The organism is Viridibacillus sp. d25.2 (assembly GCF_055456015.2).
Genome location: NZ_CM196652.1, coordinates 115343 through 230685, shown reverse-complemented (window position 1 = coordinate 230685; position 115343 = coordinate 115343). Strand labels below are relative to the sequence as shown.

Genomic DNA, 115343 nt, shown 5'->3' with positions numbered 1-115343 from the left:
AGGAATATCAACCTGTTGTCCATCGCCTACGCCTATCGGCCTCGGCTTAGGTCCCGACTAACCCTGAGCGGACGAGCCTTCCTCAGGAAACCTTAGTCATTCGGTGGACGGGATTCTCACCCGTCTTTCGCTACTCATACCGGCATTCTCACTTCTAAGCGCTCCACCAGTCCTTCCGGTCTGACTTCACAGCACTTAGAACGCTCTCCTACCACGGACATCTAAGATGTCCATCCACAGCTTCGGTGAATTGTTTAGCCCCGATACATTTTCGGCGCAGCGTCACTCGACCAGTGAGCTATTACGCACTCTTTAAATGATGGCTGCTTCTGAGCCAACATCCTGGTTGTCTAAGCAACGTCACATCCTTTTCCACTTAACAATTACTTTGGGACCTTAGCTGGTGGTCTGGGCTGTTTCCCTTTTGACTACGGATCTTATCACTCGCAGTCTGACTCCCGTGCATAAATCACTGGCATTCGGAGTTTGTCTGAATTCGGTAATCCGGGATGGACCCCTAGTTCAAACAGTGCTCTACCTCCAGGATTCTCTATCACGAGGCTAGCCCTAAAGCTATTTCGGAGAGAACCAGCTATCTCCAGGTTCGATTGGAATTTCTCCGCTACCCACACCTCATCCCCGCACTTTTCAACGTACGTGGGTTCGGGCCTCCAGTAAGTGTTACCTTACCTTCACCCTGGACATGGGTAGATCACCTGGTTTCGGGTCTACAACCACATACTCATTCGCCCTATTCAGACTCGCTTTCGCTACGGCTCCGTCTTCTAAAACTTAACCTCGCATGTAATCGTAACTCGCCGGTTCATTCTACAAAAGGCACGCTATCACCCATTAACGGGCTCTAACTACTTGTAGGCACATGGTTTCAGGATCTATTTCACTCCCCTTCCGGGGTGCTTTTCACCTTTCCCTCACGGTACTGGTTCACTATCGGTCACTAGGTAGTATTTAGCCTTGGGAGATGGTCCTCCCAGATTCCGACGGAATTTCACGTGTTCCGCCGTACTCAGGATACACTCAAGAGAGAATGAACTTTCAACTACAGGGCTGTTACCTGCTCTGGCGGGCCTTTCCAGACCGCTTCGTTTAACTCATTCCTTTGTAACTCCATATAGAGTGTCCTACAACCCCAAGAGGCAAGCCTCTTGGTTTGGGCTATTCCCGTTTCGCTCGCCGCTACTCAGGGAATCGATTTTTCTTTCTCTTCCTCCAGGTACTTAGATGTTTCAGTTCCCTGGGTCTGCCATCAAGACGCTATGTATTCACGTCAAGATACTGCTCCATTACGAACAGTGGGTTCCCCCATTCGGAAATCTCCGGATCAAAGCTCACTTACAGCTCCCCGAAGCATATCGGTGTTAGTGCCGTCCTTCTTCGGCTCCTAGTGCCAAGGCATCCGCCATGCGCCCTTAATAACTTAACCTAAAAGTTAGTTATTAAGCCTAAAAAACTTAATAATAAAAAATGTGTTACTTAATTTGCTTCAATGTCGTTTTATCCAGTTTTCAAAGAACAAGGTTTTGAAGATCATTTTACAATGAGCCTTCAAAACTGAACGCAAGACGTTAATCGACAGATCCAAGATCTGTTTCCGTAATTATCCTTAGAAAGGAGGTGATCCAGCCGCACCTTCCGATACGGCTACCTTGTTACGACTTCACCCCAATCATCTATCCCACCTTCGGCGGCTGGCTCCATAAAGGTTACCTCACCGACTTCGGGTGTTACAAACTCTCGTGGTGTGACGGGCGGTGTGTACAAGGCCCGGGAACGTATTCACCGTGGCATGCTGATCCACGATTACTAGCGATTCCGGCTTCATGTAGGCGAGTTGCAGCCTACAATCCGAACTGAGAACGATTTTATGAGATTAGCATACCCTCGCGAGTTAGCGACTCTTTGTATCGTCCATTGTAGCACGTGTGTAGCCCAGGTCATAAGGGGCATGATGATTTGACGTCATCCCCACCTTCCTCCGGTTTGTCACCGGCAGTCACCTTAGAGTGCCCAACTAAATGATGGCAACTAAGATCAAGGGTTGCGCTCGTTGCGGGACTTAACCCAACATCTCACGACACGAGCTGACGACAACCATGCACCACCTGTCACCAATGTCCCCGAAGGGAAAACTCTATCTCTAGAGCGGTCATTGGGATGTCAAGACCTGGTAAGGTTCTTCGCGTTGCTTCGAATTAAACCACATGCTCCACCGCTTGTGCGGGCCCCCGTCAATTCCTTTGAGTTTCAACCTTGCGGCCGTACTCCCCAGGCGGAGTGCTTAATGCGTTAGCTGCAGCACTAAGGGGCGGAAACCCCCTAACACTTAGCACTCATCGTTTACGGCGTGGACTACCAGGGTATCTAATCCTGTTTGCTCCCCACGCTTTCGCGCCTCAGTGTCAGTTACAGACCAGAAAGTCGCCTTCGCCACTGGTGTTCCTCCAAATCTCTACGCATTTCACCGCTACACTTGGAATTCCACTTTCCTCTTCTGCACTCAAGTCTCCCAGTTTCCAATGACCCTCCACGGTTGAGCCGTGGGCTTTCACATCAGACTTAAGAAACCACCTGCGCGCGCTTTACGCCCAATAAATCCGGACAACGCTTGCCACCTACGTATTACCGCGGCTGCTGGCACGTAGTTAGCCGTGGCTTTCTAATAAGGTACCGTCAAGGTACGTTCAGTTACTAACGTACTTGTTCTTCCCTTACAACAGAGTTTTACGATCCGAAAACCTTCATCACTCACGCGGCGTTGCTCCATCAGACTTTCGTCCATTGTGGAAGATTCCCTACTGCTGCCTCCCGTAGGAGTTTGGGCCGTGTCTCAGTCCCAATGTGGCCGATCACCCTCTCAGGTCGGCTATGCATCGTTGCCTTGGTAGGCCATTACCCCACCAACTAGCTAATGCACCGCGGGCCCATCTAGTAGTGACAGCCGAAACCGCCTTTCAGCATTTTGCCATGTGACAAAATGGATTATTCGGTATTAGCCCCGGTTTCCCGGAGTTATCCCAATCTACTAGGTAGGTTGCCCACGTGTTACTCACCCGTCCGCCGCTAAATCAGAAGAAGCAAGCTTCTTCATCATTCGCTCGACTTGCATGTATTAGGCACGCCGCCAGCGTTCGTCCTGAGCCAGGATCAAACTCTCCATAAAAGTAGTTTGAAAGCTCATTAGCTTTGCTAGCGTATCATCCGAAGATGATATCTATTTCGTTTTGATCCACCAACAGGGTTGATGTCCAAAAACATTTATTGATTAACGTCTTGCTTGTTCAGTTTTCAAGGTTCATTTCGTCGTACTGTTTTGACGACTTTTAAATCTTAACATTTATACCTTCAAGTGTCAACTACTTTTTTTGAAAAAGTTTTGTTTGAAATGAAGTTTTTAAGTTTTGTTCATTACGTCTTAGCGACAATTAATATAATACAACAACCTCTATATAACTGTCAATACTTTTTAACAAAAAATGAATTCTATCCCTATCATTTAGAAACTACTTATCTATTTAGATAAGTTTCTTCCTATATAAGGACTTTATAAAGGGATAGAATAAATAAAGTTATACTACTACTAATCTCTCAATGTATAATACACGATTCCTTGATAAATCAATGATTTCTGACGTATCTATTAACTTTACAACGGGGCGAGTAGGAGTATCCTTATTTACAAAAACAATTGTTGCTAATGTAAAATTAGATAACTCTACTTTTGTTCCTAATGGTAAATCTGCTAAACAACTAAATAATGTGTGCACAACTTCAATATTAAATTTACCAAATTGCGATTCCCTGATCATTTCCAATACTTTAAATGACGATTCTTTTTCTCTGTATACCCGTTCGCATGTCATTGCATGGAGAACATCTGCTACTGCAATAATATGAGAATATACAGCAATGGTGTTACCCTTCTCACCTAATGGATAGCCACTACCATCTAATCGCTCATGATGTTGATATATAGCAATCTTCATATCAGCTTTTAAAAGAGGAATATCTTTTACCAGTTGTGCACTATAAAATGGATGCTCCTGAATTTCTTTAAGTTCTAACTCAGATAAGGCTCCTGCTTTTTCAAGAATCTTTTTATTCACTTTCGCCATACCACAATCAGCTAAAGCAGCTGCGCTAGCCATTTGAATAACATCACCTTTAGATAAGCCCATTTTGTGCGCAATTGCAGCAGAGATTAAACTAAGCGCTACAGAATGATGATAGATATAATTTTTAGAATCCGAAAGTTCATTTAACGAAAAAATAAGTGCGCGATTTTTTAATACATAATCTATTAATGGGAGAATAATGGTACGGACCTTTACAATATCAACTTTACTACCTGCCTGCCATTTGGAGAATTCCGATTTAAATTCCTCAGCACTTTTTCTATATTGGCTAGCAAATGGTGTCATACTTTCTACTACCACTACCACTTCATCTTCCTTAATAGTTTCAACAACTAACGTGCTTTCATTTTCTTTTTTCTCAACAATTGATACAGTGAGCACTGGGATTCTTTGAATTTGGAAAGCTTGAAATACAAATATATGTTCTCTGGAAATTTTAGTATTTTTATAAACAATAGGGTATTGTGTATTGGCCATTATATCCTCAGCTACAATACTACCCAATTGTAAATCAGCCACCCTTACTAATGTCGCACTCATTTACACGCACCCCTTCGAAAATAAATAATTTGCCCTAGTATATATTGTATCTAAAACTTACTTTAATTGTAATATAAATATTTAGTCCTTTAGTCGCTTAAATTTAGATTAGAATATAAAAGCCTCCAGGCATTGCACATATAGTGCGATTGCTCGGAGGCTTTTTAAATTTAGATAAATATTTTATTATTTAATCGGTGCGTCAGCAGTAAGCTCGATTTCGTTATAATCAGAAGCACCAACCCAGTCGATATTGTAGTTTTTCACACGTTTGTTAACTGGGAAAAGCTCAGTGCGGTAATAGATTGGGAAAACAGGCGCTTGTTCAGCCATGTATACTTGCCAATCTTTAAACGCTTTTGCACGATATTTTGGATCAAGTGATTTTGAAGAATCAATATTTTTCAATAATTTATCCAACTCAGGCGATGTAAAACGACTGTAGTTATATGATGAATCATGAGCGTATAAACCTGATGGAGATGGATCAGAAGCAGTACCCCATGCAGCTGACCACACATCAATATTCTTATCATCAGCTTTTACTTTATCATAGAAGCTGTTGAATTCAATTAAACGACCTGTTGATAATACTACATTTAGACCGACGTCTTTCCAGTTTTGCAAATAGTACTCAGCCATTGCGTCTTCCTTAGGACCACCTGACATTGCTGCAAATTTAATTTCAAGTTTTTTACCGTTTTTATCTTCACGGAAACCGTCACCATCAACGTCTTTAAAACCAGCGTCATCTAATAATTTCTTTGCTTTTTCTGGATCATATTTGAAACCTTCTAATGACTCGTCATAGAATGAATTGAACACTGGTGGAATTAAAGAGTTACTACGTACACGTAGGCCACCGAAATATTCATCTGCAACTGCTTCAACATCCATTGCATATGCAAATGCTTGACGTAAATTTACATCGGCCATTTTAGCATTAGGATCTGTTTTACTTTCACCTGTTTTAGAATCGAATTTGCCTAGCTTGAAACCAATATAAGAGTAAGCTAACTCAGGACGTCCAAGTACTGTCAAATTTTTTAAATCTTTTACTGAATCATATTCAGTTGCTTTAAATGAAGATGCAATATCATACTTACCAGCTTTTAGAGCTTCTGAAATTTGTGTTGAAGGCACAGTTGTTACTACAATTTTATCGATTTTCGGTTTACCCTTCCAGTAGTGTTCATTTGCTACAAACTGTACGGATTCACCATTTACAATTTTATCAAATTTAAATGCCCCTAGAGTAACTATGTCTTTACGAATTTTAGGGGATTTGATTAAATCCTTAATACCTTCGTCTTTCAAATAGTGTTTCGGTGCAGCGTAGCCCCATAAGCCATCACCGCCGTTATAGATACCTGGTGATAAATCTTTAAATGAGATTTCTAATGTATAATCATCGATTTTCTTTAAACCAGAGATTGTTTTTGCTTTACCAGCATGATACTCTTCAGCACCCTTAATATTTTTGAAGCTATTATCATAACGAACACCAGTGTAATCTTTATGACCAATAATTTCATATGGGTAAATTACATCATCAATTGTTAAAGGTTGACCATCTGACCATTTAACTTCTTTACGAATTTTAACTGTTGCTTTTTTCTTTTCAGTGTCTACTTTTAATGAAGCGATACCTTTATTAGATAACAAGAAATCTTCTTTTGTCTCAAATAATGAATTTGAAGCGTACTTCATAATTGCATCATCATAAGCATCTTCATATAATTCTGCTAGGAAAATACCTTTGAACGGAGAATCACTTACTGCAGCAACTTGTAAAGTACCACCTTGAATGGATTCATCTTTGTTATCTACAGCTACTGAAAAATTACTTGTATCAGGTTTTTTACCTGCTTCTTTTGTTGGTTCTTTCTCTCCACCATTGTTTTCTTTCCCATTTTCCTTGTCTCCACCACAAGCTGCTAACACCAATACTAGTGCCAAAAGCATAGCGAATAATGACCAATTCCTTTTCTTCATCTCTTTTCCTCCCCTTTTATCCTAATCTCTGTCTTGCATCTGCTGACCGACGTAATGCCTGACCAACATAATTTATCCCTAACATCAATACTAAAATTAATAATGATGCTGGTAACCAAATCCATAACTTCGTGGACAATACTGCTGGGTCTAGCGCGTAATTAACAAGAGTTCCTAAACTTGGCGTTGATTGTGGTAAACCGAAACCTAGGAAGGATAATCCTGTTTCAATGCCGACATTTCCTGCAAAGTTCAAAGTCAAATCGACAATAATTATTGAACTTAAGTTCGGCATTATCTCTTTGAAAATGATAGTTGAATTACGGGTTCCCATTGTCTTAGAAGCACTTACATAATCCCTTTTACTTTCTGTTAAGGATTTACTACGTATAAGTCGCGCAGTACCTATCCATAAGAAAAGACTTAATATTAATATAAACGTCGCTACATTGTACTTAGGAATAATTGTAACGAAGACGATAATAATCATTAATTGTGGTAATGTCATAAAGAAATCTATAATCCGCATAAAGAAATTATCAATTAAGCCACCAAAGTATCCAGTCACTAAACCAATAAAGACACCCACGATACCTGTAATGATTGTAATTGCAATAGCTATAGCTAAAGAGTTTCTAGCACCAATAATTAGTTGTCCTAGTATGGATCGACCACCGTGATCAGCTCCGAGAATAAAGTCGCCCCCAGGTGGTGCATATTTATCACGTAAGCTAATTTTCATAATCTCAGCTTGGTCAATAAACATTGCAGCGACAAAAACCCCTACAATAATTAACCCAATTAAGATGAATGAAAACATGGCCAACTTGTCTTTTTTAAACTCTCTCAAAATAACTTGAAGACCAGTTGGTGGAGAGCTTATTACATCATTTTTTACAGTTGTATTTTCCACTTGTTGTGTCACTTTATTCACCTCTCCTTAATCATTAAGATTCATCATTCTATCCGAATTCGTGGGTCTACAATACTCATAATAATGTCGGACAGTAGACTACCCAATAATGCTAAGAAGCCATATAGCATAACCAGTGACGTAATTACACTGTAATCACGCGATTCAATAGATTGTAAAAATAATTGTCCCATTCCAGGAAATCCAAATATTGTTTCAATAATAATTGAACCACCAAGCAATCCTGTAATTGTGAATCCCAGGAATGCAGCAATTGGTAATAATGAATTTCGGAATATATGTTTGGAATACACCTTTGAAATTGGAAGTCCTTTACTACGAGCTGTTTTAACATAATCTAGTGATTTTGCATCAATAATTTCACTACGTAAATATTGAATGACACTTGTCGTACCAAGCAAAGCGTATGTTATGGATGGTAGTAGCAAGTGATAAAACTTATTCCAAAAATATCCCCACGTTCCTGGATCATATGCAACATCTACTGTTCCACTAGTAGGGAAAATAGGGAATTTATAACCGAATAAAAATAGGAAAATCAACGATAATACAAAAGTCGGAATAGCATAACTAATAAAACTGTAAAATACAATGGACTTATCTAAAAAAGAGTTTTGGAAACGCCCCGCTAAAATACCTAAAGGAATTGCGATAGCATATAATAAAATTACACTCAATAAAGAAAGCCATAAAGTATTTAAACCACGCTCACCAATTAGTGTTGCAACTTCTACTTTATATCCATAACTTTCTCCAAGATCACCTTGAAGAGCATTTGTTATCCAGTGATAATATTGCACGTACCATGGATCATAAAAACCAGCTTGAATTCTTAATTCCTCTATTCGATTTGGATCCGTATCTGGTGTTATTAAACCTGTAAACGGATCACCAGGCATAAACTTAGCCATGATAAAAATTAGTAGGCTAAGGACAAACAATTGTGGAATCATTATTAAAACTCTTCTAAGTATCGTTTTCCACATTTTAGTTGCCTCCTTGTTCTTGCATATTCATGGCAACTGAATGCGTATCACTTATTTGCTTTAAAGCATAAACCTTGCCATCTTTATCATAATATTTATGTTGCTCACTTTGATATAGAGCCTCCACACCTTGGCGTTCTTTTTTACGTTCAATGCGAGTAGTCGGCTCAATATTAGGTATAGCAGACAATAATCGTTGTGTATAAATATGTTGAGGATTCTTATAGATATCTTCACGACGTCCTGTTTCTACAAATCTCCCTTTATACATAATGGAAATATTGTCACACATATGTTTTACAACACCTAAATCATGTGAAATGAATAAGTAACTCAATCCATATTCCTCTTGAATATCCTTCATAAAGTTCAGAACCTGTGCTTGTACTGATAAATCAAGCGCTGATACAGGTTCATCAGCAATAATCATCTTTGGTTTACAGGCGACTGCACGAGCAATACCTATGCGTTGCTTTTGCCCTCCCGAAAATTCATGTGGATATTTATATTTAGCATCCTCTGGCATCCCTACAATTGCCAACAACTCATTAATACGCTTATTTTCTTCTTGGTCGCTTAATTTCAAAAAATTCCGAATAGGTTCTGCAATAATATCCTTAATACGCTTTCTTGGGTTCATACTAGAATGCGAATCTTGGAAAATCATTTGAATATCTCTATTATATGGTGAGGTTCTTTCGCGACGCTGATTAGTGACATTCTTACCTTCGTAAATAATGCTACCCGATGTAATTTTTTCGAGTCCAATAATTGCTTTCCCTGTCGTTGACTTGCCCGAACCAGATTCACCAACTAAACCATACGTTTTACCCCTATCGAATTCCATGTTAACACCATCAACCGCATAAACATGGTCAACTACTGTATTGAAAAATCCACCGCGAATTGGGTAATGTACACATAAATCTTTTATTTGCATAAAACTCATCTTAGTTGTCCTCCTTCTGCACCTTCAAAATCAAAGTGTTTCCAGCAAGTACATCTTACAAGGTGTCCAGGAGCAACTTCATGCAATACTGGATTATCCTCATGTGTCTCTGCAGCAAGCCACGGAATTCGAGATGAAAAACGACATCCTTGACGCGGTAAGTTTTTGAGCGATGGTACTAATCCTTTAATGACTTGAAGCTTCTCGTTTTCGCTATTCATCTGTGGAATGGAGTTAAGTAGTGATCTTGTATACGGATGCTTAGGATTATTAAATAACTCCTCTACTGGGGCCGCTTCAATAATTTGGCCTGCATACATAACAGCCACACGATCTGCAACTTCTGCAACAACTCCAAGATCATGCGTAATCAAAATAATGCCACTCTCTGTTTCTGCTTGTAATTCTTTCAATAAATCTAGTATTTGAGCTTGAATCGTTACATCCAACGCCGTTGTTGGTTCATCAGCTACAATAATAGCTGGCTTACAAGCAATTGCAATAGCGATCATGACACGTTGACGCATCCCACCTGATAATTGATGTGGAAATTGTCTAGCAACTCTTTCAGGATTCGGTATACCTACTTGATTTAACAATTCAAGAACACGTTCTGTTCTGCGCCCTTTTGTATAATCTGTATGGTAGACTAAAGATTCTGAAATTTGTTCACCGATTCTCATTAGAGGATTTAATGCAGATAATGGATCTTGGAAAATCATCCCTATATCATTACCACGAATTTCATTAAACTTATCTTCTGGAAGTCCTGCTAGGTTTAAATCTTTATAAAGGATTTCGCCTGTAACTCTAGTATTGTTTGCAGCATGTAGACCAACTATTGAAGTAGCTAGTGTACTCTTTCCGCATCCTGACTCTCCAACTATAGCTAAGATTTCATTCTTATTTAAAGTAATAGAAACATCATCAACAGCATCATAGTATGTATCCTTTATTCGAAAACTAGTGTGTAGATTCTTGATGGTTAGTAAATTCTTCGTGTTAGCCAAAAATATATCTCCTTTCAAATACTCATTATGTAGAAAGAATATTAAGAAAATAATAACAGTATTTCGTTTTAAAATATATACATAAATTTAATTAATATGTCAATTACTTTAAAAAACTCATACAATTGTTATATATTAATTAACATTTTACACACTCATTCCAATTTAAGTCAAACTATTTAATTATTTTTTCTTAATATAATATAATAATGGGAAAATTCAATCTATTTTTAGTAGAAAACGTTTAATAGGTTCTATTAATCTATTACTTTAAAGTAAGGAAGTGTATAAATGGTTATTTTAATATAATATATGTTTTACCTTAATTTCTTGATATATGCCTAAAGTAAAATCACTTTTTGTCATTTTTTGTAGAATTGTGAATAAAAGTTCCCTTGAAAAAGCTTATAATATCAAGTTTCCTTATCTATTATGTCGCCCTTTCTCTTGCTCTTCCTAAGATCCAACAATCCGCGTTTAATTATTATTTTGTCTTGTTAAGTTATGAAAATAATAACAAAAAAAGAACCTTGACTATTTATAGTCAAGGTTCTTCATATTATTAAATACAATTATTCAGCATCTGTTGGCTCAGAATCTGCATTACTTTCTTCTACTGTTACTTCTTTTAGTTCAACAGATTCTTCATTTCCATCTATTTCTTCATCTTCTTCTGATTCTTTTGCAACTTTTGCAACCGTTGCAACAAGTTCTTCATCCCCTAGACGAATTAGACGAACACCTTGCGTACTACGTCCAGTTACTGAGATATCATTAATATCCATACGAATTAACATACCGTTAATTGTGATGAGCATTAGATCTTCTGAACCATCCACTGTTTTCACAGCAGACAATGGACCATTTTTATCTGTAATTTGGCATGTTTTAATTCCCACGCCACCACGAGTTTGAATTCTATACTCTTCTTCTGGTGTACGCTTTCCGTAACCTTTTTCTGTTACAACTAAAATTTCTTGTCCTGGCTCAATCATTTCCATTCCGACAACATAGTCATCATCTTTTAAACGAATACCACGGACCCCTGCTGCTGTTCGACCCATTAATCGAATGTCTTCTTCGTTAAATCGTACAAGCATACCATTACGTGTACCTATGATAATTTCTTTTTTCCCGTCCGTAAGACGAACAGAAATTAATTCATCTTCCTCACGTAGAGAAATAGCTATTAGACCATTATTACGAATATTAGCGAAGTATGATACTGGAGTACGTTTTGTTACGCCAGTACGCGTTGTGAATATAAAGTAAGCATCATCTTCAAACGAGGGAACACGTATCATTGCTGTTACTTGTTCGTCCTTATCAACGCTTAATAAGTTAACAATCGGCAAACCTTTCGCTGTACGTCCATATTCAGGGATTTCATAGCCTTTTGCACGGAACGCTTTACCTTTAGATGTAAAGAATACAATTGTATCATGTGTGGATGTATTCATTAAATGTTCAACGAAATCATCATCATTTGTACCCATCCCTTGTACACCACGGCCTCCACGCTTTTGACTACGATATGTATTCGCAGGTAAACGTTTAATATATCCGTTATGCGTAAGAGTGATAACTGAATTCTCACGAGGGATTAAATCTTCATCTTCAATCATTTCCATACCACCGGCAGTTATTTCTGTACGGCGTTTATCATTGAAACGTTCTTTAACCTCAAGCAATTCTTCATGAATAATTTGGCGAATCTTTCCTTCATCTGCTAGTATTTCACGTAGTTTTGCGATAATTGCTTGCAGTTCTAGATATTCACCTTCAATTTTTTCACGCTCTAAACCTGTTAAACGTTGTAGGCGCATATCTAAAATTGCCTGTGCTTGACGTTCGCTTAATTTGAATTTTTCAATTAAACCAGTCTTCGCTTCTTCACCCGTCTGTGAACTACGAATTAAATGAATAATTTCATCTATATGATCAAGTGCAATACGCAAACCTTCTAAAATGTGAGCTCGATCTTCTGCTTTTCTCAACTCAAACTGCGTACGTCTACGAATCACTACTTTTTGATGTTCTAGATAGTGATAAAGAGCTTCTTTTAAACTTAAAACTTTTGGTTGACCTTCAACTAACGCAAGCATGTTAATACCAAAGCTAGATTGCATAGCCGTTTGTTTATATAAATTATTTAATACTACATTAGAATTTGCATCTTTACGGATATCGATAGCTACACGCATACCGTTACGGTCAGACTCATCGTTAATATTTGTAATACCTTCGATTTTCTTGTCTCGTACCAACTCCGCGATTTTTTCGATTAATTTTGCTTTGTTTACTTGGTAAGGAAGCTCGTGAATAACAATTGTATCTTTACCATTTGATTTTTGTTCTATTTCAACTTTAGCACGAATGATAATAGAACCGCGGCCAGTTTCATAAGCACGGCGGATTCCGCTTCTGCCTAGGATTGTACCACCTGTAGGGAAGTCTGGTCCTGGGATGATTTCCATTAACTCTTCTGTTGTAATTGCTGGATTATCAGAGATTGCTAATACACCATCAATAACCTCCCCTAGTTGATGAGGAGGAATGTTAGTTGCCATACCAACGGCAATACCTGAAGCACCGTTAACAAGTAAATTTGGGTAACGAGCTGGTAAGACAATTGGTTCTCTTTCATTTCCGTCATAGTTATCTTCATAGTCGATTGTGTCTTTATTAATATCGCGTAGCATTTCCATAGCGATTTTAGACATACGAGATTCCGTATAACGCATGGCAGCTGCTCCGTCACCATCAACAGAACCAAAGTTACCATGACCATCTACTAACATATAACGATAACTGAAATCTTGCGCCATACGTACCATTGCATCATAGATAGATGAGTCACCATGAGGGTGATACTTACCCATTACATCCCCAACGATACGAGCGGATTTTTTATAAGGCTTATCAGAAGTACTACCTAACTCTTGCATACCGTACAAAATACGACGATGTACTGGTTTTAAACCATCACGTACATCCGGTAAGGCACGAGAGACGATAACACTCATAGCATAATCTAAAAATGAAGTTCTAATTTCTTTACTAATATTAATCCCTTTAACACCGGGATTGTGGATTTCTGACAAAGTGTTTACCTCCCTTCACTAGCTCGTTAAATATCTAGATTTTTCACGTAAACAGCATTTTCTTGAATAAATTGGCGGCGTGGTTCTACCTCTTCGCCCATTAATTGCTCAAAAGTTCGATCTGCTTCAATTGCATCATCAAGTTCTACTTGAAGTAAAATACGATTCTCTGGATCCATTGTTGTTTCCCATAACTGCTCAGCGTTCATTTCACCAAGACCTTTATAGCGTTGTATACCTGGTTTTGGCATTTTAGGAAGGCGTTCTAGAATCTTTTGAAGTTCTTCATCGCTGTAACAATATTCAATATGTTTCCCTTGTTTTATTTGATACAAAGGTGGTTGTGCAATATAAATATATCCCGCTTCTATCAATGGACGTAGGAAACGGAAGAAGAATGTTAATAATAGCGTTCGAATGTGGGCACCATCAACATCGGCATCAGTCATGATGACAATTTTATGGTAGCGCGCTTTTTTCAATTCAAATTCTTCACCAATACCTGTACCAATTGCCGTAATCATTGCTCTAATCTCAGCATTAGATAATATTTTATCTAAACGTGCTTTTTCCACGTTTAGAATTTTACCCTTAAGTGGTAGAATGGCTTGGAAATGACGGTCACGACCTGATTTTGCTGAACCACCTGCAGAGTCACCCTCTACGATATAAATTTCACTTTCATCAGGATGACGAGAAGAACAGTCAGCTAATTTACCTGGTAAGCTAGAAACTTCTAAAGCGGATTTACGGCGTGTAAATTCACGTGCTTTCTTCGCAGCTACGCGTGCTCTAGCTGCCATTAAACCTTTATCAACAATTGTTCTAGAAACTGAAGGATTTTCAAGTAAAAATCTCTCGAAACGTTCTGAGAACAATGAGTTTGTAATTGTACTTACTTCAGAGTTACCTAATTTTGTTTTCGTTTGCCCTTCAAACTGCGGATCAGGGTGTTTAATCGATACAATAGCAACTAAACCTTCACGTACATCTTCACCTGCTAGATTTGCATCGGCATCTTTAATTAGATTATTTTTGCGCGCATAATCGTTAATAACACGTGTTAAAGCTGTTTTGAATCCTGATTCATGCGTACCACCTTCATACGTATTGATATTGTTAGCAAATGAGAAAATATTAGAGGCAAATCCAGCATTATACTGCATAGCGATTTCAACCGAAATACCATCTTTTTCACCTTTTAAATCAATTGCTTCATGAAGAGGTTCTTTCTTTTCGTTAATATGTTCAACATAAGATTTAATACCACCTTCATAGTGGTATGTATTTGAACGTACTTCTTCACCGCGTTCATCTGCTATCATAATACTAATACCACGATTTAAATAAGCTAATTCTCGAATACGGTGTGCTAATATATCAAATTCATAAACTGTTGTTTCTTTGAAGATTTCAGGATCTGCTTTAAAACGTGTTGTTGTTCCAGTTTCTTCAGAATCACCAATAACTTGAAGTGGCTGATCTGTTTGGCCACGACTAAAACTTAAGAAATGAATATGACCATCGCGCTTTACATACACTTCAGTTGAAACTGATAATGCGTTTACTACAGAAGCACCTACACCATGTAAACCACCAGATACTTTGTATCCACCACCACCAAATTTACCTCCAGCATGTAGCACTGTCATAATAACTTCAACAGCTGGTTTCCCCATTTTTTCTTGATTGCTTACTGGGATACCACGACCATTATCGTCGACACGAATCCAGTTATCTTTTTCAATCGTTACTTTAATTTCATCACAATATCCGGCTAAGGCTTCATCAATACTGTTATCTACAATTTCCCACACCAAATGGTGAAGACCCTTAGAACTCGTAGTACCAATATACATACCCGGACGTTTACGAACTGCTTCTAAACCCTCTAATACTTGTATCTGATCTGCATCATATGCAGCAGGCTGTTTATTCTCTTCCATTGCCATTTGTTCCACCTACTCTTTCATGACATCAGTATGCGTTTTAAATTATTTTACTAACCACTGACCTGTATTAATACTAGGTTTCTTCCACTTCAACAGAACCCTGTTTCACAAGAAACATTGCCGCTTCTCGGATTGTTTCATGGTCAATCCCTTCAACACTTGTTGTTGTCACAAAGGTCTGAACTTCACCTTGAATAGTATTCAGTAAGTGTGACTGACGGTAATCATCTAACTCTGAAAGGACATCATCTAGCAACAAAATTGGCGCTTCCCCAACTTCTTGTTTAATAAGTTCAATTTCAGCTAATTTGAGTGATAGAGCCGTCGTACGTTGCTGACCTTGAGATCCATATGTTTGTACATCATAGTCGTTCACAAGGAACTGCAAATCATCTCTGTGTGGTCCAATTAATGTAACGCCTCGTTCAAGCTCGCGCGGCAAGGCATCTTGTAGCTTCTTCTCCAAGAAAGACGCCATTTCAGCAATTGTCCAATCTGGATTCATACCACTCACTGGACGATAACGAATCTGTAATCTCTCTAAATTTCGGGAGATACCAAAATGAATTGGTTCTGCCCACTCCTGGAGTAAATCCATAAATTGAAATCTCTTATGAATAACTTGTACAGCAGCTTGAATATATTGTTCGGTATATACATCAAACATTACATCTTGCAATGCTGATTTCCCTTGGTTTTGTTTTAATAAGTGATTCCGTTGCTTTAATAGCTTTTGAAATGTTAATAGATCATGTAAATATACTGGAGAAATTTGCCCGATTTCCATATCGAGAAAACGTCTTCTGATTTGGGGACTGCCTTTTACTACAGTTAAATCTTCCGGGGCAAACATCACGACATTCATCTGTCCTATATAATCACTTAAACGGCTTTGTTCTAAATGGTTAACCCTTGCCTTTTTTCCTTTTTTAGAAAGAGTTAATTCCAAAGGTAAATGACCATATTTTTTTTGAACGTCACCTTCTATTTTACCATAGTCTTCGCTCCACCGTATCAATTCTTTCTCGTTCGAAGTACGATGTGACTTTGCCATTGATAAAACGTATATAGATTCCATAACATTCGTTTTCCCCTGTGCATTTTCCCCTAAGAAAACATTAATTTTCGGGGAAAATGACAAGTCTAACGATTCATAATTACGGTAATTCGTCAGCTTTAACCGTTCTATATGCATGTTATTCTCCGTTCGTTGGACCAGTTATCTGAAATCTCCCTGTTCCAGGAATATTCACAGTATCGCCAACATACAGTTTACGTCCACGACGATTATCTACTTCTCCGTTTACATAGACATCATTCTCTTGCAAAAACCATTTAGCCATTCCACCTGAGCTAATAGCATCTGTTATTTTTAATAATTGGCCAAGCGTTACAAATTCAGTATCAATAGCAATTTCATTCACAGTTAATTTCATCCTCTTCTATTTTTCTCTATCTCTATATTTTACCGAACTTTTGTTCATAAGTAAAAAGGATAGTCATCGAAACGACTATCCTTTAGTAAAATCAGTAGTTTATGACCAGGTCACAAACCGTTTTGGGAAATAATCCACACTGATTATTATATTAAAATAATTATTCTTAATAGGTACGGACAGGCAAAATCAATTGTAATATAGCATCGTCATGTACAGAACGAATGATAAATGGTCTCATAGCACCTGTAAATTGAATGACAACATCTTGCCCATCAATTGCTTTTAATGCATCCATCATATATTTTGCACTGAAAGAAATTTTTAATTCATCCCCAACAAGCGAGCTAACTTGAATTTGTTCTTCTACTTTTCCTACCTCGGGTGAATTAGAAGAAATTTCAATAGTATCATCTTGCATAGTTGTAAATCGTACAACATTGTTACGATCTTCGCGTGCAAGCAAAGAGGCGCGGTCAATGGCTTGAAGTAAAGAACGGCCATTGACCGTCACATCTGTTTTGTATTCTTCTGGAATTAGGCGCGATGTATCAGGATAATTTCCTTCTAGTAAGCGTGAGAAGAATAAAACATCATTTGTTTTGAATAAAACTTGTTGGTTTGTCATAACAATATCTACAGGAGTAGTTGCATCGTTCAAAATTTTACTTAATTCAGTCAAACTTTTCCCTGGTACTACAACACTGGATTGTTCACTTGGTAAATTTTCTAAAGTAACTTTACGACGAGCAAGGCGATGACTATCAGTTGCAACACATACAAGTTCCCCGTCTTTTATTTGCCAATGAACACCTGTTAATACTGGACGACTTTCACTTGTTGATACTGCAAATACTGTTTCACGAATAATTGATTTTAATAAATCAGCAGGTAAAGTGAATTGATTGTCTTCACTTATCTCTGGTAATAGGGGATATTCAGTTGAATCTAAACCAATTAAATGGAAATCTGATTTACCTGATCGTATACGTGTTTGGAATTTCTCAGATACTTCAAATTCAACATCATTAGTAGGTAATTTACGAACAATCTCATTGAACATTTTAGCTTGCAACACAATTGAACCTGGTTTTTCAACATTCATTAATTGCTCGCCATTTTCTTCAACAGGGATATACGTTTGGATTGTTATATCTGCATCACTACCAGTTAAACGCATTCCTTCGGCACTTACATCAATTTTTATTCCTGTCAAAATCGGAATTGTTGTTTTTGAACTAACTGCCTTCATGACATCGTTTAATCCATCTAATAAACGATCTCGCATGATATCAAATTTCATAAAATTATACCTCACTTATATATATTATTATTTATTAAAAGATTAATAGATATAGTAGTAGGGCCTGTGGATTTGTGGATAAGTCCAATTTAACGAATAAAATCAGCCTATCCGAGTGTAGACAGGCTGTGTATAAGTATGTTGTTAACTTTTTGGGTTATCCACAGGATTTCACTTACCTAGCATACTTTTGATCTGTTTAATATCTTGCTGCAACTTTTGATCTTCTTTAAACATTGTTGAGATCTTCTCATGTGCATGGATGACCGTTGTATGATCACGGCCCCCAAATTCTTCACCTATTTTAGGTAATGAAAAATCGGTTAATTCACGTGATAAATACATAGCGATTTGGCGCGGGAATGCAATTGATTTCGTACGTTTTTTCGCAGTAAAATCTTCTAATTTCACATGGAAGTGTTCCCCAACAGCCTTTTGAATATCTAAAATCGTGACCATTCTAGGCACTGAGTTAGGAATAATGTCTTTTAATGCTTGTGCAGCTAACTCAGCCGTAATATCTTGATTCACGAGCGAAGAGTAAGCAACTACGCGGATTAAGGCGCCTTCTAACTCACGAATGTTAGAGTCAATTTGATTTGCAATATATAGCATAACCTCATTTGGAATATCTAATCCATCAGCCTTTGCTTTTTTTCGTAATATTGCAATTCGCGTTTCTAAATCAGGTGGGGCAATATCTGTTATTAGACCCCATTCAAAGCGTGAGCGTAAGCGGTCTTCCAAAGTTGGAATCTCCTTAGGAGGTCGATCACTTGAGATAACTATTTGCTTCGATTCCTCATGCAAAGTATTGAATGTATGGAAAAATTCTTCCTGAGTTGATTCTTTTCCAGCTAAGAATTGAATATCATCAATTAGTAATACATCAACACTTCGATACTTATTTCGAAATTCTACTGCTTTGTTATCACGAATAGAGTTAATAAACTCATTGGTGAATTTTTCAGATGACAAATAAACCACCTTAGCATTAGGGTTATGTTCCAATACATAGTGGCCAATTGCGTGCATTAAATGTGTTTTTCCTAAACCTACTCCCCCATATATAAATAATGGGTTATAAGCTTTTGCTGGTGCTTCTGCAACGGCTAGTGAAGCGGCATGTGCAAAGCGATTTCCAGATCCGATAACGAATGTATCAAATGTGTTTTTTAGGTTCAGCATACCAGGAGAGAAATCTGGACGATCGTCTTGTTTTTCTTGAATACGTGGCGATGGAATATCGAAATCATCAAAGCCTGGGTCTTGTTGAACAACAAAACGGATATGCAAATCTTTCCCTGTCAATTCTGCCAAAATAGAAGCAATTAACTGTACATAGTGATTTTCCAACCATTCACGCCCAAATGAATTTGGCGCTGCAATAGTTACGGTATCAACTTTGTAAGAAAGTAGCTTCGTGGATTTAAGCCAAGTTTCAAAGCTTGGTTTTGAGATTTTTTGTTTAACTTGTGAGAGCACTTTGTCCCATAACTCTTCTAAATGTTCCAAGCTTCTTTCTCCTTTACCTAAATATCTCTATTGAATATTTGGTTATAAATACGGTTAAAATATGTTTATAAATGAACTATACCTAATAGATACTCACAATAAAAACAAGCTGTGGATAAATGTTATTCTTACCTGGTGGATAAAACTATCCACATATTATTAACAATTGTGGATAACATTTCGCATACACAAATTTATTTACAGAGTAAAACACAATAATCTTATCAAAAAAAACCAGGCAGTTCAAGATTTTTTCGGGGTTATCCACAAATTGCATAAATATACACACCTAACTTATCCACAGTGGGTGAATTTGTGTAGAACCTGTCTATAAGTCTTGTGGATAATTTTAAAGGTGTAAAAAAATGTCCACACTAGTTTTTCAGAATGAGGTAGTAGATTGTGGATAACTACTAGGGAAGGAAAACACCTCTGCCTAGATCGAGATAAAATGTATTTTCTAAATAAGCATTGACAGAATGACTGAAGTTTATATATAATATGCAAGACTGTCTGTAGTATTTTTTATAATAGACTTTCCAGGAGGTGTCATATAAATGAAACGCACATACCAACCAAAAAAACGTAAACATAGTAAAGTACATGGCTTCCGCGCACGTATGAGTTCTAAAAATGGTCGTAGAGTACTTGCTGCACGTCGTCGTAAAGGAAGAAAAGTATTATCAGCATAAGTCCACTGACCAACATCAGTGGTCTTTTTTTTCTTTATGGAGAGATTAGTGTTTAGTATTGTTGGTTTTTCTCCAAAACGGTTAACCATTATGAACAACTCCTTTTCAATGTTTTAAGGGGGAGATTATAAAAGTTTATCTTTTTGGAGAGGATCGACAATCAATGTGAATAAAACCTTCTTATAAAGAAGAAAGAACAATGAATAAGCAGGTGCAGAGATGAAAAAACGCCGCAGAATTAAAAAGAATGAAGATTTTCAAAAAGTATTTCGTAAAGGTAAGTCATTTGCGAATCGTCAGTTTGTTGTCTACTGTTTACCAAAAGAGGGACAAGAAGAATTTCGTATTGGGCTATCCATCAATAAGAAAATAGGTAAGGCAGTCACTAGAAATCAAATCAAACGTTATATCCGTCAAAGTTTTTTCGAATTACAAGATGATTTGAGAAATGATATGGAATACGTGATCATCGCCAGACATCCGGCGGCCACTATAGATTTTCATGAAACGAAAAAGAGTTTACAGCATGTTTTAAAAATTGCGAAAGTTTTAAAAAGAAGTAGTAGAGAGTAATAGAAAGTGCATGATAAAATAGCTGATAGAAAATGAAAGTTATTTTAGGGGGATGAAGATTGAAGAAGAAACTTTGGATCATTCTCGCGCTTACTTCATTAACATTATTATTAACTGGGTGTACAGAGTATAACCAACCAATTTATAGTGACACTGAAGGCTTTTGGAGCAAATATATCGTTTGGCCATTCGTATCTTTCATAACACTATTTAAAGGAATACTTGGTACGTATGCGTGGGGGATAGTTTGTGTAACGATCATTATTCGTTTAGCTATTTTGCCGTTAATGATTAAACAGACAAAAAGTGCGAAGAAAATGCAAGAATTACAGCCTAAATTGGCGAAATTAAAAGAGAAATACAGCTCTAAAGATGCAGTAACGCAGAAAAAGTATCAAGAAGAAATGATGAAAGTAATGAGTGAGTCTGGTGCTAATCCAGCTGCTGGATGTTTGCCGGTGCTGATTCAAATGCCGATTCTAATTGGTTTCTATCATGCAATTAGTCGTATGAATTCAACGCCAGAAATTAACTTGGGCGACTTTTTCATGTTCCCACTAGCTGAACCGAGTATTGTACTAGCTGTTCTAGCAGGTATCATGCAGTTTATTGTTCTACGGACTGGTCCAGCAATGAATAATCCTCAAATGCGAATTATGATGTACATCATGCCATTTATGATTATTGGTTTAGGTAGCTATTTACCAGCCGCTTTATCACTTTATTGGGTAATCGGTAATGTTATTACATTCATACAAAACCTTGTTATGTATAAGCCTTGGAACAAAACAACAAAACCTGCAAAAACAGGAGGGGCCAAAAAGTGAAACAGATCACGCAAATGGGAGCAAACGTAGAAGAAGCGATCTCTATAGCGTTAAAAGAGCTTGACCTTACCCGCGAGCAAGTAGATATTGAAATACTTCAAGAAGGTAAAAAGGGTTTTCTAGGTTTTGGTTCACGTAAAGCAAATGTACGTGTAACTGAAAAACAACTTGGGAAGTCTGATCAAGAAAAAGAATCTGTGCAACAGGCAATAGTAGAACCGAGTGAAATAGAATCTGCAGAAGCTGTAGCTGTTATTTTACAAAGTGAAGTAGGCAATATAAAAGAATCAACAACTGAAGACTTACATGAACCATCAACGTTGATAGTTGATGAAAATGAATTAGTAGATGAGAAGCATAACGATAATACAGTAGCTATTGAGCATGCAGTCACTTATTTAACAGATATTGCAAAGCAGTTAGATATCAATGACTTAACTATTGATGTTCATGAAAAGGGTAAAATCATTAATATTAGTTTAGAGAGCAATAAGGCTGCATTACTAATAGGTAAGCGCGGTCAAACACTAAACTCCCTTCAAGAATTGACACAATTAGTTGTGCACCAATACGCAAAACGATTCGTCTTAGTAAAATTGGACGTAGAAAACTATCGCAAGCGTCGTCAAGAATCATTGGAGCAGCTAGCAAATCGTATGGCAGATAAGGCCGTTTATACAGGAAAGAAGATTGAGTTAGAGCCAATGCCTTCGAATGAGCGAAAAATTATCCATCATATTCTTGCCAGTCGAGTTGATATCGAAACGTATTCCGTTGGATCGGATACTAAACGCTATTTAGTTATAGAACCGATTCGATAAGTGAAAAATTCTGTTAAAGCCCATCTCATTTTAAATGAGATGGGCTTTTGATTGTTTTAATGGATAATTTTAGTAAGGTGGCATATATCTATTTTTGTTAGATATTGAGTTTATAAATGTAAAATTGTCGGAGGCCCACAGGAAGTGGGTCAAATAATCGTTGCGATGGGTTGCCATGCACTTATGTTACCTTCCTCTAAATGAGCGTTTTTAGCATTAAAGTGAGTTATCCAGCTTCAGCGGCCAATCCCTCGAGGTCACTTCCATCTTCTCGGACGAAAGTTGAAAAGATACTTTCGATTCGAAGATTGCAGTGCTTGTCGGGATTAAACAGGCCGCTTCAGCATTAAAGTGAGCTATTCAGCTTCAGGCGCTAGCTGCTCGAGGTCGTTTCTGTCTTCTCGGTCAAAATCTGAAAGGATGATTTTGAATCGAAAACTCCAACGCTTGTCGCAGCTGAACAAGCGCCTTCAGCATTAAAGTGAGCTATCCAGCTTCAGCGGCCAATCCCTCGAGGTCACTTCCATCTTCTCGGACGAAAGTTGAAAAGATACTTTCGATTCGAAGATTGCAGTGCTTGTCGGGATTAAACAGGCCGCTTCAGCATTAAAGTGAGCTATTCAGCTTCAGGCGCTAGCTGCTCGAGGTCGTTTCTGTCTTCTCGGTCAAAATCTGAAAGGATGATTTTGAATCGAAAACTCCAACGCTTGTCGCAGCTGAACGAGCGCCTTCAGCATTTAAAATAAGTTGTCCACAATTCTACTTTTCGAGCTTTTATGCTATTATTGTATGTTAGAGAGTCAGTTCGTTTTAGGTTATCCACATGTGGATAATTTTTAATTTTTTAGGAGGTATTATCTATGGAGTTCGATACAATTGCAGCTATCTCAACGCCAATGGGTGAGGGAGCAATTGCCATTGTCCGTTTGAGTGGGGATGATGCTGTTGCTATTGCGGATCGTGTGTTTCATGCGCCGAGCCGGAAAAAGTTATCCACACAGCCGTCACATACGATTCATTATGGACATTTAAAGGAGCCGGTATCAGGTGAGGTAGTAGAGGAAGTTATGCTATCGATGATGAAAGGGCCAAAAACATTTACACGTGAAGATGTAGTAGAAATCAACTGTCACGGTGGAATAGTTTCGGTGAATCGAGTATTGCAGTTAGTATTGAAAAATGGTGCACGATTAGCAGAGCCTGGTGAATTTACAAAGAGAGCCTTCTTAAATGGTCGAATTGATTTATCACAAGCAGAAGCTGTTATGGATTTAATTCGTGCAAAAACAGACCGTGCAATGAATGTAGCACTTGGTCAAATGGACGGGAAATTATCACGATTAATTGGTGAGCTTAGACAAGCTTTATTAGAAACTTTAGCGCAAGTAGAAGTGAACATAGATTATCCAGAATATGACGATGTAGAAGAGATGACGATTCCGCTTATGCTCGAAAAATCTACATGGGTAATGAAAGAAATCGAAAAACTTTTACAAACATCTTCTCAGGGTAAAATTTTGCGTGAGGGCCTTTCAACTGTTATACTAGGTCGTCCGAATGTCGGCAAATCGTCGCTATTAAATAGCCTTGTACAAGAAAATAAAGCAATCGTTACAGACGTTGCTGGTACAACGCGTGATATTATAGAAGAGTACGTAAATGTACGAGGTGTTCCATTACGTTTGGTTGATACTGCAGGTATTCGCGAAACAGAGGACATTGTTGAGCGCATTGGTGTAGAACGTTCTCGACAAGTTTTGAAAGAAGCAGATTTAATCCTTCTTGTTGTAAACTATGGAGATGAGCTTACCGACGAAGATGAGCGTCTTTTCGAAACGATTCAAAATATGGACTATATAGTCGTTGTTAATAAAACAGATTTGTCACAACAAATCGATTTAGCTCGTGTACAAGCGTTAGCAGGAAATCGTAAAGTGGTGACAACATCTTTACTTAAAGAAGAAGGTGTCACGGAGCTTGAGGAAGCAATTGCGGCATTATTCTTTGAAGGTTCATTAGAAGCTGGAGATATGACATATGTATCAAATGCACGCCATATCGCTTTATTACACCAAGCACATTCAACGATTAAGGATGCCATTGAAGCAGCTCATGTAGACATACCTGTTGATATGATTCAAATCGATGTTACTAGAACGTGGGAAATTCTTGGTGAAATTATTGGAGATACCGTGCAAGAGAGTTTAATCAATCAGCTATTTTCGCAATTTTGTTTAGGGAAATAAACTTAAATATAGAAAGGAAGTAACGAGCATGCCAACAAAATTTGAAGCAGGCACGTTCGATGTGATTGTAATTGGAGCAGGTCATGCAGGAGTAGAATCTGCCTATGCTGCATCAAGAATGGGTGCAAAAACACTTATGTTAACAATCAATCTTGATATGATTGCCTTTATGCCATGTAACCCATCAGTAGGTGGTCCAGCTAAAGGAATTGTTGTACGAGAAATTGACGCATTAGGCGGTGCGATGAGTAAAATTATCGACAAAACACATATCCAAATGCGTATGTTAAATACAGGTAAGGGCCCTGCAGTACGTGCTTTACGTGCACAAGCAGATAAAGTGCTTTACCAAAGAGAAATGAAAAAATTATTAGAAGATGAAGACAATCTTACAATCCACCAAGCAATGGTAGATGAATTAATTGTTGAAAATGGTGAAGTAACAGGTATTGTAACTCAAGTCGGTGCTGTTTATCATGCAAAAACAGTTATTGTTACAACAGGTACATTCCTACGTGGTGAAATCATTATTGGCGATTTGAAATATTCAAGTGGTCCAAATAATCAACAGCCCTCTATTAAATTAGCGGATAATCTAAAAGAACTTGGTTTTGAATTAGTGCGCTTTAAAACAGGTACACCACCACGTGTTAATAGTAAGACAATTGATTACAGTAAAACTGAAATTCAACCTGGTGATACAGAGCCTCGAGCGTTTAGCTATGAAACGACTGAATATATCACAGATCAACTACCATGTTGGTTAACCTATACTAGTGAAGAAACACATGAAATTATTAATGATAATCTTCATTTATCTCCAATGTATTCAGGGATGATTAAAGGTACTGGTCCACGTTACTGCCCATCAATTGAAGATAAGGTTGTTCGTTTTAGTGATAAACCTCGTCATCAACTATTCTTAGAACCAGAAGGCCGTGATACACGTGAAGTGTATGTTCAAGGACTATCAACAAGTTTACCAGAACATGTACAACGCAAATTGTTGGAATCAGTGCCAGGTCTAGAAAAGGCAGAAATGATGCGAGCAGGTTACGCCATCGAATACGATGCAATTGTACCAACTCAATTATGGCCGACATTAGAAACTAAACGCATTGCAAACTTATACACGGCTGGTCAAATTAATGGTACTTCAGGTTATGAGGAAGCAGCTGGACAAGGACTGATGGCTGGTATTAATGCTGCTGCTAAAGCACTTGGTAAAGAAGAGATGATTTTAGGTCGTGCAGATGCATATATAGGTGTGTTAATCGATGACCTTGTAACAAAAGGAACAAACGAACCATACCGTCTATTAACTTCCCGTGCGGAATACAGATTATTACTACGTCATGATAATGCAGATATGCGTTTATCTGATCGTGCGTATGAAGCGGGTTTAATTACCCAAGAGCGTTATGATAGATTTGATACAAAACGTCAAAAAGTAGATAATGAGATTAAACGCCTGCGTGATACAATTTTAAAACCAGATGCTAAAACACAAGGCTTATTACGTGATTTAGGTAGTAGTGAGTTAAAAGATGGTATTCGTGCCGCAGATCTATTAAAACGACCAGAAATGACGTATGAATTACTGTCAACATTAACTGAATCACCAACAGAGCTATCAACAGAAGAAAAAGAGCAAATCGAAATTCAAGTTAAATATGAAGGCTACATTGAAAAAGCGCTTCAACAAGTAGATAAGCTTAAAAAAATGGAAGATAAAAAAATTCCAGAGAATATTGATTATGAAGCAATTTCAGGAATTGCAACCGAAGCAAAACAAAAATTAAAACAAGTAAGACCACTATCTGTTGCACAGGCATCGCGTATCTCAGGTGTAAACCCTGCTGACATTTCAATTTTACTAGTGTATATTGAACATGGTAGAATAGCGAAATTAGCAAGCAACGAATAATATGACAAAACCAATAGTGGCACTACATGGAAGGGGAAAATCATGAACGAAGAACAGTTTGTGCAAGCTTTAAAGGAACAAGGAATTGAGTTATCAGAGGGACAGTTAAAACAATTTCATACTTATTTTGAACTATTAGTTGAATGGAATGAAAAAATGAACTTAACTGCAATTACTGACAAGCCATCTGTTTATTTAAAGCATTTCTACGATTCTATTAGTGCTGCTTTTTATATGGATTTCGATAAAGTACAATCATTATGTGATGTAGGAGCAGGTGCAGGTTTCCCAAGTATTCCAATTAAGATCTGTTTCCCACATTTACAGCTAACAATTGTAGATTCATTAAATAAACGTATTCAATTTTTAACACATTTAAGTGAACAGTTACAGTTAGACCAAGTAGATTTCGTTCATTCACGTGCAGAGGATTTTGGACAAAATCCAAAATATAGAGAACAATTTGATCTTGTAACAGCACGTGCAGTTGCTAGATTATCAGTACTTTCTGAGCTATGTATACCTCTTGTGAAAACAAACGGTCATTTTGTTGCGATGAAAGCAGCAAGTGGTGATGAAGAAATGAAGGATGCTAAAAAAGCTTTAACAGTATTAGGTGCTAAATTAGTAGATAGCCATTCATTCTTATTACCAATTGAAGATAGTGAACGTTCAATTTTTATTTTCAATAAAACAAAAAATACACCGAAGAAATATCCACGTAAGCCAGGTATACCAAACAAATCACCAATCCAATAACTGGTTCGTTCCACGTGAAACATAAAAGGGTGCTTACGTTTTTTATCGAAAATAACTATAATGATATGTAGAAGTATTACTTATTGCACAATGATAGTCAAAATATAAATAGTTCTCTCCACCTTCTAACGGGCTTTTACCTATGATATTAGATGGAGAATGCTTGGAAATATCGTTAAAGGTGGTGCCAAGGGATGAAAAGTACTTTTTCACGTTTTTTTGGAAGTGGTGAGAAAGTAGAACACGACTCGAAAAATGAGGTAGAAAGTGCGGAATCGGTTGTTAAACTCCTTATTAATGAGATCCAGCCGAATCGTTATCAGCCACGTACAATTTTCGATGATTCGAAGATTGAAGAGCTTGCACGAACAATCCGTACACACGGTGTAATTCAACCAATCGTCGTTCGAAAAATGGAAGAAGGTCATTACGAAATAATTGCAGGTGAGCGTCGTTATCGAGCAATGAAAATGCTAGAGTGGACAGAAGTGCCCGCTATCGTTCGTGAAATGAACGATAAAGAAACGGCTTCAGTTGCATTAATCGAAAACTTACAACGTGAAGAGCTTACATCAATTGAAGAAGCACAAGCTTACCTAAAATTATTAGAACTTCATGGTTTAACACAAGAAGCACTTGCTCAAAGGCTTGGTAAAGGTCAGTCAACAATAGCGAATAAAATCCGCTTATTAAAGCTACCTGAAGAAATTCAAATGGCTATTTTAAAAAGGGAAATTTCAGAACGTCATGCACGTGCTTTAGTGCCCGTCAAAGACAAAGAATTGCAGTTAGCGTTGTTACAAGAAATAATCGACAATGATTATAATGTGCGACAATTAGAGCAAAGAATTGACGAAATTTTAAATCCTGCTGAGAAGCCAAAGAAAAACAAGCCAACTCGTAAAGCAATTAGTAAAGACATTCGTATTGCATTAAATACAATTAGACAATCACTTACGATGGTCACAAAAACAGGTATTAATGTAGAAGCGGAAGAAGAAGAACATGATGAGTTTTATCAAATCACTGTGAAAATACCGAAAAAGAAATCATAATTTCATCTATTTTAAACTCTTGTCTAGTATTTGGGACAAGAGTTTTTTTATATATTTTTATTTTATAATATGAGCCTATTTTACATTTTTTTGATAGAATGAAAATTAGGTATTCAAATTGATTTAATATTGCCTATTTTTATAAAATTGATTTTGGAAAGCAGGTGCACATGTGGGTAGAACAATTGCAATCGCTAACCAGAAAGGCGGCGTAGGAAAAACTACAACATCAGTTAATCTTAGCGCTTGCCTCGCCCATTTAGGTAAAAAAGTATTAATGATTGATACAGATCCCCAAGGCAATGCAACGAGTGGAGTTGGGGTTAACAAAGGTGAAGTACATAAATGTATATATGATGTGCTAATTGATGACGAACCAATTAAAGATGTCATTCGAGAAACAAAGGTTGAAAATTTATATATAGTACCTGCTACAATTGCATTAGCGGGAGCTGAAATAGAACTAGTGTCAACAATTTCAAGGGAAGTACGGTTAAAACATGCAATTGATGACATAAAAAATGACTATGATTACATTGTAATTGACTGTCCACCATCTCTTGGTTTATTAACGATTAATTCATTAACGGCATCTGATTCGATTTTGATTCCTGTACAATGTGAATATTACGCATTAGAAGGATTAAGTCAGCTATTATCAACTGTACGTTTAGTGCAAAAGCATTTAAATCATCAACTAACAATTGAGGGTGTTTTATTGACGATGCTCGACGCGCGTACGAATCTTGGTCTTCAAGTGATTGAGGAAGTAAAAAAATACTTTCAAGATAAAGTATTTAAAACGGTTATCCCACGTAATGTTCGTTTAAGTGAAGCACCAAGTCATGGTGAACCGATTATTGTATATGATGCAAAATCGCGTGGGGCAGAGGGTTATTTAGAGCTTGCAAGGGAAGTGATTAAAAATGGCTAAAGGTCTAGGAAAGGGAATTAATGCATTATTCCCAGGTGAATCATTGTCTACTAATGAAACAGTAGAGCATTTGGCATTAACAGATTTACGTGCAAATCCATATCAACCTCGGAAAATTTTCGATGAGTCTGCAATTGAGGAATTGGCATTATCCATTAAAGAACATGGTGTTTTACAGCCAATAATTGCCCGCAAACGAGTAAATTTTTATGAAATTGTTGTTGGTGAAAGAAGGTTTAGAGCTTCTAAACTTGCGGGATTAACAGAAATTCCAGTTGTTGTCCGAGAGATGGACGATCAACAGATGATGGAGTTTGCAATTCTTGAAAACTTACAGCGTGAGGATTTAACGCCAATAGAAGAAGCAGAAGCTTATACAAATCTAATGGATAATTTAAATTTAACACAGGAACAGCTAGCATCCCGTTTGGGGAAAAGTCGCCCACATATCGCAAATCATATCCGATTGTTAGCGTTACCGGAAGATGTACGTACTCTTTTATCAGAAGGTAAAATAACAATGGGACACGGTCGTGCATTACTTGGATTAAAAAGAAGGAAATTAATATCTCAAGTAACTGAAAAAGTGTTAACTCAACATTTAAACGTTCGTCAGTTAGAGGCCTTAGTACAATCTATGAATGACAATGTTTCACGTGAAACAAAGAAGACAGTGAAAAAAGATATTTTCATTGCTGAAAAAGAATCACAATTACGTGATTACTTTGGTACGAATGTAACGATTAAGGAGTCAAAAAACAAAGGAAAAATTGAAATCGAATTTTTCTCTGCAGATGATTTAGAACGTATATTAGAATTACTGGAAGATTGAGAGGATTTAACTTGGTTCTATTAGGTACGGCAATAAACGCGATTCTAATTGTAATAGGTACATTAATTGGTAGATTGTTACAGAAAATACCTGATAATACAAAAGAGACAGTGATGAGTATTATAGGATTGGCTGTAGCAGTATTAGGCATCCAAATGGGGATACAAAGCGAGAATTTTATAATCGTCATAGTTAGCCTTGTATTTGGTGCAATTCTAGGAGAATGGATTGATTTAGATAAGCAATTAAACCGTTTAGGTCAATTTCTTGAGAGAAAATTAGGAAACAAGGCTAAGGGTGGCAATATTTCGCAAGGATTTGTTAATGCTACTCTTATCTTTGTTATAGGTTCAATGGCTATTATAGGTGCATTGGATAGCGGGCTACGAAATGATCATTCTGTTTTAATAACAAAAGGTATTATTGATGGTTTTACAGCCGTAATTTTAGCTTCGACAATGGGAATTGGCGTTATTTTATCCGCTATTCCGTTATTTTTGTATCAAGGTATTATTGCTATTTTTGCAGGGCAAATTAGTCGGTTTATACCTGATGAAGCACTACAGATGTTCATCCAAGAAATGACTGCAACGGGTGGTATTATGATTCTTGCAATAGGTCTTAATTTAGTAGGCCTAACGAAAATCCGCGTGGCCAACTTACTTCCGGGAATACTCGTTGTGGCCATCGCGGTTATGTTCATGTACCTTTTTTAAAGAATAACGACTCCACGCCAAAAATAAAGCGCGCGAAATTTGCTGGCTCATTTCATACGTGACATGAAGGCGAGTGTTTTGTAAAACAGCATGCTCCATAAATCCTCCAATATTGACTATGCCTTTAATAGACATATCACCAATAGGGGGGAGCTCCTTCTTGACAGCTTTACCAGGCAGTAAAGGCCCTTCATGAACGATAATTTCCCCAATACGTTGCTGTGAACCAAGACAAGCATCAATAGCAACTACAAACGGCTTTATTTCATGGGTAGTTAAATTATCAACTGTATCTGTTAGATTCAGTGCGTGAAGGGGTTTTTCTAAAGTCCCTATAATCTCATAAGGAAATGAAACATACTGATTTAAAAAACTGCCAGCTAAGGGTCCGAGTGAGTCTCCGGTAGAGCGATCGGTTCCAATACAGCAAAATACAAGATTTTCGTGATGAAATGGTATATGCTCTAAAAGGAAAGAGCTTAACCGCCAAATGGCACCTGATTCTTTATAATGAAGAACATGTGAAAATGGTTGATTCGAAGTTATAAGCATCGAGAATCTCTCTTTCTTTTTTTCAGCATTATACGCATAGCGGGAATTTTTTATGCAAGAGGAGCGTCAAAAATGAAATTTGATGAAATGTATAACAACTTTATGGCAGTTGTGACTAGTGAGAAGTTATGGGAAAGTATCGGCACCGCGACAATGAAAATTATAGCAATCACGATATTATCGATGGTTGTTGTGCGTGTAGCTAAAAAGGCTATTCGTAAGGCTTTTGATATCCGCATGAGTGTACCATCGCCATTACAACCAACTTCAGAACGGCGTCATCGTACAATTTTGAGATTGTTGGAAAGTATTATTTCATATGTAGTGTACTTTTCGGCAATTCTTGCTATATTATCAGCGATGGAGATTAAAATTGCAGGATTATTGGCAGGTGCCGGGATCGTCGGTTTAGCTGTCGGATTTGGTGCACAAAGTTTAGTGAAAGACGTCATCACTGGATTCTTCATTATTTTTGAGGATCAGTTTGGTGTTGGTGACTATATTAAAATTACTTCAGTAGAAGGTACAGTACTCGAGATTGGATTACGTACTACTAAAATTAAAGGTGCTGCTGGGGAAATAAATATTGTTCCAAATGGATCTATCACTGATGTTGTGAACTATTCTATAAATAACTCAATTGCTGTTATCGATGTGAGTGTTGCTTACAATTCAGATATCGCAAAGGCTGAGCGCTTAATCGAGGCATATCTAATAGATCTCCCAAAGAAGCATGAAGAAATTACTGCACCGCCTACTTTGTTAGGGGTTCAAAATGTAGTGGGAGCAGAGATTACTTTACGAATTTCTGTGGAAACATTACCAATGCAACACTTTGCATTATCACGTATGGTTCGTCGTGATGTAAAAGAAATTTTCGATCGAAATCGTATCGAAATTCCTTATCCGAAAATGATGGTTTATGAAAGAGATAATAATCAAACATTTAACGAAGAAGGAGAATGATGATGGAAGCAAAAAAGTTCGAACTTGGTGACGTTGTGGAAATGAAAAAACAGCATCCATGTGGAACAAATGAATGGAAAGTTATCCGCATGGGTGCCGATATTCGTATAAAGTGTGAAGGCTGTCAACACAGCGTAATGATTCCACGAAGAGAATTTGAAAAAAAGTTAAAGAAAATACTAATTGCTGCTAATCCAGTAATAGAAGAGCAAAATTAGACTTTTACTAGATGAGTCACTATAATTAACAAGTCATGTAAATGTAATAGTGTTTTTGAAAAATTGAAAGGTTGTGAATAGAATGGCTTTAACAGCTGGCATCGTGGGTTTACCGAACGTAGGTAAATCTACATTGTTTAACGCAATTACAAAAGCGGGAGCAGAATCTGCAAATTACCCATTCTGTACGATTGATCCAAACGTAGGAATCGTTGAGGTACCCGATAACCGTCTACAAAAATTAACGGAATTAGTAGAACCGAAGAAAACTGTACCAACAGCTTTCGAATTTACTGATATTGCTGGAATAGTAAAAGGTGCTAGTAAAGGTGAAGGTCTTGGTAACAAGTTCTTAGCACATATTCGTGAAGTAGATGCAATTACACAAGTAGTTCGTTGTTTCGCTGACGATAACATCACACATGTATCAGGTAAAGTAGACCCAATCGAAGATATCGAAGTTATTAACCTTGAGTTAATTCTTGCAGACTTAGAAGCAGTTGAAAAACGCCTATCTCGTGTTGAAAAATTAGCCAAGCAAAAAGATAAAGATGCAATGGCTGAAGCACCAGTCTTAACTCGCTTAAAAGAAGCTTTTGAAGCAGAAAAACCTGGTCGTTCTATTGACTTCACTGAAGAAGAGTTAAAAATCGTTAAAGGCTTCCACTTACTAACTGTGAAACCAACGCTATACGTAGCAAACGTCTCTGAAGATGAAGTGGCAAATGCAGACGATAATGAATACGTTCAAAAAGTACGCGAATATGCAAAAGCTGAAGGCGCGGAAGTAATTGTTATTTGTGCTAAAATCGAGGAAGAAATTGCAGAGCTTGATGATGAAGAAAAAGCAATGTTTCTTGAAGAACTAGGTATCGAAGAATCTGGTTTAGACCAATTAATTCGTGCAGCCTACAATCTTCTTGGACTAGCAACTTACTTTACAGCAGGTGTACAAGAGGTACGTGCATGGACATTCCGTAAAGGAATGAAAGCACCACAATGTGCAGGTGTTATCCACTCTGACTTTGAACGTGGATTTATCCGTGCAGAAACAGTTGCTTATGAAGATTTAATGACAAATGGCTCAATGACTGCGGCAAAAGAAGCAGGTAAAGTGCGTCAAGAAGGTAAAGAATACATCGTACAAGATGGCGATGTTATGTTATTCCGTTTCAACGTATAATCTAAAAGTAAAAGACAGCGCTGGATGTATCCAGCACTGTCTTTTTTATATTAATATGTTTTATTTTTATATAAATATAACCTAGGAAACTCTGGATCATCTTTTACCCAATATGTATTTGGGTATTTTCTAAGTGCGAAGTACATAGCAAAGTCCCCAACGGCACCTGCAATTAACCATGCACCTAACACAACGAGCATACTACTATTTAAATAGAGACCAAGAACCGCTGGAATAACGCCCGTTGTCCAAAAAGGTAGTAGGAGTGTTTTTTTCATTGCCCTATTACAAATAGGTTCTTTTGTTGTTGCATAAGCTACACCCATTTTTAAATTTACTCCGTATTCTAATGAACGAAAAGGCACTTTACCAAAGATCATAAAGCCAATTAAATGAAAAATTTCATGTAACACAATTAAAATAAAATAGTATACGATGAATAGCACAATACTTAAAAGTGAAAAGTTTAGTTCAAATACTTGATGAATCCAACCATTTAGAAGAGTGAGTCCGATCATTAAGCCAAACGTTATAATAATGTTTTGCCAAGCAATTTTCTTTAAATCTAGCTCGATTATTGAAGGCTCCTCATGTTCTATCAAATTTATCACCTCTATTCTTAAGTATAATGGAAAAGAGTTGGAAATGTATAGGGAAGCAGGTTGCTATATTCAAAATAATGTGCTACAATTCACTGATGTGAGTAATAAATTTACTTGCTCCTTGCCCACTGCAACTAGTCGGGCCAAAGTCCATAAGGAGGTGCTTATAGATGAAAAAGTACGAATTAATGTACATCATTCGCCCAAACATTGAAGAAGATGCGAAGAAAGCTCTTGTAGAACGCTTCAACGAAATCTTAACTTCAAACGGCGCTGAAGTCATCGAATCAAAAGAGTGGGGCAAACGCCGCTTAGCTTACGAAATCAATGATTTCCGTGAAGGTTTCTACCAAATCGTGAAAATCAACGCTGACGCTAAAGCTATCAACGAATACACTCGTCTTGCTAACATTAGTGAAGACATTATTCGCCACATTGCAGTTCGCGAAGAAGAAAAATAATCTTAATTTATAAAAATCGCAGATAAAGGAGGTTGTATTCTGATGATTAACCGAGTCGTATTAGTTGGAAGACTAACAAAAGATCCGGAACTTCGCTATACACCAAGTGGCGCAGCTGTTGCTCGTTTTACACTTGCTGTAAATAGAACATTTGCTAACCAACAAGGTGAAAAACAAGCGGACTTTATTAACTGCATCGTTTGGCGTAAACAAGCTGAAAACACTGCTAATTTCTTGAAAAAAGGAAGCTTAGCGGGCGTAGAAGGTCGTATCCAAACAGGTAGTTATGAAGGGCAAGATGGTAAACGTGTTTACACAACTGAAGTTGTTGCAGATAGTGTGCAGTTCTTAGAACCGCGCGGTACTGCAGGAGATCGTCCGCAAGGACAGCAACAGTACGGTGGACAACCATCATATGGTGGTGATCAATCTTACGGCCAAGCTCCACAACAAAACAGCTATCAGCAACAACCATCTTATCAACAGAATCAATCACCTAGTCAGCAAAACTATACGCGTGTAGATGAAGATCCATTTGCTAACAACAATGGTGGTCCAATCGAAGTTTCTGAAGATGACTTACCATTCTAAGTAAAAATCCATTGCACGCAATATATACCAATATACTTAAGGAGGCGACAATACTATGGCACCACGTAGAGGAGGCCGCAAACGCCGTAAAGTTTGCTATTTCACTTCTAACAACATCAAACACATCGACTATAAAGATGTAGATTTGTTAAAAAAATTCATCTCTGAGCGCGGAAAAATTCTTCCACGCCGTGTAACTGGTACTAGCGCAAAATACCAACGTAAACTTACAGCTTCAATTAAAGTTTCTCGTATTATGGGCTTACTTCCATTCAGCACAGAAGAAAGATAAGAATTTTCAAAAGACCGGGTAACCGGTCTTTTTTCTTTTCACAAAAAATAACTTCCTACGAACTTTTCATATTATATTTAGTAGCTAAACACACTACATAAATTCTCTCCATTGAACACCTCACTATCTACGAAAGTATAGCCTAGCGCATTTTTGTTCAAGAACATGAAACATGGTACAATAATAAGATGAAATAGAACATTGTCTTTTGAAAAAAGGAAGGTTATAGATGCCTAAAAATAAAACACAACAACTGACACAAGGGGCGATGATGGCCGTATTTTTTACAGCCCTATTAGCGATTACTTCATATATACCTATATTAACTTTAGTTACAGTATGGTTCATTTCTTTTCCAATTGCTTGGTATAGTGCAATGTATGATCGCAAAGCTTCAATGATAGTAGCTGTTGTTAGTATAGGAATCTCAATACTCGTTACAGGTATAACGGCTTTGCCACTTGCCATTATTTTTGGTCTTGTAGGATTTTTAATTGGCGATACACTCCACATGAAGAGAAGCAAAGTTTATTTATTTATGACAACAGGTATTAGTGTATTACTATCTACAGCGTGTATGTATATTATCCTGGTTAAGTTTTTTAATTTGGATGTATTGAAAATTATTATGAATGTCATTCAAGCTAACTATATAAGGTCGAATGAATTAGCAAAGACCATGCCGGGTATGCCAGCAATGACTGATGAACAGTTAGTGCAGATGTTTGATGTATTTAATATGCTAATTCCGACTATGATTACGATGTCAGTATTCATATTCACTTTTATCATCATTACAGTTAACTTGCCATTATTAAAACGCTTTGGAATAACCGTTCCAAAATTTGCACCATTTAAAGATCTTCAATTGCCTAGATCTGTTTTATGGTATTATATGCTAGTTTTAATAGTGACATTATTTATTAAACCTGAAAGTGGTTCTTTCGCGGATATGGTATTTTTGAATTTGTCATTTTTACTGAGCACATTGTTACTACTACAGGGTATGTCGTTTATTCACTACTATGTGCATGAGCAAGAATGGCCTAAATGGATTGCGATAATAAGTACTATTTTGGCGTTACCTTTATACTCGTTTGTTACGCTACTTGGTATTGTGGATTTAGGATTTAATATTCGTGCGCTAGTGACGGGAACGCCGAGAAAATAAGGAGCTGAATTTTATGGGTACTTTGTTTAGAAAAAGACCAATTCGATATCCGCTTTTAATTCTGTCTCTTCTTAGTGTAGCAAGCGTTATCACATGTACAATGTGGAATCCGTTCATTGGTATTGCTTATGGTGTTGTAGTGGTATTGGCTTTAATATCGACTTGGAAAACGGAAAAAACAACATATGAAGAAACGGAAAAACACATTGAAACTCTCTCATATCGTATGAAAAAAGTAGGGGAAGAAGCGCTGCTTGAAATGCCTATTGGTATCATATTGATGGATACTCAATATTTGATCGAATGGTCGAATCCGTATATGCTAGGTATTTTAGATGTAGATACATTAATGGGAGAGGAGATCTTTACACTTTCCGAAGATCTCTATACATTGATCAAACACGATGAAAAGAACGAAATGAATATTACGCTTAGGGATCGTAAGTATCGAGCGTTTTATAAACCCGAAGAAAGGTTATTATATTTCTTTGATATTACAGAGCAAGTGGAAATTGAGGCGCTATACTATGAAGATCGTTCAGTAATAGCCGTTCTATTTGTCGATAACTATGACGAAATTACACAAGGTATGGATGATCAAAATCGTAGCCAGACAAATTCACTTATTACATCGCTTATTAATAATTGGGGCACGCAATATGGTATTTTCATAAAGCGCATATCAACTGATCGTTTTATAGCGATATTAAACGAATCTATTCTACAAGAAATTGAGAAAAAGAAATTTTCTATCTTAGATGATATTCGTGAAACTACAGCAAAACAAAGTTTATCTTTGACATTAAGTATTGGTGTTGGTACTGGTTCGCAATCTCTTATAGAACTTGGAGAACTGGCGCAATCTAGTTTAGATCTTGTTTTAGGTCGTGGTGGTGACCAGGTTGCAATCAAACAACCTAATGGTAAAGTGAAATTTTACGGTGGTAAAACAAATCCTGTTGAAAAGCGTACTAGAGTACGTGCACGCGTTATTTCACATGCATTACGTGATTTAATACAAGATAGTGATCAAGTCTTCGTCATGGGGCATAAAATGCCTGATATGGACGCGATAGGAGCAGCCATTGGTGTTCGTAAGATGGCTCAGATGAATAAAATCGATGGTTATGTCGTAATGGATTTTGAGCAAATTGATAATAGTATTATCCGCTTGATGAATGTGGTCAAGGAAAAGTCGGATCTCTATGATCGATTTATCACCCCTGAGGAAGCATTATCGAAAATTACCGATAAATCATTGTTAGTCGTTGTTGATACGCATAAACCATCGATGACAATTGAAGAGAAATTAATGCATAAGGCTGAAAAGGTAGTCGTAATCGATCACCATCGTCGGGGAGAAGAGTTTGTAAAAAATCCTATGCTTGTCTATATGGAGCCTTATGCGTCATCGACAGCCGAGCTTGTCACAGAATTATTAGAATATCAGCCAAAAAATGATAAAATAACAATGTTAGAAGCAACAGCACTTCTAGCAGGTATTATTGTAGATACAAAAAGTTTCACTTTACGCACAGGGGCCCGTACATTTGAAGCAGCTTCGTATTTACGTACAAACGGGGCAGATACCATTTTAGTACAACGTATACTAAAAGAAGACATTAATACGTATATTGAACGTTCTAAAATAGTTCAAACAGTAGAATTTGTACATCAAGGGCTAGCAATAGCACGTGGAGATAACGATAAGATTTATAACTCGGTTTTACTTGCACAAACAGCAGATATATTATTAACAATGAAAGATATCTCAGCTTCATTTGTAGTTGCTCATCGTAATGATGGGCTCATTGGTATTAGTGCACGCTCACTAGGTGAAATTAACGTTCAGCTTGTAATGGAAGAGCTTGGCGGTGGTGGCCACTTAACGAACGCTGCATGCCAAATAGGTGTAACAACAATCGATGAAGCTATTAACATGTTAAAAAAAGCAATAGAGGTAGTATTAGAAGGGAGTTCGGAATCATGAGAGTAGTATTCTTAAAAGACGTTAAAGGTAAAGGTAAAAAAGGTGAAGTCAAAAATGTAGCTGATGGTTATGCACATAACTTCTTATTAAAAAATAATCTAGCTGTTGAGGCAAATCAGGCAGCAATTAGCCAATTAGATGGGCAAAAGAAAAAAGCTGCAAAAGATGCGGCTGCTGAATTAGCTGCTGCGGAAGATTTAAAAGCAAAAATTGAAGAGTTAACGGTTATACTAAACGCAAAATCAGGTGAAGGTGGCCGTTTATTTGGTGCAGTAACTACAAAACAAATTGCAGATGGTTTAAATAAACAACATGGTATCAAAATTGATAAACGTAAAATGGAATTGGCAGACGCTATTCGTGCACTAGGATTTACAAACGTACCAGTGAAGCTACATCATGAAGTGACAGCTACGCTGAAAGTGCATGTTACAGAAGAAGCGTAAGGAGAGACATATATGAACGATCCATTATTGGAACGCGTTCCGCCTCATAATCTTGAAGCTGAACAATCTGTCATAGGAGCCATCTTTCTTGAACCACAATCACTCATAACGGCTTCAGAAATTCTTCTTGAAGATGATTTCTATAGATCTGCGCATGTTAAAATCTTCTCGACGATGTTGCGTCTAAGCGATCAAGGTAAAGCAATAGACGTTGTTACAGTGACAGAGGAACTTTCCAATCATAATGAGCTAGAAGACATTGGAGGTATTTCTTACTTAACCGAACTTGCCAATGCTGTACCAACAGCAGCCAATGTCGCTTATTATGCACAAATCGTTTCAGAGAAGGCTTTATTACGCCGCTTAATTAGAGTAGCAACGAAAATTGCAGAAGATGGTTATACACGTGAAGATGAAGTGGATGCACTTTTAGCAGAAGCTGAACGTAAAATGATGGAAGTGGCAAGTCGCAAGAACGCAGGGGACTTTAAGCATGTGAAGGATGTACTTGTCCAAACATATGAAAACATTGAGCAGTTACAACATCGAAAAGGTGATGTAACTGGTATCCCTACTGGATTCCGTGATTTGGACCGCCTAACTGCGGGATTCCAGCGAGGGGATTTAATCATTGTAGCTGCACGACCTTCAGTTGGGAAAACGGCATTTGCTTTGAATGTTGCTCAAAACGTAGGAACAAAAACGTCTGAAAATGTTGCTATCTTTTCACTTGAAATGGGTGCAGAACAGCTTGTTATGCGTATGATATGTGCGGAAGGTAATATTGATGCACAAGTATTACGTACAGGTGCTTTAAATGTTGAAGATTGGCGCAAACTAACAATGGCAATGGGCAGTTTATCTAAGGCTGGCATTTTCATTGACGATACCCCAGGAGTACGTATTAATGAAATACGTGCAAAATGTCGCCGTTTAAAACAAGAACATGGCCTTGGTATGATTTTAATTGACTATTTGCAGCTTATTCAAGGCAGTGGTAGCGGGCGTGAAAACCGCCAACAAGAAGTATCCGAAATCTCACGCTCACTAAAAGCATTAGCACGTGAATTAGAAGTGCCTGTTATTGCTTTATCTCAGTTGTCACGTGGCGTTGAACAACGTCAAGATAAACGACCAATGATGAGTGATTTACGTGAATCCGGAAGTATTGAGCAAGATGCCGATATCGTTTCTTTCCTATATCGTGAAGATTACTATGATAAGGAAACGGAAGATGCTAATACCATTGAAATTATTGTAGCTAAGCAACGTAATGGTCCAACAGATACGGTTAAGCTTGCTTTCGTCAAAGAACATAACAAATTTGTTAGTGTTGATTGGTCGCAACATGAGCCGGCTGGAGGATATTAGAGTATATGGAACACGAACGTTTAATTACTATACATTATAGTGCGTTCGTGTTTTTGTTTGTTTTTAATTGACTATTGTCTTTTCAGTTGATACAATAAGCGTTGTTTGATTCAGGATGCTTGAAAGCGTCTGACGGAGGTGCTGGTATGACATCAGTAGTAGTAGTAGGAACTCAATGGGGAGATGAAGGTAAAGGTAAAATTACCGACTTCCTATCAAAAAAAGCAGAAGCGATTGCTCGTTATGCAGGCGGAGATAATGCAGGACATACAATTAAATTTGATGGTGAAACTTACAAGTTGCACTTAATCCCATCAGGTATTTTTTATCAAGATAAGATTTCAGTAATCGGTAACGGATTAGTTGTAAACCCTAAATCCATTGTAACGGAATTAAAAGGCTTACAAGAAAGAGGAGTAAGCACTGAAAATCTTCGTATCTCGAACCGTGCACATGTTATTCTTCCTTATCATATTAAACAAGATATTGTAGATGAAGAAAGCCGTGGAGACAACAAGATTGGGACAACTGCTAAAGGTATCGGACCTTGCTATCAAGATAAAGTAGCGCGTATCGGTATCCGTATGGCGGACTTATTAGATCGTGAAGTATTTGAACAAAAACTTCGTGAAAACTTAGCTCTTAAAAATCGACTTTTTGAAAAGTTCTATGAAACAGAAGGGTTAAATTTTGAAGACATTTTTGAGGAATACTATGGCTATGGTCAGGAAATTGCTAAATATGTAACTGATACTTCAAAAATCTTGAATGATGTTCTTGATGAAGGTGGTCGCGTATTATTCGAAGGCGCACAAGGCGTTATGCTTGATGTCGACCAAGGAACATACCCATATGTAACTTCTTCTAACCCAGTAGCAGGTGGAGTGGCAATTGGTGCTGGAGTTGGACCATCTAGAGAAATGCGTGTTATAGGTGTTTGTAAAGCCTATACATCTCGTGTTGGTGACGGACCATTCCCAACTGAATTATTTGATGAAGTTGGGAACCAAATCCGTGAAGTTGGTCGCGAATATGGTACAACTACAGGTCGCCCACGTCGTGTTGGTTGGTTTGATAGCGTAGTAGTGCGTCATTCACGTCGCGTAAGTGGAATTACAGATTTATCGTTAAACTCAATTGATGTATTATCCGGTCTTGAAACGGTTAAAATCTGTACAGCTTATAAATACAAAGGTCAAACAATCACAGAATATCCTGCTAACCTTCACATTATTGAACAATGTGAACCGGTATATGAAGAACTACCAGGTTGGGCTGAGGACATTACAGGCTGCAGAACGCTAGAAGAATTACCAGTGAACGCTCGTCGCTATGTTGAGCGCGTTAGTGAATTAGCTGGCATTCAAATTGCTACATTCTCAGTAGGTCCAGATCGTGATCAAACAAATGTCCTTGTTGACGTTTGGGGAGAGTAAGTAAAATTTAATAAATAATCAAAAAAGCGGAGGAAATTTTCCTCCGCTTTTTTTCTGTCGTCTTACTGTATTGGGCGACCCATTATACTTTCTTCATATCTAAACACTATAGGGGCAAAATATAAAATATCCTTTAGACAATAGCGATTCCTACGGAGTAATGAATATATGGACTAATAATATAGCACCACAAGAGAGATATAATAAGGAATATACATCACTATTTAAAAAGAGCAGATATTAGTATTGATCAGATCAGAACTGTGAAGAATATAGTAATTGATACTTTAATATAAATAAAAGAGGCTAATTCTCATTAGAGGATTAACCTTTTTGCATTTAGTGAATATCTTTCTTCTTAAAGCGTCCACCGCGGACTTCTGCGATATTACCAATTGCGAGGAATGCATGATCATCGAGTTCTTCTACAATCGTTGTAAGTTTAGATTCCTCTAGTCGCGTAATCACCGTGAATATCACTTTTTTTCCGTCTCCAGTATATGCGCCTTCGCCTATTAAGTAAGTAACCCCACGGCCTAGACGGTCCATAATGGCACGACCAATTTCCTCATATTCTTCGCTAATAATATAAACAGATTTCGATTCATCAAGCCCTTGAATCACTACATCAATTGTTTTGTAAGCGATGAAGTATGCAAGTACGGAATACATTGCTTGTTCCCATGTGAAAACAAAACCGGCTACCGCGAAAATGACTAAGTTGAAAAACATAATGATTTCGCCGACGGAGAACGGAGAATTTTTGTTAAATAAAATAGCCATAATTTCTGTCCCATCGAGAGAGCCACCGTAACGGATAACGATACCAACACCAGTACCAAGAACAATTCCGCCAAATACTGTTGATAATAGTAAATCTTTTGTGAAAGGTTCAATTGGGTGTAATAGAACCGTAGCTATAGATAAAGTAGTAATTCCTAACGCAGTAGATAAGGCAAAAGTTTTACCAATTTGCTTATAACCTAGGAAAAAGAAGGGTATGTTCAAGAGGAAAATAAATAATCCTAGTGGTAGAGCGGAAAGGTGGGAAACAATAATAGATATACCGACAATTCCACCATCTAAAATATTGTTAGGTACAAGAAATTGCTCCAAACCAACTGCCATTATTATTGCACCAATTATCACCATAATAATACGTTTTAGTAAACGACCTTTAGAGGTTTTCCTATTCTTGTCACGATTTTTTTTTGCTTCTGCTAAAATGTCTTCCATACTCCTGTTTGAGTCATTCAAACTAATCTCCCCATTCTCTAAAACTAATAATTCTACCTTAATTCTATCTTAATTTTAACGGAATTTTCAAAAATTCAAAAGTAAAAAGAATTATATTGTAACAATAATTACAAAAAAGTAATGAGATTTTTGTATAAATAGAGAGTAGTATGGTGAATAATGCTTACAAAAAATGTCTATAATAAATAAAAATTACCTGTTTTAACCCTTGAATTGTAAAAACTTTAAAATAAATGGAGTAAATTATACATTTTAGTGACATCAAGCGTAATAAGTTCAATTGGAAAATGGAATATGTTAAATTAGAGAAGCTTGATTTCGACATAACTTTTGAAATAAAATAATTGATTTAAATCAAAAAATCGAAAGGAGCTTATCATGCGTTTGAAACGGAATAGTAGTGAGAACTTTATATTTTCTAAACGAACCCGCCAATCAACAGCAATGAAAGCAGCAACCATCGCAATATTTCTCATGTCAATAATGGGATTTAATACTGATTACGCAAATGCTAAGCAAGATAATCAGTTGCATAAAATTTATCATATATACATTAAGAATCAATACATTGGCGCAGTTTCCAATGAAAAATTAATAGATAAACATATCGAAGACAAGGTAAAAAAGGCCAGCATCAAATACGGAAATCTCTCGCTAAATGCTACGCCAGATTTATCTGTTATATCAGAGCAAGTTTTTCAAGAGGATATAAATGACGAAGATACTTTAAGAAAGCTTGACGATGCTTTATCAATTAAAGCTTCAGCATTTGCATTACTCATCGATGGCAAGGTGGCTGCCTATGTAAAAGACATCGATGCATATGAAGCAGCACTCCGCCAGCTTAAATTACAGTATGTTTCAGCTAAAGAGCTAAAAGTATTAGATACTATTGAAAATGCCCATAAAACTTTACCGCCATTAAAGAAAAACGAAACGCGTATTGTAGATATTGCTATAAAACAATCGGTTTCGGGTATGACCGAATACACAGATCCTTCCAATGTGCTAACTACAAAGGAAGCTGTTAAATTACTAACAAAAGGCAAGCTTCAAGAGAAATCACATACCATTAAAGATGGCGATACTCTTAGTAGTATTGCAGCAAAATATAAACTTTCAACTTCTAAGCTCTTAAAACTCAATAAAAATTTAACAGATGATAAATCTCTAACAGTTGGACATTCCATTAAAGTAGCAGAGTTAGAGCCTAGGATTAATATTGAACTAACAAAAGAATCGATAAAATCTGAGAAAATAGATCATAAAACAATTATTAAAAAAGATAAAAAAATGCTAACAGGTGAGAAGGAAGTAAAACAAAAAGGCTCAGATGGTAAGAAGCTAGTAAGACATGTGATTACTGAGATAGATGGTAATCCAGCTTTAGAAAAAGTAATAACGCAATCTGTTATGAAGGAACCAGAAACACGTGTGATTATTAAGGGGACAAAAGAAGTACCTTCACGTGGAAGCGGAAGCTTTGAATGGCCTGCAGAAGGCGGTTATATTTCAAGTGAAATGGGCTATCGTTGGGGTGAACTACATCGAGGACTTGATATTGCTAGACCAGATGGTTTTACGATTAAAGCAGCTGATAACGGTGAAGTCACATTTGCAGGTGTAGATGGGACTTATGGGAATAAAGTAACAATTGATCATAATAACGGGTATCAAACAGTTTATGGTCATTTGGCATCGATTGATGTGGAAGTGGGACAAGTAGTAGCACAAGGGTCTAAGTTAGGGATTATGGGAACAACCGGTAATTCAACAGGCATACACTTACATTTTGAAGTGTCTAAAAATGGAAAGTTACTTAACCCGTTAAATGTATTAAAATAAAATAGACCGATACAGTCCATTATGAAAGTGGACTGTTTTTTTACATAGAGGTCATTGTGAAAGAAGTCAGGATTAACATTATTCCCTGGGGAATATCAATGTGCCTGGGATTCCAAAAGATGCACTGAAAGCTAAAGCATGATAGAGTTAAAGATATGGAATATACAAAAACTAACGTTAATTGATAACATAAATCAAATTCATATATGAAGGGAAGTATAAATGTGGACAAGACAATTTTAGTTGTTGATGATGAAAAACCGATTGCGGATATACTACAATTTAATTTAATAAAAGAGGGCTACAAAGTTGTTTGTGCTTATGATGGTGATGAAGCACTCGAAAAAGTGGAGGAAATCAAACCAGATTTAATGCTTCTAGATATCATGTTACCAAAAAGAGATGGTATAGAAGTATGTCGTGAAGTACGGAAAAAATATGATATACCTATTATTATGTTAACAGCAAAAGACTCAGAGATTGATAAAGTATTAGGTTTAGAATTAGGGGCAGACGATTATGTGACAAAGCCATTTAGTACTCGTGAATTAATCGCCCGTGTAAAAGCAAATATGCGCCGCCATCAATCAACAACAGCAACTGAAGAACAAGAAGAAACTTCAAGTGATATCGTAGTTGGATCACTTGTTATTCAACCAGAAGCATATTTAGTATTAAAACGTGATGAGGCCATTGAACTTACACATCGTGAATTTGAACTATTACACTATCTAGCAAAACATATAGGTCAAGTTATGACACGTGAGCATTTGTTGCAAACAGTATGGGGCTATGACTATTTTGGAGACGTGCGTACTGTGGATGTAACTATCCGCCGCTTACGTGAAAAAATTGAAGACAATCCAAGTCATCCGTCATGGATTGTAACACGCCGTGGCGTAGGATATTACTTAAGAAATCCTGAACAGGAGTAAGATACATGCAGAAAGTCCGTTTTTTCAAATCCGTTCACGTAAAGCTAGTACTTATTTACGTGCTATTAATTTTAATAGCTATGCAAATTATAGGACTCTATTTTGCACAAAGATTGGAACTAACATTAAAGGAAAACTTCCAAACATCTGTTACTGACCGTCTAAAGTTAGTTACATTTAGTGTTAAAGAGGAGCTTTTAAAAGAAAGAACAGAAGCTGATCCCACGCAGGAGCAAAGCTTGAAAACGGTGTTAAGCGGACTATCCTCTGATGATATAAGCGAAATTCGTGTTATCGATGCCCGCTATCGTATTTTAGCTACATCCGATATGAGCAATCAGTCCATCATTGGACAGCGCTCGACGGAAACTTTAGTGCGCCAATCAATAGCAACCCAAACTCCTTCAGATGAAATAGCATTAGATGATCAAACCAAAACACGAGTATGGTTATTAGCGACACCTATTACTTCCAATGGTAAAGTCATTGGAACTGTCTATTTAAAATCAAATATTGAAAGTGTTTTTGGACAGATGAATAAGATCAATGGTATTTTGGCAGGAGGTACAGCACTTGCTTTAGCCATTACAATTATACTCGGCATTTTCATCGCAAAAACAATTACAAAACCAATTTCAGATATGCGGAAACAAGCTCAAGCTATGGCGAAAGGGAATTTTTCGCGCAAAGTACGTGTTTATGGCAATGATGAAATAGGACAACTGGCAATAGCTTTTAATCATTTAACAAATAGGCTCCAGGAATCGCAATCCACAACAGAGGGTGAACGAAGAAAGCTTGCATCCGTTTTAGCTAATATGACAGACGGTGTAATTGCGACCGATCGAAAAGGTCGTATTATACTAATCAATACACCCGCACAACAGCTTTTAAATAGTGAAGACGATGAACTAATGGGGCGACCACTTGTTTCTGTTTTAGGGTTAGAAGAAGGGTATACCTTTGAAGATTTAATCCATATGAAAGATGCTGTGAATCTAGATTTTAGTTCGCCAGAACGACCTTATGTTTTTCGGGCAAATTTCTCTGTAATTCAAAAAGAAACTGGTTTTGTAAATGGTTTGATTACGGTTTTGCATGATATTACTGAACAAGAGAAGATTGAAATGGAGCGCCGTGAATTCGTATCTAACGTTTCGCATGAACTTCGTACGCCATTAACAACAATGCGTAGCTACTTAGAAGCATTAGCGGATGGTGCATGGCGAGATGAAAATATTGCACCTACTTTCTTAAATGTTACACAAACGGAAACAGAGCGCATGATCCGTCTTGTAAATGACCTATTACAATTATCTCGTATGGACAGTAGAGAATATGAGTTAAATGCAGATATCGTAGATTTTAATAAATTTTTTGACCGTATTATTGATCGATTCGAAATGTCAAAATCAAAAAATGTAGAATTCCAACGACATATCTCAGAAACACAATGCTATGTAGAACTTGATACTGATAAAATTACACAAGTAATTGATAATATTATTTCGAATGCATTAAAATACTCACCAGATGGTGGTAATATCCGCTTTGGAGTAACGGCACAAGAGGGAATTTTAAAAGTCATGATTTCCGATGATGGTATGGGTATACCGAAAGAAAATGTTGATCGTATCTTTGACCGCTTTTATCGTGTAGATCGTGCTAGAGCGCGTTCTATGGGGGGCACTGGTCTTGGCTTAGCAATTTCGAGAGAAATGATTCATGCTCATGGCGGTAAAATTTGGGCGGAAAGTGAGGAAGGACATGGTACAACGATCTTCTTCACATTGCCATACGAATTAGATGAGGCAGGTGAATGGGATTGAAGTATGTTGAGCAGATAAAGTCTGTAGCTCTATTCGTCCTTGTCTTTTTAAGTATTACACTTACATTTTCTATTTGGACCTACAAGCCTAACTATGCCACAATGGAGCAACCAAAAATCGTACCTATTTCAATTGACAAGCAGCGTCAAATGTCAGATATCATTAAGCCCTACCGAATGCTTTTTCATATGAATGGCAAGTGGAAAGGTACAAATGAAAATACTAGGATGAAAACTATTTTAAATGACATGAAAAACTGGGAACTTTCAGATTTGACACTTGTTAGTAATAATTTAGATGATAAAAAGCTTAATGAATTAATAGGTATGAATAATCGTATGACGTTGTTTTACACAGGCGAAATACCATTCCCTGTATTCCTTCAAAACCTATTACCCGTACACAACAAAAGAATACCTGAAGCTGCATTCAATCGCATGATTATTGAGTGGGATAAGATAAACAACAATGAGCTTCTTGTTTTTTTTGCTAACTCAAAAAACAACAAACTGTATAAAGCTAAAATAAAAGTTCAAAGTGAAAAGCATCTCCAAACTAATGTAGTGACAGTGGCAAAAAGCCTCCCAAACTATCTTGAAATTAAACGTGAGGGAGCGAAGAGTTTCTATTTGCCAGCAAAGGATATTAACATTCCTAAATACACTTATATAGTTGATCCAGATCCTGTTAACCGCTATAAAAATGCGCTTTTCTCTAATCCTAAAATTGTGAAACGGAGTCCAGATGAAGCGACTAGTACCGAAAAGTACACAGATGACAAATCATTAATGACTCTTGATGTAACAAAGAAAACACTCAACTTCGTAAATACATCCATTGTAGACAACAAAGAAAAGGTGTTAGAGTCTGATCTTATTTTGAATACATTTAATTTTATTAATGAGCATGGTGGTTGGACAGGCGATTTCCGTTATAACGAAGTAGATTATGGTAATCAAAAGGTTACTTATCAAATGTATTTAGAAGATCAACCAGTCTTTAGTGACCGATTAGTGACCTTAACAGATATTTCAACTTATTGGGGTAACGATCGCATCTCGAAGTATTACCGTCCATACTACAAGCCGATTTCTATACCAGCAAGGAATAATGGAAAGTTAATGTCAGGTCCAGAAGCGATTGAAAAACTAAAGGATAGAGAAGATATTAAATATGAAGATATTGAGGAAATTCGGTCAGGTTTTTACTTAACTACAGATGTAAATCCAAATTTATTCACATTGGAGCCAATGTGGTTCTACAGCATCGATGGTAAGTGGGAACATTTATCACCTGTTATTGCGGGAGGTGACCAAATTGGATTGGAGTAAAACGAAAACCATCTTCATCATTGTATTTTCAATATTAAACGTTTTCCTTTATGCTCTTTATGTCGATCGATATAATGAGGAACAGGAAATTGCAACACTTGGTGAATCAACGATAGAGGATCGCCTAGAGAGTGAAAATATTACGGTTAAAGGTTTACCTGCTGAAAACCCAAAAACTTCTTATATATCTGGCCAAATCAAGCAATTTAAACCCACGGACTTCAAGAAAATGGGTAATCAGCATTTTGACATCATAAATGGCTCTGTGCGAACTTTAAAATTTGAAAAACCAATAGCACTCAAAGGAATTGAAGATGCCACAAGTTTCACAGAATTTATGGCAGAGTATGTTTACGAGGGAGAAACTTATAAACTTTGGCGTATTGATGAAGAAAAAAGAGAAGCAATCTTTTTCCAAAAAATTAACAATCGCATAATCTATTTTAATAAAAATGCGAAGGTAACATTACATTGGAATAAAGACTTAGCAGTGATAGGTTATGAACAAACGATGTTGGAATCACTAAAGGAATTTGGTGAGAAAAGTACGCTATTCACTGCTATTAAAGCAATCGAAGTACTATATGAAAAAGGATTGTTAAGGCAGGATTCGAAAATTACTAAACCACAGCTTGGCTATTCTACATTTGCTCCTTTAATAGAGACTCAAGTTCTTTCACCAACATGGCATATTCATGTTGTTTTTGTGGAAGGTGACGAAGCAGATTATTTCGTTAATGCGGTAGATGGTCAAGTTATCGATATTCAAGCAAAAGAAAATGATAAAGAATTAGAAAGTGAATAAGGAGTCTTTACTATGCAGTTCAGTGTATTAGCAAGTGGCAGTACGGGTAATGCTATTTATGTAGAAAATGATGACCATGCATTTATTGTAGATGCTGGTTTAACAGGTAAGAAGATGGAGCAGCTTTTTGCAAAAGTAAATCGCGATATAAAAAAACTAAGCGGTATTTTTGTTACGCATGAGCATATTGACCACATAAAAGGCGTGGGTGTTTTAGCACGTAAATATCAAATACCAGTTTACGCCAATGCTAAAACATGGGCAGCAATGGATGATAAAGTCGGCAATATTCCTTTAGAACAACGCTTCCAATTTGATATGGAAACAGTGCAATCATTTGGGTCACTAGATGTAGAATCATTCGCTGTTTCTCACGATGCTGCAGATCCAATGTTTTATACTTTCCATGAGAGCGGTCGCAAACTTGTAGTTATTACAGATACAGGTTATGTCAGTGATCGGATGAAAGGCATTATCAAAGGTGCTGATTCCTTTGTTTTTGAAAGTAATCATGATGTAAGCATGCTACAAATGGGGAGTTATCCTTGGTCTACAAAACGACGTATACTAAGTGATGTTGGACATGTTTCAAACGAAGATGCCGCTGTTGCTATGAGCGAAGTTGTAGAACAAAAACCAACTCGAATTTATCTTTCCCATTTAAGTAAAGATAACAACATGAAAGATTTGGCTCGCATGAGTGTGTCTCAAACGCTACAATCATGTGGTATCATGCCTGGTGAATTTGTTACGCTATTAGATACGGATGCAGACGAACCTACTAAAGTTGTAACAGTATAATAATTTGAACCTCTCTTTAAAAGGGAGGTTTTTTTATGCACTTATAGGGAAATCTATGCTACGAGATGAAAAATAGAATTTCCAATTTTGAACTGATTTTTAATCCATTTTCATCTGATTTTAATGTTTGAACGGTATAGTATAACTATCAGGTTTATATCGGAGGGATGATACGTATGGGATATTACGATAACATTAACGGAGAAGATAGAAGTCGTTCTAAAAAACGAAGCAGTAAAGCAGGTTATTTCTTTAGTGGATTAATTGGTGTTATTATTGGCGCTTTACTTGTTTGGTTATTGATGCCATCGATGATCGATCGTTTACCAAACGGTTCTAGTAATTCATCGAGTGCAATTGGTACAAGTAATAACACAACAAAGCAAGTGACAACTGAAGTAACAACAGATGTAACAGGAGCAGTCGATAAAGTTGCGGGAGCGGTTGTCGGCATTACGAATATCCAAGAATCTGCAAAAGATTTTTGGAACCAAGCTGAACCAACTACCCAAGAAGCGGGTAGTGGATCAGGAGTTATTTATAAAAAAGATGGTGACACAGCATATATCGTAACTAATAATCACGTAGTTGAAGGAGCTAAACAATTAGAAGTGACATTTGCAGATGGTTCAAAAGCAGAAGCAAAACTAATTGGTAAAGACGTTTGGACAGACTTAGCGGTCATCTCCATTTCAAGCAAAAAAGTTAATACTGTTGCTACATTTGGTAACTCTGAAGTTTTAAAACAAGGGGAGACAGTTATTGCAATTGGTAACCCATTAGGCCTTGATTTTTCTGGTTCTGTTACAACAGGTGTCGTATCGGGGAAAGATCGTACAGTACCAGTGGATTTAAATGGGGATGGTGTACCAGATTGGCAAGCAGAAGTATTACAAACAGATGCAGCTATTAACCCGGGTAACAGTGGTGGTGCTCTTGTAAACCTTGCTGGTGAAGTAATCGGTATAAACTCCATGAAAATTTCTGAATCGAAAGTTGAAGGTTTAGGTTTTGCAATTCCAATTAATTCTGCAATACCAGTTATTAATGAGTTACAAAAATCAGGTAAGGTAGAAAGACCATCTATGGGTGTGTCATTAGTTGACTTAACGAATGTTCCTGCATTCCATCAAAGTCGTACTTTAAAATTACCAGCCGAAATAACGGAAGGCATTGTTATTAGTAGTATCGTTAAAGGCTCTTCAGCAGAAAAAGCAGGTTTAGAACAGTATGATGTTATCGTTGAGATTGATGGTCAAAAAGTAGGGAATTCAATTGAATTAAGAAAGCATCTATACAATAAGAAAAACGTAGGCGATAAATTGAAAGTGAAAGCATACAGAGCTGGGGAAATAATTGAAAAGGAACTAATTTTAACGAATAGTACAACAAGTTAACCTTGTGGATAATAGAAATTAATTACAAACGTATCAACAGCGAGCAGGGAACGTGAAACCACGACTTTCCTGCTCGCTTTTACTTTGTTACAATAGACTGTGGATAACATCGGCTGAATTGTGTATAAGTTTGCGGGAATTTTGAAAATTGAAAGGATGAAATATTTTGAAAATATACAGCTGTGAAACGCATATAGGACACGCTTTAGACATGTTCGTGGCAGAGCAAAAAGAGGTTCCAGTATTTGAAATGGCAACAGAGGAAGAAAAGTTATCCACAAGTTGTACTTATTGTGAAGAGGCAGCAACATATGTTGTGGCGAACGAATGAACGCCCACAAGATATAGATTCACCTTGTGGATATGTGTATAACTTCTGTGGATAACGTGTTTGTAAATTTAATGTGAAGGTGGATAACTTGTGAATATAGCGATTATTACCGTTGGGAAATTAAAAGAAAAGTATTTAAAAATGGGAATTGATGAATATGTTAAGCGTCTTGGCGCCTACGCAAAAATCGATCTTGTTGAAGTCCCAGACGAAAAAGCACCCGAACAATTAAGTGAAGCTGAAATGGAAATCGTTAAGAAAAAAGAAGGCGAACGCATTTTAGCCAAAATTTCACCCGACACTCACGTCATCGCCCTTGCTATCAACGGCAAAATGAAAACATCCGAAGAAATGTCCAAAGACATCGAATCACTTATGACCTACGGCAAAAGTAAAATTGCTTTCGTCATCGGCGGTTCTCTAGGATTACATGACGATGTATTAAAACGCGCAAACGAAAAACAATCATTCGGGAAGATGACTTTGCCTCATCAATTGATGAAGTTAGTGTTGGTAGAGCAGATATATAGAAGTTTTAGAATTATGAAGGGCGAGCCTTATCATAAGTAAGTGCGGTTAATGTGGGATACTTTAATTTAATTGATAATCCTCTTACTAAAGCGTTAAGTTGAAATTAAGAAACGATGAAGCTAGTTTTTCTAAGCTCATAATGAAAGGAGAAATGTAAATGAACGAAATCATTCAAACGAAATTGTTAGAAATAGAAGAGAAATATAAGGTAAAGATTTTATATGCTGTCGAATCAGGAAGTAGAGCATGGGGCTTTCCTTCAAAAGACAGTGATTATGATGTTCGATTTATTTATATTCATCCTCCAGAATGGTATCTCTCGATTGATCCACAAGGAATTGGAGTAAAGAGAGATGTAATTGAAGAACCAATTAATGATTTATTAGATATAAGCGGTTGGGAGATCACAAAAGCGCTACGCCTTTTTAGAAAAAATAATCCGCCACTTTTAGAATGGTTAAGAAGCAATATTATTTATTATCAAAAATACTCATTTGTTGATAACATACGGTCTTTGGAATCGAGTGTATTTTATCCAAATTCGATGCTCCACCATTATTTAAACATGGCAAAAAATAATTATCGTGAGTACTTGCAGGGATCAGAAGTAAGAATAAAAAAATATTTTTATGTACTGCGACCGATATTGGCTTGTAAATGGATAGAGAAATATAATACGACACCTCCAATTAGCTTCCATGAACTATTGGAAGATAGCCTTCAGGAAGGCGAATTAAAAAATGCAATTGAGCATCTTTTAAAACGAAAGCTAATAGGTGATGAGTTAGATATTGAACCCCGTATTTATGTGATTAACGACTTTGTAGAAAATGAAATGGAACGACTCGAAGAATATGTTAAATCACTCAAAGTTGAAGCGAAGGATCCTACTAAAATATTAGATGAATTGTTTAGAAATACATTGCAGGAAGTTTGGAAATAATAGTTTAGTTTCGAGTATAAACAAGTAACGTTAATAATCAAAGAAATCTTTCGAACCACATTTAGAGTGAGCCTTATCATAAGTAAGTGCGGTTATAAAAAAAGCTATCTAGAACGTTGTCATATCAACGTTCTAGATAGCTTTTTATTTTATAGATGATTGTCTTTTTTCCAATCACGATATTTCCACCATTCTAAAATTAATCTAACAAAAACCACTGATAATGTGGGAACTAAATAGTGTTTTGGAGGACCTATTATTGCAGAAATCATTAAAAGACCAATAAAAAAGCAGATTAAATAGCCAATGATTTTTTTAAATCTAGAATTGAAATATTGTTTTCTGTTATTCATTTGAAACCTCATAAATTGTAGTTAATAGTTGAGAAGATAAAATTTATTACACACAATCATATAAATATACTAAAGAAAGTTCAATCATTTTAAATAGCATTTACGCACATTACGGAGAACCGTATCATAAGTAAGTGCGGTTTTTTCTGAAATACAGAAGCAGCACCATTCCATTTTTTGATTAGATGAACATTTGTTGCATGAAGGCTTTTTTTGGGTTTAATAAGCCTTCTAATTTTTTCCTTCAAAATCAACCTTATTTTGAAGGGTAGTTATAAAGTTAGCAATTGTGTTTCGCTCAGAAATTGAAGGCACTAGTATAGGCATTTCTAGAAGGTAGAGTTTTTTATATTTACACGATCATGTCTTGCTCCAGAATCACCATACATATAAATATATTTATACCATAGACCCTTTGAAATAATGATAAAGAAATTCATGGTTAATTTCATAGAGTAGTATACAAATAATTTAAAAAGTGACTATTAATGACGATAAGAAGGATATTGAGGACATTGTAAGGAAATATCATAATTTAGATTCAAAAGAAGTAATTAATAATCAACGTTAAATAGAAGGTGTAATGAAAATGGGTTTTCCCTTGATTGGAAGAAAAAAATTATTAAATACCACGAAGACAACTAAGCGCTCTAAAAAAGCGAAATCTAGAAGTTTAGTATTTACGAGCTCGTTATTTCTCTCCGCTCTCATAATTATCGTTATCGGATTAATGATTTCCCTATCCATCCGCGATCAACGTGGGACGTACTTTCGCCAATTTGATGAATATGGAAAAGTATTTAAATCCATAACTCAACAAAATGAACCTCTTGTTGCCGAAGCAACGAAGACAATTCTTGAGCATCAACCATTGGAGGGAAAACCATTCGAGGAACTCCCCAATATTTTGAATTCTATGAAATCCAATCATATGGTAGTGGATGTCTATTTATTAACACCGGACATTATCAAGAAGGATGGCAAAGAATACTTATATAACTCAGAATATGGTCGGGATCCAGTTGAATATGCTGAAGAGTTAGGTATGTTATATGAATTAGATTCGGAATTTCTTAAAAGTTACGAAGATGCAATGAGAAACGGTAGCACCTTAACTGATGTTTACACTGATGATGGTGGAACTTTCATCTCGTATTTAGCGCCGATTAATGACGGAAGCGGGAAACCAGTTGCGTTGTTAGGTGTCGATTTCGATTACGGGATTGTTAAAAAGGAGCTTCAACGGATTCTATGGACGAATATCATGGTTGGTATTTTTTTTGTACTTATGTTAATCGCGTTGGTTGTATTCATTCTTCGTAAAATGTTGCGCCCACTTGCACGTTTAGCTGAAGTGTCTGAACATGCTTCTAAAGGTGATTTAACCGTTGAAATTCCTGTACTGAACCATAATGAGATTGGTAAGGCTGCAAGTTCATTTAATCAGATGATTAGCGGACTTCGGATATTGACCCATAACATACAAAATTCTTCGAAGGAAGTTGCAGTATCTTCTTCTCAATTACAAGAAAGCGCTGCCCAGACCGAAGCAGCTACACAAGAAATCACAGGTGCCATTCAAAACATTGCTGTTGGTCTCGATGAACAACTTCGTCATACTAATGAGTGTCAACAATCAATGAAGGAAATGGGAGTGGGTATTCATAGAATCGTAGATGCATCCTCTGTCGTCTCAGAATTGGCTTCGGTTACAGCAGATAGCGCAAATGCAGGAATGAAGGATATAGAAACAACAGTTGTTCAAATGAGCACAATTGAACAAAACTTGAAAACATCGGTCGAAGCAATCCATGGACTAAAGAAATTAAGCGATCAAGTTAGTGAAATGGTTACATTAATAGGTAGCATTGCTAATCAGACCAATTTGCTTGCACTTAACGCATCGATTGAGGCATCGCGAGCAGGTGAGCATGGTAAAGGTTTTGCCGTTGTGGCTCAAGAAATTCGTATACTCGCTGAACGGTCTAAAATCTCTTCGGAGAAAATAACTGACATACTCCAAGGCATCAGCGATCACACGAGTAAAACAGTGGTTTCTTTGGATAAATCAATGACAGAAGCTCAGGCAGGTACACACATTGCGAATAAGGCAGGGCAAACATTTAGTTCGATCGTGGAGTCGATTCAGAAAGTGTCCGATCAGATTGATGAAGTATCTGCAGCTTCGGAACAACTGTCATCGGGAAGTGAGTTAGTTGCGGCTTCACTAACAGTGCTGGAGGGTATCGCAGATTCATCTTCAGCCGACGCCGCTCACGTCGCCGCCTCATCAGAAGAACAACTTGCAGCCATGCAAGAGGTAGCCAGTTTTGCAGCTATGCTTTATGGGCTAGCGGATGAATTGAAACAGAGTGTTGACCGTTTCCGTGTAAAGTAGGCTACTGGTTAAAATCGCACTTACATTAGTTACGGAGAACCGTATCATAAGTAAATGAGGTTTAAATAGGAATTTAAGAACAGTCTAATTTTAAAAAGATTAGACTGTTTATTTTTTTCAAAATATACTATTAATAGATGTAATGTTTTTTTTTAGGGGGGTTACTAAAAGGCTATAAGAGGATTTTGTAGTGATTTATAAAAAATTGATAGGTGATAATGGATAGAGGAGTAGGGAGTGGTTTAAATGAATCAATTTCTTCAGATGGGAGCGAATGCAGTTTTAAGTTCCCCAAAAGGTAATGTTACTGTTAGCTACGAAATTTCTAATTCAATAGATATTTCCTTAACAGCTTTCCTTTTGACTAATTCAGACAAGGTACAAGGAGATAGCGGGATTATATTTTATAATCAACCAAAGAGCTCTTCTGGTGTAGCTACGCTTATACCATCTGAGCAAGTAGGTAATACAAAAGTACATAAAATTAATTTTGATATGAGTAAAGTCCCGGAAGGTATTACTAAAATAGCTATTACTCTTACAGAGGATAATAGCACGGGATTTTCAAATGTAAAGAATTTAAAGGCCGAGATAAGTACCGATAATACGGTTATCCAGTTAACCCCATCTAGTTTCACAAAAGAAAATGGAATTGTAGTATTAGAATTATATCTAAGGAATGGTCAGACAAAGGCAAGATCAATCTGGCGTGGATTTGATTCTGGGCTTGAAGGGTTATGTAAAAATTACGGAGTTGAGGTTGAAAATGATGAGCAAAACAAGCCTTCTGAACCTAATACTATCCAAAAACAAACATCAATAGAACCTGATAAGACTCTAACTGTTTCTGAAAATAAATATAATCAAAACATGTTGCCATCGATAAACCTTGAAAAGGTAAAGGGAAAGATAAGTCTCGACAAAGGTCAAAAGCCAGTTATCATTGATAAAACACCAGAAATTACTGCTACGGTATCTTGGGAGACTGGGACAGATTATGATATATATGCCTTAGTCTATACAAAGGATGGAAAGCAGATAGATGTAGCTATGTTTGGGGCGAAAGGAACACCGCCCCTCAGAAGTTTTGGCAACGGGGCAGTGGAACATATGGGGGATATTAGGGGGAATAGTCGATCAACTAAGACAGAAGTAATCAAATTAAGATTAAATAATGATATTCTCGCAGTTGTTCCTGTAGTTTATTCTGCCCAGTCAAATGGAACAGGCTCCTTCTACAGATACAAGGTGTCCATGAGTATAGATAATCATAATGGAACCTCCGTTACCATAGTCGCCAAGAATGCAAATAATAATGATAGAATTTATTCCTGTGTGCCCGGAATCCTTCATAATACGCACGATGGAGTTATTATAAGCCCATTAGAGCTTTATAGTACACCGGACTCAGAGCGTAGACCTAAACTTAGGATGGGATCCTCAAATATGGTAGAAGTTATAATGGATAAAGGACCAATAAATGATTACAAGTAGACTAGAATTATATAAAATTTGAAAATAAAGTAGCTAGACAGATAGACCTTTGATCGCCAACACTAATAGCTTGTACCTTTTCTTTTACAAGTTGTTCCGTTGCATATGCGTGAAACCAACCTTCACTATTGTGTAAGGAAGTTCATATTCTCGTATAGCTTCCACTGGAAATATATTTGGTTCCTTTTCTGATGAAAAATTTTAAAAAGGGTAATTGTAAAATAAATTTAATAGGCTGATAACACAAAGCGAAAACTCCTAACGGGATTTGTCTCGACAACAATTCCGATGTATGAGTTTTCGCTTTTCTTCTTGTCTGGAATAGTTAATATTTGATAATTCGTTACGTTAAATCCTGTTTTGGTAAAATTTTTCTATTATTTCACAGTTCCTTTCATCTTAATTCACATCTGTATTGTATTATTGGGAATTGAAAGGGGATTGTAAATATTGAAAAAACTAATCGTATTAGCAGTTTTATTGTTAAGTATCATCTCCGTAGATTTTATAGACAATAAACACAAAATGAATGTTGAGGCAGCTAAGTCTAGTTTAGAAAAAGATGTACCTAATAATACAAATTGTGCATTTTGTAATATGTTTGTGTACCAAAAAGAATATAAAATGGGTGTTTTTTCAGCACAGGCAATTAAAAAGAAAGGTAAGGTTGTATATTACGATGATATTGGTTGTCTTTTATACGATGAAGTAAAAAGTAAAACAACAAATAAAAAGTATGTTCGCGATTACAAAACATTGAAGTGGGTTCGAGCTGAAAAGGCAACTTATGTTAAAACATCGCTAGCTTCACCAATGGACGATGGTTATATATATTTTGCTAAAGCAACTGATGCGAAGAAATATAATGCCAAACATTCAGGTACAAAAATTGTCCCGTTTCAAACTGTTAAAAAAGAGAGTGTTCAGAAATATCAATAAGTATATTTAAAAACACAATAAATTCAGAAGGGGAAATATGGAAAATGAAAAAATGTTTAGGATTTGGATTGTTTATATGTGTAATTTTAGTAGCATTTTTAAATGGTAATCAAAATTCGAGTGTATTTGCAGCAACTACAGATGTGCAAGCTATTAAAAATGGAGAAGTAGTTTATTATAAGGATGTATTTTCATTGTTATATGATGAATTAAATGAAGGGGTTACACTCATAAAAAAAGTTCAGGATTATAGTACAAGAAAATGGGTTGCGTTAGATTCAGTAACAATTGTTAAAACTAAGGCTTCAAAAAACATTTATTTCTCAAAAGCAGCAGCTGCAGATAAATATATTAGAGCTTATAAAACGAAAAACAACGTAATCTTAAAAAAGGTTAAATTAAATACAATTAAAACTAGTGCCCGGGCAAAATATAATAAAGAAGCACCAAGTATTGTATTAAAAGCGAGTACAATAAAGCCAACGAATACAGATGTCACAGTAAATGTAGCTGTTACAGATAATAAGAAAGTGACCTTAAAAAAGTGGGCAATTGGTAAAAAGCCAGCAAATAAATTTTCAAATGTAGACAAAAAATTGACAGACAACTCATTTACAGTAAGTAAAAATGGAACATATACAGTTTTTGCTTTAGACGATAATGGTAATAAAAGAACAAAATCAATAAAAATCTCTAATATCGATAAAACAAACCCAACTATTTCATTAAGTCTAAGTACAACGGATGTTACAAATGAAAATGTAATAGTAACTGCTTCAATTAATGATAATGTGAAGATAGAATCAAAAAAATGGGCAAGTAATACCCAAACAGCTACGTATTTCACAAAGAATGGTACGAAATTTACGGGTAATACATTTGAAATTGCAACAAATGGAACATACACTGTATATGCCAAAGACGGTGCAGGAAATACGCATATTCAAACAATCACAGTATCAAATATTGATAAAACGGCACCAGCAATAACACTTTCAATACCTGAAAGTGATGCAACAGCAGTAAGTAAAAAAATACAAGTTTCAACTACTGATGATAATGGGATTCAAGATCAAAAATGGGCATATGGAAATAAAGGAGTAGAATACTTCGTTGATAAAGGTTCAAGAATAGCACCATTACAAAATGCAAATCAAAATGGTAAAATCATCACACTAAAAAATGGTGTTTACACAGTGTATGCTGAGGACAAATTGGGGAATAAAGCAGTAAAAACAATTACTATAGATGGAATTTCTGAATTTACAGAAGTAACACAAACGGGTGTACATTGTGAAGTATGTCGTATGGATCTTCATAACACTGATCCAAATAAAGTGTATACTGCCAAAGCGATTGACCAAGAAGGATATACACATTATTTTTGTAGAATTGGGTGTATGTATCACCAAGAACAGGCAAATGTTATAGCGTTTACTAATAGATATGTTCGTGATTATAGTGCAACAGCACCGCGCCTAAATAACTGGGTTGCAGTTGAAAATGCAGTAACTGTAAAATTTAATAATAGTGAAACAGCCAAAGGAATCATGGGTTGGAAACTTTTCCACTTCACAGATTTATCAAGTGCAGCAAACTACCTAGGTGTGAACAAAGAAAATGTGGTAGCTGAAAAATTAGAAAATATTATTGAATATGCGAAAACGAATAATAAGGGAATGAATTATCAATACGAGGTTGATAAAGCGGCACAGTAATTTTAAATAATAAAAATTTAAATATTTACATTTCAGACTAATAGAAAAGCGAAAACTCATGTATCGTAATTGTTGTTGAGACAAATCACGTTAAGAGTTTTCGCTTTATGTCATTAGTTGAAACAATAAACAATCTGTTTTATCATTAATGCCTTTTTAGGATTTGTTCCTTATTAATTTACAAAATTGGAGGTATTTATATTCGTGGTTAAGAATCTGATTTCTACCATTATTATTATGGGTTTAATAACGATAGCTGCAATGAATGTTCTCGGTAACGAGAAAGAAACAGTGAAAACAGCTGAAACAGCTAAAAAAAACGAAACAGCATCTATTAATGAAAAAGAGGATACGACAAATCAAGTAGAGTATGTAGCACCAGATTTTGAGTTGAAAACGTTAGAAGGTGAAACAGTACGTTTATCGGATTATGTAGGTAAAAAGGTGATTTTAAATTTTTGGGCAACATGGTGTCCACCTTGTAAAGAAGAAGTGCCACATATGCAAAAGGTTTATAAAGAGTATAAAAATAAAGGTGTCGAAATTTTAGCGGTTAACGTAACAAATAAGGATAAGGGAGAAGAAGCGGTTGCTCAATTTGTGAAGGGACATGGACTAACTTTTGAAGTTTTGTTGGATGAAGAAGGGTTTGTAGGTAGTACATATCAAGTGCTTACGCTGCCAACGACTTATATGATTTCTACAAAAGGCAACATGGTTGACATCGTTAAAGGTCCAATGAATGAGGCATTGATGAAAGAATTAATTAACAAGGCTGAATAATAAAAATTAAACAGTATAAAAGAACTTATTGGGTAAACACTTTATTTGACGAGGATAATCAAGTGTTTATGTAGCCTTTTAACTAAAAAACACCATAAAAGCGAAAACTCATGCATCGTAATTGTTATCGAGACAAATCACGTTAGGAGTTTTCGCTTTGTTTTATTAGTCTATCAAATCTATTTATAAGCTATTTGTGTGGATGAATATAAGTAAAAAAATCCCCCTACTTGTAGTAAGGAGCTCCTTACCACAAGTAGGGGTAATTTTCACAAATTTAGGATGGAGCAATAAATTGCAGGTTAGCATGTTGCGGAGAACCGTACTATAAGTGAGGGTGAAATTTAATTTTAAGGTAACTTGTGGAATGTTGAAAAATCATATGGATTTAAGTCGATTATGAGCCTCTAGAGGAGTATAATTAAGAAAGAAAAGGTGTGTTCCTAGATCGCGTCTTGGCTTGCTGTGATACCGAAGCAAGAGCGGCCTATATCCTTTTTGCAAATCTTAAGGTAGAAGGATGGTAAGAATGAGTAACAGACAAAATAAAACAGATGTTATCTTAATCGGTGCCGGAATCATGAGTGCGACTTTGGGGACAATGCTCAAAGAATTGGCGCCGGACTGGAACATTACAGTGTTTGAGAAACTTGCAGACGCAGGAGAAGAAAGCTCTAACGAGTGGAATAATGCGGGAACGGGGCATGCAGCACTGTGCGAGCTTAACTACACTTCTGAAAAAACAGACGGATCTATAGATATTAGCAAAGCTATAAAAGTTAATGAACAGTTTCAGCTTTCAATGCAGTTTTGGTCTTATCTTGTAAACAACAATCTTATACGTAATCCTCAGGACTTTATCATGCCACTGCCTCATATGAGTTTAGTACAAGGCGAAAAAAATGTAGAGTATTTGAAAAAACGTTTTGAAACGATGTCAAATAATCCACTGTTCAAAGGAATGGAATTTTCCGATAACCCAGAAAAGCTGATGGAATGGATTCCACTTATTATGCAAGACCGTCCAGCGAATGAAGCTATTGCAGCAACAAAAATCGACACTGGCACAGACGTCAACTTTGGTGCTTTAACGCGTATGTTATTTGACCAGTTAAAAACTCAAAACGTCGATATCAACTATAAACATAGTGTCGAAGGTATTAAACGTACTAAAGATGGTTCTTGGGAATTAAAAGTACACGATATGGATGGCTGCAAAATGGAATACCATAATGCAAAATTCGTTTTCCTTGGAGCTGGTGGAGGAAGTCTTGAGTTATTACAAAAAACAGGTATACCTGAAGGGAAACATATTGGTGGATTCCCGATTAGCGGATTATTCATGGTATGTAATAATCAAGAAGTTGTTGAGCAACATAATGCAAAAGTATACGGAAAAGCTGCGGTTGGTGCTCCCCCTATGTCTGTTCCTCATCTTGACACAAGATTTATCGATAATAAAAAATCCCTACTATTTGGACCGTTTGCAGGCTTTTCACCTAAGTTCTTAAAAACAGGTTCGAACATGGATTTAATTGCTTCTGTAAAACCGCATAATATTACGACATTATTGGCGGCTGGTGTTAAAGAGATGGGATTGACAAAATATCTGATCCAACAACTTATGTTATCAAAAGGACAGCGTATGGAAGAGTTACGTGAGTTTATCCCGAACGCTAAGCTTGAGGATTGGGATATTGTAGTTGCTGGCCAACGTGTACAAGTTATTAAGGATACTGAAGCGGGTGGTAAAGGTACGCTTCAATTTGGTACGGAAGTTGTAAGTGCTGCTGATGGCTCAATCGCTGCATTGCTAGGTGCATCTCCAGGTGCTTCTACAGCCGTTCACGTTATGCTTGAGGTAATAAACAAATGCTTCCCGCAACATGTAAAAGAGTGGGAACCGAAATTAAAAGAAATGATTCCATCTTATGGCAAATCACTAGTGGAAAATCCAGAGCTTTTACAAGAAGTTCATGCTTCAACAGCGCAGTCGCTTGGTCTAAAAAAAGACTAGTCATATAGCTAATTCTTTGGGTGAAGAAACAAAGTGTTTATAGAAGATAAATCATTTCCTTCAATTGCTTTTGCTCTTATATTTTGTTGAGGTATTAAAATATTTTTTTTGAATAGAATTTTTGAATAGAACATTCAGATGTCAGCTTTGAAAGTTTAAATACTTTTTATTTTTTGGGAGATTTATTGTTACATACTTAAGCCTCCCTTAGCTACATAACCGTGAACCGTACCATAAGTAAGGACGGTTTCTAAAAAATATATAAAAAAACTAAAGCCGATATTCTAAGTAAATAGAATATCGGCTTTAGTAATTATTGAATGATTTTTTTGTAATGTATTCGTGTTATTTTGTTAGAAATGCTGATCTAATATAATTTTGGGAAAATAAAAAAACACCGGTGGAGAACAAGAGCTCATATTGAACCGTACTATATAAGTAGATGTTTAATGAAATGAATTTGCTGCTTTTAGTTGATAATGAGACAGCTTCGATCCAGCCGAAGTCATCTTTTCCTAACTTTGTAAGCCATGCTGCTTTCACAGGAGAATATATGAATCAGAAAATTCCACCTAATCCATTGGGGTTTTTATATCTCCACAAACATTCCCTGAAGAAAACCTCCCTGATATTTTTGGTATAATTATACTTATAATATAATTTTTTTAAGGGAGAATTTAATAATGGCAAAAGTAGAAACGATGGATAAATATTTAGATTCTTACGGAAAGAAGATTTGTAGTTCTAATATTTTTGAAGTTGTAAATTCGGTTTTTGAAATTAATTTAGACAAAGCACCTATTTTAACAAAAGTAGATACGTTAGAAAGTTTTTCATCAAAAGGGGACAATTCAATGTCTAGAATAGTAATAGATTCGTACCTTAATCAATACGATAAGGAAATCACAGGGGTAGACATTCGTGCGATGATCAATGAAATTTTTGGTGTTAATTTAGATGCCATTTCTTCATTAGAAGGGGCGAGAATTTCGTTGTATTCAAAGGATCAGTGGGTTGTTCAACATGAAAAAGACTTGTTTGTCGTACATACTGGTACTGGTGATACTGATGTGAAGATTTATCCTACAAAATATTTCACCGATCAGACTGGGCTCGAGGAGCTTCCAACTGATTTGGGGATATTATTAACAGATTTAGGGTACTCCTTCAATGAGGAAATCGGTAGTTACTATTTCTTGAATCCTACAGGTGAAGCTATTCCGGATGTCTTTAAGGGACAAACAATGGGTATCATTCTTAAAGTAATTCGCCAGTCACTCACTAATTTATAAAATTCTCGCCAATAGTAATCAGAAGTCACTGTAAACAAAAAAGCCATATAAGACGGGACTATTCCCGACTTATATGGTTCTAAACTTACCTTTGAAACCTCAAAAAGCCCTATTTCCCAAAAGAAGATAAAAACTTTACTCGGTCTCCCATAGGAGGCGTATTATTATCAACTAAAGCTACCTCTAAAACAGCAGGTCCATTTAAATTCTTGAAGTTGTTCAACATATCTCCGTTGAGTTCTTGCATGTCAGTTACTCTAAAGCTTGGTATATTCATAGCAGCTGCCATCGCACTAATATTAATTGATTCTTGTTCAAACGATGGGTGTGTACGTTTGAATTGTAACGCATGTCCTTGATATACCATCCCTAAACGGGCGTTATTCATCACAACAAATAGAATCGGTAAATTATATTCTTTTGCTGTTAAGATTTCCATTCCATGCATGAAGAAGCATCCGTCACCTGTAATGCTTACAACAGGGCGTTCTGGTTGCGCCAATTTTAGACCAATAGCAGATGCAATGCCACTTCCCATTGCACCGAAATGTACATTAATATCAAATGTCGAATAATCTAAAACCTTCATATGATGAATAACATAAGACATAAATTCACCAATATCAATTGTATATCTAGTAGAGGTAGGTAAATATTTTTGGAGATTTAGTAAAACATTTTTCGTGTTATACTCCTCTGTAATGTCATCAAAGTTTTCTTCTTGTTTAACACCAACTTTAGTAGTGTTTCTTGTTATCCCTGCAGTTCTTAATTCTTCAATCAGGAATTTTAAACTTAAATTAATGTCTCCTAGAACGGGTACATCAATGTTATATTTTCGATTAAACACGGTTTGGTCAAAGTCCATTTGTATCGTAAAACGGTCTTTTGCAAGATTTACATTGTAATTATTTGTTGCCGTTTCGCCTAAGCTTGACCCCACAATTAATAATACTTGCCCATCGCCTTCATTAATCATGGCTGAAGCAGCCTCATGACCAGCAAAACCAAAAACTCCTGCTAGTAGAGGATGACTCTCTGGGATGAATCCTTTTGCTTGAGGTGTTGTTAGAATTGGCCAAGTTAGCATCTCTGCTAACTCAATTAATTGTTCAACGGAATTTCTTACACCTTGTCCTACAAGAATATAACCATTTTCCCTCTCCATTAATTCCTTAGCTACATTTTTGATTATGTCGTGATTAGGAATAATTGCCTCTCTTTTAGGCGGAGCAGGTATTTCGATGTTTTGGACTACTTCGTGTTGAACATCAATTGGTATAGCAATATGTACAGGGCCCGGTACACCAGATACGGCAATTTCGCATGCTTTTTCAACTTCGTTCAATAATTCTTTTGAATCTTTAACTAGTACACTATATTTTGTAACGGGCTTAAATATTGGCTCAGCATCTAATTCTTGAGAAGCGTTTAATCCCATTGTATTCACAGGAACTGAACCAGTTAAAAATAATACTGGCAAATGCTCGCGCATGGCATTTGCAGCACCTGTAACGAGGTTTGTCCCACCAGGGCCACTGCAACCAATACTTACACTCAACTGATTTGTATATTTTGCATAGGCCGCAGCCATATATGATGCTGCCCCTTCGTGCTTTGTTACAATTGGTGTTATTTCAGGCATATCATTTAGCTCATCAAAAAATGCGTTAACAGAACCTGCGGGAATACCAAAAATATAATTTACTCCGTTACCTTTTAAATATTCTAGTACAATTCGAGCTGCTTTCATGATCATTCTCCTTTTATTTATAAAATAGAATTATGAAAAGTACTTTTTCACAATATCACCCGCTGACATTGGCCTACTGAAAAAATAACCTTGCATCAAATAACAATCTTGAGCAGATAAAAATTCCGCTTGTTCTTTTGTCTCGACACCCTCAGCAATCACTTCAAGGTTTAAATTTTGGGCTAGCGTAATTATCGTATTTGTAATTGCAGCCTCATCTTCTGTCATTTCTTGTACAAAGGACTTATCAATTTTTAATGTAGAAATAGGCAAGTTCTTTAAATACCCTAAGGATGAATAGCCAGTGCCGAAATCATCAATGGCTAAGTTAATGCCAAGACCATTTAACTTTTTCATCGTTTTTAAGGTTAACTCTGTATTTTTTACAATCAGATTTTCTGTGAGCTCTAGATGTAAATACTCAGGTGACAAATCTGCTTTTTTTAATACGTTTTTGACAATAGAAAATAAATTATTTTGTTCGAACTGACGAACTGATAAGTTTACGGACATACTTTTTAATGGATACCCTAGATTGTGCCAAGACTTTAATTGCTCACAAGCCTCTGTAAGAACCCATTCGCCGATTGGAACGATTAAACCTGTTTCTTCAGCAATCGGAATAAATTTATCTGGTGAAATCATCCCTTGTTCTGGATGATTCCATCTCACTAAAGCCTCTATTCCCTCTAATTGGTTCGTCTTATAGTTGATTTGCGGCTGATAAAAGAGAACGAGCTCATCTTGTTCTAAAGCCTTATATAGAGCATTTTCAAGCTTGATATTTTCAAAAGTTCTTATATTTATTCCGTCACTAAAAAAATGATAACTATTGCCCGTTGTTTCTTTTGCTTTGTACATTGCCGTGTCCGCATTTTTGATTAACGTTTCCGTAGTATAGCCGTTATCAGGGAATAGACTTATACCAATACTCGTTTTAATATATATTTCATTATCTAGTAAATTAAATGGTGTAGAAAAAGTATCAATTATAAGATTAACAACTTTTAAAACATCATTTTCAGTACTAATATGAGGTAAATAAATTGCGAATTCATCACCGCCTTGTCGTGATAGCGTTGCCGTATTCGGAACGCAATCTCGTAAACGATTGGCGACATCTCGTAATAATCGATCTCCAAAGCTGTGCCCAAGCGAATCATTTATATATTTAAAACGATCTAAATCTAAATATAATACTGCTAACTTTTCTCCATTCTCTTTTGCATGTGTCAGCCCTTGAGTTAACCTGTCTGTTAAAAGCACTCTGTTAGGTAAATCTGTTAAACTATCAAAGTATGCGTGGTATGTAATCTTTTCTTCCATTTGCTTCCTTTGAGTTATATCTTTAAACGTGACAACTTCTCCTACAATTTCTCCTTCTTCTTTTATTAAGGAGATGACATATTCAACAGGAAAGCCAGAATTGTCTTTTCTAAAAAACTCGCCATTTTTAAAATAACTTCCCGAAATCACCTCTAAATAAGATGAAACGCTATTCTTTTTCCCTGTTTTACTGCCGTTAATAATAATGCTTACTGATTTCCCTATTAATTCAACTTCTGTCTCGTATCCTAACATATGTGCACCTGCTGGATTACAAAATGTAATATTTCGATCAAGGTCTAAACCAAAGATTCCTTCCCCTGCAGAGTTGAGAATCAATTCCTTCTCACGGCTGAGTTGCTGTAATTCTGCTATAACTCTTTCAAGCTCTTGGTTTTTCATCGTAATTTCCGATGTTCTTTTTTCAATAATGACCTCTTGCTTTTCCATATATAGAAGGTTGGACAAAGTAGCGGCTGTCGTATCAATAATGGATTGGGCTAGTTGTAATTCAGTTTCTGAATAAAGAATCTCGTTCTCATTTAGATTCACAACAGATATTTGACCTAAAATCTCACCCATTGAAATCAAAGGAAACATAAGCATACCCTTTATGCCAAAATTACGGCAAACCTCGTGGTTAGGTCTTTCGTCTGTAAATACATCTGGAATGAGAATGGCTTTTCTTGTTTTAAATACCTCTTGCATCACAGGGTCATTACTTTGGTCAATTTTTATCTTATTATGTGTTTTTATCCAGTCTTCTTCTGTCCAGTCACTATTTTTACTTAATCTTGCAGGTTTAATTCTTTTCTCAGCAATAGGATCAAGTAAGTGAACGCCTATATTATATGCATCTAAAGCTTGTGCTAAGTAGAAAAAACATTTATCAAGACTCTCTTGCATAGAGGAACACATCGATAAATCGCGTGTAGCATCAAGTAGCAGCTGCTTTTCTTTAATGAGATGCTCCTTATGAGTTAAATTGTTTGCGTTTTGAATAGCAACCGCAGCCATGTTTACATATGCCTCAACTGTTTGAATTTCATCCTCCGTTAAATTCATTGGAGTCCCATAATCAAATAAAAAAACAAGACCAAATAACTCATCTTCAAAAGAAATAGGAAGAGCTAATAAAGATTTAATTTGAAATCCTTCAACAGCTCTTGGATCGGGTCGATTATCCTTTGAAGTATTAGGAATGTAGATTGTTTTCTTTGTTTCAATAACTTCTTTTGCTAATAGATCGATATCAGTGTCAATGATGTGCATATTCAGCTTCGATCCATTAATATACTCGGGTTTCCCTGCATATCCCCTAAATGATCCATCTTCCTGAGGTAAATAAATGCCGACAGAATTACATCGGACGATTTCCTCAGATATTGCGATGGTTACCTGCTCTAATACGTCATGTAAATCGAGCTTCGTATTGATCATTTTAGTTATATTAGCGAGACGGGAATATCTTGTTTGATCTTTAAACATCTAATAACCATTCCTTTTATAGAAATATATAGAAGTATTATACCTTATGATCTATGTTAGGAGATAAATAAATTACTTTTAGACTATTAGAGGCTAACCCTATCATAAGTAAATGAGATTTTTAGGTCAAGCTAGAAATCTTTCCCAAATATAAAAACTAATTTTGATCTAGCACTTCTGAGGGATGATGGGTACTTTATATCACAGTATGGAGCATTGTAAATATGCATTCTAAGTAGAGTACTTAAATTTGCAATTTTGTTGAAATAAAAAGTACCAGGTTTCAAAACAACTCTGAATTGTTTTAGAACCTGGTACCCCTCACTATAAACAAAGACTCAGAAATGATTCCCAGTCGTAAAAAATTGAATTCATTCTAAATTACTTAAGCAATGTAAGTATTACATCTATTGTATTATCAACAAATGATCGCTCTGGACGAGATTTCATTATTACGGTTAGTCCAATTAACGATACGATTAGCGCCTGTGATAAAGCTTTCGCGTTTACATCGGCCTCAAGCTCACCTGATTGTATACCTCGCTCAATGGTTTCTTGAAATATGATTGAAAGGTACATTTGATGTTCCCTTGTGAGAATTTCAAATTTCTCATCATGAGGAGCGAGTTCGACCATTGTATTGATGCAAAAGCATCCTCGACTACGATTTTCAGTATACTCCTCATCAGCCACATCTTTAAAAAAAGTGCAAAATGCTTCTTTTACAGATGGATTATTTTGAAGTCTGGATCGTACTTCAGAAGCACGGGTCATTGTGTACTTGCGTAGAGCGGCTTCGAACAATTCTTTCTTGTCTCCAAAGGCTGAGTAAATACTAGGTCGTTGAATGCCCATTCGGGAAGTTAAATCGCTTAATGAGGTAGCTTCATATCCCTTCTCCCAAAATAGTTGCATAGCTGCATCTAATACTTTTTCTTCGTCAAATTCGCGGGTTCGTCCCATAATTAATACCTCTTATCACTCTTGATTTTTCCTATTAATGATTCCAATTGTAAATTCAAGTTGCGTCTATTTCGTTACCGAACAGTATAATATAATTTTATAATTAGACATTTATTTTGTCAAATGTAGCTTGGTTTATTCTGTTAACTTAAGGTCTTACCTTAAGTTAAAGTTGATTAAATCAAATTTATTTATTGACAGTAATTGTTTCTATGAGTTATATTTACTGGGAATTATAACATACCGTTCGGTATGTTATAATGCTCGGAGTTTAAAATTAATGGGAAGGGGGGACACAAAATGGAGGAGGTTAAAGGAAAAGTAGCAGTTAATGCTGATATAAAGGAGAATTCGTCACAGGAGGCGTTTATCATGTCTGATCCAGTTCATAGTTCTTCCATGCCTCGCAATGTGACGCTATTATTTGCGGTTGTCTGCGGGATGTCCGTTGCCAATATCTATTTCGCACAACCGCTACTCGATCATTTGTCGAGTGAGTTCGGTATTGGCCATTCAACTATTGGAATACTCATTACCATTACTCAGATCTTTTATGCAGCGGGATTATTGCTACTGGTACCACTTGGAGATTTACTGAACCAACGCCGACTGATTATTGGTCAGATGCTATTATCCATGATAGCTCTAGTTATAGTTGGCACTGCCTCCTCTAGCTCGACACTATTCGTAGGTATGGCTTTGGTGGGGTTGCTTGCCGTCGTGACACAGACTCTTGTGGCATTCGCGGCAACAATGGCTACCCCTGCCGAACGAGGACGTGTCGTAGGAATGGTAACAAGTGGAATTGTGATTGGCATACTTCTTGCGCGAACCATTTCGGGGGTTTTAACAGATATTGCGGGTTGGCGTTCCGTCTATTTGGTCTCTGCAACGCTGATGTTTCTTATGGTTTGTGCATTATTTAAGGTGTTACCAAATGTTGAACGAGGGGTAAAATCACTGTCGTATCCTCAGTTACTCAGGTCGGTGTTTATCTTGTTCGCACAAGAACCAATATTACGTATTCGTGCTATTCTGGCTCTGCTGATTTTTGCTGCTTTCAGCATTTTGTGGACTTCACTAGTACTGCCTCTTAGCGCACCGCCATTATTTCTTTCGCACACTGCAATTGGGGCGTTTGGCCTCGCAGGAGTTGCCGGAGCGTTAGCTGCAGCACGGGCGGGGAAGCTAGCCGATCAAGGCTACGGACAGAGAACGACAGGCGTAGCTTTAATCCTATTGTTGATATCGTGGTTGTTAATCAGCTATATAGAACATTCGCTGTTCGCACTGGTCATTGGTATTGTTCTTCTTGACTTGGCGGTGCAGGCCGTGCATGTCACTAATCAAAGTATGATCTTAGCATTGGGAGCAGAGGCGCGCAGTCGTATCACAGCTGGATATATGGTTTTCTATTCCATTGGCAGTGCTACCGGTTCAATCGCTTCGACTCAGATATATGCACAATATGGCTGGGACGGAGTATGCTTACTTGGAGTATTTGTTAGTGCTTTAGCTTTCCTGTTTTGGGCAATGACCTGCCACGTTACGGCTGCTGTATTAAAATAAAGCTCGTTTAAGATGATATTCAAATATGCAGATTCAGTAACATTAATCAGAGTTACACATCATCATGCTTGAAAAGAACCAAATAATAGCCCGGAATAAAGATATATATATTTAAAATTTGCTTTCAAAGCTATTGATAGAGAAAAAAGCTATTAGAATAGGGGAGATTGACCGTGGAGATAGGTATTACATCGTTTGTAGAAACAAAGCCGGACGTTAAGACGGGAGAAGTAATGAGTCACGCACAGCGATTGCGTGAAGTTGTCGAGGAGATTGTTCTTGCCGATCGAGTGGGACTTGATGTGTTTGGCGTAGGTGAGCATCATCGGAAGGATTATGCGGCATCTTCACCAGCAGTTGTACTTTCTGCGGCTGCAGCGCAGACGAAACGGATTCGGCTGACCAGTGCAGTGACGGTGCTTTCTTCAGTTGATCCTGTGCGCGTTTTTCAGGATTTTGCTACCCTCGATGGTATTTCAAATGGACGTGCGGAAATTATGGCAGGTCGGGGTTCCTTTGTTGAGTCATTTCCGTTATTTGGCTATGACCTGAATGACTATGAAGAGCTGTTTGAAGAACATTTGGAATTGCTCCTTAAAATAAGGGAGTCCGAAAAAGTAACCTGGAAGGGCGGGCATCGGCCAGCGATTAATAATTTGGGCGTGTATCCACGCCCCGTCCAGAATCCGTTACCGATATGGGTTGGTAGCGGAGGCAATCAGGAGTCTGCTATCCGTGCAGGGCTGCTAGGACTGCCACTGATGCTAGCGATAATTGGTGGAAATCCGATGCAGTTTGAACCGCTCGTGCAGCTTTATAAGAAAGCGGCCGCGCACGCTGGTCATGACGAATCGCGGCTTAAGGTCGGATCGCATTCGATAGGATTTATTGCAGAGAATAACGAAATAGCGGCAGATACATTTTTCCCATCTACTCAGGCAGGCATGAATAAACTCGGCAAGGAACGGGGCTGGGCGCATTATGACCGTTCTAGCTTCGATGCCGCGCGCAGTTTTGAAGGTGCACTGTACGTTGGTGATCCAGAAACAGTTGCCCAAAAGATTATTCACCTTCGTAAAAATGTAGGTATTACACGCTTTATGATGTATGTACCGTTAAGCACGATGCCGCATGACCAAGTGATGAGAGCGATTGAGCTACTAGGAACGGAAGTAGCACCCCGTGTTCGGGAGGAAATAACTAAGTGGGAAGCGGAGATGGAAAGCAAAAAAGTAAGAAATATATGAAGTCCATGAAGTTTAGTAAAGGCAACGATTGAGACCACTGAGATTGTCCGCTTTTCTTAAAAAATAAATAGCAGAAAAACGAGCCTTTAGAATCGCTTCAAAAGTGATTGATAGAAAAAGAAGACAAGAAGCTTTCATCTGTAGTGATGAAAGCTTCAACCTATTTTCAATATAAAAAGGATAATATAAAAGTCCAAAAACAAACAAATGTGAGTAATGCAACGCTGTATTTTAACGTCATTTTTGTTAATTCGGATTCTTTACCAGTTTGACCAACAGCAGCAGTTGCAATGGCGATTGATTGTGGGGAAATTAGCTTTGCCATTACCCCACCAGCTGTATTAGCAGATACTAATAAAGCAGGATCTACTCCAATAATCTTACCTGCTGTAGCCTGAATTGGCGCAAACAATGTGTTATTATTTACGACTGATCCAGTCATAAATACACCAATCCATCCTAATATTGGTGATAAGAGTGGGAAGATAGTTCCTGTCGTTGCAACTGCTTCACCTAATGCGCTTGTTAATCCTGCGTAAGTCATTAGTTTAGCTATACCAAGAATGGCACAAATCATCACAATTGGAATCCAAAATTCTGAAATCGTTCTTCTTAAGAGCTTAAAACCATGACCGAAACCAATGGTTTTTGTTGTGAATATAGTTGTTAAGGCTGCTAGCAATATGGCTGTACCTGTTGCACTTAGTACATCAATGCTTGAACTTAATGTGGACCCAGGTATGTCAAATGTTACTTTGGTAAAGTTTAGAGCTCCACCTTCCGCAACCAAAGCTTTAAATGCGGGAATACTCCATATTAAAACAAATAAACTCAATAAATAAAATGGAGACCAGGCCTTAATTACATCACCAGTTGTATGTTTTTCAGTTTTAACCTCTTTGTTATTGAGTAAGAAGATATTCTTTGGTCTCCATTTTCTTGAGAATAAAGCCAAAATAGCCATTGAAAGTAAAGGAGGGATAATATCAGCTAGTTCAGGACCTAAGAGTAAGGTGATAATAGCTTGAGTAACCGTATAAATAGTAGATACAACGAGGATAGCCGGTAATGTTTCTTTAATTCCTTTAACTCCATCAATTAAGAAAATAAGTAAAAAGGGAATTGTAAAATTAATAATTGGTAAGGTTAGTGCCGTCATTGTCGAAACGTCCATGGCAGTTACCCCGCCTTCTAAATTCAGTGTACCTGTAATTGCGACAGGTATACCGATTGCACCGAACGCTCCAGAAGCACCATTTGCTATAAGACAGAGCATAGCGGCTTGCAGAGGTTTAAATCCTAAAGAAACTAATAGTACTGCACAGATTGCAATTGGAACACCAAAACCAGTAGCTCCTTCAAGAAATGCATTAAAACAAAAGCCTATGAGTAGTAGCTGCAGTCGCTGATCTTGTGAAATACCGGCAATACTTGCTCTTAATACATCAAATTTCCCTGAGTCGACTGAGATTTTATATAACCAGACGGCCATGACAATAATATAACCAATTGGCCATATTCCTTGAATAGCACCTTGAATAACACTTCCAATTGATTCGCTAAAAGGTAATTTAAATATCATCATTGCGATAAAAAAGGTAATGACTAAATTTAGTAATGCTGCATAAATACCTTTCATTTTAAATATGGTCAAACATAATATAAATACAATAATTGGGATAGCTGCAACCATTGAGGAGAGAAGTAGTTGATGGAATGGATTGTATGTTTCTACTAACATGATCTATAGCTCCTTTGTAAGAAATCCTTTTGCTATTTTGAAATCACTCCCAAAATTGAGATTGAACTTCTTTCAATGTTTTTACGGAACTTGCTAACTTCTCTTTTTCCTCTGGATTCAAAGATAGCTCTACGATGCCTTTTCTTCCGCCGCGATTAATAATTGTAGGAATACCAATATAAACATTGCTATGACCGTATTCTCCTTCTAATAATGAGCCAACCGGTAATACGACTTCTTCATTTCGTAAGATAGCTTTTGTTATTCGAGCTAGCCCCATTGCGATTCCATAATAAGTAGCTCCTTTGGATTCAATAATTTCATAAGCTGCATCGCGAACTTGGACAAAAATTTCATCTTTCCTTTTATCAGTTAAATCAGACATAATTAGTTTTCCTGAAATATTAGCGGTACTCCAAACGGGGAGTTCTGAATCACCATGCTCACCAATGATATAAGCATGAACACTTGTAGGAGCTACACCAAATTCTTCTCCCAATAAATAACGAAATCTAGCTGAATCTAAAATAGTACCTGAACCAATCACTCTTTCTTTAGGTAGACCGGAGTATTTAAAAGTTGCATAAGTTAAAATATCTACTGGATTGGAAGCTACTAAGAATATGCCGTTAAATCCAGAATTCATAATGCTCCCTACAATGGATTTAAAAATAGTAAGGTTTTTGCTTACAAGGTCAAGTCGTGTTTCTCCAGGCTTTTGCGCTGCACCTGCACAAATGACAACGATAGCTGCATTATTACAATCACTGTAATTACCGTAGCTAATTTTTTGAGGAATTGGTGCATAAACCAGACCATGATTCAAATCCATTGCATCTGCTTTTGTTTTAGCTTCGTTTATATCAACAAGTACCAGCTCTTCGCATATTCCTTGATTAATCAAGGAATATGCATAACTTGATCCCACTGCTCCTGTCCCAACTAATACAACTTTATCTCCATGCGTGAAATTCATCTTACACATGCCTCCAGTTTAATTTTTATATTTCTCAATATGCTTATTATTTGTTTAAAAGAATTTTAAAAATGAATAAAAGTAGTTTGGCACTGATTATTTGTAATATACTCTCATAGTTTCGTTTGAAAAATCAGTGCCAAACTACAAAAACTATTACGTGGAAGTAAATCATGTCATTTTTTCGTTTTAGCCTATACCTTGAAAAAACCCCACTGGATACTCATTCAGTGGGGTTTTTTTATTGCACTAATATACTTCTTTTAGTTCTGAAAAATCTACTCCAGACCTAATGGTGAAGTGCGACAATTTCTTGAGCACTTTGATATTCCAATTATGGAGCCCTATTTTTTTTGCTTACTTTTAGCAACTAACGTTTCAAGCTCAGCTAATTCTTGAGAAAATTCCTCATTCACTTTGTTTGGAGCAATTTTTTGGTTTTTAGGTGTTTGAGGTAATGTACCTTTGTTTTGACTTTTACCTTGTTTATTGTCTCTTCCCATACTTGATCTCTCCTTTCATTTTGAATCCTTCTTAATATGGCGTTGAAACCTTTTTTTATCACAGAAAAATGCTTCTTAGCGACGTGTATTGAATCTTTTGTTTGAGTAATAATTAGTAGAGCATTCTTTTTAGATAATCTAAAGTGTATAGGTATTCAAGTAATGCACTTTGTATGGTGAAAAAACTTACAGCAACCAAACTTTAGTTGTAAACATTTCCACAATCCAGTATACTTTTCCCGATAAAGAACAATTGATATTAACGAGATAAAGGATGAATATAAATGACTTTTGAAAAAGTATTGCCACTATTAAAAGCAGGCGAAAAAGTAATTCGTGAAGGTTGGGGCGGTGTTGAATTGTATGTGAAGCTTGTTGGGCAAAGCAAACATGACGGCGAGAATTTGAACCCATACTTTTTAATTAATGTGCAAGGTGAGGGCTACACAATGTTCACACCAACTGTATGTGATTTATTAGCAGAAGATTGGATAATCGTCGATTAATCTAAAAGCTCATGAGAAATCATGGGCTTTTTGTTATGAGGAGGGGAAAATTTGAAATTTGAAGAGTATGCAGGAAAGACGGTATTTGTAACGGGTGCTTCATCCGGTATTGGACAGGCTCAGGCAATTGCCTTTTTAGAGAATGGGGCGAATGTATTTGGCTTTGATGTAGATGAGCATGGGTTATTAAGCATTAAACAAAAATATGATACGCACTTTGGATACGCGATAGGTAGTGTATGCAAAAAGGAAGATGTAGAGAAAGCATTGAAAGAAGCTATGGCTATATTTAATCAAGTTGATATTTTATTGAATACGGCAGGAGTTTTGGATGGCTTTGCAAAAACACTTGATACAGATGAATGTCTTTGGGATAAAATTATGGACACAAATGTAAAGGGAACTTATTTTGTGACGAATACAATTTTACCTCAAATGTTAAAAAGGAAATCGGGTGTTATCGTTAATATGGCATCAATTGCAGGGCTTGTTGCAGGCGGTGGTGGCGCGGCTTATACAGCATCTAAGCATGCAATTGTTGGTTATACAAAGCAGTTAGATCAGGATTATTGTCGTGAAGGGATACGTGCGAATGCAATTGCACCTGGGGCAATTCAAACACCCATGAACAAGGCTGATTTTGAGGGAGATGGAGAAATAGCAAAATGGGTGGCTAAAGAGACACCCGCGGGTCGTTGGGCACAACCAAGTGAAGTTGCCAATTTAACGCTTTATTTAGCCAGTCAAGCATCAGATTATATTCATGGGGCTGTCGTACCGATTGATGGCGGTTGGATTGCAAGATAGCGTTGTTCAAAGTTAAATTCTTCTGATATAATACGCGAGTAAGCAAAATACAGCTTGCACTACGGCACTTCAGATAGGGCAAAAAGCTCTCTTCCTTTGGTCGTAGTTATTACTAAAATAGCGGTCGTGCTATTTTATAAAGGAGAATTTAAATTGAATACGTCTATTTTAAAAGGCTCATCACGTACTTCTGTGAGTGAGCTAACAAAAACGGCACTTGTCGCAGCCTTATATGTAGCGGTGACTGTTTTATTGTCGGTTTTTAGTTTTGGAGCAGTACAGTTACGTTTGTCGGAGATGTTCAACTATTTGGCATTGTACAACAAGCGCTATGTCGTGGCAGTGACAGTGGGAGTAGTACTTGCAAATTTCATGTCACCAACGTGGATACTAGATGTTCCAATTGGTGGTATTTCTACATTTCTTGTATTAATTCTTTGTCGCTCAGTGACTAAAAAAATTACAAATGATATTTTGAAGATGGTTATTACCGCATTAATTTTTGCTATATCCATGTTTACAGTTGCAAGTCAATTAACTATCCTGTATGATTTCCCATTTTGGTCAACTTGGTTAACAGTAGGGATTGGTGAGTTATTGTCTATGACTGTTGGAGGAATCACTATCTATTTATTAAATAAAAAAATCGATTTATCTAAATAATATAAAACACATTCGCATTGGCGAGTGTGTTTTTTTATGCGCTCAGCGCTAAGGAGTATGGTTATTAACCTGTTACAATGTCCACGCTATGAATAGGTCCTATGCAGGATTTTTTTTATGCAAGGCACCAACAGAAAAGTAATAAAGACGGAGAAATTCTAATGAAGAAAAGTATATGCCCCTAACATCTTTATTTTCACAATTTATCTTATTTAGAGGTGATTTTATTATGTATCAATTGATAAATGTAATTGAGATTGTGAAAGTTTCTACTTAAACCAACCTAGTTGATTAGCTTAAGTAGAAAAATAAAGCATGTTGATTTAAAGGCATTGTATTGAAATTTTCTGTACCTTGAACAAAAATTAATCTTAATCATATGCTAACAATATGTGATAGGTCTCTAATGAGTCTATGATTCTAACGGTGTGTTCTAAAAGATATTTTGGAATTATTGTTTTGCTACTTATTAAAAAAGCCAAGTAACCCAGTAATATAAAATTACTAATGTAAATATTACTGTAGGTGGTATAACGACAATGGTGATTCTTATATATTGCCACCATGTAATTTTTACTTTTCCGCGCCTTACAATGTGCATCCACATTAACGTAGCCAGCGTTCCCATTGGAAGTAGCAAAGAACCTATGTCACTTCCAATAACATTTGCTAAATAGGCAACCTTTAAGGATAGTAAGTCTAAGCTCATACTCGTTAAAGTGAGCGTTCCAACCATAAGTGCCGGGTGATTATTAAATATGTTGGAAAGTATAGAAAGTAATATCCCCATTAACACACTGGTATGGAGCAGGCTTCCAGAAACCATAGGACGCATGAAGTCTATTAACCAGTCTGTTAGACCAATATTATTTAGACCATAAATAATGATGTACATACTAAACGCGAAGATAATAATATACCACGGTGTTTTTTTTAACATATCACTTGGAGGTACTTTTAAATAAGCCCATCTCCAGCTTAGAAGTACAAGGGACCCAATAACAGCCATGACGGAGACTGGAATTGAGAGGAATGAAGCAACAAAGAGACTGATACGGACCGCGAAAACAAATAGTAGGATGTTTCGCATAAACTTTGAACGGTCCTTTTCCGAAGAGTAGATAGAATTTTGCTTAAGCGGGTGGTAAGAAGGTAGCGATAGTCCAGTTACTTTAGTAGGTACAGTTTTTGGTAAGTCTTTTTTAAATCGTAGGAACAGGAGCCAAACTAATAGTAGTAAACCTAGTGTTGCTGGAACAAACATCATTGCCGTATGAGCATACAAACTCATATGCACGATTTTCAGGGCAATTAGATTTACAATGTTACTTACACCAATAGGGGCACTTGAGGCAGTTGCAATTAAGCCCCCGGATATTAAATACGGAATTTTTTGGTGGTTTTTTAAGCCCATGTTGTTTAGTAACATGACCAAAATTGGGGTTGTAATTAAAATACTACCGTCGTTATTGAAAAAAAGTGTCATAAGAAAACACAAAAGATTGACATACCAGAATAATCGGATACCCGACCCTTTTGCTTTTTCCGCCAGTTTTTCGGCGACCCAGTTAAAGAACCCAAAGCTTTCTAAGACTATTGCCATAACAATGGTTGCCATAATGGTTATAGCTGCTCCGCTTATGGTTTCAGTAATGATTCCAAGTTCAGTAAGTGAGACACTTCCACTTAGTAATACAATAATAGCTCCGATAGTAGCAGGTATGGCTTCATTAATTCCTTTAGGTCGCCAAAGAATAAATACAAGAGTAACCAAAAAAGTTAATATGGTCACCCAAGCCATTGGTTGCATATTATTCTACCTTCTTTCTAGCTAGTTTTTTTGAAATGTTGTAATGAATTGAATACATATCTTGTTTGGAATAAATTTATCATTATCACCTCGCTATTAATTTTTTAGTTATACTGCTCTGTATTTATATGTATATTAAATAACGCTTGCTTTGGCTTTGTACCTATTTTTTGAAAATTCTACCTGAGACTATTAAAAGAGCCCTATTAAAGCGCATAATTTATACAGAAAATGTGTGGTTTTGATAATAAATATTATAAATTACAGTCTAAATTCTGAGGAAATCAAAAAAAACAAACAAAACCAAGGAAAACATTCCTTGGCTAAGTTAATCCCTTTTTATAGTTAAATCTCTTACCAAACCACTTTATACTATGTAAACTTGAGCTATTAATAGAGGCGTGGAATGCCATCATAATTCTAAAAGAATATAAATTGATCCCTAGTTTTTTTCTTTCTTATTAAAAAACCATAAATGAACAGGTCTTTCTAGTGGTGTAATATTAATAATGAAATAACCAATGATCAGAATCAAAATTATTAGTGAATAAATTAATGTATCGGTGGGATGATCATGCTCTACAATAATGAGCCGAATCATTGCTGTAATCCCGATATATATAAAATATCTTAGTGGAAAATGATAATCTTCCTTAAAGTATTTTACAATCATTGTGATAAATTCGAAGTATAAAAAGAAGATAAGAATATTTTCGAGGAAAAGCTTATAGTCACTACTACCACGAGTCATTAAAATCTTCAAGAATATCACTATTTCTTTAACAAGTAAGAATGATAAAATGAGGGCTAAAATGACTAGACATGAATTAAGAAATAATTGTAAAAATGATGGTATGCTCTTTATTAACGCTGACAAGCCCATTTTGTTTCTATTCATTCGATTCTCCTATTCCTGTTTAATTTTTTCCCAAGATAGTATGAAAAAATAATATAATGTCATTCCATTCTATGAAAAGAAGCAATAATTAATGAGAAACCATTTTTAAGTACATCATTAAAAGACATTTGGTCATATTATTAGTAGCAGAAATGCATTTGCAGGTGGAATTTCGAGTATAATGGAAGTTTGTATAAGATAATCATCTATTAGGAAATATTAATAGTAAATAATTTAAAAATGAGGCTTAGTTATGAGTGGAAAAAGTTTTAAAGATTATAAATTAAGTAATGAAATCGTAAATGCGCTAAATAGCTTAGAATACAAAAACCCAACAGAAGTTCAAAGTAAAGTTATACCGCTTGTATTGGAGAATAAGGATCTTGTTGTAAAATCTCAAACAGGTAGTGGAAAAACGGCTTCTTACGGGATTCCAATTTGTGAATTAGTTGATTGGAAAGAGAATAAACCACAAGCTCTAATCTTAACACCAACGAGAGAACTTGCTGTTCAAGTAAAAGAGGATTTCACAAATTTAGGTAGATATAAACGAATTAAAGCAACGGCTGTTTATGGTAAACAACCTTTTGCCATCCAAAAGACAGAATTAAAGCAAAAAACACATGTAGTAGTTGGGACTCCGGGCCGTGTCATGGATCATATTGAAAAAGGCACTCTAGCATTAGATCAGATTCGTTATCTTGTTATAGACGAAGCTGATGAAATGTTGAATATGGGGTTCATTGAACAAGTGGAGGCCATTATTAAAGAATTGCCTCGAAAACGAGTGACGATGTTATTTTCGGCTACTTTGCCAGAGGCTGTTAAAAACTTAGCTCTTAACTATATGAAAAAACCTACTGATATTGAAATTAAGGCTACTGGACTTACAACTGATAAAATTGACCATGCTTTAGTCGTGGTGGAGGAAAATAATAAACTTTCTGCTATTCAAGATTTAACGATTGTTGAAAATCCAGATAGTTGTATTATTTTTTGCCGAACAAAAGACAGAGTAGATACTTTGTGCGAACAATTAGCCGATTCAGGCTATAGCTGCGATAAAATTCACGGTGGCATGGTACAAGATATTCGTCTCGAAGTGATGAGTGATTTTAAGCGAGGAGATTTCCGTTATTTAATAGCGACAGATGTAGCTGCTAGAGGAATTGATATTGATAATATTACACATGTCATTAATTACGATCTTCCTTTAGAAAAAGAAAGTTATGTCCATCGTACCGGAAGAACTGGAAGAGCGGGACAGAAAGGGAAAGCAATTACGTTAGTAACACCATTTGAAGACAAGTTTTTAAGTGAAATTGAAGAATATATTGGTTTTAAAATCCCGAAAATGGAAGTCCCATTAAAAGAAGAAGTTTTAAATAAGAAATCGGATTTTGAGGCAAAAATGAATATTGAACCAACATTGAAAAAGGCGAAAAGCGAAAAATTAAACAAGCAAATCATGAAATTATATTTTAATGGTGGTAAGAAAAAGAAACTAAGAGCAGTAGATTTTGTTGGGACGATTGCGAAAATTGACGGTGTTACAGTAGAGGATATTGGCATCATTACAATTTTAGATGCATTTTCTTATGTTGAAATATTGAATGATAAAGGTCCAATTGTGTTGAAAAACATGAAGAATACGACTATAAAAGGTAAGTTGTTAAAAGTCTACGAAGCAAATAAGAAGTAAACTTTAATGTAGGTAACAACCGAATGATAAAGTTAAATCTGAAACTTAAAGATAATGGAGTTAGTAGTAATTAAACTCCATTTTAGATACTTCACAAAAAACCGTACCTTAAACAGGTACGGTTTTTCTTTGGCCTTATAGTGGTTCCGCAACTATTTGTGGTAATGCTTTAGGAATCCAATAAGCACAACCTATTGGACGGAAAATTATTTTAGTATATGATATATAGACATGGAATTATCTGTTAAGGAGAAGATATTTAAGTGGAATTGTATATTCAGTCTTATATAAATGTTTTGAAAAGAAATTTCTTTTTACTTTTAATAATAGTTACATTATTATTTTTTACTTTTGGAATTTGGGTTGGAATTCCTTTTTTTGTTTTGTCGATTTGGATTTTTGATTTTACTTCGAGTGGTCTTTTGTCTCATTTTGGTATGATATTTTCTATAGGATGTCTTTTTTCAATATATTTCGTTCCAATAAATTTAAAAGTAGCTAAAAATATATTTGATGTAACTGGTAGAAGTTTAATTTCCTCCTTTTTGAAAATTGAAATTAGTTTTATTGTAGATTATCATATTAAGTCGAACGAAAGATAAATAAAAAATAGCTCAATCGGGTACACATTAGTTAACGCCAATCAACTAATAAAGGAGTGCTCCCGATGAGCTATACACACATTTTACCATGGGAACGTGTTTTAATCGAAGAATATAGACTGGTTAATAAATCTATTTCCTATATCGCAAAACAACTAAAAAGAAGCAAAAGCACGATTAAATACGAATTGGACCGTGTCTGCCCTTACAATGCACTTCAAGCGCAAATGGATTATGAAAATAAGCGTGAAAACTGTGGTTGTAAGCCCATGGTTGATTTAGATGATATCAAGTATATTCTTGTCCATTTAAAGAAAGGCTGGTCGCCTGAAATGATTGTTGGACGATATGAAAAAGAACACAAAAAACCATTCGCTATAAGCGTTTCAAGTATTTACCGATACGCAGCAGCAGGACTATTCCAATTGTCTCAAAAGCTCCTCATCCGTAAAGGAAAGAAACTGAAAAACAACCAAGAAGAAACACGTGGAAAAATGCCACAGTTGAAAAAAATTCATGCACGACAGGCTCCACGAAGCGAAATAGGACACTGGGAAGTAGACACAATAATTGGTAAAGGTCACAAAAGCCAGATTCTCACACTTACAGAACGTATGAGCAGATTTACAATCGTTCAAAAATTAGCATCTAAAACTGCCTACGAAACAGCTAAAGAAATTATATCTCTTCTGAAAAACCTCCCCAAAAAACTAGTGAAATCAATAACAGCCGATAGGGGAAAGGAATTTCACATGTGGATCGAAATTGAAAAAGGACTGGAAATCCCATTCTACTTTTCAGATCCTGGCGTCCCAGGTCAACGTGGAACTAATGAAAATACAAATGGTCGAATCCGACGCACATATCCAAAAGGAACCGACTTTAACAAGTTAACTCGAAATGAAATCATGACGTTTCTTTTGAATTTCAATCAAGTACCTAGAAAAGTTCTTAATTTCAATACGCCTTTTGAGATATTCATGAGTTATCTGCCATGTTCGACTTGAATTGACAATTTACATATTATAATAATTTTTTTGATATTTGAATCGATATTTTTGGTTATTATATCGTTAAATTAATTTTATGAAATGTTTTTCAGATTAACTATTTTTTTTAAAACAAACGACAATATATATTTGTGATATATATACAAAATAGTTTGTAGGAGTTGTTTTTTGAAAAAATACATACGATGTTTTGTTTAGCTTTAGGAATAACTTTGTTTACTAATCCAGTTTCCTCTTTAGCTGCTGAAGATACTAAAATTGTTAGTATGTTAAAAACGAGGATATTGTTTAGAGATAATAAAGTTATTAAATCTTGCCGTAAAAAATCAAAGGGAGATACTACTTGTGAATGTAGTATCTCCTTAAAAGTTCTTTTAAAATATGCGAATCTAATATAAATTTAGCGAATCAAACGAATAATATAATTGTTTAATTCGAATTCGCACATTTAAGTTAAGTCCCCAAATTTTAATTAGCCTTTTTTAGCAACTGTTGCTTATGTAAATAAATCGCACAAGGCAATAAAATAACTACATAACCTAAACTTCTCCATTCAATAGAATTTTCTGTTATTAATGAGTAAAGAAATGCAAATCCTGCAATTATTGATAATAAATAAAAAATACTAATTAGTTTTTTCATCTCACACCTCCTCTTTTTGCACTCTAGTAGAGCAAAATCCCTATTTTTATTCTACCTTAATTAGGAATAAATGCCATGTTTTTTAGGTATTTGATTTCATATTTAAAAAACTTTATTTGGAGTTGAGGAAAGTACAAATTCTATAGAATTAAAGTGGAATTTAAAAGCATATATTTCCCAAAAACCGCACTCTAAGTAGTGCGGTTTTTTTAATCTCCTTAAATTCTAAATATTTGAATGATTTCTATATTAATTAGGTTTACAGTATGCTTTCGAAAGTATTTGAAAAAGTAGTTGTAAACATTTTCGTTGTCTGATATATTTCTAATTGATAATGATAATTATTTTCAATTAAAATAGATGGGGGATTTTTTATAATGAAGAAAAGTTTATATGGAGCTGCATTCTTATCTGCTCTACTTGTATTAGGTGGATGTGCAGAGGATAAAGAAGAACCAGAAACGACTAAAGAAAAAATTGTAGCTAATCAAGATAGTGATGCTGCAAAATCTAAAAGTGATATCAAAGTATCTAGTGAACATATAGCAAAAGTAGAGAAATTAGTAAAACAATTTCCAGCAGAACAACCGACATCAATTGTCACAACATCTGTTTCGATTTTAGAAATGATGAATATTTTGGATGTAAAACCAGTTGGAATACCAACTTCAACACACAAATTACCAGAAGGATTCGATAAGATTGAGCAAATCGGTTCTCCTATTGAGCCAGATGTAGAGAAAGTTGTAAGCCTTAAACCTGACATCTTAATTGGACCGGAATCGATAAAAGACAGTTTAGAAAAGAAGATAAAAAATAGTAAAGTAGCAACTGCATATATTCCAACAGATTCTTATGAAGATCTAAAAATTTCTTTTGAAATAATGGGGAAAGTTTTACATAAGGAAGATGCAGCAAAAACGTATCTTTCACAATTAGAGGAGAAAGAAACAGCAGTATTAGAAGATGTGAAGGGTAAAGACTCATCTAAAGTAATGGTGTTATTTGGTTCAGGAGAGTCATTTATGCTAATGAGCGAAAAAACATATGTTGGTAGTTTAGTGAAAAAGTTAGGTGCTACAAATATTGTTAATGAGGCTTTGAAATCAACGGAAGCATACGTACCGATGAATATGGAAGATGTCGTAGCCTCGAATCCAGATGCAATACTTCTTGTTTCACACGGTGATCCAACAGCTGCGTTAGAACAGTTTAAAGCAGAAGTGAAGAAGAATGGCGCTTGGGAAAAGTTACAAGCCTTTAAAGAAGATCGTGTCCAAGCCCTTGACTATGGAGTATTTGGTTATGCTTCAATTGAAAAAGCAACAGAAGGATTAGAGCAGTTAAACGAAATTTTATATAAGTAATATGACTAAGGATGAGGGTTGGACGTAATGAAAGTAAAATCGAAGGGGAAACTTAGCATAGGTATAACAGCCGCTCTACTAATCATTTTCATGATTCTGTCGATTGGTATTGGGAGTGTGCAACTGTCACCTATGGAAACGATAAGAACAATATTCGGTTCTGGTGAAACTTTATCGGAAACAATCGTCTGGGATTTACGAATACCTAGAGTCATTATTGCTATAATAGTGGGCATAAATTTAGCTATATCTGGTGCATTACTGCAGTCGGTAATGAGAAATCCTCTTGCAGATCCAGGTTTAACAGGGGTATCAAGTGGTGCTGCAGTTACAGTATTATTTATCTTGCTAATATTCCCTGAATTTGGGGAGTGGATTCCTCTTGCAGCAGTAGTAGGCGGATTAATAGCAGTTACGCTCGTTTATGCATTAGCGTGGAAGAAGAATGGTATTTCGCCTGTTCGGATAATTTTATCAGGAGTAGCAGTGAATGCAGTATTTGGTGGGATAACAGGGTTACTATCGATTCTTTATAGTGATCGCCTCCCTTCTGCTTTACAGTGGATGAATGGTAGTTTATCGGCAAAGGGAATGGGAGATGTAAGTATCCTTTTTCCATATTCCATAATTGGTTGGATTGCCGCATTATTTTGTATTCGTTCAGCAAACATTTTAAGCTTAGGGGAAAATGTAGCTGTAAACTTAGGTGAAAATACAAATCGAATCCGAATTGTTCTGTCCTTAGTAGCGGTGTATTTGGCGGCTGTTTCAGTGTCAATTGTAGGGATGTTAGGCTTTGTAGGACTTATTGTGCCACATATGTCGAGATTAATAGTCGGGTCAAATTACCGTCTTCTAATGCCTATGAGTATGGTTTTGGGGGCTGTTGTTCTGCTAGTAGCAGATACAATTGGTAGGTCTCTATTTTCACCTTTAGATATTCCAGCAGGTATAGTCATGGCAATGGTAGGCGGACCTTACTTTTTATATTTAATGAGAGCAGGTGACATTTAAGATGCTAAGAGCTCAATCATTAGATATTAGCTATGATCAGAAAAAAGTATTAGATAATTTTGAGATAAACGTAGAAAAAGGTGAAATCGTTTCGATTATAGGCCCGAATGGTTCTGGGAAATCTACAGCTTTAAAAGCCATGTCTAGATTAATTCCAGTACAAAAAGAGAAAGTTTTTTTAGATGGTAGAGACTTGCAGTCGTTAGCAACAAAGTCAATCTCACAAATGATGAGTGTTTTATTTCAATCGAATGAGCCACCTTCAGATATTACAGTTGAAGAACTAGTGAAATATGGGCGTATACCTCACAAGAAATGGTATGAACGTACAAATGATGAAGACCTAAAGATAGTGGAGTGGGCCATTGAAAAAACAGGGTTAACACCTTTAAAAGACCGATTGGTAGCCTCACTTTCAGGTGGAGAAGGGCAGAGGGCATGGATTGCCATGTCATTAGCGCAACGACCAAAAGTTTTGATGCTCGATGAGCCAACTACTTACTTAGATATTGCGCATCAACTTCAGTTATTAGAACTAATTCATACCGTGAACCGTGAATTAGGTATGACGGTTGTAATGGTACTACACGATCTAAATCAGGCAAGTATTTATAGTGATAAAATATGCGTTATTTCCAAGGGGATAGTCATAAAATACGGTACACCAGAGGAAGTTATGACCCCAGAAATGATTCGCAACGTTTACGGAGTTGAATGCGAAATTGATTCACATTTTCAGCATAGGAAACCACGTATAAACTTATTAGGAATTTCACGAGTGAACGCACAATAATAGGGGGAAAACAAATGGTAAAACAAATCGATATCACTAAAAAGAAGGAACAATATTTACAGTTTATAAATAAGTGTAAGACAGTTGTCATCAGTAGCAAGGATGACAATGGTGATCCATTCACTAGTTATGCACCGTATGTTCAGCATGATGGGAAGATTTACATTTATATAAGCATAATTACAGACCATTATAAATTTATTGAAGCAAATAATTTGATAAGTATTATGATGATTACAGATGAGCAAGATTCTCCTAACTTATTTGCACGTGAACGAGTTCGTTTTCAATGTGTGGCAGAGAATGTTGGAAATGATGGATATGAAGAAATTTTTGCTAAGTTCGAAAAGAACCACGGCGCACCAATGATGGGCGTTTTACGAGGGTTGGATCTGTCTTTATTTGAACTTACGCCAAAAGAAGGGCGCTATGTAATTGGCTTCGGTCAAGCGTTTGATATCGATTTATTAGGAGGGAAATTTGAACATGTAGTTGTAGAAAAAAAGGATAAATAAGCTTTATTTTAATGAAGTGATTCTCTACTACTGAGCTTAAAATAATTTAACAATCTTCGATATATGCGTAGTTATTAAATGGTATGAAATATGAATCTGATAAATATGAAGAGAAGAAATATCATCCACCTGTGATGAGGTTTCTTCTCTTTTTCTTATTTGTGAAGATGAGGGACATTTTCTTTTCACTAGTTTTATAGCGAATATTTCACTTTAGCCTCTCTTGAACTCAGTAAATTATATTAATCTTCACGTAGATACTAAAAGAGCTTAGCTATAGTAAGATAAAGAAGGAGTTCATCTCCATAAATTCCCTATACCTACTTTCATTTCACATTCAGTTCATAAAGAAATGCTAAAGTAGTTATTATAAGAGTGCAGAAACGTTTTTATGGGGAAAAATAAGGAGGAATTATTAATAATGAATGAAGAGATAAAAGAAAATAAATTAAATGGTTGGCGACAGTTTGTTCAGTTAATAAAGCAAACTGAACCGCCTAAACTTTTATTAATCATTGCACTTTGTATGAGTTTTGCTACGACAGGGGTAGGTTTTGTCGTTCCGCTGTTCACAAAAAAATTAGTGGACGGTTTTTCATTAGATTCACTTAACTATTGGCAAATTATTTTGTTAGTCATTGCTTTTATTGCCCAGGCAATAGCGAGCGGGCTTTCTATTTATCTGTTAAACCGAGTTGGTCATCACGTGGTAGCAAAATTGAGAGATCGTTTGTGGAGAAAATTACTCCACTTACCAATTCCTTATTATGATAAAAATGATACAGGAGAGACATTGAGTCGTGTAACGAATGATACTGCAGTTGTGAAGGAACTCATTACAGAACATCTTGCTAACTGTTTATCTGGAATTATTGCGATAATCGGTTCTGTTACGATTTTGCTATTCTTAGATTGGAAAATGACTTTAGTAATGCTTGTTGCTGTTCCGATTGCTATGCTGATTTTAATGTTGTTAGGGAAGAAAATGTATGTAATTTCAAAAGGAATGCAAGATGAAACGGCAAAATTTACTGCTGTGTTAAATCAAGTATTACCAGAATCACGTTTAGTGAAAGCTTCAAATGCAGAGAACATAGAATATGAGCGTGGAAAAAAAGGTATTACAAATCTCTTCAATTTTGGTTTAAAAGAAGCCAAAATACATGCACTTATCTCACCTTTAATTTCTTTCATTCTTATGATTGTATTAGTCGCAATTATTGGATATGGAGGAGTACGTGTCTCTTCTGGAGAACTAACAGCTGGAGACATGGTTGCTTTTATTTTATATTTAATTCAAATTATTATCCCAATGACTCAATTAACGATGTTCTTTACACAATTGCAAAAAGCAATGGGAGCAACGGAACGCATTAGTACAGTACTTGAACATGACGAGGAAGATATACACATAGGTAAACAGTTAGAGCTAGTAACAGAACCTATTCATGTGAATCATGTGGATTTTGCATATGAAAATGAATCGATTTTATCTAATATTAATTTTACAATTGAACCAGGTAAAGTAACGGCAATTGTTGGACCGAGTGGCGGAGGAAAGACCACTACATTCTCTCTCTTAGAGCGATATTATCAACCTACAAAAGGAAGTATTACACTAGGAGATACACCTATTGATACATTCTCCTTACATTCTTGGAGAAGTCAAATTGGGTACGTTGCTCAAGAAAGCGCACTTATATCCGGTACAATACGCGATAACATTTGTTATGGAATAGATAAAGAGGTTACAGATACAGAACTTGAAAGAGTCGCTAAAATGGCATATGCTGATCAATTTATTCAAGCACTTCCAGATAAGTTTAATACTGAAGTAGGGGAACGTGGAATCAAGCTTTCAGGAGGACAACGACAACGTATCGCAATTGCTAGAGCACTATTACGCGATCCTCAAATTTTAATGCTTGATGAAGCAACTTCTAGCCTTGATAGTAAATCTGAGATTTATGTTCAAAAAGCATTAGATAATTTGATGAATGGCAGAACGACATTAGTTATTGCTCACCGTCTTTCTACTGTTGTCGATGCTGACAATATACTATTTATTGAGAAGGGACATATTACGGGGAGTGGGACGCATAATACGTTATTCCAATCACATGAGATGTACAGAGAATTTGCCAAACAACAATTACGTATTCAAGAGTAAGTATGAAGGGATTTGTTGTCATGACAAGATTATTAGTTGTGGATGATGATGAACATATTAGAGAGTTAGTAAGCGTATTTTTACAAAATGAGGGTATGAGTATACTGGAAGCGGTGGACGGTGTTGATGCACTGTCCAAGCTAGAGTCAGGAAAAGTTGATATGGTAATTATGGATATTATGATGCCGAATATGGATGGATGGGAGTTATGCCAAGAAATACGAAAGCTAAATAGCGATTTGCCAATCCTTATGTTGACTGCAAAAGGGGAAACTGCACAAAAAGTAAAAGGATTTAACCTAGGTACAGATGATTATCTTGTAAAACCATTTGAGCCTGCAGAATTAATCGTTCGTGTTAAATCTATTCTAAAGCGTTACCGTATTTCTTTATCCCAAACAGTAGAAGTCGGTAATGTTAAGATGAATCGAGAAACCTATGAACTAATGTATAGAGGAGAAAATATTACTCTTCGATTAAAAGAATTTGAATTATTATTTACATTAGCTAGTTACCCAGGGAAGACATTCTCACGTGAACAGTTAATAGAAGAAATATGGGGATATGACTATGAGGGTGATGATCGTACGGTAGATGTCCATATTAAAAGACTTCGAGAGCGATTCCCTGAAGACAAAAGTGCATTCACAATACGGACTATCCGGGGGCTCGGTTATCGATTGGAGTTAGGGGCATGAAGAAATGGATAATTGCGTTAAAAATATTGAGTATGTTTATACTTTTTCTCTTAACTAATACGCTCTTTGCGTTTATTTCGTATCATGTGACATCTCTGATATATGATTGGCTTGGCAAGCATCCTCAAGGGTTTTGGCAACAGTTTTATACTGTAATAGGTGTCTTTATCCTTTTTGCATGTACTGTTGCTATTTTCTTTCTATTTGGATTGAAAAGGCAGCGTAGTTATTGGGATACGATAGTTGATGCTATAGGACGAATTGCGAAAGGGGATTTTAGCGTCAAATTAGACTTGAAATCAGACGATGACGAAGATCACTTTGGACAGCTCATTAGTGGGATAAATCATATGGCAATTGAATTAGGAGAAATGGAGAAAATGCGCCAAGAGTTTATATCTAACGTTTCGCATGAAATTCAATCTCCATTAACCTCGATTAATGGTTTTGCAAAAGCTTTGAAAAACATTGATTTGCCAGATGAAAAACGACAACATTATTTAGAAATTATTGAGATGGAAAGCCAGCGATTATCGAAAATCAGTGATAATTTATTAAAGTTAACGTCTTTAGAATCACAACATCACCCATTTGAGCCGAAGCAGTATCGATTAGATAAACAATTACGCAATGTTGTTTTATCCTGTGAACCAAGATGGTTAATTAAAAATATTGAAATGGATATCGAGTTGGAAAATATTACAGTAGTTGCTGATGAAGATTTGATGAATCAGGTGTGGATGAATTTGATTAGTAACAGTATTAAGTTTACTCCAGATGGAGGAATGATCTGTATTCGTTCATCTAATCAAAATGATACCGTGACTATTTCCATTACTGATAATGGAATAGGGATGAGAGAAGAAGATCAGAAACATATTTTTGAACGTTTTTTTAAAGCAGATAAATCGAGAGCAGTATCAAACGGGGGCAGTGGTTTAGGGCTTTCTATCGTGCAAAAGATTATAGACATGCATGATGGCAGAATCTCGGTGCAAAGCCAACTAGGTGAACAGACTACATTTTTTGTGACGTTGCCTTTAGAGCAAGATGAACCTGTTAATAAATAGCTGTGAGGCATATATTAAACAGCCATTGATTAATACTAAAGAAGACTTCTAGAGTTTGCTAGAGGTCTTTTCTACTTTCTAAAATATATCAGGTGAATATTTGATTAAGTAATAGATAACGTAAAGCCAGCTAAAACACCCATGTATAACAGCCCACCCTATGGAGTGATACGCAGTATAAGAAATAATCATAGATAGGCAAGTTCCATAACTAATACCTTTCCTTATAACATGAGTTTGAAAAGAATACTTTTTAGTATTATTTGATTTCAATACGAACTTATCTCCCTTTTAATTATTCTATAATGGCCTGTTTCTCTAAGTTTTTCTTTGCATAAACTGTATAGGCTTCTATCAAGAATAATTTATGTAGGAGGAATCGAATGTATACACCGCAATTTAATGATATGTGGATAGATCCGTTAGGGGGGGATAAAGAGCAGATAGTTAATTCGGAAAAGATTATTAACGACTTTGCAATGGATGCATATGTGTATGGATTCCCTCTCATCCTTATGGAATTAACGAAGAGGAAGGGAGTCGTTAGTTTAGCGCAGAAGAATAGATTTTATCATCAAAAGGTATTATCTACACCTCGATTTACTGAGGTGGTTAGACCTAATGTAGATACGCTCTATTCTTCTGCATGGCTTGATTTGAGAGATGGCCCATTTATATTGCAAGTTCCGAATACTGATAATAGATATTATCTCTTACCAATGCTAGATGCTTATTCAAATGTCTTTGCTTCTATCGGTGCACGTACGACAGGGACAACTGAACAGCAATTTGCCATTGTTGGACCAAATTGGCGGGGAAAACTCCCTTCAAACATTTCAATTATTAATGCTCCTACAAATACAGTTTGGATTACAGGAAGAACTCAAACGAATGGACCACAAGATTATCAAGCGGTGCATGCTATTCAAGAAAAATATTCTTTAAAAAGGATTTATGAATTAAATTATAACTATGCAAGCTCATCTTCAAGTAATCAAATCATTATTAATAAAGAGCCACCTAAAGAACTAATCACGACAATGGATGCACCTGCATTTTTTCAATTAATGATGAAACTTATGTATCAGAATCCACCTTATCCTGCTATTCAATCCTATGAAATGACTGCAAAGCTTTGTACATTAGGTCTAATACCGAATGAGAATTTTAATTTCTATACACTACATCCAGCAGTTCAATGGGCATTAATAAATGCTGTACACAACGGCCCGATTTATATTCAATCTGTTAGTCAACGAATCTTGAATAATAATAATAGCGGGTGGAGTACGCTACTAAATGATATCGGTAATTATGGAACAAATTATCAGCAAAGGGCAGCGGTTGCACTTACTTTATTCGGAGCAAATGTTCCGCAGGATAGCATTTACGCGTACAGTTTTGGTGATAACTATAATGTCTCTTTAGATGGTCAGTCTAATTATAGAATTCGTTTTGATGTCGGGCATTTGCCTCCAGTAAATGCATTTTGGTCTATAACACTTTATAATTCTGCTGGTTTACTGGTGGAGAATCATTTAAACCGTTATGCCATTAGTCCACATCTTGGTTCTCTAGAATATAACGTGGATGGTTCATTAGATTTATTTATTCAACCTGTTTCTCCTGGACAAGAAAGTGAGAGTAACTGGTTACCAGCACCCCTTGAACCATTTAATCTCTTACTTAGAATGTATTGGCCGAAAAGGAGTGCACTAAATGGCCAATGGCGCCCACCAACTGTAACACGTATCCAAAAATAAAAGGGGGGTGATTAACCCCCCTTTACTCAAAGGAATTTCTTTTAAAAATAAAGCAATAATAACAGCCACAGCAGCCATAATGACCCATACCTCCAAGTTTAGCAATGATACTTGGCATCACAATGCCGATGATTGTTTGATTTATTGCAGCAAAAAACAATGAAGTAGAATAGCTATCATAATGGTAATCTTCTTTTAATGGTTAGATGTGTCATTCGCTTTTCACCTCTTTCTTTGTAGCAATATTCATTAACACATGCTCATAAATACTTATTAAATGATTGATATCATCATTGGGCTCTAGTCATTACCATTTATCTCTACTTAATAGATACTTGTCGTTGAAATTCCACGTAGAGTTCTTCAAATTCGGTTAGATTATTTAAATTAGCTATGATTGCATCCTCTTATTTTTATTCAAAAGGAAAAAATGGATTCATCATTTAAATTGTTAACCTCTTATAATATCTTACAAGCCCTATTTTTACCTATTTTTAACAAAAATCCCCCTAATTTTTTCAATATTTTAAATCGCACAAATTGCACATTAATATAAGTCTTTTATACGGTTTAAAATACCTTTTTTAAATAATATTTCATTTTTTAGTAAAAATTTTAACTAAAAAAGGTTTTTGTTTGTTTTATAACTTTTAGAAAAAAACTATAAAGGAGAACGTAGAGTTGTTATAGAAAAATACATTAGTAAAGTATGTATTTTGAAAGTAGGGAGATTTTATGGATTTACAATTTTTATTTAAAGATCCAATTAAAGATACGCTGGAATTAAGCCCTGGTTATGAAGATCACGCTAGTGATGTATGGTTGGTTAAAACAGATAATCAAGAAGTGGTTGTACGATCTTCTAAAATGGAAGGTAATCCTAATAATGAATTTTGGTGGGGATGTAAAAGGTTATTTGGAATTGACCCAAGGCGAGCTTATGAATTAGAACATGTAAATAATACATTGAGTAACCTTACTTCAATACCAATACCAAAAGTAATAGATAAGGGGAGGATCCTAACAAAAGAATTCGTTGTTGTAGAAAAATTAAAAGGACAAGTAGTCGAGTCATTTATTGATCTGCCATCTTCAGTTTTGCAAAGTTTTGGAGAAGGTTTGGCTAAAATTCATCAATATAAAGAAAATTTCGTAGGTAATCCATCAAGGAGCTATCAAGTAAGTTTAGAAGAATTTAATCAACATATGAAAGATGCTGTAATTGACTTAGTATCCCGATTTCATTTTAAAGAGGAACGAATAAAGTGTATGCTCCCTGAAATAAATAATTTAATCAATGGATTACCTGTACCTGAATACTCTACGTTTGTGCTAGTTGATATGGATCCAACCCAGTTTTTATCGGACGGTAGGGAGATCACTGGTCTTGTGGATACGGAAGCATATGTGATAGCTCCTAGAGAGTTAGATTTTATTGCATTAGAATATGTGCTAGATGAAAAATCAGTCCAAGATTTTAAAAAGGGTTATGAAAGGGTAATGGAAATACCCGACTTAACAAAATATAGAGTGCCTTATCGATATTTATACCGATTATTAGCCGTTCAAGGTAGCGTTGATATAGAAGTTTGGTTAGGACATAAAGCGTTATTTTAATTATCGGCTGGAACGCATTAACAAGTATTTCTTATGGAAAACAGCGTCTTATAAGGATATTGCTGTCTCAATAGAAATTGAAAAAGCCATTAGAGCAGTAGGAAATGCAAATGGAAAAAATAAATTAAGATTGTTATTCCTTGTCATTGAATTATTGAATCAAACGGAAAATTAACAGGTTGTGCAGGGGTTTGTGGAGAAAGGAATGGCTATTGAAACTTAAAAAACTACCAATAGAGGAAATGTGACATGAAATATAACTCTTTAAAATAAAAAGAGAGAATAGACAATTTCCTATTCTCTCTTTTTAGATAGAAGTGCTGTTTAAATCTTATTTAGTATAGTTATCAAAGTAACCTTGGATAAAGATCATTGGAGTACCTTTGTCACCACTACCTGATGTTAAATCAGAAAGAGAACCGATTAAGTCAGTAAGTTGACGAGGTGTAGTACCTTGTGCTTCCATTGCTCCTACAAGGTCAGTTCCTTTATTATCAATGTATTCAGAGATAGCTTTTTTAAGTTCTTCTCCTCTTAAATCAGCAAAGTTATTATCAGCTAGATACTTTAATTTGATTTCATTCGGTGTGCCATTAAGACCAGCTGTGTAAGCAGGTGATACAACTGGATCAGCAAGCTCCCATATTTTACCTACAGGATCTTTGAATGCGCCATCACCATAAATCATAACTTCAACATTCTTGCCTGTTTTCTCTTTTAGCGTTTGTTGAATTTTATCTACAACAGGTTGGCAATTACGTGGGAAAAGTTTCACACTGTTTTCTGTTGATTTGTTTGAACCTAGTAGACCATAACTTTCGTTGAAGCCACTACCATCAATTGATTCAGCTAAGATGTTATCTAGGCTGTAAATTTTTTCTCCACCGTTAGCTTTTAAAATTCGTTTTGTTCTAAATCTTGTATGGATATCACAAGTTAGCACGCTCTTAGTGTATTCTAAAATTGTTTTTGGATTGTTTGAGAAGATTACTTCACATTCAACGCCATATTCTTCAACTAATGATTTGTAGTAATCGATATAGTCAACACCAGTGAAAGTGTGTTTGTTGTGCCCGAATAATTCGCGGAACTGTTTTTCAGTTAACACGTCTGTCCATGGGTTAACACCTTTTTCATCAAGTATGTCAAGATCAACTAAGTGGTTACCTACTTCATCTGATGGGTAGCTAAGCATTAAGACAACTTTTTTAGCACCTTTTGCAATACCACGAAGACAAATAGCAAAACGGTTACGGCTCAATATAGGGAAAATAACGCCTACAGTGCCATCTCCAAATTTAGCACTAACATCTTTTGCGATGTGATCAATTGAAGCGTAATTACCTTGAGCGCGAGCAACGATTGATTCTGTTACTGTCACGATATCTTTATCTTGAATAGTAAAGCCTTCAACTTCTGAAGCTTTTAATACACTTTCTACAACGATATCTTCGATACTATCACCTTGATTGATAATTGGGCCACGAAGACCTCTTACAACTGTTCCAACTACTCTTTCCAAAATAATCGCTCCTCATTGCTATATTGTTTACTATTGTTTTTTTATTCCCACAACTTGTAATATACCTCTAAATAGTGGTATAAGTAAAATTAATATATCAAATGATAGGTATAAGGTGAGTTTATATGGTAAGCAAATTAGATTTATATAAAGTATTTTGTAAAGTGGGGAAAAGCTCGAGTTTTTCAAAAGCAGCAAATGATCTATATATGACACAACCAGCTGTTAGTCAGGCGATTAAACAATTAGAAAACGAACTTGATATCCGACTATTTAATAGAACACCTAAAGGGGTATCTTTAACGTACGAAGGTAGTCTGTTATTCGAATATGCAAATTCAGCTATCAACTTACTTCATGTTGGAGAAGAAAAGCTTTTAGAATTTAAAGACCTAACAACGGGTGAATTGAAAATAGGTGTAGGTGATACCATCTCGAAGTATTTTTTACTGCCTTATTTAGAAGCTTTTTATAATCAGTACCCCAATATTAAATTCAAAATAATGAATGGTACAACATTGGAGCTTTGTACAGTATTAAAAACAGGAGAGGTCGATATTGCTTTCTGTAACTTTCCCATTGATGATCCTACATTGGAGCTTAAACCCTGTATTGATGTCCAAGATATATTCGTTTGTGGGGAAAAATACAAGAAGACCCTTACGGAGCCACTTAGTTTTGCTTCAATAGTAAATCTGCCACTAATATTACTTGAACAGCAATCTGTCTCTAGGAAATATGTAGATGATTATCTTATGACAAAAGGTGTTAAAATTTCACCAGAATTTGAACTAGGTTCACATGATTTGTTATTAGAGTTTGCTAAAATAAATTTGGGAATAGCTTGCGTAACTAAAGAATTTTCCAAAGAGTATTTAAATAAAGGAATATTATATGAAGTGCCTTTAATAGAAGAGATCCCGAAAAGGAGTATAGGCGTATGCTTTTTAAAAAGTGTACCTCTATCACCAGCTTCAACAAAGTTTGTTGAAATCGTAGAAAATAAACAAAAATAGAGAAATAGAAAAACCGCCAAAAATTTTTGGCGGTTATAATGCGTTATAAGTTCTTAGTACGTTTTATCTCCATTAAAGATAGAGTTTTTAACGACAACATAATCTACTGTACGAATAGCGTCAAGTTTTTTGCCACCTGCATAAGAGATAGATGATTGAAGGTCTTGCTGCATTTCAACAAGTGTATCCTTTAGAGAGCCTTTATGCTCTACATACAGTTTTTTACCTTCGACGTTCTTCTTCTCACCTTTTTGGAATTCAGAAGCTGAACCAAAGTATTCTTTAAGAAGTTTACCGTCTTTCTCAATTGTTTTACCTGGAGATTCTTCGTGTCCAGCAAATAGCGAACCGATCATGACCATTGAAGCACCAAAGCGTACAGATTTAGCGATATCACCATTTGTACGGATTCCACCATCTGCGATAATCGGTTTAGTAGCAGCTTTTGAACACCAGCGCAGAGCAGCTAACTGCCAGCCACCTGTACCAAAGCCAGTTTTAATCTTTGTAATACATACTTTACCTGGTCCAATACCGACCTTGGTAGCATCAGCTCCAGCATTTTCTAATTCCCTAACAGCTTCTGGCGTACCAACGTTACCGGCGATTACAAAGCTAGCAGGTAAGTGTTTCTTTATATGTTGAATCATATTAATTACAGCATTAGAATGACCGTGTGCAATGTCGATTGTGATGAAATCAGGAATTATCTTATCTGCTGCTAATTGTTCAATGAATTCATACTCTTCTTCTTTCACACCGACGCTAATTGAAGCTATCAATCCACGAGCTTGCATATCTTTAGTGAAATCTACACGTTTACTTGGTTCAAAACGATGCATTATATAGAAATACCCATCTTCAGCTAATTGAATGGCTACTTTTTCGTCAATAATTGTTTGCATATTTGCAGGTACTACCGGCAATTTAAATGTATGTTCACCTAAAGTAACAGAGGTATCACATTCAGATCTACTATTTACAATACATTTTGCAGGAACCAATTGAATATCTTCGTAATCAAATACATTCTCCATAAAATACACTCCTAAAACCGAATAATTATTATCTATTAAAATAAAACGTTCGTCTTTTAGTAATTTACATCATTTTCATCTTTATGTCAAAAAATAATAAGCGTTTTCATTCTTTTCTATGAAATATATTTGGAGACAAAGTGTGTAAGGAGGGGAATTCTTATGTACTAATGAAAAAGATATTTATAAGATTAGTATTAGAAAATTTCAAAGAAATATACATTGAAATTCCTAGAATGAAATTGGCAATGAGATAGAACAAGGGATATTTTTTTATTAATAAGAGGATTATTTTGAACTTCACTAATTCATAAGCAGAATAGAAACGTGCAATAAATTATGCCAAACTCACTTTCAATTATTTCAATTGTATCTTCTCTTAGAAATTCATAAGATTTTGCTTTGTTTATGTAAATAGTGGACGTTATAAAGCCTCGCGATTAGTGGTATACTTATTCAATAGATTAAACATCTGAAAGGAGATGAAAATCTTTTGAAATACAGTAAACCACAAATGCAACAATTGATTAATGAAAATAAAGAGTTGCATACAAAATTTAAAGAGTTAAAAAAATCGTTGGACCTTGAGAAAAACTATGCATTGAAAGCTTTATATCATGCAGAAGTTGCTGATGGCGGTAAATATCAACAAGCCTATCAAGAATTAGATGGCCCAAAATACTAAGAATATTATTTAGATATATATTTGATTTTAAATGACTTAAAAACAGATTAAAATGATAATAAAATGTTATTTGGGTGAGAATATATACCCAACGGAAAGTTATTGTGTACAGAATATATTTAATTGTTAAATTAGTTTTAATTGGATAATGACGGGAAAAAAGATCTGCTGAGTGTGGGTCTTTTTTCATTTTTTTTTAGTTTTATTCTTTTAAATTAGAAATATGACGTTATTTGCAGATTATTTTTTTATATAATGTCCTATTTGATAGTAATTCACTGTTTAAGAAGTTAATATTATAGTAACAATAATATATTTCTTGAAAGGGAGCATCGTATGATAGAGATAGAAATGAAATTGAAGAAGTATTTAATTGGACAGCCATCGATTATGATCAATGAAGATGAAACGATGGAAGATAGTATGGAAGTCCTTGATGCACGCAATGATGTCAATTATGGTTATATTGAAGTAACGGATGACAAAGAGCTGACTAATATCAACATTGACTTTGATAAATTAGTAGAAAATAATGGTGTTGAGCTAGAAAGTCTAGAAGAACTTGAGATGGATGAAATTTTACATATTACAGAGTCCTTTATGAAGGATTTCGGTCGTGAAGTAGTACAATTTAGTAATTCCTCTGAGATTGGGGAAGGCGAATATTTAGTAGTTTATGAGGCAACAGATAAAAAACTAAAACTCCCTTTACCTAATTCTGGTGCTGTAATTGAGATTAATTCATATGGTACTATTACAGCGGCAACTATATTCCAAGAGTACTACCAGCTTACATACCCAAAAGTAGAAATAACAGAAGATGAAGCTAGAGAGATTTTATGTAAAGAGACATTAGTGGAATTAGGCATCGAAGAAAATGAAGAACAAGGAGAATTTGAACTAGTCTATCAACCAATTCGAGATTATATAGGCGTTACTGTTGATGGGAAAGTTCAAAAAGCAAGTCAGTTGTTCAGTGAAACAGAACTTGAACAATTTGCTGTTACGCCTGTTCAAGTAACAAAGGCACTACCAAAGTTATTAGGTGCAACAGATCAATATGTATTGCGAGAAGAAGATGGTAATTTATATTGGTATGTTGCGGAAGACCTGGATGCAGATGGTGAAGATGCAGAAGCTGTAATTGAAGTATTACATTTTGATGATGCAGGCGCTAATTATGAATCTAATGTAGTTTGGGATACAGAGGTAAAGACTGTGTTACCTTTTGAGCAATTGAAAGATAACGCAATGCAATTTTTAGAGATTATTTCTGGTGATATACACGATAAATACATGCTTGAAGAGCAATCTGTATTAAATGAAGATACAGAAGAATTTGATGATAATTCAGATGAGGATCTCTTCAATGTGGATGAATATGATGAAGACGAGTATGTTGACGAACATGAGGATGAACCAACAACTATGTTTACTTTTATCCCATATTTCCATGAATACAAATTAGAGAATTATTCTGTCCTAATTGAGGTAGGTATACATACAGGAATTATTCGTTCATGTCTGTATAGTGCTTTAAACATGGAGTCTATTCGAGGGATTAATATTACACCGATAATTTCATTACCAGAAGCGGATGCTATATATAAACAAAATTTGCAGATGAAACTTTCACGTTTTGAAGAGATAGATGAAGATGATGAAATGACAATTTATAGCTTAAATTACTCTATTAACGCTCCTTCTGAAAATGGTGCAATTGATAAGATTAATGCTACAACAGGTGAAGTTACGTACGCTGAATCTAATATTGTTAGAGGCTAAAAAAAATTGTAAGAAAAACGATATTATTCTGATTATTTAATCGAAAGGTTATTGACAGTAAAAGTTCGTTACTGTAGACTGTGTACAACGATAATTGAATACAAACCTCACTTTTTAATTGGTGAGGTAGAGGCGCGATATCTATTAGTCTTTAGTGGAGCTTGAGAAACTATGAAACTATGGAGAAGGAGATGTCGCCGAAGTTTGTAATACACTCGATGTTACTTGCTGGGTCTGCAGTTAATAACTGCAGGACTGTCTCAATGAACGTCCTAGTTCGTTGAGTTGAGCTATCTCATTAAGGGATAAGTAGAGGATTTAGGCTATTGTACAATGCGACCTGAGTTCATCTTAGGACGCGTTTTTTATACGTACAATAGCCTTTTTTAGTATTTAAAAGAAAATTAAGGATATTATTTGAAGGGGGAGAATATAATATGAAAAAAACTTGGGCAATTTTTTCTGTTATGACGCTACTTGCTATTTTACTATTAGCAGGTTGTGGATCTAAAACTACGGATTCAGGTTCGGGTGAATCTACTAAAGGGGAAACGAAAAAAGAAACATTCACAATTGGTATGGAAGCGGGATACCCTCCGTTTAACTGGACACAAAAAGATGATTCAAATGGTGCCGTGAAGATCTCTGGTAACGCAGAATATGCTGGCGGTTATGATGTTGAAATTGCAAAACGTGTGGCAGATTCTTTAGGTAAAGAATTAGTAATCGTCAAAACAGAATGGGACGGTCTAGTACCTTCATTAACTTCAGGTAAAATTGATGCAATAATGGCGGGTATGTCACCAACTAAAAAGCGTAAAGAGACAATTGATTTCACTGATAACTACTATACCTCAAATTATGTAATGGTTGTTAAAAAGGGCAGTAAATACGAGAAAGCTACTTCAATCCAAGATTTTAGTGGTGCCAAAATTACAGGTCAATTAAATACAACACACTACGAGGTAATAGATCAAATTACTGGTGTTAAAAAACAAGCTGCAATGGATAACTTCCCTGCAATGCGTGTAGCACTTGAATCTGGTGTGATTGATGGTTATGTATCTGAGCGTCCAGAGGGTATCAGTGCTTCTTCTGCAAATGACAAATACGTAATGGTTGAATTCACAGATGGCTTTAAAGCGTCCGAAGAAGATACAGCAATTGCTGTAGGTATTGAAAAAGATAGCGAGTTAAAAGATAAAATTAATAAAATTTTAAAAGATATCTCTGAAGAAGAGCGTACAGAAATTATGGATAAAGCGATTAAAAACCAACCAGCTGCAAAATAATGTATGTTTTATGTCGGCTGCATATGTAGCAGTCGGTATTACTGCTTTTGGAGGAGGAACAGTATGAGTATTGATTGGATTATTAGCATCGTAACTGACAACTGGGAAATGTTCCTTCGCGGGGCATGGATGACATTATTCATTGCTATTGTTGGTACGATTTTTGGAGCTATTATTGGGTTATTGATTGGTGTTATTAATACGATTCCAAAGCCTGAACGTGGAGTAAAGAGAATTTTCTTAAGATTAATTAATGCACTTCTTACAATATATGTGGAATTTTTCCGTGGAACGCCAATGATCGTGCAAGCAATGGTGATTTTCTATGGTTCTGCTCTAGCATTTGGTATAGATATGGACCGCACATTTGCTGCGATTTTTATCGTCGCTATTAATACGGGAGCGTATATGGCTGAAATTGTACGTGGGGGTATTATCTCAGTAGACAAGGGGCAATTTGAGGGTGCTCAAGCAATTGGTATGAATCATTGGCAAACAATGGTTCATGTAGTGTTACCACAAGTTTTACGAAATATTTTACCATCAACAGGTAACCAATTTATTATGAATATTAAAGATACAGCGGTATTGAATGTAATTGGAGTAACAGAACTTTACTTCCAAACAAAATCTGTTTCAGGCAATAATTTCCGATACTTTGAATCATTCTTCGTAGCAGGTGTTTTATACTTAGTCATGACATTCACAGTTACGAAAATTTTACGCTATTTTGAAAAACGATTAGATGGTCCACAAAACTATCAAATGATTGATGATTTAGCTCAAGTAGAAGGCAAAAAAGCATGATTGCAAACAAAGGAGATAGACTTATGAAAAATGTAATCGAGATACAACATCTAAGCAAATCCTTTGGCACTCATGAGGTTCTTAAAGACATTGATTTCTCTGTAAACAAGGGGGAAGTTGTCTGTGTCATTGGCTCTTCAGGATCTGGGAAGTCTACGCTACTCCGCTGTATTAACTTATTAGAAAGACCAAGCGGAGGGCAGATTATTTATCATGGCGAGAATATTCTAGATAACAACCATAATATTAATAATTATCGTACAAAGCTTGGTATGGTATTCCAATCATTCAATTTGTTTAATAATCTTAATGTGTTAACAAACTGTATTGTAGGTCAAACGAAGGTTTTAAAACGTTCTAAAAGTGAAGCTGAGCGAGTTGCGATGAAATACTTAAAGGTTGTCGGTTTAAATCGTTATGTAAATGCGAAACCACATCAATTATCGGGTGGTCAAAAGCAACGTGTAGCTATTGCTAGAGCATTATCAATGGAACCCGAGGTCTTACTTTTTGATGAGCCTACTTCCGCACTTGATCCAGAAATGGTAGGAGAAGTCTTAAAAGTAATGAAGGAATTAGCAGGTACAGGTCTTACGATGTTAATAGTGACACATGAAATGGAATTTGCAAGGGAAGTTTCAGACCGTGTCGTTTTCATGGATAAAGGGGTAATAGTGGAAGAAGGTCCACCAGAGCAAATCTTTAACCATCCAAAAAATGAACGTACAAAAGCATTTTTAAAACGTACGTTAAAACAATAGGGGTATTATTAAATAAGAAAGCCGTTTCCTACATCATTCTATTGGTGTAAGAAGCGGCTTTTTAGATGGGCCACTTATTTTTTATTTCTTTTATGAACATGGAGGTAATCTTTTTATTTCCCATAATGGGTGAGTATACATAGGAAAAATTTCTTTTAAAAATATGGTCTTCTAGTGGGATTACAGCGAGTGTTTTTCTTTTTAATTCGTGTTCAATAACATTCTTTGATAGTAGTGTAAGCCCATCAGTTCCTTGCAACATAAATTCTTTTAATCCTTGATTGCTGCTAATAGATATTAGCGATTTAATATTAATACTATTAGATTCTAGTACATGCAGTAAGTAATTACGTGTCCCTGAGCCTTCTTCTCGAGTTAGCCATATGTGATTATGTAAGTCTTGAAAGGTTATGCTTTCTTTTTTGACAAGTACATGAGACGGAGATGCGACTAACAATAACTCGTCTTCCATAAAGGGTTCTACTATTAACTCTTTATTGGTTGTTTGCCCCTCGATTAAGCCGATATCTACCTTCAGCGAATGAACGGCTTCGACAATTTCATCGGTATTACCGATTATTACTTCTAGGTCGAGTTCAGGATGTTGTTGCTGTAAGGTAACGAGTAATGAAGGTAGTACGTATTCGCCTATGGTAAAGCTTGCACCAATAAGAAGTTTCCCTGATATTTCATTTTGGAGGGTTAGAATATCCGATTTTGTTTGATCATAAATGGCCAACATTTGTTTAGCGCGTTCGTGAAGAATTTCACCGGAGGGGGTAATTTTTAGCGATTTAGGTGAGCGTAAAAATAATTGCGTATTAAATTCGGTTTCTAAATTTTTTATGTGTAAACTGACACTGGGCTGAGAAATATGGAGGTATTCAGCTGTTTTCGTGAAATTTTTAATATCTGCTAAAGCAACAAATGTCTTCAAAGCATCGTAATACATTAAATTCCTCCTTAATTAGAAATACTAATAGTATTAATTATTTATATGTATTTTACTGATTATTATTTCTCCAGTAAAGTTTAGGTACAAACAAAAATAAATGGGGTAAAAAAATGAGGAAAGTAATAAGCATTCTACCTGGATTGATATTTTGCGTTGTTATTGCCCTTATTGGAATGGTATTTGGTCATTTTTTTCCAAGCTTAGGCAGTGGATTATTTGCTATTTTAATAGGCATTCTGGTCGGTAATTTAAAGTTTGGGTTTAAAACAATATTAAGGCCAGGAATAAAGTTTTCTGAGAGTAAACTACTATACTATTCAATTATCTTATTGGGTGCAACGTTAACGTTTAATTCTTTATTTGCTATTGGCATAACAGGCATATCGTATATTCTTATTCAAATGGCTGGAACAATTGCTTTTGTCTTATGGTTAGGAAAAAAATTGAGTTTTGATGAAGATTTCCGATTATTGATGGCGAGCGGTAATGCTGTTTGCGGGTCTTCTGCAATTGCTTCAACTGCGCCAGCTATCCATGCAAAAACGTCAGATATGGCTGTATCCATAACAATTGTAAATTTATTAGGTACGGTTATGATGGTTCTTTTACCTGTTATCACAAGTACAGTTTTTCATAATAACGTTCTGCCTTCTTCAGCTCTAATCGGTGGTACATTGCAATCCGTAGGGCAAGTTGTTGCCAGTGGAAGCATTGTGGGTGAGGCTGTGAAAAATCAGGCAGAAATTTTTAAAATTAGCAGAATCATTTTCTTAGCAGTAGTTGTATTTGTTCTAAAACGTATAAAAATAGCAAATCAAGAAGTACGAGAAGCTACTAAAGAAAAATTCAATATTGGATCGATTGTCCCTTGGTATGTTGCAGGATTCCTATTATTGTGCGTAATCAATAGCGTTTTTTTATTTCCAACATCAGTTACACATCCGATAAAAGTTTTTGGAAACTACTTGGAGATCATTGCACTTGCGGGTATTGGTATGAGTGTTAATGTAAAAGATTTAGCACAGCATGGATGGAAATTATCCGGTTATGCAGGTGGAATTGGGCTATTCCAAATTATTTTAGCTCTAATCCTAATATTTATTTTGCTTTGATATCCAAAAAGGATAAACTAGGTTTTCCGAAGCTTACCACTCACTTTCCGCGGGCGAGCGCCGAGCCGCTTCGTCGCTACGCTCCTGCAGGGTCTCTCCTGTCTCGCTAATCCCGCAGGAGTCGAGCGGACGCTTCTCCAAACCAATAAAGTAATCGCTTCTGTTTTCTATATATATGGGATAAACCAGGTTTTCCGAAGCTTACCACTCGCTTTCCGCGGGCGAGTGCCGAGCCGCTTCGTCGCTACGCTCCTGTCTCGCTATTTCCGCAGGAGCGTAGCGCACGCTTCTCCAAACCAAAAAAGTGCTCCCTTCTACTTTTCTATTTACTCATTCATTTTAATAATTGAAAGTAAGAATAATCTTATCTATTTTTAAAATAAAAAAGACCGCAGACAAACTCGAATTTCTTCGAGTTTATCTACAGTCTGACCTCTCATTAAATGAGAGGTTCTTGTCTATTTTCTAAATAACAAGTAAATGAAGTACGGTGCACCAATTAGAGATACGATAATACCTGCTGGAATGCTACTGAAGCTTATAATATTACGTCCTATAGTATCCGCAAGTAATAACAGCCAACCGCCAGTTAAAATAGCTACTGGTATGAACAATTGATTTCTCGGTCCTACTAATGCTTTCGCAATGTGGGGCGACAAAAGTCCAATGAAGGCAATACCACCCGTCACTGAAACTGCAGAAGCAGCTAAAGCTACAGCAGTTAAAAGTAAAATAATTCTTTCCTTCTCTAGCGAAATGCCCACTCCTATAGCAACAGGTTCACTCAAGTTTAATAAGTTTAGCTTATTCGCCTTAAATAGTGTGAAAGGGATTAATATAGCTAGCCAAGGCAAAATTGCCCAGACAAAAGGCCAGTCAGTTCCCCAAATATTACCCGCAAGCCATTTGGCGATAAAATCAACTTTCGTGCGCTCCGCTGATGAAATGAGGACGATCATTACACCAGAAAGCGCCATGGAAAAGCCTATCCCAACTAATACTAAACGTACAGGTTGTAGACCCTCTTTCTTACTATAAGAAAAAGCATATATCAAAATAGCTGTTAGTAAAGCACCTAAAAAAGCGATTGCTGGTAGGGCATAAACGAATGTTCCAACATCAACAGGGAAAAATAAAAAGAAAATAGCTACGCCAACTCCAGCGCCAGCATTAATCCCGATAATCCCTGGATCTGCTAAGTCATTGCGTGTAATACTTTGCAAAATAGAACCAGATAAGGCAAGCGCCATACCCGCCAAAACTGTTATAAGAATACGCGGTAATCGGATTGAAAAGAGCACAAACTCTTCTTTAAAAGTACCGTTACCAAGAAGTGTAGGAATGATGCGGTCGAATGTAACAGAAGATGCGCCCATGCCTAAACCTATAATAAATGTAGCTATTATTAAAGCACATAGTACAAATATGATTAATCTTTGTCTTCTAATCAAATAAGGTGCAATCATGAGAATACTTTGCCCCCTTTACGAACGATGATTAAGAAGAATGGTAGGCCTAGAATCGCAAAAATTGCTGCAATAGGTGTTTCATAAGGTGCGTTAATTGTTCGCCCCACTGTATCAGCTAAAAGCATAAAAGTAGCTCCAGTGATTGCAGACATTGGAATAACAAGGCGATAATCTGTACCGACAATGGCACGTACGATATGAGGTACCATTAAACCGATGAATGCCATATTCCCTACAAGTGCTACAGATGTTCCAACTAAAATGATAATGATAAAAAATAAAACCATCTTAACGCGCATTGTATTTTGACCTAAGCCAACAGCTACCTCTTCACTCAAACTTAGCAATGTAAGCTGTCTTGAGAGAAGCAGAGCTACAATTAGACCTACAATAATAATAGGTATAATTAGCTGTAGCTGACTCCATGCAGTACCGACAAGGCCCCCTGCTGTCCACATAGACACGTTTTTTGAAATTTTAAAGTATAAGGCTACCCCGTCAGCTATTGCATAAAGGAATGCAGAGACTGCAGTTCCGGCTAACACCATTCGCAGTGGAGAAAATCCACCTCTTTTTAACATGCCAATTCCAAATACTAAAATAGCTCCAATTGCGGCACCTATGAAACAAGCAATCATAATACCGAAATAGTTTATGGATGGTAGAAAAGCAAAAGTGATAGCTAGAGCAGCATTTGCGCCGGCAGTTAGTCCTAGCAATCCAGGATCTGCTAATGGATTTCGTGTCATGCCTTGCATAATAGCACCCGCAACAGAAAGGGCGGCACCAACAAAAATGGCGCCGACCTCTCTTGGTAAACGGATTTCTCGAATCATCGTAATGGTATCACTCGCTGAATCTGAAGTAATAGCTAACCATACTTCTCTTACAGAAGTATTTGCAGCACCGAATACCATAGCTACTGTAAATATACAGATCAGAACGATAATTCCTACTATGAATTTAATAACAAACGGTATGGATTGTTGTTTTTCTTTTGTCATAGTTAATCATCATTCCTATTTTAAAATTAGTGATGCTTATTTTCCTAAGAAATGGTCTTTGAAGAATTCTAATTGTAATTCTAGAGTTAGAGGATCATTGAAATAGAATTCTTTAGCATTTGCTTCATATACATGACCATTTTTAACAGCAGGAATGTTTTTATATGTTTTCGTTTTTTGGAATGAAGTATCACCATCTGAGAATTTACTTAAGATAACATAATCACCAGCATAATCAGGTAAGACTTCTTGAGATAAAGCATAGTAGCCGTCTTTTAAGACTGACTCTTCTACTTTTTTAGGCATTTTTAATTTCATTTCTTGATATAAAATTTCTGTTCCACGGCCCCAGTGATCGCCGTATACATATAGGTCTTTATTGAAATTTTCAATGACAGAAACTGTTGTATCTTCCCCGATTTTTGCACGGATTTCATCACCTGCAGTAGCAGCGCGTTCTTTAAAATCGTCAACCCATGCTTTTGCTTCTTTTTCTTTATTCAATAATTTACCAATTTCCAAGTGTTGTGTAAGGTAGTCTACTTTGCCATAAGTAAATGTTACTGTTGGAGCAATTTCTTTTAATTTATCAATGTTTTTAGCAGTTGAAAGACCAATGATTAAGTCTGGTTCAAGCTCAATAATTTTCTCTATATCTTCATCTGTTACTTCTTCAACGTCTTTTAAAGAATCAAAGCGAGGATTCATTTTCGCCCAAGAGTCAACACCTACAAGGGGTACATCAAGTGCCATTACGTTACCTGCAAAAGAACCCAATACTATTACTTTTTTGGGGTTGGCAGGCACTTCTACTGGACCATTTTCAGATTCATAAGTAATTGTCGTTGGTTCATTTTTTTTATCTGCTGAGGTATCCTCAGCTTTATCCTCGGTTTTATTGCCACAAGCGGCAATGATTAGAACGAATAATAATAAGAATGGTAAAAATAGTTTTTTCATTTGTTTGCTCCTTCTAATAAATCATATGTGACACACATAGGTTTGTTTGTTCTAGGGTCTATTCCGATATGGGCATCAATCGCGAATACTTTTTCGAGTACATCAGCTGTAATGACTTCCTCACAATTGCCAGCTTTCACGATTTCCCCATCTTTTAATGCAATAATATAATCAGCAAAACGTGCTGCCTGATTTAAATCATGTAATACCATGATGATTGTACGTTCTTGTTCTTTGTTTAACTTTTGTAAAAGGCTGAGAACTTCTAGTTGATGGGCCAAATCTAAATATGTTGTTGGCTCATCAAGAAAAATGATTTCTGTTTCTTGTGCAAGTGCCATTGCAATCCAAACACGTTGTCGCTGACCGCCCGATAATGCATCAACAGAGCGATATTTGAATTCAGTAGTTCCTGTTACATCAAGTGCCCATTCAATGACGTCATAATCCTCTTTTGTTAGTCGACCAAGCCCTTTTTGATAAGGGAAACGTCCATAGGATACGAGCTCTCCAACGGTTAACCCACTAACACTCTCTGGTGTTTGAGGGAGAATTGCCATTTTACTCGCTAAGTCCTTTGTGTTTTGCTTAGCAATATTTTCACCATCTAGCAGGACTGCACCTGATTGCTGAGAAATAATACGAGTCATTGTTTTCAAAAGCGTTGATTTACCACAACCATTTGCGCCGATGATCGTTGTGATTTTTTTATCAGGAATTGATATACTCAATTCTTTGACAATTAAACGGTCACCATAACCAATGCTTAAGTCATCTGTATATAGGCGAACCATGATATGACTAACCTCCGTTTACAAAATAAAATTAATAGTTTACAATTGAGAATGAATTTCAGTATCATTCCGCATGCTTAAATATAAAGCGAATGATATTGATTGTCAATTATTTTTTTAAAATGATAAAGATGCTGGAAAATATAAATAAATTAGTATGTAAATAGGGGTTATATAATATGGAAGAAATAGAGTTATTTGATGTCACTGTAATCGGTGGAGGACCAGCAGGGTTATATTCGACTTTTTATAGTGGATTACGTGAGATGAAAACGAAAATTATTGAGTTTCAACCTTATTTAGGCGGTAAATTACATGTCTATCCTGAGAAAATGATATGGGATGTAGGTGGCCATAAACCAATACCTGGAGGGCAACTAATTGAACAATTAGTGGAGCAAGGGTTAACATTCAATCCAACCGTTGTGTTAAATGAGAAAGTAGAATCTATTGTAAAAAATGACGTGAATATTTTTGAATTAACAACAGCTTCAGGAGCCAAACATTACTCTAAAACTTTAATCGTTGCGGTAGGTAGTGGTATTTTGAATCCAACCAAAATTCAGCTTGAAGGAGCTGAAAAATTTGAAGTATCAAACTTGAACTATACCGTAAAATCCATTCAACGTTTTAGAGATAAAACAGTGATCATTTCTGGCGGTGGTAATTCAGCAATTGATTGGGCAAATGAACTAGAACCAATTGCAAAAAAGGTGTATCTAACATACCGAAAAGATCAACTAAATGGACATGAATCACAAGTAAATCACTTATTAGAGAGTTCAGTAACCGCCTTTTTTAACACGTCCATTACAAAATTAATAGCTAGTGAAAACCGCGAAAAAATTGAGGAAATCGAATTAACAAATCATCAAAGTGGTGAAGTAGAATATTTAGAAATTGATGAAGTCATTATTAATCATGGCTATGATCAAGATACATCTTTACTTCATAATAGTGAAGTCGAAGTTGAAATAGCTGACAACTTTTATATAGAAAGTAATTCATGTGGTGAATCATCAGTACCAGGTCTATATGCGGCTGGTGATATTGTGAAATACGAAGGCAAAGTAAATTTAATCGCTGGTGCATTCCAAGATGCAGCAAATGCGGTAAATAAGGCAAAGAAATATATTGAGCCTGATGCAAATGGTGTTGGAATGGTTTCCTCACATAATGAGTTGTTTAAAAAGCGTAACCGAAAGTTAATTGCAAAAATGATGGAATGTTAGAGTATATTAGTAACATGATTAGTACTTGAACAAATCAATCAAATATCTATTGTAGTTAAATATTCCCTCCATAATTATAATTTGAAACCCGATTAAGCCATTTTAGAAAATGTCTGCTTAATCGGGCTTTTTTTATGGAATGGGGGAAGTTTTAGATTATTGGACTTAATAAGAGTATTATTGAAAATTAATGCTTTCCTTCATATATAAAGGTAAAGGACGAATATAATAGACAGCCAAAAGAAGCGCTGATACCTAAATGTAATAGAGATATAGTTAGTCAATTAAACGACACAGTAATACAGGGATGCAGGAATCTGATGGTAAGGTAACGGAAATGGATTATAATAAACCAATTAAAAAAGCTACATTTAATATGGATGTGGCGCTACATAAGGAATTGAAAATGGTTGCAGTAAGAGAAGGAAAGCCCGCGATTAAAATTGTGGAAAAGGTTATTCGTGAATATTTGGAAGAGATATAAAGCAACGTAAATAAATGGTGGTGGAGAATTTATAACTAATAGCGTTGATTAGTTGTGGTTCTAGCTTAAAGAGATTGGATATGCCCAATCTCTTTTATGTTTTTAAAAGTTCGCTATAATTAATCTATTTTCGCTTTAGCTGAAACTTACTTACATAATCATAAAAGTCACAGATCTTCACTTAAATTAGGGAGATATTGTTTAAAGTAATCATAATAATCATTTATTAGTGGTTTTTTTATTCTTTAAGGAATTTAAAAAACGGCTTACGACGTAATTAATACTAAATAGAATTAAGATAATGAAAATAGGACCAATCTTGTCATTCATTTTCCAAGCTAAAAATACATAACTAAATATTAGCGCAATGGTTAAGATAATAAATTTCCCTATTACTGTGTCACCTCATTTTGTAGAAAAATATCCTCTAATGTTTTTTCATATTGAATGACCTTATAAATATCGTAGCCAGCAAGAACCAGTTGGCGAATACAATTCCCGATTTCTTGCTCGCTGTGTGCGAAAATACGTGAATGTTGCTCATTTAATTGATAAGGTAATGTGATTGTAGGTAAGTCTTCCTCTTTAAGTGGACGATTTAATGTCACTTCAACCTGAATTTTGTTTTGTGATTGTTCGCGAAGCTCGTCCATGGTGCCAATGACGCTAATTTGTCCATCCTTTAAAATTGCAATACGATGACTGATTTTTTCAATTTCATTTAAATTATGAGATGTGATGAAGACTGTGGTGCCTTTATTTGCAACCTTTTCTACAAGTTCACGCATATAAATAGCCGATTCAGGGTCGAGTCCAGATGTTGGCTCATCTAAAATGATAAATGCAGGATCTCCGATTAATGCTTGTGCAACTCCTAACTTCTTTTTCATACCGAATGAAAAGTTTTTCACTTTCTTTTTCTTATCTTTTAAAAGTCCAACTAATGCAAGTTTTTCCTCAATGTCCTTTTGTTTAAGGGTAAGTTTTTGTATTTTTGCAAAGAATTTTAAATGCTGAACTGGGTTCCATTCACTATAAAAATTATCAACATCCGAAAAAACGCCTATTTTATGTTTGATATTATGCAAGGGTTTACCAAAGATTCGAAAATCGCCACTTGTTTGATGTATAACGCCTGTTAAAATATTTATCAGTGTACTCTTTCCTGCGCCATTTCGCCCAAGAAATCCAAATATTTCTCCCTGTTCAATAGAGAAAGAAACGCCCTTTAAGACATTTGTGTTTTCAAATGATTTTTTTAAATTTTCTACGACTAGCACGTTACTCATTAATAATCACCTCGTTTAAAATACCAAATACTAACGGAAACAAATCCTAAACCAATTAAAAGTGGAATGAGAATAAGTCCATTTTCTTTTAGCTGATATTGGAAGGGAAGGAATAGCTGAAATGGTTTTAACCACGCTTTTTCAGAGAACATGCTCCAAAGTCCTATAAAAGGTGTGATAAAGCCAACAGCTAGTCCAAGAATCATTGACATACTCGTTGTTTTTGCCACTGTAGAAATGAATAAGCAAAGCCCAATCGCAAAGACAAGGAAGCTATACAGTTGTATAAATGGAAGCCAAAGAATGCTCTTCGCAAAAAATGACACAATTACGAGCGAAATACCAAGAGAAAACATCCAAAAGGCTGCAACGCCTAAAAATTTACCAA

General features: G+C 36.0%; 99 protein-coding genes, 2 rRNA genes, 1 pseudogene and 1 riboswitch (2 of these 103 running past the window's edge). Of the genes and pseudogenes, 66 read left to right on the top strand and 36 right to left on the bottom strand.

Annotated elements, in window-relative coordinates:
* The 14 genes from ACZLO7_RS01125 to dnaA form a co-directional block, all read right to left on the bottom strand.
* Positions 1 to 1444, bottom strand: a 23S ribosomal RNA gene (locus ACZLO7_RS01125); it reaches 1486 nt to the left of the window's first position.
* A 184-nt stretch (positions 1445 to 1628) separates the two neighbouring features.
* Positions 1629 to 3181 (bottom strand): 16S ribosomal RNA (locus tag ACZLO7_RS01120).
* The 16S and 23S rRNA genes sit together here, the layout of an rRNA operon.
* A gap of 406 nt (positions 3182 to 3587) precedes the next feature.
* Positions 3588 to 4694, bottom strand: a complete 1107-nt coding sequence (locus ACZLO7_RS01115; RefSeq protein WP_464939686.1) for an HD-GYP domain-containing protein — start codon at positions 4692 to 4694, stop codon at positions 3588 to 3590.
* A 186-nt stretch (positions 4695 to 4880) separates the two neighbouring features.
* Entirely contained in the window at positions 4881 to 6689 is a 1809-nt protein-coding gene (locus ACZLO7_RS01110) for an oligopeptide ABC transporter substrate-binding protein (RefSeq protein WP_464939687.1), read from the bottom strand.
* Between the two features lie 16 nt (positions 6690 to 6705).
* Complete coding sequence (locus tag ACZLO7_RS01105) at positions 6706 to 7614, bottom strand: ABC transporter permease (protein ID WP_464939688.1); 909 nt, start codon at positions 7612 to 7614, stop codon at positions 6706 to 6708.
* A gap of 32 nt (positions 7615 to 7646) precedes the next feature.
* Positions 7647 to 8609 (bottom strand): oligopeptide ABC transporter permease, encoded by a 963-nt coding sequence (gene opp4B, locus ACZLO7_RS01100; RefSeq protein ID WP_464939689.1) that lies wholly within the window; start codon positions 8607 to 8609, stop codon positions 7647 to 7649.
* A gap of 1 nt (position 8610) precedes the next feature.
* A complete protein-coding gene (locus ACZLO7_RS01095; RefSeq protein ID WP_464939690.1) occupies positions 8611 to 9558 on the bottom strand; it encodes an ATP-binding cassette domain-containing protein in 948 nt (315 codons plus the stop codon).
* Positions 9555 to 10568 (bottom strand): ABC transporter ATP-binding protein, encoded by a 1014-nt coding sequence (locus tag ACZLO7_RS01090; protein ID WP_464939691.1) that lies wholly within the window; start codon positions 10566 to 10568, stop codon positions 9555 to 9557. The genes ACZLO7_RS01095 and ACZLO7_RS01090 overlap by 4 nt, the downstream gene beginning before the upstream one ends.
* A gap of 572 nt (positions 10569 to 11140) precedes the next feature.
* Positions 11141 to 13672 carry a DNA gyrase subunit A gene (gene gyrA, locus ACZLO7_RS01085; RefSeq protein ID WP_464939692.1) on the bottom strand — a complete coding sequence of 844 codons (2532 nt, stop codon included), beginning with the start codon at positions 13670 to 13672 and terminating at the stop codon, positions 11141 to 11143.
* A 26-nt stretch (positions 13673 to 13698) separates the two neighbouring features.
* Entirely contained in the window at positions 13699 to 15624 is a 1926-nt protein-coding gene (gene gyrB / locus ACZLO7_RS01080) for a DNA topoisomerase (ATP-hydrolyzing) subunit B (RefSeq protein WP_464939693.1), read from the bottom strand.
* A gap of 73 nt (positions 15625 to 15697) precedes the next feature.
* Positions 15698 to 16819: a DNA replication/repair protein RecF gene (gene recF / locus ACZLO7_RS01075; protein WP_464939694.1), complete on the bottom strand. Its 1122-nt coding sequence runs from the start codon at positions 16817 to 16819 to the stop codon at positions 15698 to 15700.
* Position 16820: 1 nt separating this feature from the next.
* On the bottom strand, positions 16821 to 17048 hold the full coding sequence (gene yaaA / locus ACZLO7_RS01070; protein ID WP_038179148.1) for a S4 domain-containing protein YaaA: 228 nt from the start codon (positions 17046 to 17048) through the stop codon (positions 16821 to 16823).
* Positions 17049 to 17226: 178 nt separating this feature from the next.
* Positions 17227 to 18363 carry a DNA polymerase III subunit beta gene (gene dnaN / locus ACZLO7_RS01065; RefSeq protein WP_464939696.1) on the bottom strand — a complete coding sequence of 379 codons (1137 nt, stop codon included), beginning with the start codon at positions 18361 to 18363 and terminating at the stop codon, positions 17227 to 17229.
* A 171-nt stretch (positions 18364 to 18534) separates the two neighbouring features.
* Positions 18535 to 19878: a chromosomal replication initiator protein DnaA gene (dnaA, locus tag ACZLO7_RS01060; RefSeq protein ID WP_464939697.1), complete on the bottom strand. Its 1344-nt coding sequence runs from the start codon at positions 19876 to 19878 to the stop codon at positions 18535 to 18537.
* Between the two features lie 557 nt (positions 19879 to 20435).
* Here dnaA and rpmH point away from each other — a divergent pair.
* The 11 genes from rpmH to ACZLO7_RS01005 all read left to right on the top strand — a co-directional run bounded on the left by rpmH (position 20436) and on the right by ACZLO7_RS01005 (position 31260).
* Positions 20436 to 20570 (top strand): 50S ribosomal protein L34, encoded by a 135-nt coding sequence (rpmH, locus tag ACZLO7_RS01055; RefSeq protein ID WP_036200974.1) that lies wholly within the window; start codon positions 20436 to 20438, stop codon positions 20568 to 20570.
* A 219-nt stretch (positions 20571 to 20789) separates the two neighbouring features.
* Complete coding sequence (gene rnpA / locus ACZLO7_RS01050) at positions 20790 to 21143, top strand: ribonuclease P protein component (protein ID WP_038178762.1); 354 nt, start codon at positions 20790 to 20792, stop codon at positions 21141 to 21143.
* A 59-nt stretch (positions 21144 to 21202) separates the two neighbouring features.
* The gene (gene yidC, locus ACZLO7_RS01045) at positions 21203 to 21970 is read left to right on the top strand and encodes a membrane protein insertase YidC (RefSeq protein ID WP_464939698.1); all 768 of its coding nucleotides are present in this window, start codon (positions 21203 to 21205) and stop codon (positions 21968 to 21970) included.
* Entirely contained in the window at positions 21967 to 22791 is an 825-nt protein-coding gene (gene jag / locus ACZLO7_RS01040) for an RNA-binding cell elongation regulator Jag/EloR (RefSeq protein ID WP_464939699.1), read from the top strand. Before yidC ends, jag begins: the two co-directional genes overlap by 4 nt.
* An 860-nt stretch (positions 22792 to 23651) precedes the next feature.
* Positions 23652 to 25037: a tRNA uridine-5-carboxymethylaminomethyl(34) synthesis GTPase MnmE gene (mnmE, locus tag ACZLO7_RS01035; protein WP_464939700.1), complete on the top strand. Its 1386-nt coding sequence runs from the start codon at positions 23652 to 23654 to the stop codon at positions 25035 to 25037.
* A gap of 28 nt (positions 25038 to 25065) precedes the next feature.
* Entirely contained in the window at positions 25066 to 26964 is a 1899-nt protein-coding gene (gene mnmG, locus ACZLO7_RS01030; RefSeq protein ID WP_464939701.1) for a tRNA uridine-5-carboxymethylaminomethyl(34) synthesis enzyme MnmG, read from the top strand.
* Positions 26965 to 27006: 42 nt separating this feature from the next.
* Positions 27007 to 27723 (top strand): 16S rRNA (guanine(527)-N(7))-methyltransferase RsmG, encoded by a 717-nt coding sequence (gene rsmG, locus ACZLO7_RS01025; protein WP_464939702.1) that lies wholly within the window; start codon positions 27007 to 27009, stop codon positions 27721 to 27723.
* A 194-nt stretch (positions 27724 to 27917) separates the two neighbouring features.
* Positions 27918 to 28778 carry a nucleoid occlusion protein gene (noc, locus tag ACZLO7_RS01020; protein ID WP_464939703.1) on the top strand — a complete coding sequence of 287 codons (861 nt, stop codon included), beginning with the start codon at positions 27918 to 27920 and terminating at the stop codon, positions 28776 to 28778.
* Positions 28779 to 28950: 172 nt separating this feature from the next.
* Positions 28951 to 29712 carry a ParA family protein gene (locus ACZLO7_RS01015; RefSeq protein ID WP_464939704.1) on the top strand — a complete coding sequence of 254 codons (762 nt, stop codon included), beginning with the start codon at positions 28951 to 28953 and terminating at the stop codon, positions 29710 to 29712.
* A complete protein-coding gene (locus ACZLO7_RS01010) occupies positions 29705 to 30544 on the top strand; it encodes a ParB/RepB/Spo0J family partition protein (RefSeq protein ID WP_427751678.1) in 840 nt (279 codons plus the stop codon). Before ACZLO7_RS01015 ends, ACZLO7_RS01010 begins: the two co-directional genes overlap by 8 nt.
* Positions 30545 to 30555: 11 nt before the next feature.
* Complete coding sequence (locus ACZLO7_RS01005) at positions 30556 to 31260, top strand: DUF554 domain-containing protein (protein ID WP_464939705.1); 705 nt, start codon at positions 30556 to 30558, stop codon at positions 31258 to 31260.
* Here ACZLO7_RS01005 and yyaC read toward each other — a convergent pair.
* Positions 31204 to 31812 (bottom strand): spore protease YyaC, encoded by a 609-nt coding sequence (gene yyaC, locus ACZLO7_RS01000; RefSeq protein WP_427751674.1) that lies wholly within the window; start codon positions 31810 to 31812, stop codon positions 31204 to 31206. The two genes, ACZLO7_RS01005 and yyaC, sit on opposite strands and share 57 nt — an antisense overlap.
* A gap of 72 nt (positions 31813 to 31884) precedes the next feature.
* On the opposite strand from yyaC, the gene ACZLO7_RS00995 reads away from it, so the two are divergent.
* The 3 genes from ACZLO7_RS00995 to ychF all read left to right on the top strand — a co-directional run bounded on the left by ACZLO7_RS00995 (position 31885) and on the right by ychF (position 34179).
* Complete coding sequence (locus ACZLO7_RS00995; RefSeq protein WP_464939706.1) at positions 31885 to 32778, top strand: mechanosensitive ion channel family protein; 894 nt, start codon at positions 31885 to 31887, stop codon at positions 32776 to 32778.
* A gap of 2 nt (positions 32779 to 32780) precedes the next feature.
* On the top strand, positions 32781 to 32996 hold the full coding sequence (locus tag ACZLO7_RS00990; RefSeq protein ID WP_464939707.1) for a DUF951 domain-containing protein: 216 nt from the start codon (positions 32781 to 32783) through the stop codon (positions 32994 to 32996).
* A gap of 82 nt (positions 32997 to 33078) precedes the next feature.
* Positions 33079 to 34179 (top strand): redox-regulated ATPase YchF, encoded by a 1101-nt coding sequence (gene ychF, locus ACZLO7_RS00985; RefSeq protein WP_464939708.1) that lies wholly within the window; start codon positions 33079 to 33081, stop codon positions 34177 to 34179.
* A gap of 50 nt (positions 34180 to 34229) precedes the next feature.
* Here ychF and ACZLO7_RS00980 read toward each other — a convergent pair whose 3' ends face one another.
* Positions 34230 to 34781: a DUF3267 domain-containing protein gene (locus ACZLO7_RS00980; protein WP_464939709.1), complete on the bottom strand. Its 552-nt coding sequence runs from the start codon at positions 34779 to 34781 to the stop codon at positions 34230 to 34232.
* Positions 34782 to 34951: 170 nt separating this feature from the next.
* Here ACZLO7_RS00980 and rpsF point away from each other — a divergent pair, with 170 nt between their 5' ends.
* From rpsF to ACZLO7_RS00940, 8 genes are all read left to right on the top strand, one after another.
* The gene (rpsF, locus tag ACZLO7_RS00975) at positions 34952 to 35242 is read left to right on the top strand and encodes a 30S ribosomal protein S6 (RefSeq protein ID WP_038178796.1); all 291 of its coding nucleotides are present in this window, start codon (positions 34952 to 34954) and stop codon (positions 35240 to 35242) included.
* A gap of 42 nt (positions 35243 to 35284) precedes the next feature.
* Positions 35285 to 35833: a single-stranded DNA-binding protein gene (gene ssb, locus ACZLO7_RS00970; protein ID WP_464939710.1), complete on the top strand. Its 549-nt coding sequence runs from the start codon at positions 35285 to 35287 to the stop codon at positions 35831 to 35833.
* Between the two features lie 55 nt (positions 35834 to 35888).
* Positions 35889 to 36125, top strand: a complete 237-nt coding sequence (gene rpsR / locus ACZLO7_RS00965; RefSeq protein WP_038178800.1) for a 30S ribosomal protein S18 — start codon at positions 35889 to 35891, stop codon at positions 36123 to 36125.
* A gap of 229 nt (positions 36126 to 36354) precedes the next feature.
* Positions 36355 to 37296, top strand: coding sequence for a YybS family protein (locus tag ACZLO7_RS00960; RefSeq protein WP_464939711.1), 942 nt, complete (start codon positions 36355 to 36357; stop codon positions 37294 to 37296).
* Between the two features lie 13 nt (positions 37297 to 37309).
* Entirely contained in the window at positions 37310 to 39286 is a 1977-nt protein-coding gene (locus tag ACZLO7_RS00955) for a DHH family phosphoesterase (protein ID WP_464939712.1), read from the top strand.
* Positions 39283 to 39732, top strand: coding sequence for a 50S ribosomal protein L9 (rplI, locus tag ACZLO7_RS00950; RefSeq protein WP_464939713.1), 450 nt, complete (start codon positions 39283 to 39285; stop codon positions 39730 to 39732). The genes ACZLO7_RS00955 and rplI overlap by 4 nt, the downstream gene beginning before the upstream one ends.
* A gap of 12 nt (positions 39733 to 39744) precedes the next feature.
* On the top strand, positions 39745 to 41103 hold the full coding sequence (gene dnaB / locus ACZLO7_RS00945) for a replicative DNA helicase (RefSeq protein ID WP_427751658.1): 1359 nt from the start codon (positions 39745 to 39747) through the stop codon (positions 41101 to 41103).
* Between the two features lie 146 nt (positions 41104 to 41249).
* Positions 41250 to 42539, top strand: coding sequence for an adenylosuccinate synthase (locus tag ACZLO7_RS00940; RefSeq protein ID WP_427734276.1), 1290 nt, complete (start codon positions 41250 to 41252; stop codon positions 42537 to 42539).
* Positions 42540 to 42878: 339 nt separating this feature from the next.
* Here the strand turns inward: ACZLO7_RS00940 and ACZLO7_RS00935 are convergent, their stop codons facing one another.
* Positions 42879 to 43691: a YitT family protein gene (locus ACZLO7_RS00935; RefSeq protein WP_464939745.1), complete on the bottom strand. Its 813-nt coding sequence runs from the start codon at positions 43689 to 43691 to the stop codon at positions 42879 to 42881.
* Between the two features lie 483 nt (positions 43692 to 44174).
* Between ACZLO7_RS00935 and ACZLO7_RS00930 the strand changes: the two genes are divergently transcribed.
* The 10 genes from ACZLO7_RS00930 to ACZLO7_RS00885 all read left to right on the top strand — a co-directional run bounded on the left by ACZLO7_RS00930 (position 44175) and on the right by ACZLO7_RS00885 (position 54544).
* Positions 44175 to 45641, top strand: a complete 1467-nt coding sequence (locus ACZLO7_RS00930) for a M23 family metallopeptidase (protein WP_464939714.1) — start codon at positions 44175 to 44177, stop codon at positions 45639 to 45641.
* Between the two features lie 224 nt (positions 45642 to 45865).
* Positions 45866 to 46576 (top strand): cell wall metabolism response regulator VicR, encoded by a 711-nt coding sequence (vicR, locus tag ACZLO7_RS00925; RefSeq protein ID WP_464939715.1) that lies wholly within the window; start codon positions 45866 to 45868, stop codon positions 46574 to 46576.
* 5 nt (positions 46577 to 46581) lie between these two features.
* Entirely contained in the window at positions 46582 to 48405 is a 1824-nt protein-coding gene (gene walK, locus ACZLO7_RS00920; RefSeq protein WP_464939716.1) for a cell wall metabolism sensor histidine kinase WalK, read from the top strand.
* On the top strand, positions 48396 to 49736 hold the full coding sequence (locus ACZLO7_RS00915) for a YycH family regulatory protein (protein ID WP_464939717.1): 1341 nt from the start codon (positions 48396 to 48398) through the stop codon (positions 49734 to 49736). Before walK ends, ACZLO7_RS00915 begins: the two co-directional genes overlap by 10 nt.
* Positions 49723 to 50541, top strand: coding sequence for a two-component system regulatory protein YycI (locus ACZLO7_RS00910; protein WP_464939718.1), 819 nt, complete (start codon positions 49723 to 49725; stop codon positions 50539 to 50541). Before ACZLO7_RS00915 ends, ACZLO7_RS00910 begins: the two co-directional genes overlap by 14 nt.
* 12 nt (positions 50542 to 50553) lie before the next feature.
* The gene (locus tag ACZLO7_RS00905) at positions 50554 to 51342 is read left to right on the top strand and encodes an MBL fold metallo-hydrolase (protein ID WP_464939719.1); all 789 of its coding nucleotides are present in this window, start codon (positions 50554 to 50556) and stop codon (positions 51340 to 51342) included.
* A gap of 176 nt (positions 51343 to 51518) precedes the next feature.
* The gene (locus tag ACZLO7_RS00900; RefSeq protein ID WP_464939720.1) at positions 51519 to 52739 is read left to right on the top strand and encodes a S1C family serine protease; all 1221 of its coding nucleotides are present in this window, start codon (positions 51519 to 51521) and stop codon (positions 52737 to 52739) included.
* Between the two features lie 166 nt (positions 52740 to 52905).
* Positions 52906 to 53070 (top strand): CxxH/CxxC protein, encoded by a 165-nt coding sequence (locus tag ACZLO7_RS00895; protein ID WP_464939721.1) that lies wholly within the window; start codon positions 52906 to 52908, stop codon positions 53068 to 53070.
* Positions 53071 to 53160: 90 nt separating this feature from the next.
* Complete coding sequence (gene rlmH, locus ACZLO7_RS00890) at positions 53161 to 53640, top strand: 23S rRNA (pseudouridine(1915)-N(3))-methyltransferase RlmH (RefSeq protein ID WP_427751639.1); 480 nt, start codon at positions 53161 to 53163, stop codon at positions 53638 to 53640.
* Positions 53641 to 53758: 118 nt separating this feature from the next.
* Positions 53759 to 54544: a nucleotidyltransferase domain-containing protein gene (locus tag ACZLO7_RS00885; RefSeq protein WP_464939723.1), complete on the top strand. Its 786-nt coding sequence runs from the start codon at positions 53759 to 53761 to the stop codon at positions 54542 to 54544.
* A gap of 149 nt (positions 54545 to 54693) precedes the next feature.
* Here ACZLO7_RS00885 and ACZLO7_RS00880 read toward each other — a convergent pair whose 3' ends face one another.
* Positions 54694 to 54897, bottom strand: a complete 204-nt coding sequence (locus ACZLO7_RS00880; protein WP_464939724.1) for a hypothetical protein — start codon at positions 54895 to 54897, stop codon at positions 54694 to 54696.
* Between the two features lie 589 nt (positions 54898 to 55486).
* On the opposite strand from ACZLO7_RS00880, the gene ACZLO7_RS00875 reads away from it, so the two are divergent.
* The 7 genes from ACZLO7_RS00875 (at position 55487) to ACZLO7_RS00845 (ending at position 65538) form a co-directional block, all read left to right on the top strand.
* Complete coding sequence (locus ACZLO7_RS00875) at positions 55487 to 57295, top strand: methyl-accepting chemotaxis protein (RefSeq protein ID WP_464939725.1); 1809 nt, start codon at positions 55487 to 55489, stop codon at positions 57293 to 57295.
* A 246-nt stretch (positions 57296 to 57541) separates the two neighbouring features.
* Positions 57542 to 58789: a TerD family protein gene (locus tag ACZLO7_RS00870; RefSeq protein WP_464939726.1), complete on the top strand. Its 1248-nt coding sequence runs from the start codon at positions 57542 to 57544 to the stop codon at positions 58787 to 58789.
* Between the two features lie 450 nt (positions 58790 to 59239).
* Positions 59240 to 59728 (top strand): nitrous oxide reductase accessory protein NosL, encoded by a 489-nt coding sequence (locus ACZLO7_RS00865; RefSeq protein WP_464939727.1) that lies wholly within the window; start codon positions 59240 to 59242, stop codon positions 59726 to 59728.
* A 44-nt stretch (positions 59729 to 59772) separates the two neighbouring features.
* Entirely contained in the window at positions 59773 to 61446 is a 1674-nt protein-coding gene (locus ACZLO7_RS00860) for a hypothetical protein (RefSeq protein WP_464939728.1), read from the top strand.
* Between the two features lie 204 nt (positions 61447 to 61650).
* A complete protein-coding gene (locus tag ACZLO7_RS00855) occupies positions 61651 to 62229 on the top strand; it encodes a redoxin domain-containing protein (RefSeq protein ID WP_464939729.1) in 579 nt (192 codons plus the stop codon).
* A gap of 529 nt (positions 62230 to 62758) precedes the next feature.
* Positions 62759 to 64246 carry a malate:quinone oxidoreductase gene (locus tag ACZLO7_RS00850; protein ID WP_464939730.1) on the top strand — a complete coding sequence of 496 codons (1488 nt, stop codon included), beginning with the start codon at positions 62759 to 62761 and terminating at the stop codon, positions 64244 to 64246.
* Positions 64247 to 64929: 683 nt separating this feature from the next.
* The gene (locus ACZLO7_RS00845; protein WP_464939731.1) at positions 64930 to 65538 is read left to right on the top strand and encodes a hypothetical protein; all 609 of its coding nucleotides are present in this window, start codon (positions 64930 to 64932) and stop codon (positions 65536 to 65538) included.
* Positions 65539 to 65647: 109 nt separating this feature from the next.
* Here the strand turns inward: ACZLO7_RS00845 and ACZLO7_RS00840 are convergent, their stop codons facing one another.
* The 3 genes from ACZLO7_RS00840 to ACZLO7_RS00830 form a co-directional block, all read right to left on the bottom strand.
* Positions 65648 to 67291, bottom strand: coding sequence for a thiamine pyrophosphate-binding protein (locus tag ACZLO7_RS00840; protein ID WP_464939732.1), 1644 nt, complete (start codon positions 67289 to 67291; stop codon positions 65648 to 65650).
* 30 nt (positions 67292 to 67321) lie between these two features.
* Entirely contained in the window at positions 67322 to 70105 is a 2784-nt protein-coding gene (locus ACZLO7_RS00835; protein WP_464939733.1) for a sensor domain-containing phosphodiesterase, read from the bottom strand.
* A 381-nt stretch (positions 70106 to 70486) separates the two neighbouring features.
* Positions 70487 to 71068: a TetR/AcrR family transcriptional regulator gene (locus ACZLO7_RS00830; RefSeq protein WP_464939734.1), complete on the bottom strand. Its 582-nt coding sequence runs from the start codon at positions 71066 to 71068 to the stop codon at positions 70487 to 70489.
* Positions 71069 to 71440: 372 nt separating this feature from the next.
* On the opposite strand from ACZLO7_RS00830, the gene ACZLO7_RS00825 reads away from it, so the two are divergent.
* Together ACZLO7_RS00825 and ACZLO7_RS00820 are read left to right on the top strand one after the other, a co-directional pair.
* A complete protein-coding gene (locus ACZLO7_RS00825; RefSeq protein ID WP_464939746.1) occupies positions 71441 to 72637 on the top strand; it encodes an MFS transporter in 1197 nt (398 codons plus the stop codon).
* A 173-nt stretch (positions 72638 to 72810) separates the two neighbouring features.
* The gene (locus tag ACZLO7_RS00820; protein ID WP_464939735.1) at positions 72811 to 73884 is read left to right on the top strand and encodes an LLM class flavin-dependent oxidoreductase; all 1074 of its coding nucleotides are present in this window, start codon (positions 72811 to 72813) and stop codon (positions 73882 to 73884) included.
* 166 nt (positions 73885 to 74050) lie between these two features.
* Here the strand turns inward: ACZLO7_RS00820 and ACZLO7_RS00815 are convergent, their stop codons facing one another.
* The 3 genes from ACZLO7_RS00815 to ACZLO7_RS00805 form a co-directional block, all read right to left on the bottom strand.
* On the bottom strand, positions 74051 to 75625 hold the full coding sequence (locus ACZLO7_RS00815) for an L-lactate permease (protein WP_464939736.1): 1575 nt from the start codon (positions 75623 to 75625) through the stop codon (positions 74051 to 74053).
* A 43-nt stretch (positions 75626 to 75668) separates the two neighbouring features.
* The gene (locus tag ACZLO7_RS00810) at positions 75669 to 76601 is read right to left on the bottom strand and encodes an L-lactate dehydrogenase (protein ID WP_464939737.1); all 933 of its coding nucleotides are present in this window, start codon (positions 76599 to 76601) and stop codon (positions 75669 to 75671) included.
* 344 nt (positions 76602 to 76945) lie between these two features.
* On the bottom strand, positions 76946 to 77104 hold the full coding sequence (locus ACZLO7_RS00805; RefSeq protein WP_464939738.1) for a YfhD family protein: 159 nt from the start codon (positions 77102 to 77104) through the stop codon (positions 76946 to 76948).
* A 284-nt stretch (positions 77105 to 77388) separates the two neighbouring features.
* Here ACZLO7_RS00805 and ACZLO7_RS00800 point away from each other — a divergent pair, with 284 nt between their 5' ends.
* The 3 genes from ACZLO7_RS00800 to ACZLO7_RS00790 all read left to right on the top strand — a co-directional run bounded on the left by ACZLO7_RS00800 (position 77389) and on the right by ACZLO7_RS00790 (position 79080).
* On the top strand, positions 77389 to 77610 hold the full coding sequence (locus ACZLO7_RS00800) for a DUF2829 domain-containing protein (protein ID WP_464939739.1): 222 nt from the start codon (positions 77389 to 77391) through the stop codon (positions 77608 to 77610).
* 51 nt (positions 77611 to 77661) lie between these two features.
* Positions 77662 to 78417 (top strand): 3-oxoacyl-ACP reductase, encoded by a 756-nt coding sequence (locus ACZLO7_RS00795; protein ID WP_464939740.1) that lies wholly within the window; start codon positions 77662 to 77664, stop codon positions 78415 to 78417.
* A gap of 153 nt (positions 78418 to 78570) precedes the next feature.
* On the top strand, positions 78571 to 79080 hold the full coding sequence (locus ACZLO7_RS00790; RefSeq protein ID WP_464939741.1) for a QueT transporter family protein: 510 nt from the start codon (positions 78571 to 78573) through the stop codon (positions 79078 to 79080).
* Between the two features lie 469 nt (positions 79081 to 79549).
* On the opposite strand, the gene ACZLO7_RS00785 is transcribed toward ACZLO7_RS00790, so the two are convergent.
* Positions 79550 to 80881: an arsenic transporter gene (locus ACZLO7_RS00785; RefSeq protein WP_464939747.1), complete on the bottom strand. Its 1332-nt coding sequence runs from the start codon at positions 80879 to 80881 to the stop codon at positions 79550 to 79552.
* A 451-nt stretch (positions 80882 to 81332) separates the two neighbouring features.
* Positions 81333 to 81788, bottom strand: a complete 456-nt coding sequence (gene psiE / locus ACZLO7_RS00780) for a phosphate-starvation-inducible protein PsiE (RefSeq protein ID WP_464939742.1) — start codon at positions 81786 to 81788, stop codon at positions 81333 to 81335.
* A 253-nt stretch (positions 81789 to 82041) separates the two neighbouring features.
* Here psiE and ACZLO7_RS00775 point away from each other — a divergent pair, with 253 nt between their 5' ends.
* From ACZLO7_RS00775 to ACZLO7_RS00765, 3 genes are all read left to right on the top strand, one after another.
* The gene (locus ACZLO7_RS00775) at positions 82042 to 83490 is read left to right on the top strand and encodes a DEAD/DEAH box helicase (RefSeq protein WP_464939743.1); all 1449 of its coding nucleotides are present in this window, start codon (positions 82042 to 82044) and stop codon (positions 83488 to 83490) included.
* Positions 83491 to 83753: 263 nt separating this feature from the next.
* Positions 83754 to 84092: a hypothetical protein gene (locus ACZLO7_RS00770; RefSeq protein ID WP_464939744.1), complete on the top strand. Its 339-nt coding sequence runs from the start codon at positions 83754 to 83756 to the stop codon at positions 84090 to 84092.
* 65 nt (positions 84093 to 84157) lie between these two features.
* Positions 84158 to 85099, top strand: coding sequence for an IS30 family transposase (locus ACZLO7_RS00765; protein WP_511261353.1), 942 nt, complete (start codon positions 84158 to 84160; stop codon positions 85097 to 85099).
* 471 nt (positions 85100 to 85570) lie between these two features.
* On the opposite strand, the gene ACZLO7_RS00760 is transcribed toward ACZLO7_RS00765, so the two are convergent.
* The gene (locus ACZLO7_RS00760) at positions 85571 to 85744 is read right to left on the bottom strand and encodes a hypothetical protein (RefSeq protein WP_464940875.1); all 174 of its coding nucleotides are present in this window, start codon (positions 85742 to 85744) and stop codon (positions 85571 to 85573) included.
* Between the two features lie 377 nt (positions 85745 to 86121).
* Here ACZLO7_RS00760 and ACZLO7_RS00755 point away from each other — a divergent pair, with 377 nt between their 5' ends.
* The 10 genes and pseudogenes from ACZLO7_RS00755 to ACZLO7_RS00710 all read left to right on the top strand — a co-directional run.
* Positions 86122 to 87111, top strand: coding sequence for an ABC transporter substrate-binding protein (locus ACZLO7_RS00755; protein ID WP_464940876.1), 990 nt, complete (start codon positions 86122 to 86124; stop codon positions 87109 to 87111).
* A 27-nt stretch (positions 87112 to 87138) separates the two neighbouring features.
* Entirely contained in the window at positions 87139 to 88125 is a 987-nt protein-coding gene (locus ACZLO7_RS00750; protein WP_464940877.1) for a FecCD family ABC transporter permease, read from the top strand.
* Position 88126: 1 nt separating this feature from the next.
* Entirely contained in the window at positions 88127 to 88918 is a 792-nt protein-coding gene (locus tag ACZLO7_RS00745) for an ABC transporter ATP-binding protein (protein ID WP_464940878.1), read from the top strand.
* A 14-nt stretch (positions 88919 to 88932) separates the two neighbouring features.
* Positions 88933 to 89433 carry a HugZ family pyridoxamine 5'-phosphate oxidase gene (locus tag ACZLO7_RS00740; protein ID WP_464940879.1) on the top strand — a complete coding sequence of 167 codons (501 nt, stop codon included), beginning with the start codon at positions 88933 to 88935 and terminating at the stop codon, positions 89431 to 89433.
* Positions 89434 to 89854: 421 nt separating this feature from the next.
* Positions 89855 to 91603, top strand: coding sequence for an ABC transporter ATP-binding protein (locus ACZLO7_RS00735; protein ID WP_464940880.1), 1749 nt, complete (start codon positions 89855 to 89857; stop codon positions 91601 to 91603).
* 20 nt (positions 91604 to 91623) lie between these two features.
* Positions 91624 to 92301, top strand: a complete 678-nt coding sequence (locus tag ACZLO7_RS00730; protein ID WP_464940881.1) for a response regulator transcription factor — start codon at positions 91624 to 91626, stop codon at positions 92299 to 92301.
* Entirely contained in the window at positions 92298 to 93371 is a 1074-nt protein-coding gene (locus ACZLO7_RS00725; RefSeq protein WP_464940882.1) for a sensor histidine kinase, read from the top strand. The genes ACZLO7_RS00730 and ACZLO7_RS00725 overlap by 4 nt, the downstream gene beginning before the upstream one ends.
* A gap of 383 nt (positions 93372 to 93754) precedes the next feature.
* A complete protein-coding gene (locus ACZLO7_RS00720) occupies positions 93755 to 95134 on the top strand; it encodes a DUF1254 domain-containing protein (RefSeq protein WP_464940883.1) in 1380 nt (459 codons plus the stop codon).
* A gap of 735 nt (positions 95135 to 95869) precedes the next feature.
* A complete protein-coding gene (locus tag ACZLO7_RS00715; protein WP_464940884.1) occupies positions 95870 to 96751 on the top strand; it encodes a phosphotransferase in 882 nt (293 codons plus the stop codon).
* An 8-nt stretch (positions 96752 to 96759) separates the two neighbouring features.
* Positions 96760 to 96999 (top strand): annotated as a pseudogene (locus tag ACZLO7_RS00710) (methylated-DNA--[protein]-cysteine S-methyltransferase); the annotation flags it as partial.
* Positions 97000 to 97082: 83 nt separating this feature from the next.
* Here the strand turns inward: ACZLO7_RS00710 and ACZLO7_RS00705 are convergent.
* Entirely contained in the window at positions 97083 to 98273 is a 1191-nt protein-coding gene (locus ACZLO7_RS00705) for a coenzyme F420-0:L-glutamate ligase (protein WP_464940885.1), read from the bottom strand.
* A gap of 125 nt (positions 98274 to 98398) precedes the next feature.
* Here ACZLO7_RS00705 and ACZLO7_RS00700 point away from each other — a divergent pair, with 125 nt between their 5' ends.
* Positions 98399 to 99289 carry a LysR family transcriptional regulator gene (locus tag ACZLO7_RS00700; protein WP_464940886.1) on the top strand — a complete coding sequence of 297 codons (891 nt, stop codon included), beginning with the start codon at positions 98399 to 98401 and terminating at the stop codon, positions 99287 to 99289.
* 53 nt (positions 99290 to 99342) lie between these two features.
* On the opposite strand, the gene guaC is transcribed toward ACZLO7_RS00700, so the two are convergent.
* Positions 99343 to 100326 carry a GMP reductase gene (gene guaC / locus ACZLO7_RS00695; RefSeq protein WP_464940887.1) on the bottom strand — a complete coding sequence of 328 codons (984 nt, stop codon included), beginning with the start codon at positions 100324 to 100326 and terminating at the stop codon, positions 99343 to 99345.
* Between the two features lie 493 nt (positions 100327 to 100819).
* On the opposite strand from guaC, the gene ACZLO7_RS00690 reads away from it, so the two are divergent.
* The 5 genes from ACZLO7_RS00690 to ACZLO7_RS00670 all read left to right on the top strand — a co-directional run bounded on the left by ACZLO7_RS00690 (position 100820) and on the right by ACZLO7_RS00670 (position 105656).
* Positions 100820 to 101011 carry a hypothetical protein gene (locus tag ACZLO7_RS00690; protein ID WP_427752874.1) on the top strand — a complete coding sequence of 64 codons (192 nt, stop codon included), beginning with the start codon at positions 100820 to 100822 and terminating at the stop codon, positions 101009 to 101011.
* A gap of 336 nt (positions 101012 to 101347) precedes the next feature.
* Entirely contained in the window at positions 101348 to 102796 is a 1449-nt protein-coding gene (locus ACZLO7_RS00685; RefSeq protein ID WP_464940888.1) for a hypothetical protein, read from the top strand.
* 119 nt (positions 102797 to 102915) lie between these two features.
* Positions 102916 to 103097: riboswitch (Lysine riboswitch) on the top strand.
* A gap of 136 nt (positions 103098 to 103233) precedes the next feature.
* Complete coding sequence (locus ACZLO7_RS00680) at positions 103234 to 104088, top strand: transporter substrate-binding domain-containing protein (RefSeq protein ID WP_464940889.1); 855 nt, start codon at positions 103234 to 103236, stop codon at positions 104086 to 104088.
* Between the two features lie 63 nt (positions 104089 to 104151).
* Positions 104152 to 104895: an amino acid ABC transporter permease gene (locus tag ACZLO7_RS00675; RefSeq protein ID WP_464940890.1), complete on the top strand. Its 744-nt coding sequence runs from the start codon at positions 104152 to 104154 to the stop codon at positions 104893 to 104895.
* A gap of 23 nt (positions 104896 to 104918) precedes the next feature.
* On the top strand, positions 104919 to 105656 hold the full coding sequence (locus ACZLO7_RS00670) for an amino acid ABC transporter ATP-binding protein (RefSeq protein WP_464940891.1): 738 nt from the start codon (positions 104919 to 104921) through the stop codon (positions 105654 to 105656).
* Between the two features lie 61 nt (positions 105657 to 105717).
* On the opposite strand, the gene ACZLO7_RS00665 is transcribed toward ACZLO7_RS00670, so the two are convergent.
* Entirely contained in the window at positions 105718 to 106608 is an 891-nt protein-coding gene (locus ACZLO7_RS00665; RefSeq protein WP_464940892.1) for a LysR family transcriptional regulator, read from the bottom strand.
* Between the two features lie 113 nt (positions 106609 to 106721).
* Between ACZLO7_RS00665 and ACZLO7_RS00660 the strand changes: the two genes are divergently transcribed.
* The gene (locus ACZLO7_RS00660) at positions 106722 to 107723 is read left to right on the top strand and encodes a YeiH family protein (RefSeq protein ID WP_464940893.1); all 1002 of its coding nucleotides are present in this window, start codon (positions 106722 to 106724) and stop codon (positions 107721 to 107723) included.
* Between the two features lie 458 nt (positions 107724 to 108181).
* Here the strand turns inward: ACZLO7_RS00660 and ACZLO7_RS00655 are convergent, their stop codons facing one another.
* The 4 genes from ACZLO7_RS00655 to ACZLO7_RS00640 are packed head-to-tail and all read right to left on the bottom strand — an operon-like array spanning position 108182 to position 111950.
* Positions 108182 to 109189: a FecCD family ABC transporter permease gene (locus ACZLO7_RS00655; protein ID WP_464940894.1), complete on the bottom strand. Its 1008-nt coding sequence runs from the start codon at positions 109187 to 109189 to the stop codon at positions 108182 to 108184.
* Positions 109186 to 110196: a FecCD family ABC transporter permease gene (locus ACZLO7_RS00650; protein ID WP_464940895.1), complete on the bottom strand. Its 1011-nt coding sequence runs from the start codon at positions 110194 to 110196 to the stop codon at positions 109186 to 109188. The genes ACZLO7_RS00655 and ACZLO7_RS00650 overlap by 4 nt, the downstream gene beginning before the upstream one ends.
* Before the next feature lie 36 nt (positions 110197 to 110232).
* Positions 110233 to 111156, bottom strand: coding sequence for an iron-hydroxamate ABC transporter substrate-binding protein (locus tag ACZLO7_RS00645; protein ID WP_464940896.1), 924 nt, complete (start codon positions 111154 to 111156; stop codon positions 110233 to 110235).
* A complete protein-coding gene (locus ACZLO7_RS00640; protein ID WP_464940897.1) occupies positions 111153 to 111950 on the bottom strand; it encodes an ABC transporter ATP-binding protein in 798 nt (265 codons plus the stop codon). The genes ACZLO7_RS00645 and ACZLO7_RS00640 overlap by 4 nt, the downstream gene beginning before the upstream one ends.
* 179 nt (positions 111951 to 112129) lie before the next feature.
* Here ACZLO7_RS00640 and ACZLO7_RS00635 point away from each other — a divergent pair, with 179 nt between their 5' ends.
* Positions 112130 to 113182, top strand: a complete 1053-nt coding sequence (locus ACZLO7_RS00635) for an NAD(P)/FAD-dependent oxidoreductase (protein ID WP_464940898.1) — start codon at positions 112130 to 112132, stop codon at positions 113180 to 113182.
* Between the two features lie 307 nt (positions 113183 to 113489).
* A complete protein-coding gene (locus ACZLO7_RS00630) occupies positions 113490 to 113666 on the top strand; it encodes a hypothetical protein (protein WP_464940899.1) in 177 nt (58 codons plus the stop codon).
* A gap of 392 nt (positions 113667 to 114058) precedes the next feature.
* Here the strand turns inward: ACZLO7_RS00630 and ACZLO7_RS00625 are convergent, their stop codons facing one another.
* Together ACZLO7_RS00625 and ACZLO7_RS00620 are read right to left on the bottom strand one after the other, a co-directional pair.
* Positions 114059 to 114955, bottom strand: coding sequence for an ABC transporter ATP-binding protein (locus tag ACZLO7_RS00625; RefSeq protein ID WP_464940900.1), 897 nt, complete (start codon positions 114953 to 114955; stop codon positions 114059 to 114061).
* On the bottom strand, positions 114955 to 115343 hold the 3' portion of the coding sequence (locus tag ACZLO7_RS00620; RefSeq protein WP_464940901.1) for an ABC transporter permease. 289 nt of this gene lie beyond the right edge of the window; the window shows 389 of its 678 coding nt (coding positions 290-678); the start codon falls outside the window, past its right edge; its stop codon occupies positions 114955 to 114957. The genes ACZLO7_RS00625 and ACZLO7_RS00620 overlap by 1 nt, the downstream gene beginning before the upstream one ends.

Coding starts and splice junctions, on each gene's coding strand:
- ACZLO7_RS01115 (WP_464939686.1), bottom strand. CDS start 4,694: ATGAGTGCGACATTAGTAAGGGTGGCTGATTTACAATTGGGTAGTATT.
- ACZLO7_RS01110 (WP_464939687.1), bottom strand. CDS start 6,689: ATGAAGAAAAGGAATTGGTCATTATTCGCTATGCTTTTGGCACTAGTA.
- opp4B (WP_464939689.1), bottom strand. CDS start 8,609: ATGTGGAAAACGATACTTAGAAGAGTTTTAATAATGATTCCACAATTG.
- ACZLO7_RS01095 (WP_464939690.1), bottom strand. CDS start 9,558: ATGAGTTTTATGCAAATAAAAGATTTATGTGTACATTACCCAATTCGC.
- gyrB (WP_464939693.1), bottom strand. CDS start 15,624: ATGGCAATGGAAGAGAATAAACAGCCTGCTGCATATGATGCAGATCAG.
- recF (WP_464939694.1), bottom strand. CDS start 16,819: ATGCATATAGAACGGTTAAAGCTGACGAATTACCGTAATTATGAATCG.
- dnaN (WP_464939696.1), bottom strand. CDS start 18,363: ATGAAATTTGATATCATGCGAGATCGTTTATTAGATGGATTAAACGAT.
- rpmH (WP_036200974.1), top strand. CDS start 20,436: ATGAAACGCACATACCAACCAAAAAAACGTAAACATAGTAAAGTACAT.
- rnpA (WP_038178762.1), top strand. CDS start 20,790: ATGAAAAAACGCCGCAGAATTAAAAAGAATGAAGATTTTCAAAAAGTA.
- mnmE (WP_464939700.1), top strand. CDS start 23,652: ATGGAGTTCGATACAATTGCAGCTATCTCAACGCCAATGGGTGAGGGA.
- mnmG (WP_464939701.1), top strand. CDS start 25,066: ATGCCAACAAAATTTGAAGCAGGCACGTTCGATGTGATTGTAATTGGA.
- rsmG (WP_464939702.1), top strand. CDS start 27,007: ATGAACGAAGAACAGTTTGTGCAAGCTTTAAAGGAACAAGGAATTGAG.
- noc (WP_464939703.1), top strand. CDS start 27,918: ATGAAAAGTACTTTTTCACGTTTTTTTGGAAGTGGTGAGAAAGTAGAA.
- ACZLO7_RS01010 (WP_427751678.1), top strand. CDS start 29,705: ATGGCTAAAGGTCTAGGAAAGGGAATTAATGCATTATTCCCAGGTGAA.
- yyaC (WP_427751674.1), bottom strand. CDS start 31,812: ATGCTTATAACTTCGAATCAACCATTTTCACATGTTCTTCATTATAAA.
- ACZLO7_RS00995 (WP_464939706.1), top strand. CDS start 31,885: ATGAAATTTGATGAAATGTATAACAACTTTATGGCAGTTGTGACTAGT.
- ACZLO7_RS00990 (WP_464939707.1), top strand. CDS start 32,781: ATGGAAGCAAAAAAGTTCGAACTTGGTGACGTTGTGGAAATGAAAAAA.
- ychF (WP_464939708.1), top strand. CDS start 33,079: ATGGCTTTAACAGCTGGCATCGTGGGTTTACCGAACGTAGGTAAATCT.
- rpsF (WP_038178796.1), top strand. CDS start 34,952: ATGAAAAAGTACGAATTAATGTACATCATTCGCCCAAACATTGAAGAA.
- ssb (WP_464939710.1), top strand. CDS start 35,285: ATGATTAACCGAGTCGTATTAGTTGGAAGACTAACAAAAGATCCGGAA.
- rpsR (WP_038178800.1), top strand. CDS start 35,889: ATGGCACCACGTAGAGGAGGCCGCAAACGCCGTAAAGTTTGCTATTTC.
- ACZLO7_RS00960 (WP_464939711.1), top strand. CDS start 36,355: ATGCCTAAAAATAAAACACAACAACTGACACAAGGGGCGATGATGGCC.
- ACZLO7_RS00955 (WP_464939712.1), top strand. CDS start 37,310: ATGGGTACTTTGTTTAGAAAAAGACCAATTCGATATCCGCTTTTAATT.
- rplI (WP_464939713.1), top strand. CDS start 39,283: ATGAGAGTAGTATTCTTAAAAGACGTTAAAGGTAAAGGTAAAAAAGGT.
- dnaB (WP_427751658.1), top strand. CDS start 39,745: ATGAACGATCCATTATTGGAACGCGTTCCGCCTCATAATCTTGAAGCT.
- ACZLO7_RS00940 (WP_427734276.1), top strand. CDS start 41,250: ATGACATCAGTAGTAGTAGTAGGAACTCAATGGGGAGATGAAGGTAAA.
- ACZLO7_RS00935 (WP_464939745.1), bottom strand. CDS start 43,691: ATGGTGATAATTGGTGCAATAATAATGGCAGTTGGTTTGGAGCAATTT.
- ACZLO7_RS00930 (WP_464939714.1), top strand. CDS start 44,175: ATGCGTTTGAAACGGAATAGTAGTGAGAACTTTATATTTTCTAAACGA.
- walK (WP_464939716.1), top strand. CDS start 46,582: ATGCAGAAAGTCCGTTTTTTCAAATCCGTTCACGTAAAGCTAGTACTT.
- ACZLO7_RS00915 (WP_464939717.1), top strand. CDS start 48,396: ATGGGATTGAAGTATGTTGAGCAGATAAAGTCTGTAGCTCTATTCGTC.
- ACZLO7_RS00905 (WP_464939719.1), top strand. CDS start 50,554: ATGCAGTTCAGTGTATTAGCAAGTGGCAGTACGGGTAATGCTATTTAT.
- ACZLO7_RS00900 (WP_464939720.1), top strand. CDS start 51,519: ATGGGATATTACGATAACATTAACGGAGAAGATAGAAGTCGTTCTAAA.
- ACZLO7_RS00885 (WP_464939723.1), top strand. CDS start 53,759: ATGAACGAAATCATTCAAACGAAATTGTTAGAAATAGAAGAGAAATAT.
- ACZLO7_RS00880 (WP_464939724.1), bottom strand. CDS start 54,897: ATGAATAACAGAAAACAATATTTCAATTCTAGATTTAAAAAAATCATT.
- ACZLO7_RS00875 (WP_464939725.1), top strand. CDS start 55,487: ATGGGTTTTCCCTTGATTGGAAGAAAAAAATTATTAAATACCACGAAG.
- ACZLO7_RS00870 (WP_464939726.1), top strand. CDS start 57,542: ATGAATCAATTTCTTCAGATGGGAGCGAATGCAGTTTTAAGTTCCCCA.
- ACZLO7_RS00860 (WP_464939728.1), top strand. CDS start 59,773: ATGAAAAAATGTTTAGGATTTGGATTGTTTATATGTGTAATTTTAGTA.
- ACZLO7_RS00850 (WP_464939730.1), top strand. CDS start 62,759: ATGAGTAACAGACAAAATAAAACAGATGTTATCTTAATCGGTGCCGGA.
- ACZLO7_RS00845 (WP_464939731.1), top strand. CDS start 64,930: ATGGCAAAAGTAGAAACGATGGATAAATATTTAGATTCTTACGGAAAG.
- ACZLO7_RS00840 (WP_464939732.1), bottom strand. CDS start 67,291: ATGAAAGCAGCTCGAATTGTACTAGAATATTTAAAAGGTAACGGAGTA.
- ACZLO7_RS00835 (WP_464939733.1), bottom strand. CDS start 70,105: ATGTTTAAAGATCAAACAAGATATTCCCGTCTCGCTAATATAACTAAA.
- ACZLO7_RS00830 (WP_464939734.1), bottom strand. CDS start 71,068: ATGGGACGAACCCGCGAATTTGACGAAGAAAAAGTATTAGATGCAGCT.
- ACZLO7_RS00825 (WP_464939746.1), top strand. CDS start 71,441: ATGTCTGATCCAGTTCATAGTTCTTCCATGCCTCGCAATGTGACGCTA.
- ACZLO7_RS00815 (WP_464939736.1), bottom strand. CDS start 75,625: ATGTTAGTAGAAACATACAATCCATTCCATCAACTACTTCTCTCCTCA.
- ACZLO7_RS00810 (WP_464939737.1), bottom strand. CDS start 76,601: ATGAATTTCACGCATGGAGATAAAGTTGTATTAGTTGGGACAGGAGCA.
- ACZLO7_RS00805 (WP_464939738.1), bottom strand. CDS start 77,104: ATGGGAAGAGACAATAAACAAGGTAAAAGTCAAAACAAAGGTACATTA.
- ACZLO7_RS00800 (WP_464939739.1), top strand. CDS start 77,389: ATGACTTTTGAAAAAGTATTGCCACTATTAAAAGCAGGCGAAAAAGTA.
- ACZLO7_RS00785 (WP_464939747.1), bottom strand. CDS start 80,881: ATGGCTTGGGTGACCATATTAACTTTTTTGGTTACTCTTGTATTTATT.
- psiE (WP_464939742.1), bottom strand. CDS start 81,788: ATGAATAGAAACAAAATGGGCTTGTCAGCGTTAATAAAGAGCATACCA.
- ACZLO7_RS00775 (WP_464939743.1), top strand. CDS start 82,042: ATGAGTGGAAAAAGTTTTAAAGATTATAAATTAAGTAATGAAATCGTA.
- ACZLO7_RS00765 (WP_511261353.1), top strand. CDS start 84,158: ATGAGCTATACACACATTTTACCATGGGAACGTGTTTTAATCGAAGAA.
- ACZLO7_RS00760 (WP_464940875.1), bottom strand. CDS start 85,744: ATGAAAAAACTAATTAGTATTTTTTATTTATTATCAATAATTGCAGGA.
- ACZLO7_RS00755 (WP_464940876.1), top strand. CDS start 86,122: ATGAAGAAAAGTTTATATGGAGCTGCATTCTTATCTGCTCTACTTGTA.
- ACZLO7_RS00750 (WP_464940877.1), top strand. CDS start 87,139: ATGAAAGTAAAATCGAAGGGGAAACTTAGCATAGGTATAACAGCCGCT.
- ACZLO7_RS00745 (WP_464940878.1), top strand. CDS start 88,127: ATGCTAAGAGCTCAATCATTAGATATTAGCTATGATCAGAAAAAAGTA.
- ACZLO7_RS00740 (WP_464940879.1), top strand. CDS start 88,933: ATGGTAAAACAAATCGATATCACTAAAAAGAAGGAACAATATTTACAG.
- ACZLO7_RS00735 (WP_464940880.1), top strand. CDS start 89,855: ATGAATGAAGAGATAAAAGAAAATAAATTAAATGGTTGGCGACAGTTT.
- ACZLO7_RS00730 (WP_464940881.1), top strand. CDS start 91,624: ATGACAAGATTATTAGTTGTGGATGATGATGAACATATTAGAGAGTTA.
- ACZLO7_RS00725 (WP_464940882.1), top strand. CDS start 92,298: ATGAAGAAATGGATAATTGCGTTAAAAATATTGAGTATGTTTATACTT.
- ACZLO7_RS00720 (WP_464940883.1), top strand. CDS start 93,755: ATGTATACACCGCAATTTAATGATATGTGGATAGATCCGTTAGGGGGG.
- ACZLO7_RS00715 (WP_464940884.1), top strand. CDS start 95,870: ATGGATTTACAATTTTTATTTAAAGATCCAATTAAAGATACGCTGGAA.
- ACZLO7_RS00700 (WP_464940886.1), top strand. CDS start 98,399: ATGGTAAGCAAATTAGATTTATATAAAGTATTTTGTAAAGTGGGGAAA.
- guaC (WP_464940887.1), bottom strand. CDS start 100,326: ATGGAGAATGTATTTGATTACGAAGATATTCAATTGGTTCCTGCAAAA.
- ACZLO7_RS00685 (WP_464940888.1), top strand. CDS start 101,348: ATGATAGAGATAGAAATGAAATTGAAGAAGTATTTAATTGGACAGCCA.
- ACZLO7_RS00680 (WP_464940889.1), top strand. CDS start 103,234: ATGAAAAAAACTTGGGCAATTTTTTCTGTTATGACGCTACTTGCTATT.
- ACZLO7_RS00675 (WP_464940890.1), top strand. CDS start 104,152: ATGAGTATTGATTGGATTATTAGCATCGTAACTGACAACTGGGAAATG.
- ACZLO7_RS00670 (WP_464940891.1), top strand. CDS start 104,919: ATGAAAAATGTAATCGAGATACAACATCTAAGCAAATCCTTTGGCACT.
- ACZLO7_RS00665 (WP_464940892.1), bottom strand. CDS start 106,608: ATGTATTACGATGCTTTGAAGACATTTGTTGCTTTAGCAGATATTAAA.
- ACZLO7_RS00660 (WP_464940893.1), top strand. CDS start 106,722: ATGAGGAAAGTAATAAGCATTCTACCTGGATTGATATTTTGCGTTGTT.
- ACZLO7_RS00655 (WP_464940894.1), bottom strand. CDS start 109,189: ATGATTGCACCTTATTTGATTAGAAGACAAAGATTAATCATATTTGTA.
- ACZLO7_RS00650 (WP_464940895.1), bottom strand. CDS start 110,196: ATGACAAAAGAAAAACAACAATCCATACCGTTTGTTATTAAATTCATA.
- ACZLO7_RS00645 (WP_464940896.1), bottom strand. CDS start 111,156: ATGAAAAAACTATTTTTACCATTCTTATTATTATTCGTTCTAATCATT.
- ACZLO7_RS00640 (WP_464940897.1), bottom strand. CDS start 111,950: ATGGTTCGCCTATATACAGATGACTTAAGCATTGGTTATGGTGACCGT.
- ACZLO7_RS00635 (WP_464940898.1), top strand. CDS start 112,130: ATGGAAGAAATAGAGTTATTTGATGTCACTGTAATCGGTGGAGGACCA.
- ACZLO7_RS00630 (WP_464940899.1), top strand. CDS start 113,490: ATGCAGGAATCTGATGGTAAGGTAACGGAAATGGATTATAATAAACCA.
- ACZLO7_RS00625 (WP_464940900.1), bottom strand. CDS start 114,955: ATGAGTAACGTGCTAGTCGTAGAAAATTTAAAAAAATCATTTGAAAAC.